Consider the following 113,478-nt stretch of genomic DNA (forward strand, 5'->3'; position numbering starts at 1 on the left):
TCCGTCAGACCACTTCGAGCAGCTCGTCGACCACGCCGAGCGCCAGCGTCTTGTAGCCCACGGAGTCGAACAGCACCGTGATCCGGTCCTGCTCACGGCTCATCACGATCCCGTGCCCCCACTCCGCGTGCCGTACGTTCGCGTGCATGGGGAACGGCCCGTCGCCGGTCTCCGGCGGGGTGACGGTCCCGGAGCGGCAGGTGTCGCAGTCGCCGCACGACCGCTCGTACGGCTCGCCGAAGTACTCCAGCAGGAAGCGGCGCCGGCAGCCGGTCGTCTCCGCGTAGCCGCGCATCATCTCCAGCCGGGAGTCCTCCATCCGGTGCCGGAGATCGTCGATCTCCACTGCGCGGGCGGCGGCCTCGTCCGGCGGCGGGCCGTCCGGCGCGTAGTGCAGGGCGCCACCGTGGCTGACCTCGACCGCGCCCGCCCGCTCCAGCAGGTTGACGTGCGAGGTCAGCCTGGCGGTCCCGATGTCGAGGAGCTCGCGCAGGTCGGCGGCGGCCACCTCCCCGCCGTGCTCGTGGACCAGCGTCGCGACGCGCCGCATCAGGTTCTCGTCCGCGCGGCCCGAGGCGAAGAACTTGCGCAGCCCCAGGTCCTCGGGCCGGTAGAACAGCACGGTCTCGGCCGGGTTGCCGTCCCGGCCCGCCCGGCCGATCTCCTGGTAGTACGCGTCGAGCGACTCGGGGGGCGCGGCGTGCAGCACGTAACGCACGTCGTGCTTGTCGATGCCCATCCCGAAGGCCGAGGTCGCCACGACGGTGTCGAGGTCGTCGTCCTGGAACCGCTCGTGGATGCGGCGACGTTCCTTCGCCTTCATCCCCGCGTGGTACGCCTCGGCCCGGCGGCCGCGCTCCTTCAGCAGGTCGGCGTACTCCTCGGCCTGGCGCCGCGTCGCCACGTAGACCAGCCCCACGCCGTCCAGCCCGGCGGCGTGGTCGGCCAGGGCCCTGCGCTTGTCGTCGTCGCTCGTGAACCGGTGGACCTCGAGATGCAGGTTGGGCCGGTCGAATCCCCGCACGATCTGCTGGGCCCCGATCAGGCCGAGCGACTCGACGATCTCCTCGCGTACGGTCGGCGCGGCCGTGGCCGTCATCGCGATCACCGGGGGATGGCCCAGACGCTCGATGACCTTGCCGAGCCGCAGATACTCCGGCCGGAAGTCGTGGCCCCAGGTGGACACGCAGTGCGCCTCGTCCACCGCGATCAGGGAGGGCCGGGCCTCGGCCAGCCGCTCGACCACCTCGGGCTTGGCGAGCTGCTCCGGCGAAAGGAACACGTACTCGGCGTCGCCCGCGCTGACCTGATCGAGGCCCGCCTCGACCGAGCCGGCCGAGTTGACCGCGACCGCGCCCGCGGCCCCCGCCTTGAGCAGGCCCATGACCTGGTCGCGCTGCAGGGCGATGAGCGGCGACACGACGATCGTCGGGCCTTCCAGGAGCAACCCGGGCACCTGGTAGACGGCCGACTTGCCGCCGCCCGTGGGCATCACCAGCAGCACGTCGCGCCCCGCGAGCAGGAGCTCCATCGCCTCCTGCTGGCCGGGACGCAGTTGCTGCCAGCCGAAGGCGTCCCTGGCCGTGGCCCGCAGGCGCCTGCCCCTGCGTCCGAACCGCCGGCCGAAGCGGCCCCCGGCCCAGCCGCCGGCCCAGCTTCCCGACCAGTCCCGCGACCAGCCGCCCCCGGCGCCGCCGAGCCTGTCACCGGGTCGTCCGCCGGACAGGCCCCCATATCTCTGCCTGACGCTCATGCCATCGCACTCCCTCGCCCGAACGGCCTGCAACTACCCCCGGGGAAAGGGTCGAACCGGAAGTGGGCCCGGGAGGCGGTGGATCTTTCCCGGGCGGGCGGTACCGTCGGGAGCATGCGACTCGGAGTCCTGGACGTCGGTTCCAACACGGTGCACCTGCTCGTCATGGACGCGCATCAGGGTGCCCGGCCCCTCCCGGCGTTCTCCCACAAGGAGGAGCTGAGGCTGGCCGAGCACCTCGTCGACGGCGACAGGCTCAGTGAGGAGGGCGCGGCGCGGCTCGGGGCCTTCGTGCGTGAAGCGGCCCGCATCGCCGAGGACAAGGGCGTGGAGGACCTGGTCGCCTTCGCCACCTCGGCGGTGCGCGACGCGGTGAACGGTGAGGACGTGCTGGCGCAGATCAAGGCCGACACGCGGGTGGACATCCAGGTGCTGTCGGGGGACGACGAGGCCAGGCTGACGTTCCTGGCCGTGCGCCGCTGGTTCGGCTGGTCCTCCGGGCGGTTGCTGGTGACCGACATCGGGGGCGGCTCGCTGGAGATCGCCTCAGGCATCGACGAGGAGCCCGACGTCACGGTCTCCCTCCCGCTCGGGGCGGGACGGCTCACCCGTGACTGGTTCACCGCCGACCCGCCCGGCCCGGAGGAGCTCCGCGCGCTGCGCCGGCACGTGCGTACCGAGATCGGGCGGACGGCCGGGGCGGTCGCCAGGTACGGCAGGCCCGACCACGCCGTCGCCACGTCCAAGACCTTCCGCCAGCTCGCGCGCATCGCGGGGGCGGCCTCGTCGGGCGAGGGCCCGTACGTCAAGCGGACGCTGACGCATGAGGACCTGGTCGAGTGGACGGCACGGCTGGCGGCGATGCCGGCGGCCCGCAGGGCGGAGCTTCCCGGCGTGTCCGCCGGGCGGGCCGCGCAGCTTCTCGCCGGCGCGGTCGTCGCGGACGCCGCGATGGACCTGTTCGAGCTGCCGGTGCTGGAGATCTGCCCGTGGGCGCTGCGGGAGGGCGTGATCCTGCGCAGGCTCGACGGCCTGCCCATGGGTCGCCCCCCGCTGGCCGATCAGTAAGGTATGAGGGTCATCCAAACGGGGCAAGGCACCAATATCCGGCAATTTCCGTTCCCTCATGTGGCGGGTGGTGTTCCACCGGCCACCGGAGTGCCGTAATCGGGGTCGACCTCTGGAGGAATCTCAATGGTGGAGCTGCTGGGAGCCGTGGTCTCCCTGGCGGCGGTGGCGGTGCTGGTGCTCGCGGCGGTGGTGGCGATCGCGGTCGCGACCCTCGCCTGGCTGGGCGTGATGGCGGTGAGCACCGGGCGCGAGTCCTACGGGCGGGCCATACCCGTCCCGGCGGGCACGGGCACGGACGAGCGCGCGCGGGACTCCCGGGCCGCCGAGGCCCGGGAGACCGGTGCGTCCGCGAACCGGTCCGGTCAAGTGTCCGCGAACGGGTCCGGTCAAGTGTCCGCGAACGGGTCCGGTCAAGCGCTCACGAACGGGTCCGCGAGCGGAGCCGCCAAGGGCTCCGTGATCGGATCCGCCGGCACGCCCGCGAACGGGTCCGGCAACGGACACGCGAGCGGGCACCCGGCGGGCCGGGGCGCGAACCGGCAGATCCGGGCCGTCGCCGCCTCCGCGCGCCGCGTGTAACCGTCGCCGGTAGGCGAGGCCCATGCCGACGTCCCCGTCAGGTCTTCCCTGGCGGGGACGCCGTCGTTCCGGGCGGCGGGCACCCGGGCGGGGATGCCGTCAGCGGCTCTCCCGGTTCTGCCCGGACAACGTCTTGACCAGCTCGGTGAGGTGGGCGACCTGGGTCTCCAGCCCGCGTACGCGTGCCTCGAGCTCGGACAGGGTTGGGGCCTGGAAGCCGTCGGCGATCTGCCTGCTCATCGTTCCTCCCGAGCGGGACCGGCCGGGGGAGACCGGTGTAGGGGTGCAGGGCGTGAGGGTCGTGCGGGACGCTGATCTCTATTCCCCGAATACGTGATTTGGCACCTCTTCTCCTGGGGGAAGATGGAACGGTGAAGGTCGTCGTGCTGGCGGACACCCACGCGCCGCGGCGCTGGAAGTCCTGCCCGCCCGCGGTCGCCGGGCACCTGCGCCGGGCGGACCTGATCCTGCACGCCGGCGACGTCTGCACCGCGGACGTCCTGGTGGAGCTGTCCGCGTACGCGCGGGTCCACGCGGTGCTCGGCAACAACGACGGCCCGGACGTCGCGGCCTGGGGCGCCCCCGAGACGCTCGAACTCGACCTCGGCGGACTCCGGGTGGCGATGATCCACGACAGCGGACAGGCCGCCGGGCGGGCCGCGCGGATGCGGCGCCGCTTCCCCGACGCCGATCTGGTCGTCTTCGGCCACTCGCACATCCCCATGGACGTGGCCGGCGACGGAGTGCGGGTGTTCAACCCCGGCTCGCCCACCGACCGCCGCCGCCAGCCGCACGGCACGATCGGCGTCCTCGACGTCGAGGGCGGCGTGCTCCGGCGGGCCGAGATCGTCCCCGTCACCTGACCTGCCTAAGGGCCGCGCGGCGGGGCATGGGGCCGGTATGAGAGAGAACAGACCACAGACCGACCCGCGTTCGCGGTTCGAGGACGAAGGCATTCCGGACCTGCAGGAGGGCACGCCCGGGCAGCAGCGGGCCGAGGACCCGCAGGAGATGCCACTGCCCGGCGACCGGCCCCTGGGCCTCGACGAGTACGGCACCACGACCACGGAGATGCGCGAGGGCGAGCCCCACGAACTGCGTCTGTCCCGCGAGGAGCCGGACCTGGACGTCCGGTTCGGCACGCGGACCGGTCCCGGGGGCCGCGGTGAGGAGAAGGCCGGGGAGGCCGGCGACGAACTGCTCGACTCCTCCGGAGCCGAGGCCGACGTCCTCGGCGAGGGCGCCGACCAGCCGTACGAGTGGTACGAGACCGGCGACGATGCGGGCGGATACGGGTCGGACGACCCGGCGAACTACGCGACCGTCAACCCGTCCCAGCCGGGCAGGTACGGCACCGGCGAACCCGGCCGGGCCGGACGGCTCGTCGATCCGGACGGCGGCATGGGCGTGGACACCGAGAAGGACCTGATCGCCGAGGACGTCGGGCCCGACCTCGGCGGCTACACGGCGGAGGAGCAGGCGATGCGCGTGGAGGACGAGACGCCGTAGGGGAGACGGCGGCGGCCGGGGGCCGGGCCGCCGTCGCCGCCGCGGGGGCGCGAGCGGGCGAGAAGGAGCCGCGAAAGGACCTCACATTGGTTACGCTGCCTCGATGGCGGGAGTTGAGGAGCCGCGGCACGAATGGCGGGTGCCGCGCGGAATCGTTGCGCTGAAGGCCGCGGGCACCGTGCTGTGCGGTGTGCTGGCGGTCGCCGGCGACGGCGCGCAGCTCTTCCTCGCCGGCGTGGCGGCCCTGGGGATCGGCCTGCTGACCGGCCGCGACCTGGTCGCGCCGGTGCGGCTCGCGGCGGGGGAGGACGGGCTGGTCGTCTCCGGGCTCGCCGGGCGGGAACGCATCTCCTGGAACGATGTGGACCGCATCCGGGTGGACTCCCATCGCCGCTACGGCCTCACGACCGAGCTGCTGGAGATCGACGCCGGCGAGCAGATCCACCTGTTCAGCCGCTTCGACCTCGGTGAGCCGGTCGTCGACGTGGCCGAGACGCTCATGCGCCTGCGTCCCTGAGACGGCCGGTCGACCGGGGACGTCAGGGAATGAGCGTGCGATCGCACGCCGCGAACACTATGGTGCGAACGTGTCCACCTCCGCTCTCATGGGACCGATCCTCCTCGGTGTAGGCGCTGGTTTCGGGCTGCTGGGAGGCGGAATCGTGCTGCAGGCCCGGCGCTTCCGCAGACGGGGACGGCGAGCCCAGGGGCAGATCGTGCGCTTGCGGGCGCGCCGGTCCCATCACACCACGATGTACTACTCCACGGTCCGTTTCACCACGGAGCAGGGCAGGCAGGTCGAGGCCGAGGCGCGGTTCGGGAGCAGCCCCCCGCCCGGGCGGCCGGGCGAGCACGTGCCGATCGTGTACGACCCGGCCCGGCCCGGGCGGGTGCGCGTCGACAGCGCCTGGAGCGACGGAACCCTGCACGGCGGCATCTTCCTCGCCGCCGGCATCGCCGCGTTCGCCATGTGGGCGGGGATGACGATGAACCAGGTGTCCTGACCCGACTCGCCGGACGGCGCTGGCCGTACGGGCCCGGAACGGTTCAAGCCGATCGCAAGCGCGGGGGCCTAAGGTCCGAGCGTGTCACAAAGCGCTCTCATCACCCTGATCCTTTCGGGCATCGGACTCCTCTTCGGCCTCATCGGCGGCGGCATCACGATGAACGCGAGGGAGTTCCGCCGCCGGGCGCAGCGCACCCGCGGCCTGGTCGTCGGGCTGCGGGCGAGCCGTTCCGACGACGGGACCGTCTACTACCCCACGATCCGCTTCACCACGATGTACGGCCAGCAGGTCGAGGCCGAGACCGCCTACGGGAGCAACCCGCCGCCCGCCCGGCCGGGTGAGGAGGTCACGGTGCTGTACGACCCGGCCAAGCCGACGCGGATCCGCATCGACAGCGCGGCGGGAAGCGGGACGCTCCTCGGCGGCATCTTCCTCGCGGTCGGCATCGTGCTGTTCGCCGCGGGGGCGGGGGTGGCGCTGGCCCAGACGTTCTGAGCCGCGGTGTCCCCGCCCCCTCGGGGCGCCGTCATCCGGTGGCGCAGGCCGTCCCGTTGAGCGTGAACGCGGCGGGGGTGGCGTTGGCGCCGCTGTAGGACCCCTGGAAGCCGAAGCTCGCCGTGCCGCCGCCCGCGCCGATGGTCCCGTTCCAGGTGGCGTTGGACGCGGTGACCTGCTGGCCCGACTGGGTGACCGTCGAGTTCCAGTAGCCGGTGACCTTCTGGTTGCCGGCGTAGGTCCACTGGAGCCTCCACCCGTTGACGGGGCTCGACGACCGGTTGGTGATCGTCACGTCCGCGGTGAACCCGCTGCCCCAGTCGTTCACCTTGTACGTCACCACGCACCCGCCGGACGGCGCCGACGGGCTGGCGCTGGGCGACGGACTGGGCGACGGACTGGGGGACGGAGAGGGCGACGGTGACGGAGACGGTGACGGGGAAGGGGACGGAGACGGTGAAGGTGAAGGTGACGGGGAGGGGGAGGGGCTGGAGCCCGCGTAGGTCAGCCCGAAGCCGTACTCGAACAGCGCCTGCTTGCCGTCCCCCGCGTTGATCGGCTGCTGGTCGGCGCTGCGCATCCAGGTCATCGGCAGCTTCGCGGTGGGGGCGTAGTCGCCGAACAGCACGTCGGCCACGCCGCGCCCCTCGGTGCCCGGCAGCCAGGCCGCCACCAGCGCGTTCCACTGGTCGAGCTGACCGGCGATGTCCAGCGGCCGGCCGGAGACGAGCACCACGACCAGCGGCACGCCGGACGCCTTGAGCCGCTGCAGCGTGGCCAGGTCGGTCGAGTCCAGGCCCATCGACCCGGTCCGGTCGCCCTGGCCCTCCGCGTACGGCGTCTCGCCCACCACGGCGATCGCCGCGCGGTAGGACGAGTCGATGCCGCTGCCGTCGCGGTTGTAGGTGACCTGTGTGCCGGAGCCGACGACGTCGCGGATGCCCTGCAGGATCGTGGTACCGGTGGTGATGTTCCCGGACGAGCCCTGCCAGCTGATCGTCCAGCCGCCGCTCTGGTTGCCGATGTCGTCGGCGCTCTTGCCGGCCACGAAGATCTTGCCGCCGCTCTTGCCGAGCGGGAGCACGTTGCCCGCGTTCTTCAGCAGGACCAGCGACTTGCGTACGGCCTCGCGGGCCACGGCGCGGTGCGCCGCGCTGCCCACGGTCGAGGTGTAGGAGCGGTCGGTCAGCGGCTTCTCGAACAGCCCCAGTTTGAACTTCTCGGTCAGGATGCGCCGGTTGGCGTCGTCGATCCGCGACATCGCGATGCGCCCGGCCTGCGCCTCCTGCTTGAGCAGCGAGACGAACCTCTTGTAGTCGGTCGGCACCATCACCATGTCGACACCCGCGTTGATCGCCGTGGTGATCTCGTTAGCGGTGAAGCCGGTCTGGCCGTCGAGCTGGTCGATGCCCGCCCAGTCGGTGACCACGAAGCCCGTGAAGCCCAGCTCGCCCTTCAGCACGTCGGTGAGCAGGTACTTGTTGCCGTGCATCTTCACGCCGTTCCAGGAGCTGTAGGACACCATGACGGAGCCCACGCCCCGCTGCACGGCGGCCTTGAACGGCGCGAGGTGGATCGCGCGCAGGTCGGCCTCGCTCAGCTCGGTGTTTCCCTGGTCCTTGCCGCCCGTGGTGCCGCCGTCGCCCACGTAGTGCTTGGCGGTGGCGAGGATGGAGGCGTTCCCGGCCTTCTGGAAGCCGTCCACGATCGTCGTCATCTGGGTGACGAGCTGCGGGTCCTCGCCGAAGGACTCGTATGTGCGGCCCCAGCGGTCGTTGCGGGCCACGCACAGGCAGGGCGCGAAGGTCCAGTCGATTCCGGTGCCCGCCACCTCCTCGGCCGTCGCCCGACCGACCCGCTCCGCAAGGTCGGGGTCGCGGGCCGCCCCCAGCCCGATGTTGTGCGGGAAGATCGTCGCGCCCACGACGTTGTTGTGCCCGTGTACGGCGTCGACCCCGTAGATCATCGGGATGCCGAGCGGGGTGGACAGCGCCTGCCGCTGGAAGTTGTCGTACATGTCGGCCCAGGACGAGGCGGTGTTCGGCGAGGGCGCCGAGCCGCCGCCGGACAGGATCGAGCCGAGCCGGTACGTCGCGACGTCGGAGATCGTCGTCAGGGCCGACCGGTCGGCCTGGGTCATCTGCCCGACCTTGTCGTCCAGCGACATCCTGGACAGCAGGTCGTCCACCCGTGTCGCCACCGGGAGGGCCGGATCCTTGTACGGGGCGTCCGCCGCCCGCGCGGCCCTGCGATCGGCGGTGAAGACGACGCTCAGCGCCGCCGCGAGCAGCGCCACGAGCGCGGTGACCCAGACGGGTCTCAGCCGGGATGTCATGGTTCCTCCCTCGAAATTCCTGCCGACCGTAGGAATCGGCGGGAATTCGGGTCAATCGACACGACTCCCGGACACTCACCACCAGCCACGCGCGAGGAAACTTTCACGCCGCGCGGCCCGGCCTCCTCGGGCACGCGGCCGCTCGACGGGTGAAGCCCGGCCGGATCCTCGGAGAACTCGATCAGACGATCGCCGGTAGCACGCGTCAGGTGCGGCGGCTCTCGATGCCCCGGACAGGCCTCTTTACAACTACTCAGAAAACACCGCATGCATGGCTAAATGGGTGCAAAATTCCTAGACTCGGACATTACATAAGTAGCAACCCGCCACTGCCACGATCGAACGGTCGTGGTGGTGGCGGGCCCAGCAAGGGAAGAGATATGCAATTTCGGACACGACGCCTCGGTTGGGTGCCTGTGGTCGCGCTAGTCGTGGCCGGCGGACTGTCGGCGGCGCCGGCACTCGCCGATTCGCAGGCCGGCACGACGCTGGCTCAGACGGTGTCGGCTGCGCCGCGCTGGACCAAGACGTACGCATGGAACGTTACAAAAACGGCTGACCCGGCCAGTCTGGACCTGGCTCCCGGTGAAACCGGTGACGTCACCTACGTGGTGGGGTTGACCAGGGACAACGGTACGGAAGCCGCGTACATCGCGGGACAGGTCTGTATCACCAACGGCGGCGCCGTCGCCACAGGGGGCCTGACCTCGGTGATCAACGTCACGAAGCCGCCGAGCGCCACGGTCGTGGCCTCGACGCCGCTCGACACCTCCGGCCATCCGGTCCTGGCGCCGGGCGAGTCCCGCTGTTACGGGTACGAGGTAGCCGTCCCGTCGCCGCCTGAGGCCGGAAAGGCGTACAAGGTGTCGGCCGACACCTCGATCACCAACCACTCGGGACACCTGGGGACCCCATTCGGCCCGAACACGTCCGCCAGCTTCGGCTGGCCGTCGAGCATCACCCCCGTCCACGGCGAGGTGTCCGTGGACGACACGATGCAGGGGAACCTCGGAACGTTCGCCGGCAGCGCCACGACGACCTACACGCGTACGTTCAGCTGCGACGACGCCGGTGTGCGGACGAACACGGCGACCCTGACCCACACCGACGACAACACGGCGGGACCCTCCGCGACCGCGACGGTGGCGGTCACCTGCACCACTCCGCCGCCCGCGGGATGCACGCTCACCATCGGCTACTGGAAGAACCACCCCAAGGCCGTGGCGCCGATGCTGCCGGTCTGGCTCGGCACTCCGGACGGGCAGCTCAGCCATGAGGTGACCACCACGAACGACGCCGTCGCCATCCTGAACTTCAACGGCGCCGCCAGCAACGGCATCAACAAGCTGCGAGGACAGTTGCTCGCCGCGAAGCTCGGCATCGCCGGCGGCGCGGACGGCTCCGCGGTGGCCGGCGCCATCGCCGACGCGGACGCCTTCCTCGCCACCCACGCCCCGAGCAGCTGGAACTCGCTGAGCAAGGCCGACCGGAACGACGTCAACCTCTTGGCCACCACGCTCGACAACTACAACAACGGAATCATCGGCCCGGGTCACTGCGACGACTAGACCTGAGCACGCGCTGTGGAAGGACGGTCGGGGCGGCCACGGGTGGCCGCCCCGACCGCCGACGTCAGGAACGGGCAGATCGTCGTCCGTCTCGATCCGGCCCGACTCCGGCGACCGGCATCGACGATGTGCGAGACCCGCTCCCGCGGCGGCGCGGGCGGTCCGACCCCGGCGTTTCGGGGCAGGTCAGTAGGCATGGCACAGCAAGTCAGCGCCTTCGACGCGCAGTTCCTCAACTTCGAGACGGCCACCAACCTCGCGCACATCGCGGCGCTCACGATCCTCGACCCCACCGGCAGGCCGGGCGGCGCGCTGACCCGCGAGGACCTGATCGCGTTGCTCAAACGGCGGCTCCATCTCGCGCCGCCGCTGCGCAGGCGGCTGGTCCAGGTGCCCTTCGGACTCGATCACCCCTACTGGGCCGAGGACCGCGAGATCGACTTCGACTACCACGTACGGGACCTGGCGCTGCCTCCTCCCGGCGACGACCACAAGCTCGCCGAGCAGGTCGCCCGGCTGCACGCGGCGCGGCTCGACCGGGGGCGGCCGTTGTGGGAGATCTACCTGATCCACGGCCTGGCCGAGGGCAGGGTGGCGATCTACACGAAGGTCCACCACGCCGCCGTCGACGGCGTCACGGGGACCGAGGTGCTGGCCGCGCTGATGGACTTCGAGACCGAACCGGCCGACGTGTCGCTCCCGGCCGACGTGCCGCTCCCGGAGGCCGGGCCGCAGGAGGCCCCCGACGCGGTGGAGATGATCATCAGGGGCGTCGCGCGGGTGCTGGACAACCCGTTCGCCCTGCTGCGTTTCGTGGCCGAGGCGATGCCGCGGCTGGACGAGGTGCCGTTCGTGGCCCAGCTCCCGGGGGCGGGGCTGGTCTCGCGCTTCGTCCGCGGCATCGGCAGCGGAACCGCCGAGAGCCTGCCGGAGCTGCCGCGCACGGTGGTGCCGCGCACGCCGTTCTCCGGGCGGATCACACGGCACCGCCGGTTCGCGTTCGGCCAGCTGCCGCTGGACGAGGTCAAGCGGATCAAGAACGCCTTCGGCGTCACCGTGAACGACGTCGTGATGGCGATGTGCGCCACGGCGCTGCGACGCTGGCTGGTCAAGCGCGACGAGCTGCCCCGTCAGCCGCTGGTCGTCGGCATCCCGGTCTCCACCCGGGGGCAGGCCGCGAACGGATCGGCCGCCAACGAGGTCATGCTGACCATGACCACCCTGCCGACGGACGTGGCCGACCCGCGCGACCGGCTGCTGTCGGTGAACCGCTCGATGCGGCTGATCAAGGAACGGCTCGCCGCGGCGCCGGCGGCCTGGCTCCTGGAGTTCAGCCAGGCGATGCCGGCCGCGCTGAGCGCGCTGGCGGCCAGGTCCGCCTTCCGGATCGCCTCGCGTGCGGCTCCCGCGATGAACCTGATGGTCTCCAACGTGCCGGGGCCCCAGACTCCGCTCTACGTGTGCGGGGCCCGGGTCACCGCGCTCTACCCCATGTCGGTGATCACGGACGTCAGCGGGGGGATCAACATCACCGTTTTCTCCTACGACGGCAGGCTCGGCTTCGGCATCGTCACCGATCGCGACATGGTGCCCGACGTGTGGGACCTCATCGACTATCTCGGGGACTCGCTGGCCGAGTACGGCGCTCTGGCCGGCCGGGCCCAGCGCCGTACGCGCAGGGCGCGGAAGCCGGCGGAGCCGGGTCGCGAGAATTTCCCGCAGACCCGTTGATCTTGTTCGTCCCGCGCCGGAGAGTGGTGGGGGGCGAAGGAGGACGAGGGTGACAGGGGTCAGGACGGCGCTGGTCATCGGGGGCGGGATCGCCGGCCCGGTCACGGCGCTCGCACTAAGCAGGGCGGGGATCGAGGCCACGGTCCACGAGGCGTACGAAACGCCCGCCGACGGCCTCGGCGGCTGGCTGCAGGTGGCGCCGAACGGCCTGGAGGCGCTGCGGATCATCGGGGGCGCCGACGCCGTGGAGGCGAGCGGCCGGCCGATCAGGCGCACGGTCATCGCCGACGGCCGGGGCAGGAAGTTCGGCGTGTACACGGGTGTGCCGGGCCTGCCGCCCGGCCACGTCCTGCGGCGCTCGGAGCTGTACCGCCTGCTGCACGACCACGCGGCGGCGCGGGGCGTGCGAGTCGAGCGCGGCAGGCGGCTCACCGGCGTCGAGGAAACGGACGACGGGGTGACCGCGCGGTTCGCCGACGGGAGCGCCGCGACCGCCGACGTGCTCGTCGGCGCGGACGGCATCCGCTCCACGGTCCGCACGCTCATCGATCCGCAGGCACCGGCCCCGGCGTACGCCGGGCTGATCGCCTTCGGCGGCCGGGCGGACCTCACGGTGCCCGGCCCGCCGGACACCATGCACTACGTCTTCGGCCGGCGGGCCTTCCTCGGCCACTGGACCGGACCGGACGGCCGCGCACTGTGGTTCGGCAACCTCCCGCGACCCGAGCCGATGACCGCCGCGCAGGCGCGGGAGGTGCCCGCGGCGGAATGGCTGGAGGTGCTGCGCGAGGCGTACGCGGACGACGTGCCCGGCGGCGACCTGCTCCGGCACACCGAGGCCGGCGAGCTGTCCGCCCTGGGCGCGCTGGAGATCCTGCCCGCGGTGCCGCGGTGGCACCGCGGCCGGATGGTGCTGGCCGAGGACGCGGCCCACGCGCCCTCGCCCAGCTCCGGCCAGGGCGTCGCGCTCGCGGTGGAGAGCGCGATCCAGCTCGCCCGCTGCCTACGCGACCTGCCCGACGTGCCCGCCGCGTTCTCCGCGTACGAGAGGCTGCGCCGGGGCAGGGTGGAGAAGATCGCGGCGTCCGCGGCGAGGACGAACAGCAGGAAGGCGTCCGGTCGCGTGGCCCGGATGCTCATGAGCGTCACCGCGCCGATCGCCATGCGGACCTTCGCCACCCCGCGCAGGATGTTCGGCTGGATGCACGGCTACCGGATCGACTGGGACGAGATCGTCACGCCCTGACCGGTCACCGAGTGTCAGTGTTTCCGGTGGTTGTCCAGCAGGCCGGGGAGCGCGTCACGCGTGGAAGGCGCCGAGAGGGACGTGCCCGGCGACAAGACCGGTTCCGCCGCCCGTGCCCAACCCGTCAGTGCCCAACCCGTCCGTGCCCAACCCGGACGTGACGCCGGACTCGGCGGGGGTCCCCGTGTCCTGGCCGCCCTCTCCCAGCGTCAGCGCGGCGATCCCAGCGGTGAGCAGCAGGGCGAAGACGGCGGCGATCACGGCGAACACGATCGACTGCCGGGACATGCCGGTGCGCGGCGGGAGCGTGGGGACGGGCCCCTGACTGGGGGCCCGCGTCCGCTGACCCGGTGGCGGCCGGTGAACGGGTGGCCGGTGAGCGGGTGGCTGCAGGCCGGGTGGCGGGCCCGGCACCGCGTTCGGCGCGGTCGCCGCCCGGCGTATGTCCTGACCGTGCGCGGGAACGCCTCCGCCGGGGCCGGTGAGGGCGTGCCCGGCCTCGGCGGGCCGTCCCTCCCCGGGACGCCGTCCGAGCATGGCGGGCCCGGAGGGAGACGGAGCGCCCCACTCCGGGACGCCGGCCGGGCCTCTCGCCCCGGGCCGCTCCGGCCCGGCGGAGCGCGCGCCGTCCACCGCGGCGGAACCGTCCGCGGCCAGGACGGTGAGCGCGTCCCGCAGTCCGGCGGCCGTACGGACCCGCTGGGCCGGATCGCTGGCCATGCCGTGACGCAGGACGGCGGTGAGCGCGGCGGGCACGCCGGGGATGTCGGGGATCGGCAGCCGGTGCAGCGCCATGATGGCCGCGACGTTCACCACGCCGCCGTCCGGGAAGCGCGGCGGCCTGCCCTGAAGCAGGGCGTACAACGTGGCCGACAGCGCGTACACGTCCCCCGCGGTCGTGGGCTCGGTGAGGTCGAACGCCTCCGGCGGGGCGTAGGCGGGCGTGAGCGACTCGCGCGTCACCGACACCTCGCCCCGCGCCGCGCCGCCCTGCCCCGGCATCGTGGCCAGCCCGAAGTCCGACAGCGCGACCATGCCGTAGGAGTTGACCAGGATGTTGGCGGGCTTGACGTCGCGGTGGAGGACGCCCAGGGCGTGGGCGGCGGCCAGCGCGTCGGCGATCTTGACGCCGATGTCGCGCACCTCGCGGGGGCCGAGCGGGCCGCCGTCGCGCAGCCGGTCGGCGAGCGACCCGTTGGGGCACAGCTCCAGCACCATGTACGGCCGGCCGTCCGGGAGGACGCCCGCGTCGTAGACGTCGGCGACGTGCGGGTGGCCGGACAGGGCGCCGGCGGACGTCACCTCGCGCATGAACCTGCGCCGGTCGCGGTCGGAGACGAGCACCCGGTTGTCGATCTTGAGTGCGACCTCCCGGCCCACCGCGAGCTGGCGGGCGCGGTACACGACTCCGAAGCCTCCCTGGCCGAGAACGCCGAGCACCTCGTAGCCCGGCACCAGCGGCCCGCCCGCCTCGCCCACCCCGCACCTCCGACCCGGCGGAAACCGCGATCACAAATCCCGCGTCCGGCACATTACCGGAGTGATCGCCCATCGGCCCCGGTCTTGATCGGGGCGACGCGGGGAACGGACCCTATGCTGTGCTCATGACGGGGCTCACGACGGGCGGCACAGGGGAGCGCGGCCGGAGTCCGGAGCGGCGCAGGGACCTGCTCGACGCGGCCGACCGGGTCATCCGCAGGGAGGGCCCGCACGCGTCGATGGCCGCCATCGCGGCGGAGGCGGGAATCACCAAGCCCATCCTCTACCGTCACTTCGGGGACAAGAGCGGCCTCTACCAGGCTCTCGCGGAACGCCACACGCGTGTCGTGATCGACCTGCTGCGCCCGGAGTTCGCCAAGGCCATGGCCGACCCCCGCGTACGCGCCCGCGCCGCCATCGACGCCTACCTCGAGACCATCTCGGCCAACCCCAACCTCTACCGGTTCCTGTTCCACCGGGCCAGCGCGGAGGACAGTCGCACCCGCACGCGGATGGCCGCCATCGTGCGCGGCGTCGGCGAGGAACTGGGCGCGATGCTCGCGGAGGAGGGCGTCGCCGACCCGGTGCGCGCCCAGGTGCTCGGCCACGCGTTCGTCGGCATGGTGCAGGCGATCGGCGACTGGTGGCTGGAGAACCCCGGACTCGACCGCGGCACGGTCGTGGACAGCGTGGCCGACGTGATCGCCGGCGCGCTCAAGTCCTGACATCGACGGCGCTGCCCGAAAACGCATCAGATAACGCCCAAAAGCGTTTAAGGGCCCCATGGTGGCCTTTGTTGCGCACGACGGGATACATCAATGTCATCCGGCCGGGGTAATTTAGTTGTCCTAACTAACGGTTCGTCCGTCGCTCGCCGCGCGGAAACAGGCCGTGCGCTGTGCGGACCTAGAGGAGGGGAACCACTCCGTGGCCGTAGCGAACCAGTCCCGGGCGGGAGCGACGCCGCAGTCGGCGCCGCCCTCGCGGTACAAATGGATCGCGCTGTCCAACACCACCCTCGGCGTCCTGATGGTGACGATCAACCAGTCCATCGTGCTGATCGCCCTTCCGGACGTCTTCCGCGGCATCCACCTCAATCCGCTCGACCCCGGCAACACGGGCTACCTGCTGTGGATGATGATGGGCTTCATGGTCGTCACGGCCGTGCTGGTGGTGATGTTCGGCCGCCTGGGCGACATGTTCGGCCGTGTACGCATGTACAACCTCGGGTTCGCGGTCTTCAGCCTCTGCTCGGTCATGCTTTCGCTGACCTGGATGGACGGCGACGCCGGGGCGATGTGGCTGATCGGATGGCGGATCGTGCAGGGCATCGGCGGCGCGCTGCTGTTCGCCAACTCCACCGCGATCCTGACCGACGCCTTCCCCGTCCGCCAGCGTGGCACCGCGCTCGGCATCAACTCGATCGCCGCCATCGCGGGCTCCTTCCTCGGCCTGGTCATCGGCGGCGTCCTGGCCCCGGTCGACTGGAAGGCGATCTTCCTGGTCTCCGTGCCGTTCGGCGTCTTCGGCACCATCTGGGCGTACGTCAAGCTGCGCGACAACGGCGTGCGGCGCCGGGCGCGGATGGACTGGTGGGGCAACGCGACCTTCGCCGTCGGCCTCGTCGCGCTGCTGGTCGGCATCACCTACGGCATCCAGCCGTACGGGACCGGCGTGATGGGCTGGGGCAACCCCTGGGTGATCGGCGCGCTCGCCGGTGGTGTCCTGCTGCTGGCGCTGTTCGCCTGGATCGAGACCAGGGTGGACGAGCCGTTGTTCCGGCTCGCGTTGTTCCGCAACCGCGCGTTCCTCGCGGGCAACGTCGCCAGCCTGCTCACCGCCCTCGGTCGCGGCGGCCTGCAGTTCATGCTGATCATCTGGCTGCAGGGCATCTGGCTGCCGCTGCACGGCTACAGCTTCGAGGAGACGCCCCTGTGGGCGGGCATCTACATGATCCCGCTGACCGTGGGCTTCCTGCTGTCGGCGCCCGTCTCCGGCTGGCTGTCGGACCGGTTCGGGCCGCGGATGTTCACGGTCGGCGGCGCCCTGATCACCGCGGCGAGCTTCTACGCCCTGATGGCCCTGCCGACGGACTTCGGCTACGGCGTCTTCGCGCTGCTCATCCTGGTCAACGGCGTCGGGTCCGGCCTGTTCTCCTCGCCCAACCGGGCGGAGATCATGAACTCGGTCCCGGCGGAGTCCCGCGGCGTCGGCGCGGGCATGACCGCGACCTTCCAGAACTCCTCGATGGTGCTGTCCATCGGCGTGTTCTTCAGCCTGATGATCGCGGGCCTGTCGCAGTCGCTGCCGCACACCATGCACGACGAGCTGGTCGCCCAGGGCGTGCCCGCCGCGCAGGCCGAGGGCATCGCCCAGCTGCCGCCGATCGCCGTGCTGTTCGCGGCGTTCCTCGGATACAACCCGTTCCGGGAGCTCCTCGGCGGCGTCCTGGACCGGCTGCCCGACGGCGGCGCCCATCTGACGAGCAAGGAGTTCTTCCCGCACCTCATCGCGGGCCCCTTCCACCAGGGCCTGGTCATCGCTTTCTGGTTCGCCCTGGCCGCGTGCCTGGTGGCCGCCCTGTCGTCGCTGCTGACCGACCGGGTTCGCCGCAGGCACCGCGCCGCCGCCCACGAGTCGCTCGGCTCCGAACTCGCCGCGGTCGCCGGCGAGGCCGGTCTGGCCGGCAACGAGCTCGTCGTCCCGGACGAGGAGTTCGACGCCCGGCGGGCGGCCCGGGACGAATAGGCGCGCAGGCGCGGGCCGCCGAAGTACGCGTGCGGCCGGGGCGGGGACCGGACACGGCCCCCGCCCGCGGTCGTCCCGGCCGTCGCCCGGCGGCGAGTCCGTCCGGCGGCGGGGTCACGTGGGAAGGGCGTCGAGAGGTTCGAGCACCACTACGGGGATGCGGCGCCGCGTCATCTCCTTGTACTTCTCGTAGACGGGGTGCCGCCGGCTCATCGTCCGCCACAGGCGGTCGTACTCCTCGCCGGTGGCCTCGACGGCGCGCACCGTGAGCACGGTGAGACCGCCGTCGCCGCCCACCTCGATCTCCGCGACGGGGTCGTCCCGCAGGTTGAGCCACCAGGCGGGAGTGGCGTCGTCGCCTCCGTTCGAGGCGATGACGACGAACCGCCGGCCGTCCCTGCCGTACCCGACCGGCCGGGTCCTGGGCAGGCCGGTCCTGCGGCCTCGCGTCGTGAGGAGCAGGACGGGGATGCCGCGCATGGTGGCGGGCCTGCGCCCGCCGGTCCTGCGGTAGCTGCGCACCTGCCGGTCGCAGATGTGCCGGATCACCCTGTTGAACAGACGGGAGCGTCGTGCCATGACCGCTCAGCTCCCGAAGACGAGCCGCTGGCGGCGCCGGTAGGAGGGCCGCGCCAGCGTCAGGAGCAGGCTGAGGATCGGCCCGGCCAGCGTGCGGATGTGCGCCATCTCCTCCGGGCTCGCGTACCGGTCGACCCAGGCGAGCTCGAAGCGCGGGTCGCCGCCGCCCTTGAGTGACTTCTCCATCGTCTTCCAGTCGGCCGCCGAGACGTACTTCTCGATGACCGGGAAGATCCTCCGCTCCTCCTCCTCGATGTGCTCGTCGATGAGCTCCGACAGCGTGCGCAGCGCTACCGCCAGGTCGGAGACGGCCTGGCCGCCCGCGAAGGCCCGCGCCGCCACGCGGACCCGCTCGAGCAGGGGGTCGAGCTCGGAGTGGTCGTCGGAGAGGTCGGCGAGGTCGACGGCGGCGCCCGCCGACCGCTCGATGACCGGCCAGACGATCTCGTCCTCCCTGCTGTGGTGGTGGTGGATCGCGCCGCAGATGTCCTCCGCGTAGCGGGCGACGGCGGCGGCGCGGGCGGAGTCCGCCCGCTGGCGTCCCGCCCCGAGGTCCTCGGCGAGCGCGCGGAGCCGGTGCAGGTCGCCGCGCATCGCGCGGTGGATGATGCGGATCCCGGTGAGGTCGGGTGTCTCCACGGTGAGCCTCCATGATGTCCGAATCGGTGTCGGAACCACGGTTGCGCCGCCCGCTAAACGCCTGTTTGGCGGCCACTTGGCGGCTCTGGCCTCACGGTTTCAGCGCGTCGGGCGCCCGCAGCGCCTCCTCACGCCAGTGCGGTGAGTCGAGCTGTCCGGCGACGCGGGCGGCGGTGGCGTAGTGCTCCGCCGCCGCGGCGGGGTCGCCCAGGTGCTCCGCCAGCCTCCCCAGCACGAGGCCGGTGGGGCCGAGCGTGATCGCCACCGTGTGCAGGCCGACCATCTCCTCCCGGAACGGAAGGAGAAGGCGATAGCACTCCTCGGCCACCTCCCGGGCGCCGAGAGCCATCGCGTTGTCCGCGCGGAGCGCCAGGTTGATCGTGTGGTAGACCCACCGCGTCGGCCAGCGGTCCACCGGCCAGGCCGACCGGGCCTCCTCGAGACGCCCGGCGGCGACCAGCGCTCTGACGTAGAACTCGTCGATCTCCCCGGGAATCCGGGCGCGGGCGTCGGCGAGCTCGGCCACCGACTCGTGCGCCCGGCCGCAGGCGAGGCGCACCACGAACCGGGCCAGGCTGCGGAAGGAGACGGCGTTGGGCCCTCCGGCCTCTCCCATCCGGTCCGACAGAACCGTGTAGGCCGCCTCGGCCTGCTCGAACTCTCCCTTCACCAGGAGGCGGAGGGCGTCGAGGAACGCGATGATCGCCAGGACGAGGCCCAGCTGGCCGCTCGTGGAGTATTCCACCGCCCGCCCGGCGTGCCGTTCGGCCGTGGCCCAGTCGTTGCGGCCGAGCGCGACCATGCACAGCGCGTGGTGGCCGAGCGTCTGGTGGCCGAGCAGCCCTTCGCGGGCGGAGACCTCCAGCAGCTCGTGCCCGACCGGCTCCAGTTCGTCGCGGCGGCCCGGCACGAAGGTCGCCCAGTAGCGTGCCGCGAGCGCCAGGCACAGCAGCCGGGGATCGGCGAGGTCGCGGGCGATCTCGACGGCCTCGGCGCTCGCGCTGTCGACGATCTCCTCGTCGTGGCCGCCCATCTCCTGCGCCAGGGCGGCGAGCAGCCGGCACCGCAGCTCGCCCGTCGCGGTGGGCAGGCAGGTGTGGATGGTCTCCACGATGTCGACGTCGAGCTCGTTGTCGTTCTGCCAGATCATGGGGGCGTCGAGGGCGACCGCCACGCGGGCGAGGGCCCCGACGTCGCCGAGTCGTCTGGCCAGCGCCAGGGCGCGTCCGCGGATGGCCGTGGCCCGGATGATGTCGCCCGCGCTCGCCCGCGCCGAGACCAGACGGCACAGCAGTTCGAGCCGGATGTCGTCCGAGGGCTCGGTCGCCAGTTCCAGCGCGTCGAGCGCGCCCTCCAGCAGGCTCGCCGCCTCGCTGTGGGCGTAGACGCCGGACGCCTGCGCCGCCGCCGTCCGCGCGTACCGCGCCGCCTCGCGCGCGGTGGCCGCCGTGGCGGCGGCCAGCGCGTGGTAACCGAGCGCGCCGACGTCGCCCGGGTGCACCCCCTCCAGCGCGGCGAGGACCTTCGCGTGCAGCCGTGTACGGCGCAGCCGGGGGATGTCCTCGTAGAGGGTCTCGCGGACGAGCACGTGGGTGAACCGCACCATGCCCGGAGCCGGCTCGGTGAGCAGCCCGGCGAGCACTCCCGCCTCCAGGCCGTCGAGGACGGTCTCCTCGTCGGCGTTCTGCACGGCGACCAGCACGTCGACATCGGCGTCCCTGCCCATGACGGCGGCGTTGCGCAGGGTCGTCTGGGCGGTCGCGGGGAGGCGGGCGATCCGCCTGCGGATGAGGTCGCGGACCCCGGGTGGCAGCGAGCGGGCCGCCGCGGCTCCCTCCGTCGCCATCAGTCGCGCGGTCTCGGCCACGAACAGCGGGTTGCCGCCGGTCCGTTCCGTGACCGTGTGGACCGTGTGCGGGTCGGCCTCCACCCCGGAGCGCTCCAGCAGCAGGCGGCGGACATCGTCCTCGCCCAGCCCCGCGAGCGTCACGTTCTCCGCCGTCTGCACGGCCAGAGCGGCCCCCGCCGCCATCAGATGGTCGCCCGCCTCCGACGGCCGGTGCGTCAGGACCACCAGAACGGGGACGCCCGCCAGCCTCGCCGCCAGATGACGCAGCAGCTGCAAAGTGGCGTCGTCGGCGCGGTGGACGTCCTCCAGCACGAGCAGCAGCGGCCCCGGAACGCTCTCCAGGTAGTCGCCCACCGCCTGGGCCAGCAGGAACTGACCGGCGCCGGGGGAGTCCTCCCGCAACAGGGGCGCGAGCCGCGCCTCCGTGCCGGGGTCGGGGGGATGGACCGCGAACAGGGTCCGCAGGACCTCGGTCCACGCCCACGCGGGCGGCACGCCGCCGAGCGTCTCGGGGCACCGGCCGACCGCGGCCCGCCAGCCCTCGTCGCCGAGGCGCCGCAGCAGGGCGTCGGCCAGCGTGCTCTTGCCCGCGCCGGGGTCGCCGCCCAGCCAGGCCACGCGGAACCCGTGCCTGGCCTGCTCGGCGGCGGAGACCAGGCGGCCGAGCTCCGCCGTACGGCCGATCATCCGAGCCGGCGCGGCGTCGGCCTTCGGTGCGGCCGATGACTGCGTGGCCGGGGTCTGGGCGGCCGGGGGCGGTGGGGCCGGCGGGGTGGGATTCACCGGCGCGGCGGCGGTCTTCGGCGCGTCGAGGGCTTCGCTGTGCGTGAGGATGCCGGCCTCGAGGGCGCGCAGGGCGGGGCCCGGGTCCATGCCCAGCTCCTCAGCCAGCTTGGCCCGGGTCCTGCGCAGCGCCGCCAGGGCGTCGGCCTGCCGCCCTGAGCGGTAGTAGGCGAGGGCCAGGAGACGTACGGCGTCCTCGCGCAGCGGGTGGTCGGCGACGTGCCGCTCCAGCTCCGGCACGATCTCGGCGTGCCGGCCGAGCGCGAGTTTCGCCTCCGCGCGATACTCGGCGGCCAGCATCCTCATCTCTTCCAGCCGGGCCGCCTCCGGCACCGCCCAGTCCTCGTCGCCGAACTCGGCGAAGGCGGACCCCTTCCACAGCGACAGGGCCTCGTCGAGCGTGCGCAGCGCCTCGGCCGGCTTGCTCTCGCTGAGGAGACTCGACGCCGTGTCCATCAGCGTGGGGAAGCGCCACGCGTCCACGGCGTCGGCGTCGAGGCGCAGCACATATCCGGGTGGAGCGGTCACCAGGACCCTCGCCGGAGTCCGCGGCGCGCGGTCGGGTTCGAGGGCGCGGCGGAGGTTGGAGATGTAGACCTGCAGCGCGCCCAGGGCCTTCGGCGGGGGCTGGCCCTGCCACAGATCGTCGATGAACCGGTCGGTCGAGACCACGTGCCCGCCGGCGCAGACCAGTCTCGCCAGCACCGCCCGCTGGAGCGGCGGTCCGAGGTCGACCGAGTGCCCGCCCACTTCGGCCCGAAACTGGCCGAGAACCCATAAACGCACCATTTCGAGGAGAGCATAGGGATCGTTCCACCCTCGGCATAGTCACAATTGCGGCATCCGCTACAGGGGCGGCCGGGCGAACGATCCGGGTCGCCGAGGGGCCGCAGGGCGGCCCCGGGACCCGCGCGACGCCGCCTACTCCGATCCGGTCCTGCCCAGGGATCCGAAGACGAGCTCGACGAGCGCGCGGGCGATCGTCTCCGGATCGCCCTCGGCGCTTTCCGGCAGGGAGCCGCTGAGCCACAAGCCGGCGAAACCGTGGGCGAGCGACCACGCCGCGATCGTGGTCAGCCGGTCCTGCGCGGGGCTCGGCGACAGCGCGCCGGCGGTGGTGACGAGCACGTGGGCGGCACGCTCACGCGCCGATCGCATCCCCGGATCGTCCGCGCGATACAGCTCCGGACGGAACATCACCTCGAAGTAGGGCCTGTGGTCGATGGCGAAGCGCACGTAGGCCACCCCCACCGCGAAGACGTCGTCCCCGGCCGCGCGTTCCAGGCTGTCGGCGAACAGCTCGAAGCCCTCGGCGGCCACGGCCGTCAGCAGTCCCGTCTTGTCGCCGAAGTGATGCGCGGGCGCGGCGTGCGAGACCCCCGCACGACGGGCCAGCTCACGCAGGCTCCATCCGGCCGGACCGGACTCGCCGATGGCCTGGAGGGCGGCGTCGATGACGGCCCGCCGCAGGTTGCCGTGATGGTAGGCCGGCTCGTTGATCTCGCTCACCTCCGCGCTGGGCTGCCTCTGGGCGGCCCACTCTATCTTGACGTTGACAAGATACTGAATCTCCTTCAATCTAGCCAATGACAAGATTGGAGGAGGGATGGTTCCCTTCATCGCCCTCATCGGGGGTTTCGCCGCCCTGCGGCTGCTGGGCCTGGCCGGCGTCGACATGCTGGACGACTGGCAGCCCGCACTGCGCGGCGCTCTGGCGTTGATGTTCGTCTTCACCGGGGTGCCGCACTTCCTGCCCTCGTGGCGTCGGGACTTCGTCGCCATGATCCCCGCGGCGTTCCCCCGGCCCGCCCTGCTGGTCACCCTCACCGGGGTGCTGGAACTGGCCGGCGCGGCCGGGCTGCTGCTGCCGCCGATCGCGCCGTACGCCGCGATCGGGCTCGCGCTGCTCATGATCGCCATGTTCCCGGCCAACGTGTCGGCGGCGCGGCGCGGCCTCACCCTGGCGGGAAAGCCGGTGACTCCGCTGCCCGCACGCACCGCCCTGCAGGTGCTCTTCGTCGCCGCCGCCGTCGCGGCGGCCGTGTGAACCAGAGCCGATCACTGCCAGGCACGCGGGACGCGCGCCTCGACGAGCCCCAACCGGTGCGCCTATTTCGGGCAGTCCTTCATCGAACTGCTCGGCATCGTCGACCCCGCCGCCCCCGACCCCTGGGGCGTCCACCACCTGCGGGAGACCTACCGAGGCCTGCTGGTGACCCTCGGCTCCCGCGACATCCAGGCGACGGCACGGCGGCTGCGCACGGCGGGGCTGGCCTCCACCGGGATCAGGGCGCTGGAGCGTGAGGTGCAGACCCCCGAGGGACCGCGGACCGTACGCGCCGACAGCGTCCGCATCGACGCCGTCCACACCCCCGAGGGCGCCCTGCAGGCCACGCAGCACTACACCCCCCAGTACGTCCACCAGCCCCGCTATCTCGATCACCCCAACGGCGCGGTCGGCGTGCACAGCGTGCTGCTGGTCGTCCCGGACGACGAGGTGGACACCCACGAGGAGCGCTATGCGCGGCTGCTCGACGCCGACGTGTGGATCGAGGGCCCCAAGCGCGTGCTGTCCCTGCGGCACGGCCGAGTGGAGATCGCCCCGCGAGCCGCCCTCGACGACCTGCTGCCCGGGCACTCCCTTCCCGCAGTGCCCCTGCTGGCCACCCACACCATCGCTGTGAAAGACGTGACCGCCGCGCGCGGGCTAATCGAGGCCGGCGGGATCCCCACCCGGGCCACTCCCGACGGCTTCTACGTCTCGGCCCAGGACGCGTGCGGCGTCCCGCTCGCCTTCACGCAGAGCTGACGGCCCGGCGGCGCCTCCGCCAGGGGGAGGCGCGCCGGGCACCGTCTGCGTCGCGAAGGTGGTGACCGCGGCTCAGCCGTACACCTGCTCAGCCGTAAACCTGGGAGACCCGTCGCTCGTAGGCGCGGCGCCAGGAGAGCCGGTAGAGGATCCGCATGATCACCGGGGCGGTCCTGAAGATGTGTTCGCGGTCGGCGGGGGTGGCCACGTCGACCAGCCAGGCGGCGAGCATCGGGAGGTCACGGCCATGGCTCTTGCCGACCTTCTTGCCCGACTCCTCCCACCAGTGCGCGCTGACGTGCTCCCTGATCAGCGGGACGACCTCGGATTCCTCCAGGTCGAGGTGAGTGTTGAGCAGCCGGTCGAGCGCGCGCAGGTCCGTGGCGACCTCGCGGACGGGCCGGCCGCCGGCGGAGAGCCTGCCGATGACGGCGTCCATCTCCTGGTGGTCGGCCTCCAGCCGGTCCAGCACCGCGCGGGCCTCCGGGACGAGGCCGCGCAGCAACGGCCAGATCGCCTCGTCCTCCTCGGTGTGGTGGTGGTGCAGGGCGCGCAGCAGCAGCGCGAGGTGCTCGTCGACGACCGCGCGGCGCCGCTCGTCGCGGGGGTCGCAGCGGTCGAGGACCTCGGCCAGCCTGCCGAACTCGCGCCGCAGGCCGGCGTGGAAGACGAGGAACGTGACGAGGTCGGGAGCGGGTTCACCCGGTCGGCGCCGGGTCTGCGTCGGTGTTGTCATGGCCCCACGATGGGCCCGCCCCCTTCACCGTCACTCAACGTCCACTTGCGGCGCACTCCCAGCGCGACGCCGTGCGGAAGGACCGCGGCGTCAGTGTGCCGTGAAGGGGAGGTCGGACGCGCCGGGACGCACGAGGCCCTCCTCGTACGCGAGGACGACGGCCTGGACGCGGTCGCGCAGGCCGAGCTTGGCGAGCAGATGGGTGATGTGCGTCTTCACCGTCGCCTCGGACAGGTGCAGGTCACGCGCGATCTCCGCGTTCGACAGCGCTCTGGCCACGGCGCGGAGCACGTCGGTCTCGCGTCCGGTGAGCCTCGCCAGCCGCTCGCCGGGCACGCGCGTCGCGACGGCCTGTTCGGCGAACCGCTCGATCAGCCGCCGGGTCACCGAGGGGGCGAGCAGGGCCTGCCCGGCCGCGACGGTGCGGACGGCGGGGGCGAGCCGGTCGGCGGGCGTGTCCTTGAGCAGAAACCCGCTGGCCCCCGCGCGCAGCGCGGCGTAGACGTACTCGTCGAGGTCGAACGTGGTGAGCATCAGGACCCGTAGCGGGACGGAGTCGTCGGCGAGCAGCCGGCGGGCGGCCGCGAGCCCGTCGAGATGCGGCATCCGCACGTCCATCAGGACGACGTCCGGCCGCAGCAGCCGGCACGCCTCGAACGCTTCGAGCCCGTCGCCGGCCTCGGCGACCACCTCGATGTCGCCGTCGTTCTCCAGGATGGCGCGGAACCCGCCGCGCACGAGCGCCTGGTCGTCGGCGATGACGACGCGGATCATGCGGCGGGCTCCGGCTCCGGCAGCGGGAGGGTGGCGCGCACGAGGTAGCCGCCGCCTGCCCGGGGGCCCGCCTCGAGCCGCCCGCCGAACAACGCGACCCGTTCCCGCATCCCGACGAGCCCGTGCCCCGCCCCTGCCCGGGCCAGCGCGGGCCGCCGGCCGTCGGCGTTGGACACCCGCAGGTCGAGCCGGTCCCGGTCGTAGCCGATGCGGACCGTGGCCGTGGTCGGCCCGCTGTGCTTGAGCGCGTTGGTCAGCGCCTCCTGCACGATCCGGTAGGCCGACAGGTCCAGGCCCGGCGGCAGGTCGCGTCGTACGCCGTGGACCTCCAGGCGCACGTCGAGACCGGACGCCCGCAGTTGCGCGAGCAGGTCGTCGATCCCGGCGAGGCCCGGCTGCGGGTCCACGGCGGTCGCCTCGTCGTCGGCGCGGAGCACCCCGAGCAGTTGCCTGAGCTCGCCCAGCGCCTCACGCCCGCTCTTCTCCACCACGCGCAGCGCCTCCTCCGCGGCGGCGGGATCCCGCCGCAACCGCAGCCGGGCCGATCCGGCCTGCACCACCATCACGCTCACACTGTGCGCGACGACGTCGTGGAGTTCGCGGGCGATGCGGGCCCGCTCGGCGGCCGCGGCGGCCTGTTCGCGCAGCGCCGCCGACTCGGCCAGGGTCAACAGGTCGTCTCCGAGCAACTCGTGCCGGCGCTGCCAGCCCCGCATCGCCCGCCCGGCGGCCCATCCGACGCCGAACACACCGGTGGAGAACGCCACCTCGTTGAGGCTGCGGAAGACCGGGAGCGCGGTGGCGACCAGGGCGACGGTCACGGCCGGCACGAGCAGCGCCCAACGGTCCCGTGGCGGAGTGGCATGACGGGAAGCGCTGTAGACCGCCACGTCGAGGGTCATCGGCCCGCCCCAGAACGGGATGCTGCGGTCGACGACGAGGGTCGGCAGGGCCATCGCCAGCCCGACCAGGATCAGGACCGCCAACGGGGCGCGGCGCCGCCAGATCAGCGGCAGCGGGATCAGCGCGGCCAGAACGGCGCTGACGGCGTACGGCGCGCTGCCCAGATAACCGACGCTTCCATACCGCACCTCGACCTGACCCACGACGACCAGCGCCAGCGCCAGCGCCGCGTCCGCGGGCCGGCCACGTACCCGATCACGCCACACGACCGTCAGTGTAGGCAGGCCTGCGGCGCGGTCACATCGGCCGCAGGTCGGTCCCCGCCGTCGATCGAAGGTCGTAGCCGTGATTTCGGGATCTGCGCGTCACGGCCGATCCGCCGAAGCCCTCCGCGCTCCTACGGTTCGGCCATCACCAGCCGGACGAACCGAAAGGACACGCACGTGACCACCAGTAAGACGAGCCCCCGGCTGCTGGCGGGCTCGATGACCGCGGCGGCGGTCTGCCTCGTGCTCGGGCATCTGTGGAACACGCCCTCGACGCTGCCGGCCGCCGACTACGTCGACGAGGTCACCCGGGCCCACGGCAGGTTCACCGCCGCCACCCTGCTCACCTCGATCGCCGCGGTGCTGCTGGTGCCCGCCGCGTACGGCATCGGCAGGCTCGCCGGCGAGCGCAGTCCGCGCCTTGCCGCCGTCGGCGCGACGCTCGCGGCCGCCGGCGCGGCCGGCCTCGCCGTCGGCGCCTCCACCATCGGGTTCACCATGGGCATGCTCACGGCGCACGACCCGGCGCTCGCGCGCAAGGTCTACGACATGGCCTCGAACGACGGCTTCATCGGCGTGCCCTTCTACCTGGCCCCCCTGCTCACCGTGGGGATGGTGGTGCTCGCCGTCGCGCTGATCCGCACGCGCGCGACTCCGCTCTGGCAGCCCGTCCTGCTCGTCGTCGCGGCGGTCGCGGCGTTCGGCGCCCCGGCCGGCGGCGTCGCCGGTGCCGCCGGGCACGCGCCGCTCGCCGCCGCCCTGGTCGTGTTCGCCGTGATGCTGTGGCGCGGCGGCGGGGTGGTCGTGCCACGGCCCGTGGCGTCCCCCGCCGCGGTCTGAGCACGCGGTCTGAGCGCGCGGGTCAGGGCACGATCCGGTCCCGCTCGCAGGCGATTTTGGCGGCCCACCAGGTCAGCCCGGCCGCCGCGCACCGCTTCCCGGCCGCCTCCAGGTGCGCCCGCGCCGTCTGCGGATCGGCGGTCCGGCCCAGGTGGGCCAGCCGCCCCAGGAAGTAGCCGACCGGGCCGGCGCAGAACGTCCCGGCCCCGAAGGCGATCCTGTCCTCGTACGGCAGGAGCCTGCGATAGGTCCGGGCGCACGCGTCGTGGTCGCCCGCGACGATCTGGGCCTCGCCCAGCAGGCATATCCCGGGCAGTTCGCCGAAGTCACGCGGAAGCGCGTGCCAGCCCTGCTCGCGCGCCGCCGCGGCCGGCGCGCGGTCGCCCCGCCAGTCCCCGAAGAGCACGCCCATCACCTGCCGGTGGGCCGGGAAGGGGGAGTACTGCTCCATCAACTCTTCGACGCCGTCGGTCTCCCGCATCGTGAACTGCCGGGCGAGCAGCGCGGAGGCGAGCACGGTGCTCGTGTACCACAGGTTGAGCCGCTCGCCCGCCTCCGCCGCCGCGGCGTACGCCTCGCCCGCGCCGTCGAAGTCGCCCTCAAGCAGGCGCCGGGCGCCCGCGTACATGAACTGCTGGAACCGCGGCCAGGGCAGGTCGAGCCGCTGGACCAGCACGGCCGCCCGCTCGGCGGCCCGGTCGGCCCCGGCCACGTCGAACAGCTCCATCCGGGAACGTTCCCTGATCATGTGGCCGAGCAGTTCGAACCCGGGCGGCCCGAGCCGGGTGAGCTCCTTGCCGATGGCGTCGATCTCCGGTATGCGCTCCGGCAGGTGCACACCGAGGAAGCGCGCGTTGAGCGTGAACCCGAGCAGCTCCTCGCCCGCCTCGCCCCGCGCGACCAGGCGGCGGGCCATCGCCAGCGCCTCGGCGGTGGCCGTGTCGCACCGGGGATCGGCCGAGCTGTCGTAACGTTCCATCCCCAGGCAGCCGAGCAGCCGGCAGCGCAGCTCGGAGTCCTCCTCGGGCAGGGCGGCCAGCGCGTCCTCGATCCGCCGCACCACCTGCAGCTCCACGTCGCCGTACGCGTACATCTTCCACAGCGCGGGAGCGTCGAGGCTGGTCAGCGCGCGGGCGGCGAGCAGCGGATCACTCGGCCCGTCGGCCGCGAGCACCGCCTCCACCCTGGTCTGCCGGGCCGAGACGCCGTCGCCGGCGGCGAGCTGCGCGCGGACCAGCTCCAGCAGCAGTTCCACGTGCCCGGCCGGGTCCGCGCCGGGCAACGTCCCGTGCGCCTCGACCGCGCGCCGCCACCACTGCGCGGCGTCCTCGTAGGCGTGCCGGCCGGCCGCCTGCCGCGCGGTGGCCGAGGCCCAGCGCACCGCGTCGGCCGCGGCGCCCGGCCCGGCGGCCAGCGCGTGCCTGGCGAGGACCGCGAGGTCGGCCCCCGGCCGTAGCCGGAGCGCCCGCAGCGCGGCCAGGTGGAGCCCGGCCCGGCGGCGCGGCGGGATGTCGGCGTAGACCGTCTCCCGGATGAGGTCGTGGGTGAAGCGCAGGTCCTCGTCGAGGACGCGGATGGCGGTCGCCGCGTCGAGCGCCTCGTCCACGTCCGTGCCCGAGGCGTCCCCGACGACATCGGCCAGCAGCCGCCGGTCCGCGCCCGTGCCGAGCACGGCCGCCGCGTCGATCGCGGGACGGTACGGGGCGGGCAGGTCGAGCAGGCGGCGGCGCAGCACGTCGGCCAGGCCCTCGGGCACCCCGGTGAGCGCCCGCTCGATGCCCTGGTCCTCGGCCAGGCGGAGGGTCTCGCGGATGAACAGCGGGTTGCCCCGGGTGCGCTCGGCGAGCGCCGCCACGGCCGCCGCGTCGCGCAGCCCGGACATCTCGGCGACCGCGGCGGGGTCGAGCCCGGCCAGCGGCAGGCGGAGGGCGTCGTGCCGCCCGAGCAGGCCGAGCGCGTCGTGCACCGCGGCCGGCCCCTCGCCGGACCGTACGGTGACCACGATCGCGACCTTGCCGCGCAGGAGCATCGGGAGGTCGGACAGCAGGCCGAGCGACGCCGTGTCGGCCCACTGGAGGTCGTCGATCACCACGAGCAGCGGCCGGTCGGCCGCGGCCGTCCCCAGGTACGCCGCGGTGGCCTGGTGCAGCCGGAACCGGGCCTCGCCCGCCTCGGCCGGCCGATCGCCGGGCCGCGCGGTGTCGTCTCGACCGGCGGTCTCGTGTCGCGCGGCGGTGCCCTCTCGCGCGGTGGCGCCGTCTCGCGCGGTGTCGCCGAGCAGGACCCGCAGGGCGGCGGCCTGGGCCGGGGGCGGGGGCACCCGGGCCGTGAGATCCCTGACGACCTGCTGCCACGGCCACAGGGCGGGCGCGCCGGAGGTCTCGTGGCACCTGCCCCACGCGACCAGCCAGCCCTCGGCGGCCCGCCGCCCGGCGAACACCTCCGTCAGCCACGTCTTGCCGATCCCCGGTTCACCGGAGATCGCCACGATCCTCGGCCTTCCGCCGGCCACGTCGCGCGCCAGCTCGCCGAGCCGGTCGAGCTGCGTGCCCCGGCCGACGGCCCGCCGTTCCGGCCGGTCCGCCCCCGGCACCTCGACCGGTACGGCGGGGCCCCGCCGCACGTGGCCGGGGCCGTCGAGGGCCGGGTCCTGGGCGAGGATCGCCTCCTCCAGCCGCCGCAGCGCCGGGCCGGGGTCGAGGCCGAGTTCGTCGGCCAGGCGCGCCCGGGCCGTACGCAGCGCCTCCAGGGCGTCCGCCTGCCGTCCGAGGGCGTAGAGCGTGCGGGCGAGCAGCTCCCACAGCCCTTCGCGCAGGGGGTGCGCGGCCACCAGGGCCTCCAGCTCGCCCACCACGTGCGGGTCGCCGACCCGCCCGGCCAGGAGCCGTTCCCGCGTCACGAGGTGGGCCTCGGCGAGCCGCTCGATCTCCGGCCGGAGCCAGGGCACGTCGCCGAACTCCTCGTACGGCATGCCGCGCCACAGGGCCAGCGCGCGTTCGGGCTCGCCGGCCTGGGCCAGGCGGACGAACTCCTCCGCGTCCACCTCGTGCGGCCCGAGCGCGTACCCGGGAGGGCGGCTGAGGAGCACGGACGACGGCGTGCGGGGAGCGCGGCCGGGTTCGAGCACCCGGCGCAGGGTGGAGATGTAGCTGTGCAGCGTGTTCTGGGCGCGCGGCGGCGGCGCGCCGTCGTACAGATCGTCGAGGATCGCGTCCACCGACACGGTCGCGCCCCTGGCGATCAGCAGACGGGCCACCAGCAGCCGGGGCCGTGGCCCGCCGAGGTCGACGGGAACGCCGTCGACGTACGCCTCGACCGGGCCGAGCACCCGGAACATGACCGCCATGCCGGGATTGTGCCACGATCACCGGCCGGCATCGCGGCGTCAGGCGACGGGCATCGCGGGCACGGCTTCGCGAAGGTGGGCGAGGCTCGCCTTCGCGGCGTCCATCGCCCGCCCGACCGGCCCGGTGAGCACGCCGTCCCGCTTGACGACCACGCCGTCGCAGACGACCGTGCGGACCAGCCCGGGGTGGCCGGCGAGGACGACGGCCGCGCGGGGGTCGAGCACCGGCGCCACGGCGGGGGTGTCGGCCGCGAGCACGATCAGGTCGGCCCTCCTGCCGGGCGTGAGGCCGCCGGTGACGCCCGCGAGCCCGGCCACCGCGGCGCCGTCGGCGGTGACCATCCGCAGCAGGTCGCCGGCGCTCAGCGGCGCCGGGTCCTGGGTGAACCTGTGGTGGGCCAGGGCGGCGCGCATCTGCGTGAACATGTCTCCGGAGGTGGCGACCTCGGTGTCGGCGCTGAGGCCGGTGACGACGCCCGCCCGCAGGAGCCGGCCGGTCGCCGGTGTGCCGAGCCCGGGCATCGTCATCTCGATGAACGGCGACACGCTCGCGGTCGCGCCCGCGCCGGCGGCGGCCTTCAGCTCGTCGTCGCCGGTCGCGCTCGCGTGGACCAGGGTAACCGTCTCGTCGAGCAGGCCTTCGTCGTGCAGCCACCCGACGCTGCCCGTCTTGTCGGCGGAGCCGACGTGCATGGTGACCCGCAGGCCGAGCTCCCGCGCGAGCAGCAGGTCGCGCCGGGTGGCGGCGGGGGCCGACATCTCGGGACCTCGCGCGGCCAGGGCCATCGTGACGCGGGCGGTGTCGTCGCGGAGCACGTCCCTGACGCGGCGGACGTCGGCGGGAAGCTCCGCGTCGCTGTGGTCGCCGACCCAGCGGAGCGAATCGACCTGCGGCCAGCCGTAGGCGAAGACGCCCCGGATCCCGCTGTCGCGAAGCGCGGCCACGGCGGCGTCGCTGTGCTCGGGGGTGTTCTGGATGTGGGACCAGTCGACCAGCGTGGTGATCCCCGACTCCAGCGCGCCGAGCGCGCCGAGCAGGGTGCCCGCGTAGACGTCCTGCGGCCGGAAGTTCGGCCCGAGCTGGAGGAACGCGGCCCCGAGGTAGTCCATCAGGCTCCAGTCGAGCCCGATGTGGCGCAGCGCCGACTGCCAGGTGTGGCGGTGGGTGTCGACCAGCCCCGGCATCACCACGCAGCCGGTGGCGTCCACGACGTCGGCGCCCGGGGGGATCTCGGCGGCGGGACCGACCGAGACGATCACGCCGTCGCGGACGACGACGTCGGCGGGGCCGTCCGGGAAGGCCGGGTCCATGCAGAGCACGTGACCGCCGGTGACGACCAGGTCGTTGCTGAGAGGCATCCTTGGCTCCTTCGGTGTTCGAGGTGATGCCTCTTTGTCCCATCGCGCACTTGTGGCCGACTCCACGCGGGGCGTCGCGCCGCGTCAAGCCGGCCACAAGTCGGCAGGGAGGTCAGGCGGTGGGCGCCGTCGTCTCCAGTTCGTGGACGCGCGGGTCGCCCTGGTCGGCGAAGTAGTCCCCCGGCCGGGTGCCGTCCGGGCCGTCCGCGCTCTTGAGCGCGCGGGCCACGACGGTCCCGAGCACGGCGACGACCAGGTTCACGATCAGCGCGAGGAAGCCGGCGTACACCGTGATCTTGGTGTCGAACCCGAACTGCGACAGCGGGAAGGCCGAGCCGCCGAAGTGGGCGTGGTTGGTGGCCGGGTTGGCGATGTTGTACAGCAGCAGCATCCCGGCCGCCATGCCGGCGGCCCAGCCGGCGATCAGGCCGCCCCGGTGGAACCACCGGGTGTAGAGCCCGAGGCCCACCGACGGGAGCGTCTGCAGGATGATGACGCCGCCGATGAGCTGCAGGTCGATCGAGAACTGCGGGTCGATGAGCAGGATGCACAGCACCGCGCCCACCTTCACGACCAGCGACGCGACCTTGCTGACCGTGGCCTCCTGGGCGGGGGTCGCGTTCCGGTTGACGTACTCCTTGTAGATGTTGCGGGAGAACAGGTTGGCCGCGGCGATCGACATGATGGCGGCGGGCACGAGCGCGCCGATGCCGACGGCAGCGAACGCGACCCCGGCGAACCAGTCGGGGAACATCGCGTCGAACAGCCGCGGCACGATCGTGTTGTTGTCCTTGCCGATGGGGGTGATCCCGGCCGCGATGGCCATGTAGCCCAGCAGCGCGATCAGGCCGAGCAGCAGACTGTAGGCCGGCAGGGCCGACATGTTCCGCTTGATGACGTTCCGGTTGCGCGAGGCGAGGATGCCGGTGACGCTGTGCGGATACAGGAACAGCGCCAGCGCCGAGCCGAACGCGAGCGTGACGTACTGGAGCTGGTTGTTCGCGTTGAGCGTGATGCCGCCGCTGCCCGCGGCGTCGAACTTGGCCTTCGCGGCGTCGAAGACCGAGCCCATGCCCCCCAGCTTCGCCGGGATGTAGATGATCGCGACCAGGATCACCAGGTAGATCAGCGAGTCCTTGACGAACGCGATCAGCGCGGGGGCGCGCAGCCCGGACTGATAGGTGTAGGCCGCGAGGATCGCGAACGCGATGATCAGCGGCAGGTCGCCCGTCAGCCCCATCGTCTTCAGCACCGCCTCGATGCCGATGAGCTGCAGCGCGATGTACGGCATGGTCGCGACGATGCCGGTGATCGCCACGAGCAGCGCCAGGGTGGGGGAGCCGAAGCGCACCCGGACGAAGTCGGCCGGCGTGACGAGGTTGTGCACGTGCGAGACCGACCACAGCCGGACCAGCACGAGCATCACCATCGGGTAGACGACCACCGTGTAGGGCACGGCGTAGAAGCCCATGGCACCCGCGCCGAAGATCAGCGCGGGCACGGCCACGAACGTGTACGCCGTGTAGAGGTCGCCGCCGATCAGGAACCAGGTGATCCAGCTGCCGAAGCTACGGCCGCCGAGGCCCCATTCGTTCAGGCTGGCGAGGTCGTCCGGGCGGCGCCAGCGGGCGGCCACGAAGCCCAGGCCGCTCACGACCAGGAACAGGATCGTGAAGATGACGATCTCGGTGGTCTTCACCGGTTCCTCCTCGTCGCGCGGTAGACGAGGGTGGTCGTGGTGACGCCGAGGATGATGAAGGCGAGCTGTAGCCAGTAGAACAGCGGGATGCCGAACAGCCGCGGTTCCACCGCGTTGAACAGGGGCGGGAGGAGCGGGATCACGATCGGCAGCAGGAGCAGCCAGTTGAGCGGACTGTAGTCCGGGCTTCGGCCGCGGTCGTCGCGGGGGGTCGTCACACGTTCTCCAATCGGACACGGACCAGGCGTGCCCGGCAGCTCCGCGTGACGGGCCGTCACGCGGACCAGCGGGACGGTTACTCGGCGGCAGCGTAAGGAAGCCCGGGTAACAGGGAGATCACCGATCGCCGAACGGTCGTGTTGGCGCGCCCAGCGACGACTACGCAGATGACAATCCGATACCTGACGCTGTCTGACAGGAACGGGCGATAGCCTCCCGCCGGAAGGAGGCGATGCGATGCGGTACGTGGCGCTGCTGCGCGGCATCAACGTCAGCCCCGCCACCACGGTGGCGATGGCCGATCTGCGGGCACTGCTGGAACGGCTCGGATACGGGAACGCGCGCACGCACCTGCGCAGCGGGAACGCGCTGTTCACGGCGGACGGGGACGCCGAGTCGATCTCCGCCGCGATCGGGCGCGGGCTTCAGGAGGAGCTCGGCCTGTCCGCCGCCGTGATCGTCCGTACGGCCGAGCAGCTTCGCGCCGTGGTGGAGCGCAACCCCCTGGAGATCCGGGACCCCGCCCGGTTCGCCGTGGTCTTCCTGGCCCGGCCGCCGGACCGGGAGGGGCTGGCGAGCATCGATCCGGCGGCGTACGCCCCCGAGGAGATGCGGATGGGCGAGCGGGAGCTCTACGTCTACTTCCCGGACGGGCTGCGGCGTCCCAAGCTGCCGCCTCTCATGGAGAAGTACTCGACCGGCCCGGCGACCATGCGCAACTGGAACACCGTCACCCGCCTGCTCTCGCTCGCCGAGGACCTCTAGGAAACTCGGGTGACCGGGGCCGGAACGGCGCGTCACCATGATTGCGATGACGACACCGAACCAGCCGTACCGCTGGAACCTGATCCGGCCCGACCGGCTCGGCACCCTCCTCGACGGGCGCCCCGAGCCCGCCCTGCCTATTCGGACGACCTGGTCGAGTGCGGCGCGAAGATCCTGGCCCGCAGCGGGAACGGCGACGTGCACTTCGTTGGCCGTTCCGCCGACAGCGTCTTCGACCTGCTGTCCGGCGCGCTGTCGGCCACCTCGCGCCCGGACCGTGTGCGACTGCTGCCGTTCTCCTACCGGTTCGAGGAGCCGCTGCGGCCCCATGAGATCCGCCAGTTGCGCGTCAACCTCGCGGCCGCGGGCGTCAGCCCGCACGCCCTCGCCCGCCGCAGGCGGCCGATCGTGTTCGCCGACCTCGTTCACCGGGGATACACCTTCACCCACCTCTACGCGCTTCTGCGCGACTGGATCGACGACGAGCACGAGGCGTGGGACGTGATCCGGCTGAAGCTGCGCTTCCTCGGCGTCACCGAACGCCAGAAGACCAGCCCGAAGACATGGCGCTGGTGGCAGGACTGCGCCTGGACGGCGGAACTGCCCCGCAGCGGCGTCACCAATGTCTCCGTCGACCGCTTCGTCTGGTTCTACCTCGGCGACCATCAGCAGAAGCTGACGGCGTCCTTCCGCCGCACTCGCTGGGCCGACGAGACCGTCGCCCGGCCACGGCACGACAAGAAGACCCTGGACGCCCTGGCGCCACGCCGTCCGGCGGGGTTCACGCGGGACCCAGTAGGGTCGGTGTCCTGATGAGCGCCACTCTTGTCGCGAAGGAGCTCGCCGCCGGGCACGGCGAGCGCGTCCTGTTCGCGGATCTCGATCTGGTCGTCGCGCCCGGGGACGTCGTGGGGCTGGTGGGGGTGAACGGCGCCGGCAAGTCGACGCTGCTGCGCCTGCTGGCCGGCCTCGACGCGCCCGAGCACGGCGGCGTACGGCTCAGCCCGCCCACCGCCAACGTCGGGCATCTGCCACAGGAGCCGGAACGGCGGCCCGGTGAGACCGTCGCCGCCTTCCTCGCCCGTCGCACCGGGGTCGCCGCCGCGCAGCGGGCCCTCGACGCGGCCACCGAGGCGCTCGTGGGCGGCGATCCCGGCGACGCGTACGCCGAGGCCCTCGACCGCTGGCTCGCCCTCGGCGGCGCCGACCTGGAGGAGCGGGCCGCGGAGGTGGCGGCCGACCTCGGGCTCATGGTCGGCCTGGAACAGGAGATGACGTCCCTGTCCGGCGGCCAGGCGGCCCGGGTGGGGCTGGCCTCGCTGCTGCTCAGCCGTTACGACGTGTTCCTGCTCGACGAGCCCACCAACGACCTCGACCTCGACGGCCTGGACCGGCTCGAACGCTTCGTGACGGGACTGCGCGCCGGGACCGTGGTCGTCAGCCACGACCGCGAGTTCCTCGCCCGTACGGTCAACAGGGTGGTCGAGCTCGACCTGGCCCAGTGGCAGGTCCGTGCGTACGGCGGCGGGTACGACGCCTACCTGGAGGAGCGCGAGGTCGCCCGCAGGCACGCGCGCGAGCAGTACGAGGAGTACGCCGACACCAGGGCGTCCCTGGAGGCCCGCGCCCGGGCCCAGCGCGCCTGGATGGAGAAGGGCGTCAAGAACGCGCGCCGCAAGGCCCCCGACGGCGACAAGATCGGGCGGAAGTTCCGCACCGAGGCGACCGAGAAGCAGGCGGCCAAGGCCCGGCAGACCGAGAGGCTGATCGAGCGGCTGGATGTCGTCGAGGAGCCGCGCAAGGAGTGGGAGCTGCGGATGGAGATCGCCGCCGCGCCCCGCTCCGGGGCCGTGGTCGCGACGCTGCGCGGCGCGCTCGCGCGACGTGGCGGCTTCACGCTCGGGCCCGTCGACCTGCAGATCGACTGGGCGGACCGGGTCGCGATCACCGGTGCGAACGGCTCGGGCAAGAGCACCCTGCTCGGCGTGCTGCTCGGCCGGATCCCCCTCGACGAGGGGACGGCGGCGCTCGGTCCCGGTGTGGTGGTCGGCGAGGTCGACCAGGCCCGCGCCCTGTTCGAGGGCGACGAGCCGCTGCTCGGCGCGTTCGGCGCGCTCGTCGACCTGCCGCCCGCCGACGTCCGCACGGTGCTGGCCAAGTTCGGCCTGCGGGCCGACCACGTGCTCCGCCCGGCGGCCACGTTGTCGCCGGGTGAGCGAACGAGGGCGGCCCTCGCCCTCCTGCAGGCCCGAGGGGTCAACCTGCTCGTCCTGGACGAGCCCACCAACCATCTCGACCTTCCGGCGATCGAACAGCTGGAGTCCGCGCTCGACTCGTACACGGGGACCCTGCTGCTCGTCACCCACGACCGGCGCATGCTGAAGGCCGTCCACACGACACGCCGATTGGTCGTCGAGGCCGGCCGCGTCCACGAAGGCTGAAAGCCCGGTCACGTACGCGCTTGCGCCGATGCGCGGCCCAAAACGACCGGTCATATCTCGTTCTCGCCAGATAGATCGCGCGATGTCACCATGTGGGAATGAGGGGCTGGGCCGGCTGGCGCCGCGTCGTGCTGCCCGCCGCAGGAGTGGTCGCGGTCGCCGGGATCGGCTATGGGCTCACCGCGCTCTCCGAGTCGGACGCGGCGGTCAACTGGGCACAGCTCGCCAGCGTGGCCCTCGGTGTTTTCGCGCTCGTCCCTCCCCTGGTCAGCACCTGGCGACGGCGGCAGCCGGGCGGCACGAGCACGATCGAGCAGATCGATCGTGCCGAGCGGACGCTGCGGGTGCTCGTGCACGAGCAGTGGCGCGAGGAGATCGCGATGCGCGATCTCGACGAGCCGGCCCGGCTGCCGGTCCGCTGGAGGATCTCCGGTCTCGACGTGATGGACCAGGACGAGCGCGTCGACGGGCTGCGGCTGCTGCGCTCGTGGTTCGGCTTCGGGCGGGTGCGCTTCGAGGGGCGCACCGACCGGATGCCGGAGATCGCCGGCCGGTTCCGCAAGCTCGCCCGGCGCAGGCTGGTGATCCTCGGCGAGGCCGGCATGGGCAAGACGACGCTGGCCGTGCTCCTGCTCAGGGAGCTGCTGATGGAGCCGCAGCCCGGCGATCCGGTCCCCGTGCTGCTGTCGATGTCCGGGTGGGATCCGGCGGCCGAGCCCGTCCACCGGTGGCTGGGCAGGCGGCTGAGGGAGAACTACCCGGCGCTGCGCGCCCCCGAGCTGGGTCCGGACGCGGCTCGTGGACTGGTCACCTATCGCCGGATCCTCCCGGTCCTGGACGGCCTGGACGAGTTGCCCGACGCGGTGCGGCCGAAGGTGATCAACGCGCTGAACGCCGCCTCGGCCGTCGAGTCGCTCATCCTCACCTGCCGCACGGCCGAGTACGTGACGGCCGTCAACCTCCGCGACGGCGCCGCGCTCGCCGGCGCGGCCGTCATCGAGCCGAGGCCCGTGAAGAGCGCGGACGTCATCTCGTACCTCCGCGACCGGCTCGCTCCCGGGCAACGGCCCGACTGGATCGGCCTGCTGTCCGCGGTGAAGGCCGACCCGGACGGCCCGCTGCCCGAGGCCCTCTCCACGCCGCTTGTCGTGTGGCTGCTGCACAAGGTGTACGTCGAGACCCGCGCGAACCCCGCCCCGCTGTACGACACCGAGCGCTTCCCGACGGCGGCCGCCGTCACCGACCACCTGCTCGACAACCTCGTTCAGGCGAGCTTCGCGGCCACGCCGCCCGACGACGATCCCAACGAACGGCACGAGCACGACCACCCGTTCCGTTCACAGCGGACGTGGGATCCGGACGAGGCCCGCCGGTGGCTGTCGTTCGTCGCCCATCACATGTCGGCGATCGGCACCAGGGACTTCCACTGGTGGCACCTCCACCGTGCGATCTCACGACGCTGGAGCATTCTCGTCGGAGGCGTGACCATCGGACTGTCCGTCGGCGTCACCGTGGGACTGACCAGCGACGCCGTGGTGGCGCTGCGCAGCCCGCACGAAGGCAGCCTCCGGGACGCGCTCCTGTTCGGTCTCGCCGGGGGACCGGTGGGCGGGCTCGTCGGGGGCCTCACCGGCGGGCTCATCCTGGAGCGTCTGAAGGGCTCCACGTTGGAGCCGGCGTACGCCAACCTGCGCTGGCGCGGCAATGCCGGCCGGCTCGCCGGGCAGCTCACGCTCGGGCTGGTCACGGTGCTCCCGGTCGGCATGATCGCGGCGTTTGCGCTGTGGCGGGTCGCGGGGATGTCCTCGCGGGTCGACGGCCTGATCCCCTATGCGCTCGTCATCGGCGCCATCGGCGGTCTCACTCTCGGGCTCAACAAGTGGGTGACGACCCCCCTCACCAACGACCGGCCGCAGGGCCCGCTGATCACGCTGCGGCGGGACATCCAGCTCGTATACGGGCGTTCCCTCACCTTCGGGCTGGCGCTGGGCCTCGCGTTCGGCTTCGCCGGGACGCTCGTGGACGGTTTCTCCGGGCTGCTGCGCGGCGCCGAGGCCGGGGTCGCCTTCGGGCTCGCGGGCGGTGTCGTGTTCACGCTCACGTTCGGGTTCACGGGAGCCAGCTCCATCTACCTCGTCGCCGTCGCCATGCTCCGCGCCCGCGGACGGATCCCGCTACGGCTGATGAGCCTTCTGGAGGACGCCCATCGCGTCGGGCTGCTCCGCCAGGTGGGACCCGTGTACCGGTTCCGGCACGAGAAGCTGCAGGACCGTCTGGCCCACCTTCACGCTCACAGCGATCGGTCTGAGCCGAAATAGCGGGCCACGACCCGCGTGTGCAGCGGGAACGCCAGCTCCTGAGGGCCGTCGATCACCAGCCACTCGCTGGTCTCCGCGGTGCGCGCGACCGGCGGGAGGGCGTCCGCGGTCGTACGCGCCCCGAGGCCGAAGATCAGCACGGTGCCGTCGGGCGCGCTGACCGCGTCGAGCAGCCGGATGCCGGCCGCGTCGGCCACGACGCCCGTCTCCTCGCGGAGTTCCCGTACGGCGGCCTGCTGCCAGGACTCGCCGACGTCGACGAAGCCGCCGGGGAGGGCGAGCAGGCCGCGGTGCGGCTCGACGTCCCGGCGGACGACGAGAAGGCCGTCGTTCACCGGAAGCACCATGACCGCGACCGGCAGGGGGTTGAGGTAGCTGGTGTTGCCGCACTCCTGACAGGTCCTCGGCCAGGGCAGGCCGGGCGCGTAGGCCGCTCCACAGAAGGAACAGTGGGAGTTCCTGATCGCCACGATCGCGAGGGTAGCAGTGCCCGAAAGCGGACGCTGGGCGCGACGGTCGGCTCAGGTGCCGATCCTGGGGTGGCCGGCGTCGTCCGGGTGCGACGACGGCTCGTGGTGCCGGAGCCATGAGCCGGCTCAGGGGAGCATGGGGAGGATCACGGCCGAGGGATGGCGGGGGTCGTGCAGGATCTCCTGGTCCGAGGCGACCATGGGGGTGCCGGCCGTCAGCGGCGCGCCGGTGCCCGGGTTGCGCGCGATGCGGGGGTAGGCCCCGCTCGCCACCTGCACCCGGACGCGGTGGCCGCGGCGGAACCGGTGACCCATCGGCCACAGGTCGATCTCCACCCGGCGCACGCCGTCCTCGTCGGCCGGCAGCTGCGGCGTCAGCCGGCGCACGCCCTCGCAGACGTTCATCGACGCGCCGTCGGGGTGCACGTCGCACACCCGCACGACGAAGTCCGTGTGTTCCCTGCTGGTACGCACGAACAGCTCGGCGCTCACCGGGCCGATCATGTCGGTGTCCCGGTCGAGCGCCTCCGAGGTGTACACGAGCACGTCACGCCGGGCCTCCAGCCGCCGGTTGTCCCTCGGCTCGGAGTTGCCGATCAGCACCGGGCCGCCGATCACCGGCGTCGGGTGCGCGGGGTCGTAGCGGTAACGGTCCGGTTCGCCGCCCGCCGGGTTGTCCGGAGACAGGGCGAAGCCCGGCTGCAGGTGCCAGCGCTCGCGCCGCATGCCGGGCGGGGGCCAGTCCGGTTCGTCCCGCCACCGGCCCGCGCCGGTGACGTACAGGCGGACGGGGGAGTGGCGCAGCCCCGAGGGGTCGCCGAGCAGGTGGGCGCGGAACCACGCCAGGGCGTCGGCGTTGGCCGCCCGCCCGTGGCGGATGTCGGCGTGGTACCACGGCCCGATCGTGAGGTGGGGCCGCCGCCCGGCCGCCCGCAGCGCCGCGTAGTCCTTGAGCTGCCAGGGCAGGAACACGTCATACCAGCCGCCGGTCATCGTGATCTCGGCGCCGACCTCCCCAACCGACGCGGAGAAGTCCCTCTTGTCCCAGTACGTGCAGAGGGCCTCGCCGTGGTGGGCCACCAGTTCCCGGAAGAAAGGCAGCGGCCTGCCCGCCGACAGCACGTCGAGCTCGGGCAGCGGGTGGCCCGACAGGCCCGACAGCACGGCCCGCCGCGTGCGCCGGGGCGCCGTGAACGCGGCCATGCCGCTCAGCCTGCCCTCCAGATGCGCGGTGAGCGTCGTCCAGATCAGCGTGGACTCCAGCGCGAACGACCCGCCGACGTACGCGGCGTCGCGGAAGCACGAGGCGGTCACCTGGACGGCCATCGCCCGCAGGTCGGGGGTCTGCGCCGCGATCGCCCACTGGGTGTAGCCCAGGTAGGAGGGCCCGTGCATGGCGAAGCCGCCGCCGTACCACGACTGCGCCCGCATCCACTCGACCGTCGCCAGGCCGTCCTCCTGCTCGTGGACCAGGGGATCGAGCCGGCCGCCCGAGCCGAAACCGCCCCGGCAGCTCTGCAGCACGACCTGGAACCCGTGCCGGGCGAAGGTCCAGCCGTACATCCAGCCGACCACGCCGCCCCGCCCGTACGGCGTGCGGATCAGGATCGTCGGCGGCCGGTCGGCGCCCACCGGGGTGTAGTGGTCGGCCAGGAGGGTCACGCCGTCCGGCATCGGCACGGGCACGTCGCGGCGCACCCGGACCCGGTGGCCCGGCGGACCGCTCGGGCCTCGCGGCCCCCCCGGTCCGCCCGATCCCTCCGGGACGCCGCGGTGCGATGGCAGTCCGGCCGGCACGCGGACCATGACGCTCCTCCTTTTCCGGCCCGGGCCGCGTCGCGCGCCCGGCCGAGAGTGGAGTTCCGACCAGTAACAGAATATCTATCCGGTGCTCGCGCTTCCAGCGGCGTCGCGTTGCATGATCGCGGCTCCCGCGGCTACCCTTACCGCATGCGAACTCTCGCACCCTCCCAGTGGTGGCGCCGCTAGCAGGCGGCGTTTTCGCATTCTTATTGGAGACCGGCCGCCCCGTGAGAGGCGGCCTTCTGTATGTCCGCCCCGGGGCATACGTAAAAAGGGGCGTGCACAGTGGAGATCAGCGGATATACCACGGCCGGCGGCATCGCGGTCGAGCGCCGGGTACGCGAGGTGCCCGAGGAGGCGCTGGAGGAGATCGTCACGTCGCTGGGGGAGCGGCGCGGCGGCGCCTTCTCCTCCGGCATGGACTACCCGGGCCGTTACAGCAGATGGGCCTTCGGCTACGTCGACCCCTGCCTGGAGATCGTGGCGCGCGGCCGGCGGATATCCGCCCGGGCGCTCAACGAGCGCGGCGAGGTCGTGCTGCCCGCCGTCGCCTCCTGCCTGCTGGCCGCGGGCAAGCCGGACAATGAGCCGACCCCCGGCTACGTCGAGGTGCACGTCGCCGAGTCCGAGGACCTGCTGCCCGAGGAGATGCGCAGCCGCCGTCCCACCGTCTTCACCGCCATCCGCGAGATCATCGCGGCCTTCCGGTCCGACGACCCGCACCTCGGCCTGTACGGCGCCTTCGGCTACGACCTGGCGTTCCAGTTCGAGCCGATCCGCTACCGCCTGACCCGGCCCGGCGACCAGCGCGACCTGGTGCTGCACCTGCCCGACCGGCTCGTCGTGATCGACCGGGTCCGCGAGACCAGCGTGGAGCACTGCTACGAGTTCACCGTGGACGGCGTCTCCACCGGTGGCCTGGAGCGCACCGGCGAGGCGGTCCCCCTGGTCACGCCCCGCGAGATCCCGCCGGACCCGGTGCGGGGGACCTACGCCGACGTCGTCGCCAAGGCCAAGGAGAAGTTCCAGCGAGGCGACCTGTTCGAGGTCGTCCCCGGCCAGATCTTCCACGGCGCCTGCACCGACCCCGCCGCCTTCTACCGGTCGCTGCGCACGGAGAACCCCGCGCCGTACGAGTTCCTGCTCAACCTCGGCGACGGCGAGCACCTGGTCGGCGCCTCGCCCGAAATGTACGTCCGGGTGAGCGGTGACCGGGTCGAGACCTGCCCGATCTCCGGCACGATCGCCCGGGGGGCCAACCCGGTCGAGGACGCAGAGGCCATCCGCACGCTCCTGTCCAGCGTGAAGGAGGAGTCGGAGCTGACCATGTGCACGGACGTGGACCGCAACGACAAGTCGCGCATCTGCGTCCCGGGCAGCGTCCGGGTGATCGGCCGCCGCCAGATCGAGATGTACTCCCGGCTGATCCACACCGTCGACCACATCGAGGGCCGGCTGCGCCCCGAGTTCGACGCCCTCGACGCGTTCCTCACCCATATGTGGGCCGTCACCGTCACCGGCGCCCCCAAGGCGTGGGCCATGCAGTTCATCGAGGACCACGAGGAGACCACGCGGCGCTGGTACGGCGGCGCCGTCGGCTTCATCGGCTTCGACGGCTCGATGAACACCGGCCTGACCCTGCGCACCGCGCAGATCCGCGAGGGCGTCGCCACCGTGCGGGCCGGGGCCACGCTGCTGTACGACTCCGACCCCGAGGCCGAGGAGCGGGAGACCGAGCTCAAGGCCAGCGCCCTCCTCGGCGCGCTCGCCGCGGCCGCCCGCCCCCGGGACGAGGCGCGGGCGGAGCCCAGGGCCGACCTGCCGGGCGAGGGCCACCGCGTGCTGCTCGTGGACCACGAGGACTCCTTCGTCAACACCCTCGCCGACTACTTCCGCCAGCAGGGCGCCTCGGTGGTCACGCTGCGGCACGGCTTCCCGCTGGACAAGCTCGACGAGATCGCGCCCACGCTCGTCGTGCTGTCGCCCGGCCCCGGCTGGCCGTCCGACTTCGGCTGCTCGGCGCTGATCGAGGCGCTGTACGCCAGGAGGCTGCCGGTGTTCGGGGTGTGCCTCGGCCTGCAGGCCATGGTCGAGCAGGCGGGCGGCACGCTCGAACTGCTGCCGTACCCGGAGCACGGCAAGCGCGGCCGGGTCCGCCGCGAGGGCGACAGCGCGCTGCTCGACGGGCTGCCCGGCGAGTTCGTCGCGGCCCGCTACCACTCCCTGCACGCCAAGGAGCCGGGGGTCAGGGGTTTCCGGGTCACCGCGTCCACCCAGGACGGCGCGGCCATGGCGATCGAGGACACCGACAACCTGCGTTTCGGCGTGCAGTTCCACCCCGAGTCGATCCTGACCACGCAGGGCGGCGCCGGGGCGAGGATCATCGCGAACGTCCTGCGGCTTTGCGCGCGCCATGACTGAGTAAAGAGCCGGTCGGGGGAGGCGCCGGCGCGGCGGGGGAGCCGTAGAGTCCACTGCCGTGCCGGAGCCGAGACCCGACGAACTGCTGCCCGTTCCCCTGCCCGACGCGGTGCGGGCGGCCCTGCTCGCGCCCATGGTGGACCAGCACTGTCACGGCGTGCGCCGCGACGACACCACCAGGTCGGGGTTCGAGCAGCTCATCGGCGCGGGCGGCACACCGGCGCCGCCGGGGACCACGCACTTCGACACCCCGGCAGGCGCGGCGATCCGCCGCTGGTGCGCGCCCGTCCTCGGCCTGGAGCCGCACGCCTCGGCCACCGTCTACCTGTCGCGCCGCGCCGAGCTCGGCGCGGCCGAGGTCAACCGGCGGCTGCTGCGCGGCGCCGGGGTGTCGGCCTTCCTGGTCGACGCGGGGCTCGACGTCCCCGGGGTGCTCTCGCCCGCCGAGATGGGCCGGCTCGGCGCGGCCGCCGCCGACGAGATCGTCCGGCTGGAGCAGGTCGAGCAGGACGTCGCCGAGGCCGGGCTGCCCGCCGCCGACTACGCCGGGATGCTGCGGGACGAGCTGGCGGCGCGCGCGGCCCGGGCCGCCGCGCTCAAGTCCGTCGCGGCGCACCGCTGCGGCCTCGGCTTCGACCCCTCCCGGCCCTCCCGCGGCAGCGTGATCGCGGCGGCCGGCCGCAGGCTCGCCGACCCCAAGGCCCGCCTTGACGACCCCGTCCTCGTACGGCACCTGCTCTGGGCGGCGGTCGACGTCGCCAGGGAGCGGAGCCTGCCGCTGCAGTTCCACTGTGGTCTGTCCTGCTGGGGTATGTCCGGCACGGGCCCGGGCGACGCCGGGGTCGCCGGCCACCTGGCCGATCCCGCGCTGCTGACGGGGTTCGTGCGCGCCCTCGCCCCGCTCGGGGTGCCGGTCGTCCTGCTGCACTGCTACCCCTACCACCGGCAGGCGGCGTACCTGGCGGGCGTCTTCCCGCACGTGTACGTCGACGCGGGGCCCGCCGTCGCGCACACCGCCGCGGGCTCCGCCCACGTCCTGCGCGAGCTGCTCGAACTCGTCCCGTTCCACAAGCAGATGTACGGCTCCGGCTGTCACGGCGCCGCCGAGCTGTGCTTCCTGGCCGCGCTCTGCCACCGCCGGGGCTTGGCCCGTGTGCTCGGCGACCGGATCGCCGAGGGCGAGTGGAGCCCGGCCGACGCGGCCCGGATCGCCCACATGATCGGCGCGGGCAACGCCCGCCGCGTTTACCGCCTCTGACGCTCTGGATCGGTCCAAGCCGAAATGATCCTCCTTTATGAGGATGATTTGCTATCTACGGCTACGGAATAATCGCGCCCGATGGCTGCTATAGAGATAAAAAATTTGATTAAGTCGTTCGGGCCGGTGAAGGCCGTGGACGGCGTTTCGTTCAGCGTGGAGGCCGGATCCGTCACCGGATATCTCGGCCCCAACGGAGCCGGTAAGACGACGACGCTCCGCTCCCTGCTCGGCCTGGTGACGCCCGACTCGGGTGAGGCGCTGGTGAACGGCGAGCGCTACGGCACGCGCCCCCGTCCGGTGACCGAGGTCGGCGCCGTGCTCGAGGCCACGAGCTTCCACCCCGGCCGGACCGCCCGCAACCACCTGCGCGTCCTCTGCACGGCGGCCGGGCTGCCCGACGCCCGCGCCGACGAGGCGCTCGAACAGGTCGGCCTCGTGGACGCCGCGGACAAGCGCGTGGCCGGTTACTCGCTGGGCATGCGGCAGCGGCTCGCGCTCGCCTCGGCCCTGCTCGGCCGGCCCCGGGTGTACATCCTGGACGAGCCCGCCAACGGCCTCGACCCGGCGGGCATCGAGTGGCTGCGCGGGTTCCTGCGCCACCTCGCCCACGACGAGGGGGCGGCGGTGCTCGTCTCCAGCCACGTGCTGGCGGAGGTCGAGCAGACCGTCGACAACGTCGTGATCATCGCCAGGGGCCGCCTGGTCCGCCAGGGAAGCCTCGCCGAGCTCACCAGCAACGGAGGAGAGGTGACCCGGGTGCGCACCGCCCAGGCCGCCGACCTCGTCCCCGCGCTGGAGGCGGCGGGCGCCGCGATCGAACGCGTGGACGACGGCCTGCTGCGGGTGCGCGGGCTGGACGCCGAGACCATCGGCCGGGTCGCCATGGACCGGCGGATCGTGCTCACCGAGGTGGCGCAGGAGCGGTCCGACCTGCAGAAGGTCTTCCTCGACCTCACGGAGGGGCGATGAGTCACATCCCCGGCCTCGTCAGGGCCGAGCTGCGCAAGCTGTTCACCACCCGGCTGTGGTGGATCATGCTGATCGTCACGTTGCTGCTCGTCGGGGTGAGCCTGGGCTTCCTCATGGCGTTCGCGGGGGTGAGCCAGAACGGCAGCGCGCTGCCCGCGCTGGACACCGCGCAGTGGACGGAGATCGCCTGGGCCGGCGGATCCAGCGCCGGGATCTTCGTGATGATCCTCGGTGTCGTCATGATGACCTCCGAGTACCGCTACCAGACGATCACCGGAACCTTCCTCGTCACCCCCCGGCGGGGCCTGGTGATCGTCGCCAAGCTGGTGGCCGGGCTGATCGTGGGGGCGCTGTTCGGCCTGGCCGTGCTGGTCTTCCAGGCGGTGACGGTGATCCCGGCCGTGACGCTCGCCGGAGGCGAGTTCTCGCTGTCGGCCTCGCGGGTCCCGCAGATCAGCGTCGGCATCCTCGCGACCCTGGCGTTGTACGCGCTGTTCGGCATCGGCCTGGGGGCGCTCGTCCGCAACCAGATCGCGGGCATCGTGGCCGCCGTGGTCTGGTCGTACGTGGTCGAGAGCATCTTCACGGCGATCCCGGCGCTGCACGGCGTGGGCAAGTGGCTGCCGGCCGGCGCGGCCCAGGCGCTGATGAGCATCGACGTGGACACCGGCCTGGGCCGGCCCGAGTGGCTGCCCGCCTGGGCGGGCGCCCTCGTCCTGGTCGCCTACGGCCTGCTGTTCGCCGCGGTGGCCACCGCCACCACGGTCCGCCGCGACATCACCTGACCTGTTCACAGCAGAGGGCGACCCCCGGACTCCCGGTTGGCCGGGTCATCTGACCCGGCTGATCGGGGGCCGGGTCGCGATCGTGGGCCCGAGCTGGTTTGCTTGGACGGTCACCAATCGGCACCACTTCACGGGGATTGTGCATGCGCAGCGTCGAGCCCGAGGTCTTCCTCGTCGCCAAACCGTCCGTCGACTACGACGAGCTGGCCCGCTACCTCCACGAGATCGGCGGGGAGAGCTGGCTGGAACGGCTGGAGCGCGGCGAGTTCGACGCCCAGAACCTCGCCGAGTTCGCCGGGCGGCTGTGCTACCGGTCGTTCGAGCCGGGGCTGAACCCGAACGTCACGAGGGTGCGCACCGACCAGGAGGCGTACCTGCGCAACATCCTCGCGTCCGCGCACGGCAGCGTGCTGGAGCACATCAGCTTCAGCTTCGTGCTGCACAACGTCTCACGGGTGTTCACCCACGAGCTGGTGCGGCACCGGCCCGGGGTGGCGATCTCGCAGGAGTCGCTGCGGTTCGTCCGGCTGAGCGACATCCCGTTCTGGTTCCCCGAGTGGGCGCGTGAGGACGCCGAGCTGATGAAGCGGGCGACCGAGATGCTCGACCGGATGGAGGAGTTCCAGAACTGGATGGCGGGCCACTTCGGGCTGGACGAGGACGGCGTGCCGTTCGCGGAGAAGAAGCACCGCACCTCGTTCATGCGCCGCTTCGCGCCCGAGGGCGTCGCGACGGGCCTGGTCTGGACGGCCAACGTGCGCACCCTGCGGCACACGATCGAGGCCCGTACGGCCGTCGGCGCCGAGGAGGAGATCCGCGTCGTCTTCGGCCGGATCGGGGAGATCATGCGGGAGGAGGCCCCGGCGCTGTTCGGCGACTACGTGGTCGAGGACGGCGCCTGGGTCCCCGGGTACCGCAAGGTCTGATCCGGCGCGGTCGCCCGGAGAGGGCGGCCGCGGGGCCGCGCCGGCGGGTCAGAGAACGGCGGCCCGCACGCACAGCACGTCCGGCAGGTGGCGGGCGATCAGCGACCAGCTCTCGCCCGCGTCGGCCGAGCCGTACACCTCGCCGTCCCGGGTGCCGAAGAACACGCCGGCGGGCCCGGCGCACATCGCGTCCCTGAGCACCGAGGCGTGCAGCGGGCCCTCGGGCAGCCCGGCGGAGAAGCCCTGCCAGGTGGCCCCGGCGTCGTCGCTGCGGAACACCTGGTACCGGTGGCCGAGCGGCGTCCGGTCGACGTCGCCGTGCAGCGGGAAGACGTACAGCCTGTCGGGGTCGTCCGGGTCCACGGCGATCGGGAACCCGAAGTCGGAGGGCAGGCCGGACCCGATCTCGGTCCAGGAGTCGCCGAAGTCGTCGGACCGGTAGACCCCGAAGTGGTGCTGCAGGTAGAGCCGCTCGGGCGCGGCGGGATGCTGCGCCACCTTGTGCACGCACTGCCCGAACTCGGGATACTGCGCGCCTTCCGGGAGGAACGGGGCGCGGATGTTCTTGTTGGACGGCCGCCAGGTGGCCCCCGCGTCGTCGCTGCGGAAGAACCCCACGGCGGAGGCGGCGACCCCGATACGCCGCGGGTCGCTGGGGTGGGGGATCACCGTGTGGAGGCACAGACCGCCGCCGCCAGGCTGCCACCGGGGCCGGGTGGGGTGGTCCCACAGGCCGTCGACCAGGGTGTAGGTCGCCCCGCGGTCCTCCGACCGGAACAGCGCGGCGGGCTCGGCGCCCGCCCACACGACGTCCGGCTCGGCCGGCGACGGCTGGAGCTGCCACACCCGGGCCAGCGCGGCCCCGGTGCGCTCGGGGAAGGCGACCGGCGGGGCCGGTGCCTCCTGCCACGTCTCGCCGAGGTCGTCGGACCACATCACCGACGGGCCGAAGTGGCCGTACTCGATCCCGGCGAGGAGACGGGGCGTGCTCCCGCGGGTGTCGATCGCGACCGAGTGGATCCCGATGGTGGAGAACCGCACCGGCTCGACCTCGAATCTCCCGTCTCCCGAGGAGCGTGCGAGGAACAGTCCCTTTCGGGTGCCGATGGCGAGCAGTGCGGTCATTGGTCCTCCCATGTGGCGATTTCGAGCGCGTTTTCGATTCGATCCTGCCAGGAAGCCCTCCTGTCCGCTCGCGGTTCCGGTCAAGCGGTGCTCTGGACCGGGTCGCGGTGGATCCGCGACAGCGGCACCCCCGAGCACTGGAGGCGCCGTACGGTCTCGTTCACCATCGTGGGCGGGCCGCAGACGTACGTCTCGTGGTCGGCCCAGGAGTGGAACCTCTCGACCACGTCGGGGAGCCGGCCGCGCATCCCGTCGAAAGCGGGGTCGTCGGAGACCACCGGAATCACCCGCAGCCAGGGGAAGGCGGCCTCCATCCTCGCCAGGTCCGGCATGTCGTACAGGTCGCGCGCGTGGCGGGCGCCGAACAGCAGGTGGATGTTCGGGCGGTCGCCGGAGGCGATGACGTGCTCGACGACGGCCTTGATCGGCGCGAGGCCGGTCCCCCCGGCGACGCAGAGGATGTCCCGGTCGGACTCGGGCGGCGTCATCGTGCCCACGGGCGGGCCCAGCAGGAGCTGGTCGCCGACGCGGGTGTGGCGGACCAGCGCCGTGCTCACCCAGCCGCCCGGCACGGCGCGCACGTGCAGGCGCAGCGTGCCGTCGGCGCGGGGCGCGTTCGCGATGGAGAACCGCCGCCACACCCGCGGCCACCTGGCCGTCTGGACCGTGACGTACTGGCCCGGGACGAAGTCCATGGGCTGCGAGGGCCGCAGCGTGAGCACCGAGATGTCCCGGGTGCGCTGCTCGTGGTCGATCACCTCGGCCAGCCACCAGGGCGGGGTCGTCTCGGCGGTGGCGGCGTCGATCATGATCTTCGCCGCCATGGCGTACGCCTCGGTCCAGGCGGCCTCGATCTCGTCCGTCCAGATGTCGGCGGCGAAATGCCTGATGGTGGCGAGAAGGGCGCTGCCCACGGCGGTGTAGTGCTCGGGGGACACGCCGTACTTGCGATGGTCCCGCCCGAGCTGGGCGAGATAGGACGCCAGCCCCTCGGGGCTGTCGAGCATCCAGACGACCCTGGTGAGCGCGTTGAAGAGCCGGTCGCGCTGCACCTCCATGCCCGGCGGGAACATCCCCCGCATGTGCGGGCAGTGGGTGAACAGCCGTCCGTAGAAGTACCCCGCGGCCTTCCCGGCGACGGGTTCGACGACCGAGAAGCTCTCCTTGACGAGGCGCGGATTCAGCGACATCAGTTGTGTCCCACCCTAGGGACCGGAATCGTGCTCCGGTCTGTCGATCCACCTCCCTGACGGTTCCGGGTGACGAGCGCCGGCGGCCCCGGCTCGACCGATCGCTCAACCGGGAGTGTTCCACTCGCTCCGGGGCGCGACAACCGATTCCCCGCAAGGCAACCGACTGTGAACACTTCGTTATTTATCGTGACGCGCAGGCTGTGACTGGTGTGACTGATGTGAAAAAAGACCACTAGAGGAAAGATCTGCGCCATGATGGGCCTGCCTGCTCGCACACCCCAGGAGATGGCCCATGGCGCGTCCCATCGTCGGCATCACCACCTACCTCGAGGCCGCGCGCTGGGGCACGTGGGTCCGTGAGGCGGCGGTCTCGCCCCGGGCGTACGCGCGCGCGGTGGAGAAGGCGGGCGGCGCGCCGGTCCTGCTGCCGCCACTGAGCCCGGTGTCCGCCGGTGACTACGTGCGCCGCCTGGACGCGGTCGTCCTCGCCGGGGGCGCCGAGGTCGACCCCGCGCTGTACGGCGAGGTTCCGGCCGACGAAGCGGACGACGGGCTCGGCGGGCCGCAGCCCCAGCGCGACCGGTTCGAGACGGCGCTGGCACAGGCGGCGGTGGAGGCGGACGTGCCGCTGCTGGCGATCTCACGGGGCATGCACGTGCTCAACGTCGCCCAGGGCGGCACGCTGATCACGTCGCTGCGGGAGGCCGTCGGCCACGACCGCCACGAGACCGCCGGGCACGTGGTCACGGTCAGCGTGTCGAGCAGGCTCGGCAAGGCCGTGGGCGACCGCGCGGAGGTGACCGGCGCGCACCGCAGGGCCGTCCGGCGGCTCGGCACCGGCCTGATCGCGGTGGCCTGGGCGGAAGACCAGATCGTCGAGGCCGTCGAACTGCAGGGGCACCGGTTCGCGGTCGGCGTCCAGTGGCACCCCGAGCGCGGCGCCGACAACCGCCTCGTCGAGGCGCTGGTGGACGCGGCCCGCCCCTGACCCCCGCCGCGGCCGGGGTCGCCGGCGGGCGCTGTTACTGTGCGGGGCATGGCGTTGCATCCCCAGGCGGAGGCCTACCTTAAGCTGTTCCCCTCGGATCTCGGCGTCGAACTCGCCTCCCTCACCCGCGAGCAGATCGCCCAGTTGCGGTCTCTGGACGGCATGGCCGAGCAGCGCGGGCCGAGTATCGGCCTGCCGGAGGTCAGGGACGAGACGGCGGCCGGGGTGCCGGTCCGGATCTACCGCCCGGAGCCGGACGGGCGTCCGCTGCCGGTGCTCGTGTACTTCCACGGCGGCGGCTGGGTCTTCGGCAGCGTCGAGCGCAACGACGCCCTCGCCCGCGACCTCGCCCACCGGACCGGAGCGGTCGTCGTCTCGGTGGACTACCGCCTCGCGCCCGAGCACCCGTTCCCCGAGGCCGCGGAGGACGCCTTCGCCGTGGTCCGCGACGTGCACGCCCGTCCCGCCCGCTACGGCGCGGACCCTCGCAGGGTGGCGGTCGTCGGCGACAGCGCCGGAGGCAACCTCGCGGCGGTGGCGGCCTGGCTGGCAAGGGACGCCGGGCTGCGCATCGTCCACCAGGCGCTGATCTACCCGGTCGTCGACGTCTCGGGCGACACGCCCAGCTATGTGACGTACGCGAAGGGGTTCGGTCTCGAGGCCGCGGAGATGCGGTGGTTCATCGAGCAGTACGCGGGCGGGGCAGACCCCCGCGACCCCCGTCTCGCGCCGCTCCACCTGCCGGACAAGTCGGGCCTGGCGCCCGCGACGGTGATCACGGCGGAGTGCGACCCGCTGTGCGACGAGGGCGCGGCCTACGCGCGGGCGCTCGCCGGGGCGGGCGTCCCTGTGGACTACCGCTGCTTCGAGGGCGCCCTGCACGGCTTCCTCGGCCTGCCCGGGTTCTTCGACCAGGCGCTGGAGGGCCGCGACCTCCTCGCGGCCCGGCTCAGGGACGCGCTGCGCCTGCCCCCAGGACAGGGAGCCGCGTCGTGAGGGAGTACGAGAAGCTGCGCACCGAGTGGGCGGCCGACGGCGTCCTGCGGATCGTGATCAGCGAGCCGTCCCGGCGCAACGCCGTGGACCGCACCGGTCACCGTGAGCTGGCCGAGATCTGGCGCGACGTGGACCGCGACGACGAGGTCAGGGCGGTGATCGTGCGCGGGGAGGGCGAGGCGTTCTCGGCGGGCGGCGACCTGTCGATGATCGAGGAGATGATCCGCGACCACGCCACGCGCCTGGAGGTCTTCGCCGAGGCCCGCGACATCGTCTACAACGTGCTCAACTGCGCCAAGCCCGTCGTCTCGGCGATCCAGGGGCCTGCGGTGGGCGCGGGGCTGGCCGTCGCGCTGCTGGCCGACATCTCGGTCGCCGGGCGGACGGCCCGCATCATCGACGGCCACACCCGGCTTGGCGTCGCGGCGGGCGACCACGCGGCGATCGTCTGGCCGCTGCTGTGCGGCATGGCCAAGGCGAAGTACCACCTCCTTCTGTGCGAGCCGGTGACCGGGGAGCAGGCGGAGGCGATGGGCCTGGTGAGCCTGTGCGTCGACGACGACCAGGTCCACGACAGGGCGCTGGAGATCGCGACCCGGCTGGCCGCCGGCTCGGCCGAGGCGATCCGGCTGACCAAGTACGCGCTGAACAACTGGCTGCGCATGGCCGGGCCGTCGTTCGACGCCTCGCTCGCCATGGAGTTCCTCGGGTTCACCGGCCCGGACGCGGCCGAGGGCGTGCGGGCCCTGCGCGACAAGCGCCCGCCCCGCTTCCGGCCCTGATCCACTCGAGCGCGAGCGGTCAGAAGCTCCTCGGCAGGCCGAGCACCTGAGTGGCCAGATAGTTGAGCAGCAGTTCCTCCGTCACCGGCGCGACCCGGCCGATCCTCGCGTCGGCGAGCAGCCGCGCGACGGGGTACTCCAGCGAGTACGCCATGCCGCCGTGGGTCTGGAACGCGGCGTCCGCGGCCTCCCACGCGGCCTGCGAGGCCGTCAGCTTGGCGATGTTGGCCTCGGTGCCGCAGGGCAGCCCGTTGTCGAACGACCAGGCGGCCTTGTACAGCATCAGCCTGGCCAGCTCGATCTTGGCCTTGACCTGCGCCAGCGGGAACGCGATGGCCTGGTTGGCCCCGATGGGGCGGCCGAAGACCTCCCGCTGCCTCGCGTAGTCCACGGCCACCCGCAGCGCGACCTCGGCGCCGCCGAGCGCACTGGCCGCCAGCAGGATCCGCTCCGGGTTCAGCACGTCCCAGAGCACGGCCACGCCCCGGTCCACCTCGCCGAGCACGCTGGAGGCGGGCAGCCGCAGGTCGTCGACGAAGACCATGTTGGACGGCGTGGTGTTCGCGCCCATCTTCGGGATCGGCCGGTAGGACAGCCGCCCCGCCGCCACGGCCTCCGGCACGTTCACGAGGAACACCGTCAGCCCGTCAGTGCGCGGTTTCGCCTGCGCCGCCGGGATCGTCCGGGTGACGAGCAGCATCCAGGCAGCCCGTTGCACCCCGGTGATCCAGATCTTCTGGCCGTTGACGACGAAGTCGTCGCCGTCCCTGCGGGCGAAGGTCGAGATCGCCAGCGAGTTGGACCCGGCGTCGGGCTCGGTCAGCGCGAAGCAGGTCTCGATCTCGCCCGTGGCCAGCTTCGGCAGCAGCGCGGCCTTCTGCTCGGCCGTGCCGTGCCTGGCCAGTGTGAGCGCCCCGAACCCCGGCGTCAGCACGTACATGAACGCCGAGCCGCCGGCGGAGCCGGAGGCCGACAGGGTCTCGGTGGCCACGGCCAGCTCCAGCAGGCCCTGTCCGCCCCCGCCGTACTCCTCGGGCACGGCGAGACCGAGCCAGCCGCCCTTGGCGAGATCGGCCCAGACCTCCTCCGGCCAGCGCTTGTCCGCCTCGCAGCGCTGCCAGTAGTCCAAGTCGTAGCGCGAGCAGATGTCCGCGATGCCCCGGCGCACCGCCTGCGCGCTCTCCGGCAGCGTGAAGTCCATGCCCGCCACTCTAGAACGCCATTCGGCGGGCTGCGAGATCATCGGCGGGGGCGGCGCGCGTGGTAGACGAAGGCGGGGGGCAGGTTCCGCCACACCGTGCGCCCGGCCACCACCTCCTCGAACGCCCGGCACAGCCCGCGGCGGAACCGCAGGGCCGCGGGCAGGGCGCGGGCGTGGACGTAGGAGAACGTCGTGAACGCGCCCCCCGGCCCGAGCGAGGCGACCACCGCGCGCAGCAGGCCCGCCTGGTGGGCGGGGGGAAACGCCGCCCAGGGCAGCCCGCTCACGATCACGTCGGCGGCGGCCACGCCCCGGCCGGCGAGCAGCTCCGGCAGCCGCGCGGCGTCGTCGACCATGAGCTCGACCCCCGGATAGCGGGCCGCGAGACGGCCGGCCAGCCGCGAGTTGATCTCGACGGCCAGGTGCCGTCCCCGCCCGCCGAGCCGACGCTGGATCTCGGCGGTGAAGGGGCCGGTGCCCGGCCCCAGCTCGACCACGACGGGGTCGCCGCGCTCCGGCACCGGCACGCACACCGCCTCCGACAACCGCCGTGAGCTGGGCGCGACCGCCCCGGTCGCGGCGGGGGAGCGCAGGAACTGCCCGAAGAGGATCGCTGATTCGCTGGTCATGCCGCGACGCTAGGCCCGTGGTCGCGGCCCGGCCGCCCGCCGTCCGGGCCGACATGGCGACCGGTCGGCGGGGCGGCACCGGCCAGAAGGAGGAGTGGGGTCCTCCGGGCGGAGGACCGGTTTCCGCGCGGGCGGACGGTAGCGTTCCCTCATGCGGTGGCCCCCGACGCGCCCGATCCTCACCGGCAGGACCTTCGCGTTCCCGCGCGGCGCGGTCCTCGACATCGGGCTGGCGGTGTGCGGGACCGGGCTCGACGTGCTCGTCAGCGCCGGCTCCTGGAGCGGCTCCGTCCCGGTGTGGGTGGGCATGGGGTTCGCGCTGCTGGCCGGGCTGCCGATGGGCCTGATGCGCCGACGGCCCGGGCCGGTGTCCGTCTACCTGTCCGTGCTGCTGGTGATCTGCGACCAGCTCGGCGCGTTCACCGTCAACACCCTGCAGGTCCTGCTGCCGATCTCGGTGGGCGTGCTGGCCCGGTCACGCGGCTGGCGCTGGACGGCGCCGGCGGCCGTGCTCGCCTCCGCCGCGACGGCGGTGAACCTCGCCGACCCCGGCGTCGCCCTCACGGGCAATACGTGGTTCCACTCCACCGGACTGATCGCGGCGCCCGTGCTGATCGGCCGCTACCTGCGCGGCCAGGAGGGACGCCGCAGGGAGGACCCCGCGCCGCTGCTCGACCTGCTGCTCGCGGGCGGCGGGGTCGCGCTGTCGGTGCTCACCACCTGGCCGTACTGGCACGGCGGCGCACCGCCCGTGTGGGCGGTCGCGCTCGGGGTGATGCTCGCCGGGCTCGCGCTGGGCGTCGTGCGGCACCTGCCCGGCGCGGTCCTGCTGCTGGAGAGCGCCGCGCTGCTCCTGGCCGACCATTACGTGCCGAGGACCGGCAGCAGCCTGCAACTGCTCGCCCTGGTGGCCCTCGGCGTCTTCGCGACCCGCGCCGCCTGGCCGTGGGTGGCCGCGGCGTACGCGCTGACCTGCTCGGTCGCCGCGGTCGTGGTCGTGGACGATCCCGCCGACGTCACCGCCTTCCGGGTGGTCGCGCTGATGACGATGGTGACCGCCCCCGTGGCGATCGGCCGCTACGTGGGCGTGCGGCAGGCCCAGGCCAGGCACGCCGCCGAGCTGGCCGCGGAGCGGGCCAGGGCGGGCCGGCTCGCCGAGCGGGAACGGATCGCCAGGGAGGTCCACGACATCGTGGCCCACCACGTGGGGGCCATGGTGCTGCGGGCGAGCGCGGCGCAGTACGCCGGGGCGAGCGGGCCGGCCGCCGAGGCGCTGGCCGACATCAGGGACACCGGCCACCGCGTGCTGGAGGACCTGCGCGGCCTGCTGGCGGTGCTGCGCGACCCGGGCGAGTCCCTCGGCCCCGACCTCGGCCCGGATCCGGGCGCCGATCTCGCGCTCGCGGACATGCTCGCCGACCCGGACGACGTGCTGCGCGACGCCGTGGCCCGGATGTCGGCGGCCGGCCTGCTGGTGGACCTGCGCCTGTCGGCCGAGGCGGAGCGGGCCCCGCTGGTGGTGCGGGCGTCGGCGGCGAGGATCGTCCAGGAGGGACTGACGAACGTGCTCAAACACGCGGGGCCGGGAGCCCGCGCGGAGGTCAGCGTGGCGATGCGCCCGGACGCGCTCACGGTGGAGGTCCGCAACGGCCCCGGGACATCCCGTCCCCCGGAGGCGCTGCCGTCCCACGGCCAGGGCATCGCCGGCATGCGGGAGCGGGCCCGCGCCTTCGGCGGGCACGTCACCGCCGGCCCGGCCGGGGACGGCGGCTGGCGCCTGACCGCCTCGCTGCCCGTCCCGCGCGAAAGCCGGCCGGCCTGCCGCAAGGTGGGGAGGTTCGCGTGATCCGCGTCGTGGTCGCCGACGACCAGGCCCTGGTGCGTGCGGGCGTCCGGATGATGCTGGAGGCGGCCGGGGACATGGAGGTGTGCGGGGAGGCCGCCGACGGGGCCGAGGCCGTACGGCTCACCGAGCGGCACCGCCCCGACGTGGTGCTGATGGACCTGCGGATGCCGCGCGTCGACGGACTGGAGGCCACCCGCAGGATCCTCGCGGCCCAGCCGTCCGCCCGGATCGTCGTGCTCACGACGTTCTCCGAGGACGAGAACCTCTACGCCGCCCTGGGCGCGGGCGCGCTCGGGTTCCTGGTCAAGGACGACCCGCCCGCCCGGATGGTCGAGTCCGTACGGCGGGCCGCGACGGGGGAGCCCCCGCTCGCGCCGTCCGTGCTGCGGCGCGTCGTCGAACGGGCCCTGGCCGCCGAGCGGCAGGCGGCACCGCTCCCGCCCGGCGTCACCGAGCGCGAGGCGCAGGTGCTCACCCTGGTCGGGGTGGGCCTGTCCAACGCCGAGATCGCCGACCGGCTGCACGTGGGGGTGACGACGGTCAAGAGCCATGTCGCCGCGCTCATCGAGAAGCTGGGGCTGCGCAACCGCACCCAGGCGGCGGTGCTGGCGCACCGGTTCGGCTTGGTCGACACGGGCTTCAACCCCGTGGATCCTCCGGGAAGCGGCAGCAAGGGCGGCATGTAGGGTCTGGGGCGTGAACGCTGCCGAGGACCGGATCTGGACGGTGCCCAACCTGCTGAGCGCCCTGCGGCTGCTCGGCGTCCCCGTCTTCCTCTGGCTCGTGCTGGGTCCCCACGCCGACGGGTGGGCCATCGCGTTGCTGGCGCTCGCGGGCTTCAGCGACTGGCTCGACGGCAAGCTCGCCCGCGCCTGGAACCAGATCAGCAAACTCGGCCGGCTCATCGACCCGCTCGCCGACCGCCTCTACATCCTCGCCACCCTGGTCGGCCTGGTCCTGCGGGACGTGGTCCCCTGGTGGCTGGCGCTCGCGGTGCCGCTGCGCGACGTGCTGATGCTGTGGATTCCGCCCCTGCTGCGGCGGCACGGGTACGGCCCGGCCCTGCCCGTCCACTTCCTCGGCAAAGCGGGCACCGCCGCCCTGATGTACGCGTTCCCGCTGCTGTTCCTCGCCTCGCACGAGGGCTGGTACGCCGAGATTGCCGCGATCTTCGGATGGGCCTTCGCCATCTGGGGAACTGGTCTGTATTGGTGGGCGGGGGTGTTGTATGTCGTACAGGTGCGCCAGCTAACGAAGGGGTGACCCGTGAAGGCCGTCGTCATGGCGGGCGGGGAGGGGACACGGCTGCGGCCGATGACCGCCAACCAGCCCAAGCCCCTGCTCCCCATCATCAACCGGCCGATCATGGAGCACGTGCTCCGGCTGCTGAAGCGGCACGGGTTCACCGAGACCGTGGTCACCGTGCAGTTCCTGGCCGCCCTGATCCGCAACTACTTCGGCGACGGCGACGAACTGGGCATGACCCTCCACTACGCCACCGAGGAGGTCCCCCTCGGCACGGCCGGCAGCGTGAAGAACGCCGCCGACAAGCTCCGCGACGACCGCTTCCTGGTCATCTCCGGCGACGCGCTCACCGACATCGACCTGACCGACATGCTCCGCTTCCACCGCGAGAACCGGGCGCTGGTCACCATCGGGCTCAAGCGCGTGCCCAACCCGCTGGAGTTCGGGATCATCATCGTGGACGAGAACGGCCGCATCCAGCGCTTCCTGGAGAAGCCCACCTGGGGCCAGGTGTTCTCCGACACGGTCAACACCGGCATCTACGTCATGGAGCCGTCGGTCCTCGACGAGATCGCCCCCGGCCAGTCGGTCGACTGGTCGTCCGACATCTTCCCCAGGCTGCTCGAACGCGGTTGCCGGCTGTTCGGCTACGTGGCCGAGGGTTACTGGGAGGACGTCGGCACGCACGAGAGCTACCTCAAGGCCCAGGCCGACGTGCTGGAGGGCAAGGTCAAGGTCGACTTCGACGCCTTCGAGCTGGCCCCGGGCGTGTGGGCCGCCGAGGGCGCGTCGGTGGACCCCGAGGCCGTGCTCAAGGGCCCCCTCTACATCGGTGACTACGCCAAGGTCGAGGCCGGCGCCGAGCTGCGGGAGTACACCGTTCTCGGCAGCAACGCCGTCGTGAAGGAGGGCGCGTTCCTCCACCGCGCCGTGGTCAGCGACAACGTGTACGTCGGCCCGGCCGCCCACCTGCGCGGCTGCGTGATCGGCAAGAACACCGACGTGATGACCGGCGCCAGGATCGAGGAGAACGCGGTCGTCGGCGACGAGTGCGTCATCGAGGCCGAGGCGTACGTCTCCTCCGGCGTGAAGATCTACCCGTTCAAGACGATCGAGGCGGGCACGGTCGTCAACACCAGCGTGATCTGGGAGTCGCGCGGCCAGCGCAGCCTGTTCGGCCCCCGCGGGGTCTCCGGGCTGGTCAACGTCGAGATCACCCCGGAGCTGTGCGTACGGCTGGCCAGCGCGTACGCCACGACGCTGCGCAAGGGCGACACGGTCGTCACCTCCCGCGACGCCTCACGCGCGGCGCGGGCGCTCAAGCGGGCGGTGATCAGCGCGCTGAACTCCAGCGCGATCAACGTGGTCGACCTGGAGGCCGCCGCCCTGCCGGTCGCCCGGTTCAACACCTCCCGCGAGAACGTCCGGGGCGGCATCGCCGTGCGCACCACGGCGGGCGACCCCCAGAGCGTCGACATCGTCTTCATGGACGAGACGGGGGCCGACCTGTCCCAGGCGGCCCAGCGCAAGCTGGAGCGGGTCTTCTCCCGGCAGGAGTACCGCCGGGCCTTTCCCGGCGAGATCGCCGAGCTGACCTTCCCGGCCCGCGCCGTCGACACCTACGCCCGGGAGCTGCTGGCCTGCATCGACATGTCCGGCGTGAAGGACACGGAGATGAAGGTCGTGGTCGACTGCGCGGGCGGCACCTCCTCGCTCGTGCTGCCGAGCCTGCTGGGCCGGGCCGGGGTCGACGTGCTGACCGTGAACAACCGGCTCGACGACGCCTCGCCCACCGAGACGCTGGCCGAGCGCCGCCGCGACCTGCAGCGCCTGGCGGAGCTGGTGGCCTCGGCGCGGGCCGCCTTCGGCGTGCGGTTCGACCCGGTGGGGGAGCGGGTCTCCCTGGTGGACGAGATGGGCCAGCTCATCAGCGAGGAGCGCGCGCTGCTCGTCGTGCTCGACCTGGTCGCGGCCGAGCGCCGGGGCGGGCGGGTGGCCCTGCCGGTCACCACGACGCGGGTGGCGGAGATGGTGTGCCGCTTCCACGGCGTGCAGGTCGACTGGACGGCGACGAGCCTCGACACGCTGACGCGGGCGGCCCGGCACCCCGACACGATCTTCGCCGGCGACGGCAAGGGCGGCTTCATCGTCCCGGAGTTCGCGCCCACCGTGGACGGACTGGCGGTCTTCCTGCGCCTGCTCGGCCTGGTCGCGCGCACCCGGCTGTCGCTCAGCCAGATCGACGCCCGGATCCCGGAGGCCAAGCTGCTCAAGCGGACCGTCCCCACGCCCTGGGCGCACAAGGGCGCGGTGATGCGCTCGGTCGTGGAGGCGGCCGAGGGCCACCGCCTCGACACCACCGACGGCGTCCGCGTCGTGGAGGACGACGGAAGCTGGGCGCTCGTCCTGCCCGACCCCGCCGAGGCCGTCACCCACCTGTGGGCCGAGGGCCACGACATGGACACCGCCCAGGCTCTCCTGGAACGCTGGGCCCACGTCGTCGAACAAGCAGCCGGTGCTAGATGACATTGAACCGCCGCTGGCTGTAGCGTTGGTCAGTCCGCGCCCAGCCGCGGTCTTGACCTTTGTGCCTGATCAGCGTAAGTTGCGGCATTCGCAGTTTGAGCTAGTCCTAGAGCAAGTCGTGAGAGAGGCCGAGCCGTTCGATGCCCAGCGTCTACTGCACGCAGTGCGGTCATGCCAACCCCGAGGATGCCCGTTTCTGTTCACGATGCGGTTCGCCGCTGAGCGCTCCCGCGCCCGTCGCGGCCGACACGACCTCGACGATCTCGCTCGAGGCGCTCGAGGCGGAGACGGGCCAGACGCTACTGCCGGACAGGTCGGCGGTCGATCAGCTGCCACCCGGCACGGCTCTTCTGGTGGTCATGCGGGGCCCGAACGCCGGCAGCCGGTTTCTGCTCGACAGCGACCTCACTACGGCGGGTCGCCACCCGGAAAGCGACATTTTCCTGGACGATGTGACCGTGTCCAGGAGGCACGTGGAGTTCTACCGGCGCGGTGGCCAGTTCACCGTGCGTGACGTGGGCAGCCTGAACGGCACCTACGTCAACCGGGAGCGCATCGAGGAGTCGCCGCTGCAGGGCGGAGACGAGGTGCAGATCGGCAAGTTCCGGCTGGTGTTCCTCACGCGTGGTCCCGGAGGGCTGTGATCGCTGAGGAGGAGGAGTCATGAGCGCGCAGGCCCTACGGGCGTTCATGAGTATCGGGGAGGTGCTCGCCCTGCTGCAGGGCGAGTTCCCGGACGTGACCGTCTCCAAGATCCGGTTTCTGGAGGGTGAGGGGCTCATCGAGCCCCAGCGGAGCCCGTCGGGGTACCGCAAGTTCACCTACAACGACGTCGAGCGCCTGCGGTACATCCTGCGGGCGCAGCGCGACCAGTACCTGCCGCTGCGGGTCATCAAGGACCAGCTGGACGAGCAGGCGGCCCGTCCGCACGCCCTCTCCGACGGCGCTCCGCCCGTGCGTCTCAGCCGGGAGGAGTTCATCGAGGCCGCGGGCATCGACGAGGAGACCCTGGCCGAGATGGAGAGCTTCGGCCTGGTCGCTGCCGTGGCGCGCCGGTACGACGGGGAGGCGCTGGAGATCGCGCGCAGCGTGGGGGCGCTGTCGCGGTTCGGCCTGCGGGCGCGGCACCTGAGAGCGGTCCGCGCGGCGGTGGAGCGGGAGGCCGGCCTCATCGAGCAGGCGGTGGCCCCGCTGCTGCGGCGCAAGGCGCCCGGGGCGATCGCGGAGGCGGACGAGACCGCACGGGAGATCTCCGGACTTCTCCAGGAAGTGCACAATGCGTTACTGCGTGGGAGTGTTCGCGGCGTTCTGGGGCGGTGACCGGCACATCTGCTCCTCCGTGGGTGTTACGTTGAATGCCTGGTGATATGCCGCGACGCTTGAGACGGAGCCGCCCGTGTTGCAGATGGAGGTCGTGGGGGTTCGCGTTGAGATGCCCACCAACCAGCCGATCGTGCTCCTGAAGGAGACGAGCGGCGATCGGTACCTTCCGATCTGGATAGGCATGACCGAGGCGACCGCTATCGCGCTGGCCCAGGCGGAGGAGCCGCCGCCCCGGCCGCTGACCCACGACTTGTTCCGTGACGTTCTTGAGGCCTTGGGGGTGCGGTTGCGCACCGTCAACATCGTCGCGCTCCGCGATGGAATCTTCTTCGCCGATCTGGTCTTCTCCAACGGCGTGGAGGTCAGCGCCCGTCCTTCGGACTCGATCGCGCTGGCGTTGCGTACGGGTGCGACGATCTACGCGAGTGAGGACGTGATCCAGGAGGCGGGCGTGAGCATGCCCGACGACCAGGAAGACGAAGTGGAGAAGTTCCGCGAGTTCCTGGACAAAATCACCCCGGAAGACTTCGGCCGGGCGGGCTGACGTGCCGGGCGATTTCGGGAGATTACGCTTCACGACGCGCCGGACGGGGTCGTTGACTGACGATGGCCCCGGTCCTACGGTGCAAGGGAAACCACGGTTGTAATTCACGAACCCCCAGATCAGACCGTGGGATGAGAGAAAGCCGGAGGTCCGCAGTGGCGGTCAGCAGCGGCGAGGGTAAGTCGGCCGGCCAGCACGACCCGGTTCGGCAGGCGGCGCGCGAGCGCGCCGGCGAACAGGGTCTGCTGTTCGACGAGCAGCCGACGGCGCTGCCCCAGGGCATCGGATACCGCGGGCCGACGGCGTGCGCGGCGGCCGGGATCACGTACCGTCAGCTCGACTACTGGGCCCGGACCGAACTGGTGCTCCCGACGATAAGGGCCGCCCAGGGATCCGGGTCCCAGCGACTGTACAGCTTCCGCGACATCCTCGTCCTGAAGGTCGTCAAACGTCTTCTCGACACCGGGGTCTCCCTCCAGCAGATACGCACCGCCGTACGGCATCTGCGCGATCGCGGCGTCAACGACCTGGCCCAGATCACCTTGATGAGCGACGGCGTGAGCGTCTACGAGTGCACGAGCGCGGACGAGGTGATCGACCTCCTGCAGGGCGGTCAGGGCGTGTTCGGCATCGCGCTCGGGCGGGTCTGGCGAGAGGTCGAGGGGTCGCTGGCCGAGCTTCCGGGTGAGCGCGCGGAGCCCGCCCCGGATGCGGAGGGGGACCATCCGGCGGACGAGCTGGCCCGCCGGAGAAAGGCCCGCAGGACCGGCTGAGCGCACGCCCCGGCGATCGCCGCAGGCGGCGGGGGCCGGGGTCGTGGCTCGAACGGCGTCAGGCGCGCGCGGCGGGCCCGGCCGCAGGCAGGTCGAACTCGTCGTCGCGCATGCGCAGCAGGGCCACGGAGGCGCCGGCGAAGCCCACGGCCGTGACCAGCAGGCCGACACCCGACGCGACGTGACCGGGCATGAACGGGTGGGTGAACCCGCCCGCCGCGAGGAGGATGCCCGTCCAGGCCGGTGCCGCGCCGCTGCGCCACAGCGCGAGGCCGAGCAGCAGCAGGCCGGCGACGATCCCCAGGATGAACAGCAGGCCCGCCGCCAGTTGCACGGGGTCGTCCTCCATCGCTTTCTGGATCTCCGCCGTGGTCGCCACGTCGAAGCCCCTCGTCACCGTCAGGTACGCGAGGTCGTCGCCGCCGCGGATCAGGGGGAAGCCGGCCAGGTCGCCGAGCAGCGCGAGGAGCGCGCCCGCCGTGGTGAGCAGCGGGGCGCCGCGCCTGGCCACCCAGGCCACGGCCAAGGTGGCCGGGATCAGCCCGACCAGGAACGGCAGGGCGAACCAGCGGGCCGTGCCCGCGAGCTGCTCGTGGGCGGCGTACGCCGCGACCGTGGCCTCGAACGACTCGCCGCCGTCCACGGGGCTGAGGATGTAACTGACACCCATGCCGAGCATGGGGAGCGGGGCGACGACGGCGAGCAGCGTCCGCCAGAAGCCGCGTACGTCCCGCAGCGGTGTGCGCGGGGCGGTGGCGGCGCGGGCACCGGTGTCCGGCTGCATGATGGTCCTCCGGAATCTGAGAGTTGTCCGATCGAGTCCGAGGATGAGCGCGGGCGACTCCCGCCGTCGTGGGGACGGCCTCCCGGTTCCGGTCCCGGCGCCGCCCGCCGACCTGGGAGCACGCTCCTATGGCCGGCGGGAGCGGCGGGGCCCGATGATGAGCCCATGACAGTCAGGCGCGCCGGCCCGGCCGCGGTGCTCACCCTCACGGCCGTCGTGGTCGCGGCGGCGTGGGTGTCGTGGTTTCTCGGCGGGCTCACGTTCGCCGACGCGGCCGACGACTCCTATCTGCTGACCAACAGCGCCCAGGCGCTGACCTTCACCGCGTTCGGCGCGCTGGTGCTCGCCTACCGCCCCGGGCACCGCGTCGGACTCCTGTTCGTGGCGTACGGCGCCTGCTACACGCTGAGCGTGGCCTGCCTCGGGCTGCTCACCGCGGCGGTGGGGCTGCCGGACGGCTGGGCGCGGGTGGTCGAGCTGTTCGGCATCACCGTGTGGATCCCGGCACCGGCCGTCTGCCTCCCGCTGATCGTCCAGTTGTTCCCCGACGGCGGGCCGCTGTCGCGGCGCTGGCGGCCGCTGGCCGTCGCCACCCTCGCCGTCCTGCCGCTCACGCCCGCCCTGACCCTGCCCGCGGCGGCCGGGCTGGCGGGGGGCGGGCCGGCCATGGGCGGGCCGATGCTGCCCGTCGTGGTGGGCGAGGTCGCCCAACGGCTGACCCCGGTGTTCGTCGCCGCCGACGCGCTGGTGCTGCTGGCCTCCCTCGTCACGCTCGCCCTGCGCGTCCGCCGGTCGCGCGGGGTGACCAGGCTGCGGCTGATGTGGCTGTTGTGGGCCGTGGGCCTGTTCGCCGCGCTCAACGCGCAGCGGATCGTGACGACCGACGGACCGGTGCTGTTCCTGCTGACCCTGCCGCTGATCCCGGCCGCGGCCACCGTGGCCATCCTGCGCCACGGCCTGTACGACATCGAGCTGATCGTCAACCGGTCGCTGGTGTACGGGGCGCTCACGCTCGGCGTCGTGCTGGCCTATCTGGGCATCGTCGCGGGGCTGTCCGCGCTGGCGCAGAACCGGCTGTCGGCCACGCCTCTCATCGCGACCGGCGCCGTCGCGCTCGCCTTCGCTCCGGCCCGCTCCGCCGTGCAGTCCGCCGTCGACCGGGTCATGTACGGGCAGCGGCGCGACCCCGCGGCGGCCGCCGCCCGGGTCGGCCTGCGGCTCGGCACCGGCCTCGACGGGGTGCTGCGGGCGGTGTGCGAGGCGCTGCGGCTGCCGTACGCCGCGGTCAGCTCCGACGGGCGGCTGGTCGCCACGTACGGCCGGGCGCCGCGGCTGCGGCACACCGTGTCTCTGGAGGTGGCCGACGGGCCGCCCGCGGACCTGCTCGTCGGGCTGCGGGCGGGGGAGCGCCGGTTGTCCGGCGCCGACCGGCGTGCCCTGGACCTGCTGGCCGCACCCGTCGGCCTGGCGCTGCAGGCGGTGCGCCTGTCGGAGCGACTGGGCGAGTCCCGCACGCGCATCGTGGCCGCCCGGGAGGAGGAACGCCGGCGGCTGCGCCGCGACCTTCACGACGGCCTCGGCACCGTGCTCACGGCGGTGACCCTCAAGGCCGACGCCGCCCACAACCTGCGTGCCACCGACCCGGAACGGAGCGGGCGTCTCCTGCTCGACCTGCGCGCCGACCTCACCGCCGCGATCGCCGACATCCGCCGCCTCGTCTACGACCTGCGCCCGCCCGCCCTCGACGAGCTCGGACTCGCCGGCGCGCTGTGCCAGCGGGCCCAGCAGTCCTGGCGCTGCGAGCACGCCGGGTGCGTGGTGACCGTCGACGTCCCGCAGGACATGCCGCCCCTGTCCGCGGCGGTGGAGGTGGCCGCCTACCGCATCGCCACGGAGGCGGTCACCAACGCGTTGCGTCACGGCCGCGCGACGTCCTGCCGGATCCGGCTGCGCGCCGATCACGCCCTGCACGTGGAGGTGAGCGACAACGGCGCGGGCGGGACCGGCCCCTGGCGGCACGGCGTCGGCCTGCGCTCCATGCACGAGCGGGCCGCCGAGCTCGGCGGTACGCTCACCGCCGGCCCCACCGACCGCGGAGGCCGCGTCCACGCGCGGCTTCCCCTGGAGAAGACGTGATCGCGAAGACATGACCGCGCAGAATGCGACCGCCGGGGAACCGATCAGGATCGTCGTCGTCGACGACCACCCGCTGATGCGGGAGGGCCTGCGCGCGCTGGTCGCGTCGCTGCCCGACATCGTGGTGGTGGGCGAGGCCGGCGACGGCGACGCCGCCCGCCGCGAGGTGCAGCTCACCCGCCCCGACGTCGTGGTCATGGACCTGCACATGCCGGGCGTCAACGGGGTGGAGGCCACCCGGGCCGTCGTGCGCGCCGCGCCCGCCACCAGAGTGCTCGTGCTCACGATGTTCGAGGACGACGAATCGGTGTTCGCCGCGATGCGGGCCGGCGCCCTCGGCTACCTGGTCAAGGGCGCGCAGCAGGAGGAGATCGTCCGGGCGGTCCGTTCGGTCGCGGCCGGTCACGCGGTCTTCGGGCCGAGCGTGGCGCGCCGGATCGTCGACTTCTTCGCGGGCGCGGCGTCCCTCGCGCCGGGCCCCGGTCCCGTCCCCGAGCCCTTTCCCGAGCTCACCGCGCGCGAACGGGAGGTCCTGGACCTCATCGCGGCGGGCCGGTCCAACGCGGCGATCGCCCGGCACCTGGTCATCAGCGGCAAGACCGTCAGCAACCACATCACCGCCATCTTCGCCAAGCTGGCGGTCGCCGACCGGGCCGAGGCGATCGTTCGCGCCCGCCGGGCCGGTCTCGGCGCCGACTTCGCGCAAGGTGCGAGTCGGGGCGATCCGGGGTAGCCGGTAGAGTGGAAGACGGCCGACGACCTCGTGCGGGAGAGACCTCTGGATGTTCAGGGGCGCCGAAGGAGCAAACCTCCCCGGAATCTCTCAGGCATCCGTACCGCACGGACGAGGCGACTCTGGAAAGCAGGCCCGCCGGCCAGGCGGCGCCTCACCGAAGGGGAAAGCCGGGCTCGAGGGCCCGGTGAAGCTCTCAGGTCCGATGACAGAGGGGGAGACCGCTTCACGACCGGCCGCGCCACACAGGGCGCCGGGCGGTCGCCGCAGGTCTCGACCCGTCCAGGAGGCCCCTGTCATGACCGATCGGTCCACGCTCCGCGATCTTTCCGCTCCGCCCTTCGCGACCCGTCACATCGGCCCCTCGGAGGCCGGCCGCGCCCGGATGCTCGAGGCCGTCGGCTACGAGTCGGTGGCCGACCTGCTCGCCGTGGCCGTGCCCGAGGCGATCCGCACGCGCGGTCCGCTGAACCTGCCCGAGGCGGTGGGGGAGGCCGAGGCCCTGGCCGAACTGCGCGCCCTCGCGGGCCGCAACCGGGTGCTGACCCCCATGATCGGCCTCGGCTACCACGACACGATCACGCCGGGCGTCGTCCTGCGCAACGTGCTGGAGAACCCGGGCTGGTACACCGCGTACACGCCGTACCAGCCGGAGATCTCGCAGGGGCGGCTGGAGGCGCTGCTGAACTTCCAGACGGTCGTGTCGGACCTCACCGGCCTCGACGTCGCGGGCGCGTCCCTGCTGGACGAGGCGACCGCCGTGGCCGAGGCGATGACGCTGGCCCGGCGGGCGAGCAAGGTCAAGACCGACGTGTTCGTGGTGGACGCCGACGCGCTGCCGCAGACCAAGGCCGTGCTGGCGACCCGCGCCGAGCCGCTCGGCATCACGCTGGTGGAGTCCGACCTCACCGGTGAGCTGCCCGAGTGCTTCGGGGTCCTCGTGCAGTATCCGGGCGCGAGCGGCCGGGTGGCGTCCTTCCGCGCGGTCGCCGAGCGGGCCCACGCCCAGGGGGCGCAGCTCGTGGCCGCGGCCGACCTGCTGGCGCTGACCCTGCTGGAGTCTCCCGGGGAGCAGGGCGCCGACATCGCCGTCGGCTCCTCCCAGCGCTTCGGGGTGCCGCTGGGCTACGGCGGTCCCCACGCGGCCTACATGGCGGTCCGCGAGGGGCTGCAGCGGCAGATGCCGGGCCGTCTGGTCGGCGTCTCGGTGGACGCCGACGGCCGCACGGCCTACCGGCTCGCCCTGCAGACCCGCGAGCAGCACATCCGGCGCGAGAAGGCCACCAGCAACATCTGCACCGCGCAGGTCCTGCTCGCGGTCATGGCGTCCATGTACGCCGTCTACCACGGGCCGGACGGCCTGAAGAGGATCGCCCAGCGGGTGCACCGCCACGCGGCCGTCCTCGCCGCCGGGCTGCGCGAGAGCGGCGTGGAGGTCGTCCACGACGAGTTCTTCGACACCGTGCTCGCCCGCGTGCCCGGGCGGGCCGCCCAGGTCGTGGCCGCCGCCGCCGAGCGGGGCGTGAACCTGCGCCTCGCCGACGACGACCACGTCGGCGTCGCCTGCGACGAGAAGACCACCACCGGTCACCTGAGGGCCGTGTGGGAGGCGTTCGGCGCCGGGCCGGTAGTGGTGGAGGACCTCGACCGGGTGACGCCCGACGCCGTCCCCGCCGGTCTGCAGCGGACCTCGGACTACCTCACGCACCCCGTGTTCCACGCCTACCGGTCCGAGACGGCCATGCTGCGCTACCTGCGGCGCCTGCAGGACAAGGACATCGCGCTCGACCGCTCGATGATCCCGCTGGGCTCCTGCACGATGAAGCTCAACGCGACCACCGAGATGGAGCCCATCACCTGGCCGGAGTTCGCCTCCATCCACCCGTTCGCGCCGGCCGGGCAGGCCGAGGGGTACGCCGAGCTGATCGCGACGCTGGAGGGCTGGCTCGCCGAGGTCACCGGCTACGACCGGGTGTCGATCCAGCCGAACGCGGGGTCCCAGGGCGAGTTCGCCGGGCTGCTGGCGATCAGGTCCTACCACCGCTCCAGGGGCGAGGACGGCCGTGACGTGTGCCTCATCCCGTCCTCCGCGCACGGCACCAACGCCGCGAGCGCGGTCATGGCGGGCATGCGGGTGGTCGTGGTGGCCTGCGACGGATGCGGCAACGTCGACCTCGCCGACCTCGCCGCCAAGATCGACAAGCACCGCGACGCGCTCGCCGCGATCATGGTGACCTACCCGTCCACGCACGGCGTGTACGAGGAGACGATCGTCGAGATCTGCGAGCGGGTGCACGAGGCCGGCGGGCAGGTCTACGTGGACGGGGCCAACCTCAACGCGCTGGTGGGCCTGGCCAAGCTGGGCGAGTTCGGCGCGGACGTCTCCCACCTGAACCTGCACAAGACCTTCTGCATCCCGCACGGTGGCGGCGGGCCCGGGGTCGGCCCGGTGGCCGTCAAGGCCCACCTCGCCGAGCACCTCCCGGCGCACGTGTCGGCCGCGCCGTACGGCTCGGCGGGCATCCTGCCGATCTCCTGGGCGTACGTCAGGATGATGGGCGGCGACGGGCTGCGGCAGGCCACCGAGCAGGCGATCCTCTCGGCCAACTACCTGGCCCGGCGGCTGGCGCCGCACTACCCGGTGCTGTACACCGGCAGGGACGGCCTGGTCGCCCACGAGTGCATCGTCGACCTGCGCCAGATCACCAAGGAGACCGGCGTCACGGTGGACGACGTGGCCAAGCGCCTGATCGACTACGGCTTCCACGCGCCGACCATGTCGTTCCCCGTCGCCGGAACGCTCATGATCGAGCCGACGGAGAGCGAGGACCTGGCCGAACTCGACCGCTTCGCCGACGCGATGATCGCCATCCGGGGCGAGATCGCCAAGGTGGCGTCGGGCGAGTTCGACAAGACCGACAACCCGCTGCGAAACGCCCCGCACACGCCCGAGTGCCTCACCGCCGACGAGTGGACCCACCCGTACTCGCGGGCGGTCGCGGCCTACCCGGTGCCCGGCCTCCGGGACGACAAGTACTGGTCGCCGGTGCGCCGGATCGACCAGGCGTACGGCGACCGCAACCTCGTCTGCTCCTGCCCGCCCCTCGAGGCCTACGAGGACTGATCAGTTGAGTATGTCGGCCCCGCCCGGCGGCCGGTCTCGTTAAGATCGCGGTGATCGTTCCTCATCACCTGCGACCATGCGAGGCCCCTGTATGACGGCCATCGATTCCGGGCGGCGGTCCGACCGGCTCGACCACGCGCGCCGGCTCGCCGAGAGCGGCGACCTCGACGGCGCGGCCGCGATCTTCGCGGAGCTCGCCGCGGACGAGGCCGCGCCGGACCGCGGCGAGGCCGGCGAGGGCCTGTCCGTCGTGGTCGAGCGCATGGCCGAGCGGCTGCTGGAGGACGGCGAGCCCGAGCGGGCCGCCGACGTCCTGCTGGAGGCGCTGTCGGTCAGCGTGGTGGCCGACCCGGCGCGCCTGCGGGTGCTGCTCGGCATGGCCCATCTGGAGATGGCGTGCGCGCAGTTCGCCGGGGCCGTGGAGGACAGCCGCCAAGAGGGGGCCGACGCCGGCACCGGCGCACTCGCGATCGAACTACTGGCCCGTACGCTGCCGTTGCGCGGCCGCGACGGCGACGCGGAGACCGTGTGGCGCTACGGCCTCGATCACCCCGACGCGGCGCTCGCCGAGCAGGTGCGGCTGCGCCTCGGGCGGGACGTACGCCCCGCCATGGAAGGCGTCGTGGAGGCCTGATCCGCCGGGCAGGGCTCAGCGCTGATTGCGGCGGCTGATGGCGTAGGCGAAGTTGACCGCGATGATCCCGCCCCAGGCGAGCAGGAGCCCCGGAAAGTGCCCGGCTCCGGCCGCGATGGCGGTCAGCGGGATGCCGATGCCGAGTGAGCCGAGGGCCAGGCCCACGGCGCCGTCCTTCTGCTTGGGCTGGTTGCCCGGGGGCTGGTGGTGCAGCTGGGCCGCCACCTCGTTGCGTACCCGCGCGGCGATCTCGACGTCGAGCTTGTCGAGGAACGACTCGACCAGCGCGTCCTCGTACTCCGGGCCGAGGTCGCGGCGGGCCGCCATGACGGCGCGCAGGTCCTCACGGGTCGAGGGCGCCGCAGGCGGCGGGGGGACGGGGCGCCCGGTCGCGGGCGACGGCTGCGATGCGATGTCCGGCACCATCACATTCTGGCCCTTTCCGCGGCGGCCTGCCATCCTCCGATCGGAGGGTCGCCTCCTCCTGCTCCGGTCGGACCCGCTACCGTCACCCGCATGGAGATCGAGACCCCGCACGGCCGCGCCCTGGCCGAGGTGGACGAGGCGTCCGATCCCCGGCTGCTGCTGGTCCTGACCCACGGGTCCGGGGGAGGTGTGGACGCCCCCGACCTGCTCGCCGTACGTGACGCGGTCCTGGCCGCCGGGGGGACGGTCGTCCGGGTGATCCAGCCGTTCCGGCTGCGCGGCGCGCGGGCGCCGGGGTCGGCGGTCAAGCAGGACGAGGCGTGGCTGTCGATCGCCGCCGCGATCCGCGAGCGCCATCCGGGCCTGCCGTTCGTCCAGGGCGGGCGGAGCAACGGCGCGCGGGTCGCCTGCCGCACCGCGCGCGCCGCCGGCGCCGAGGCGGTGGTGGCGCTCGCGTTCCCGCTGCACCCGCCGGGAAAGCCGGAACGCTCACGGGCGGACGAACTGCGGCAGGCGGGGACCCCCGTGCTCGTGGTCAACGGGGATCGGGATCCGTTCGGCGTGCCGGACGAGAAGGACGCCGCACGTCTCGTGGTCCTCCCGGGGGAGGGACACGAGTTCAAGAAGGACCCCGCCCGGGTGGGCGAGGTGGTGGCGCGGTGGCTGTTGCCGCCTAGGCGGCGCTGATGGCCATGTCGGTGGGGCGATGCGGGGCGATGACGCCGCCGTCCGGCAGCAGTTCGCCGGTGTCCTCGAACAGCACGACACCGTTGCAGAGCAGACTCCAGCCCTGCTCGGGGTGACAGGCTATCGTGCGGGCGGCTTCTCGGTCCTTCGCGTCCGCGGTGGGACAGGCCGGTTCATGAGGGCACATCGCCGGGGCTCCGTGTCTTTTCGTTCGTTCGCTCGTTTTGTCTTGCGGGCGTCCCGTGGGCGCCGTCACGAGTGCCCTCGTTCAGGGTGCGAGGGGCTCGGTATGACGAACACCACACTGGACTACACCAGTTTGCGGCTCGGCCGCATCCGTACGACATAGTCCGTTCGGAGCATTTCCGCCGGTCGGGCAGGGGACCCGGCCGCACCCCGAGCAGGCTCGCGCGCACTGATGTGACCTAGTACACAAGAATGCCCCATTGCAGGCAACGGTCCGGCCTCGACACGCCGACGGCCCGGTAACCGGGAGATCACAGATTTCGGTCGCCGGGCGGGATCGATGCGGACGGCCCGGATATCCGGTGCCTCAGCCGCCGAGCCCGGCGATCAGCGCGTCGAGGCCGTGCTCGAAGTCGCGCTCGCCCTCGGCGGTGCGCGCGTCGCGTACCTCGGCGTCCGGATCGGCCCACCCCGACTGCTGGACCTCCACGGCCACGCTGCCGTGCACGTAGGCCCGCAGCGCGCGGACGGCCCGGGCCGGGTCGCCGATCCCCGCCTCGCGCAGCTGCTCGGTCTGCTCCCTGATCGCGATGAGGGCCGACCCCTTCGGGGGCTTGGTCAGGGCCAGCGACAGCACCCCCGGGTGTTCCAGCAGTGCGGCGCGGCTCGCGCGCGCCCAGGCGCGCGCCCTGTCCTGCCAGGTGGCGGCGCCGGCCGGGTCGACCTCCACGGTCGTCACGTGCTCGGCGAGGGCGTCCATCAGCGCCTCCTTGCCTCGCGGCAGGTGGTGGTAGATGGCCATGGCCTCCACCTGGAGGGCGTCGCCGAGCCTGCGCATGGTCAGCCGGCGCAGGCCCTGGCCGTCGGCGATGTGCAGGGCGGCGTCGATGATCCGCTCCCGGGACAGGGGGACGGGCGGTCGCTTGGCAGGCATGGCGATCATGCTGCCATATCGAGCCTTACTTCGTAAAGGGCGACGCACCCTGCGGTACGGGCCTCCGTGCGGAGCGCGTACGCTACCGCTTGCGACGTGAGTTCGATGCGCGAGCCGATACGAAGGGGCTGACGATGGCGTTTTTCCGTCCGCGGGTGAGCCGGGAGGCGGAGGTCCGCTACCACGCGGATCTGGAGACCCGGAAGAACTTCGACCACGTGCTGGACAAGCTCCGGGCGGCGCAGCGGCGGTTCCAGGAGGCGAAGGCGGCGGGCGCGCCGCTCCCCGAGCTCCGTGAGGCGGCCCTGGGCCTCGACGCGGCGCTGACCGAGGCGCTGCGCGCCGCCGAGGCGGGACAGCGTGCCACGTACGGTGTGAAGTCCTACGACAGCAGGATCGCCCGGCGCAAGGCGAGGGCCACCCCCGACGGCGCGCTGTGGACCGACGAGGTGAACCGGCTGCGCACGCTGCGCGAGGCGCACCGCCTCAGCGGCATCCCGCGGGTGCCCCGTGCCGGCAAGACGGGCGACCCCGCCCGCCTGACCCCGCGCGACGTGCGCAAGGGCCTGGCCGCCGCCGGTCGCTGAGCCCGCACGTCTGGCCTGCGCGTCTGGACCGGCCCGGCGTACGGCCCCGCAGGCGCGACGACGGTGATCGCGGCTCCTGACAAGGGAGCCGCGAAGGTCTACGATTCCGCCTCACACCCGAGCCGAGCGTCAGGGGCTCGGGGCCAGGAAGGCAGGTCGTCCCCTTGATCCCCGACTCGCTGTCGTCGTCACCGCTGGAACCCCTGATCACCAGGGAGTACGACACCGAACCCGCGCTCGTCCACGAACGCCTCCGGAGCACCTACGGCCCTGTGGCGCCGGTCGATCTCCTCGGTGTGCCCGTGTGGTTCGTCCTCGGTTACGACGAGGTGCTGCACGTCCTGCAGAACGCGGGCGAGCGCTGGAGCAAGTGCGTGGCCAACTGGCGGGCGTTCGCCGAGGGCCGCGTGCCCGCCGACTGGCCGCCGCTGACCCTGCTCGCGGCGGACAACACCGGGTTCCAGGACGGGGACAGGCATCGCGAGGGCCGCGCGGCCTGGGACGCCGCCCTCCGGCCGTACCAGGACCCCGCTCATCCGCAGGCGCAGGCGATGGAACGCGCCATCCTGCGCTACTGCGACGAGCTCGTCGACGTCATCACGGAGGGCACGTCCACGGGGCTCGCGGACCTGTGCGCGCAGTACGGGCGGCCGCTGCCGCTGATGGTCGCGGGCCACCTGTTCGGCATCAGCATCGACCGCGGCGACAACCTGGTGATGGACCTGTGGCGATTGTTGGACGGCCCTGACTCCGGCGGGGCGTTCCAGCGGCTCTACGCCACCTTCCTGGAACTCACGACGGTCAAGCGGAGACGGCCCGGCGAGGACGTCCCCTCCTACCTGCTCGCCGCCAAGCCGGACTTCACCGACGACGAGCTGGCCCGCGAGCTGTTCCTGCTGCCCGCCTTCCTCGACTTCACCGGCAGTCTGATCTGCAACGCGGTGGTCGAGATGATCACCAACCCGCGGCTGCGGGCGGCGTTGTCGACGGGGGCGATCGAGGAGGTGGTGAACCGGGTCGCGATGCTGAAACCGGCGATCGCCAACGTCACCCTCCGCTACGCCAGGGCGGAGGCGAAGCTGGGGAACTTCACGATCGCCGCGGGCGACCCCGTGCTGCTGTCCGTCGCGGCGGCGAACGCCGACCCGCGGATGGCCTCCGCGCTGAGTGACGACACCGTGCGCAGCACCCGCGCGCACCTGTCGTGGGGCGCGGGCCCGCACCGATGCCCGAGCCGGCGACTGGCCACCCAGATCACCACGATCGCCGTGCGCCGGCTGCTCGAGCGGTTCGCGGCGCTGGGCCTCGCGCTGCCGCCCGACCAGCTGCCCTGGCGCCCTTCTCCCTTCATGCGGGCGCTGCGCGCCCTGCCCGTGCAGTACGAGGTGCGGCCGGCGTCCGGGCCGCGCGACAGGAGCCATGCGGGTAGCTCGGGTATCTCGGGCAGCACGGATAGCTCGGGGAGCACGGGCGGCGAGGGTGGGCGGCAGCCGTCCGGCGCCCCCGCCGCCGGCGACCGCCCGGCCGCCCGGTCCGCGCTGTGGACCTTCCTGCGCAGGCTCCGGGGCGGGCGGCGGGACGACCAGCCGGGGGCCTGAAAGCCGTACGGCCCGCGCCCCCCTCACGGGGACGCGGGCCGTACTCATGTCCGGATCAGGCGGCGCTCAGCCGGCCCAGATCTCAGCTAGCCCAGTCGAGCAGCGGACGGGTGTTGCTCGGGTGGCGCAGCTTGGACAGCGACTCCTTCTCGAGCTGGCGGATCCGCTCCCGGGTCAGGCCCAGGTGCTTGCCGATCTCGTCCAGCGTGTGCGGCTTGCCGTCGGCCAGCCCGAAGCGCAGGCTCATGATCTTGGCCTCGCGCGGCGACAGGTTGCTCAGCACGCCCTTGAGCTGCTCGGCCAGCAGCTGCCGGTCCACGACCTCGGACGCCTCGGGGGAGTCGACGTCCTCGATGAGGTCGCCGATCCGGGTCTCGCCGTCCTCGCCGATGGTCGAGTCGAGGCTGATCGGCTGCCGGCTGGTGCGCAGCAGCTCCTCGATCTGGTCCGGAGTCTTGTCCAGCTCGACGGCCAGCTCCTCCGGCGTGGGCTCCCGGCCGAGCCGCTGGTGCATGTCACGCTCGACGCGCGACAGCTTCGACAGCATCTCCAGCACGTGGACGGGCAGCCGGATCGTACGGGCCGAGTCGGCGAAGCCGCGCTGGATGGCCTGCCGGATCCACCACATGGCGTACGTCGAGAACTTGTAGCCCTTGGTGTAGTCGAACTTCTCGACGGCGCGGATCAGGCCGAGGTTGCCCTCCTGCACGACGTCGAGCAGGGCCATGCCGCGGTCGGTGTACTTCTTGGCGACCGAGACGACCAGGCGGAGGTTGGCCTCCAGCATGTGGTCCTTGGCCCGCCTGCCGTCCTCGATGACCCACTCCAGGTCCTCGCGGACGCCCGGGGCGAGGCGCTCACCGCTCTCCAGGGCGGTCTCGAGCTTGTACTCGGCGTACAGCCCGGCCTCGATGCGCTTGGCCAGCTCCACCTCCTGGGCGGCGGTGAGCAGGGTGCGGCGGCCGATGGACTTCAGGTAGGTGTGCACCGAGTCGCCCATGACCGACGAGGTGTCGTCGAGGTCGAGCGTCTCGCTCTCCTCCGTCTCGGCCTCGTCGACCTGGAGCTCCTCGTCGTAAGGCTCCTCGTCGGTCTTCTTCGCGGCGCTCCTGGCGGCGGGCGCGCTCTTCTTGGCGGCCTCGGCCTGGGCGGCGCGGCGGGACTTCCTGGCGGGAGCCTTGCCCTTCTGGGTGCCCGCGGGGGCGGTGCCGCCCGGCGTGCCGTTGTCCGTGTCGGCGGCCAGGTTCACGCCCGCCTCGGTCAGCTCGCGCAGGATCGAGCGGCCCTCGACGGGGCTGACGCCGGCCTTGGCGAAGGCCTCGCGCAGCTCCGACAGGGAAAGGCGACCCTGCGCACGGCCTCGCTCCAGCAGCAGGTCGAGCGTCGTCGGGGTCACCTCGCGCTCGGGCGAGGCCGCCACGGCGGTCCGGGGCATGAGGACACCTCCTCCTTGCGGAGTTCATGGTTTCGAATGCTTGCGATCGGGGCGCGGCGTCCGGCGGCTCAGCGCACCAGTATCAATAACGCTCTCGCGCCTGGTTTGTTCCCTCACCCCGCGGGGGAGGGCGGTGGATCCGGCCGGGCGGCCCGGCCGGTAGGTGCTGTCAGTCGGGGATGATGGTGACGCTGACCTCGGGCATCGGCATGGGGTCGGCGTCCTCGATGCGCTCGGAGGTCCAGTAGCCGGCGACCCCGTCCGGGTCGTCCGTGAGCGCCTCCGACACCACGTCGGGGTCGGGAGTGGACCTCGGTCCGGTGAAGCCGCCGCGGCCGGAGTCGGCCGGGAGGATCTCGCGCGATCCCTCGTGGCCGCGACCCGCCGGGCCGAGCTTGGCGGCGGGAGCGTCGCCCGCCTTCGCGACGTCGTCGAGGCGCCCGGCGAACGCGGCGGCGGTGACCGACGCTCCGCCCACGATGACGACGCCGACGAGCACGGCGGAGGCCATCATCTTGTGGGCCGGCGTGAGGCGGATCGGTTGCATGCGGCGTCCCCTTCCCCCGCTCTCATAGACGCACGACGGTCACCCGCGGTTCCGGATCTTCACTTCCGGTTCTTCAGAGCGACCATATCCGGTTTGCCGTTCGGAAGGAGGGGAATCTGGGACACCAGCTCGACGGCACGCGGCGCGGCGTAGGCGGGCAGCCGCTCCTTGGCGAAGCCCCTCAGCTCGTCGAGCGTGACCTCGCGGGTGTCCCCCGAAACCACGACGGCGACCACGATCTCACCCCACTCGGGGTCGGGCCTGCCCACCACCACGACGTCGCGTACGGCCGGGTGCCCGGCCAGGACCTCGGCGACCGCGCCGGCCACGACCTTCCGGCCGCCGGTGTTGATCACGTCGTCGGCCCGGCCGAGCACGGTGAGCCGCCCGTTCTCCATCGAGCCGAGATCGGAGGTGACGAACCAGCCGCCCTCGAAGGGCCGCTCCTCACGCAGCCGGTAGCCCGAGAACAGCACCGAGCCCGAGATCCGCACCCGCCCGTCGCCGCCGATCTTGACCTCGACGCCGTCCAGCGGCACGCCGTCGTACACGCACCCGCCGCTCGTCTCGCTCATGCCGTACGAGGTGACGATCCGGAGTCCGGCGGCGCGGGCCTCGGCGAGCAGGCCGGCGGGAGCGGCGGCCCCGCCGAGCAGGATCACGGGGAAGGCCGTGAGGTCCGCACCCGCGTCGAGCACGCGCCGCACCTGGGTGGGGACCAGTGAGACGTAGTCGGCCCGGCTCGCGATGACCTCGGCGGGGGAGAAGCGGGGATGGACGATCGGCTCGGTGCCGCACAGCAGCGACCGGATGAGCACCTGCGCGCCGGAGATGTGCGAGGGCGGCAGGCAGCACAGCCAGCGGTCGCCCTCGCGGGCGCCGAGCCTGGCCAGCGAGGCCCGGGCCGAGGCGAGCAGCGCCTCGGCCGTCAGCTCCACGCCCTTGGGGGCGCCGGTGGAGCCGGAGGTCGCGATGATCAGCGCCGCGTCGGAGGGCTCCCCGTCCGGCTCGCGCCGCACGCCGTCGGCGGTGACGACGTGGGTCGGCCGCAGCGCGGCGAGCGTCGCCTCCAGCGCGGGCCCGGGCAGATCCGGGGACAGCGGCAGCACGGCGGGCCCGTCGCCGGTCAGGGCCTGCCGTACGGCCTCCGACAGGGCGGGCCCCGGAGGCAGGACGAGGGCGTGCACGGGTCGCTGTCCTGGGCGGTGTCCGGGAGGGCTGAGCACGGTCGTAAGGTTAGTCCCGGCGCGGTGGCCGCAGGTCGCCGCCTGGCAGGTGACGACGAAGGAGCGGGTGTGACGAGCGGGGTCGACTGGAAGCGGTCGGGCGAGTACGAGGACATCATCTACGAGACCGCCGAGGGCATGGCGAAGATCACGATCAACCGCCCCGAGCGGCACAACGCCTTCCGCCCCACGACGTTGTTCGAGCTCCGTGAGGCCTTCGACCGGGCCCAGGAGGACACCGAGGTCGGTGTGATCATCTTCACCGGCGCCGGGGACAAGGCGTTCTGCTCCGGCGGCGACCAGAAGATCCGCGGCGACGACGGCTACGTGGACGACAAGACCCACGGCATCGGCCGGCTCAACGTCCTGGACCTGCAGGTGCAGATCCGCCGCTGCCCCAAGCCGGTCATCGCGATGGTGGCGGGCTACGCCATCGGCGGCGGCCACGTGCTGCACGTCTGCTGCGACCTGACGATCGCCGCCGACAACGCGAAGTTCGGCCAGACCGGTCCCAAGGTGGGCTCGTTCGACGGCGGGTACGGCTCCTGGCTGCTCGCCGAGACCGTGGGCCTCAAGCGGGCCCGCGAGATCTGGTACCTGTGCCGTCAGTACGACGCCCAGACCGCGCTCCAGTGGGGCCTGGTCAACGCCGTCGTGCCGGTGGAGCGCCTGGAGGAGGAGACCGTCCAGTGGGCCCGCGAGCTGCTGGAGAAGTCGCCCCTCGCGCTGCGCATGCTGAAGGGCGCGCTCAACGCGGTGACCGACGGCGCGGCCGGCATGCAGCAGTTCGCTGGCGACGCGACGCTGCTCTACTACATGAGCGAGGAGGCCCAGGAGGGCCGCGACGCGTTCAAGGAGAAGCGCAAGCCGGACTTCTCGAAGTATCCCCGCCGGCCCTGACGGGCTCCGGGAGAGGCCGCGGAATGGCGGCGGCCTCTCCGTTTTGCCGTACGCTTGCGGCTGCGGGAACGGGAGGAGACGGGCGGGTGGACATAAACCGGGCCGGCCGGGGCGTTCTGGAGGCGCGGCGGTGAACCCGGCGACCGCTCTCTCGACCGTCCTGATCGACGAACTGGTGCGGTGCGGGGTCACCGATGTGGTGCTCGCCCCGGGCTCCCGGTCCGCGCCGCTGGCGCTCGCCGCGCACGGCGAGTCGCGGCTGCGGCTGCACGTACGCGTCGACGAGCGCTCGGCGTCGTACCTCGCGCTCGGCCTGGCCAAGCGGTCCGAGCGGCCGGTGGCTCTGGTCTGCACCTCCGGCACGGCGGCGGCCAACTTCCACCCCGCCGTGATCGAGGCGTCGGAGTCGGGGGTCCCGCTGCTCCTGCTGACCGCCGACCGGCCGCCCGAGCTGCGCGGCACCGGCGCCAACCAGACGATCGACCAGGTCAAGCTGTACGGTTCGGCCGTGCGCTGGTTCGCCGAGGTCGGCGTGCCGGAGGAGCGGCCCGGCCAGGTGGCCTACTGGCGGTCCCTGGTGTGCCGGGCCTGCCAGCGCGCCGCCGGCCCGCCGGACCCCGGCCCCGTCCACCTCAATGTGGCCTTCCGCGAGCCGTTGATCCCCGACGGCGACGCGAGCTGGTGCGAGCCCCTCGACGGCGACGCCTCGGGCGCGTGGATGAGGGCGCGGGTCGCGCCGCCGTCCGCCGCCCTGCACATCCCGCCGACCCGGCGCGGCGTGCTGGTCGTCGGCGACGGCGCCGCCAACGTGCGGCGGTACGTCGCCGCCGCGGGCATGGCGGGCTGGCCCGTGCTGTCGGAGCCCAACGGCGGCGGCCGGTACGGCGACCACGCGATCTCGACCTACCACTTCCTGCTGGGCGACCAGGAGTGGGCCGACGCCCACCGGCCGGACGTCGTGGTCACCCTCGGCCGCCCCGGGCTTTCGCGCCCGCTGCTGTCGTGGCTGCGCCGGGCCGAGGAGCACATCGTCGTGGCCCCCGACCTGACCCGGTGGCCCGACCCCACGCGTTCGGCGACCCAGGTGGCCCAGGCCGTGGAGATCCCGATCGCCGCGGGAGGGGACGCCTGGCTGCGTGCCTGGCGGAACGCCGACCGACTGGCCCGCGAGGCGCTCGACACGGTGCTCGACTCCTCCGGGCTGACCGAGCCGCGGCTGGCCAGGGACCTCGCCGAGGTGCTGCCCAACGGGTCGCTGCTGTTCTGCGGCTCGTCCATGCCGATCCGCGACCTCGACCAGGCCATGCGCCCGCGGCGAGGGCTGCGGCTCATGGCCAACCGGGGCGCCTCGGGCATCGACGGCCTGGTCTCCACCGCCGTCGGGGCCGCGCTCGCCCACAACGGGCCGGCGTACGCGCTGATCGGCGACCTGACTCTCCTGCACGACCAGAACGGGCTCATCCTCGGCCCGCGCGAGCCCCGGCCCGACCTGTGCCTGGTGGTGGTGAACAACGACGGCGGCGGGATCTTCTCGCTGCTGCCGCAGGCCGCGATCGAGGACCCGTTCGAGCGGGTCTTCGGCACCCCCCACGGAGTGGATTTCGGCTACCTGGCCGCCGCGAGCGGCCTGCCGTACACGCTGGTGGATGATCCCGAGGAGCTGTCCAGGGCGATCAAGGGGGACGGCCTGCGGCTGGTGGAGGCGCGTACCGACCGGGCGCGCAACGCGGCCGTCCACGCCGCGATGCGCGAGGCCGTACGCGCCGCCATGCGCGGTTGATCGTTTCCAGGTCGGAGGCGGGGGCGCGCCCGTCGTTCTGCGGGCTTACGCCTGTTGGTCCTTGCGGCGGATGCCGCACTCGCGGGGCGACGGCAGAATGGGTGCTGTTTCCCCGCCATGAGGAGTGAGATGCACGTCGACGAGTGGCTGCAGACCATCCCGTCCGTCTGGGTCTACGTGCTCGTGGGCGCCGTCATCGGGCTGGAGAGCCTGGGCATCCCGCTCCCGGGTGAGATCGTGCTGGTGAGCGCCGCGCTGCTGTCGTCCAGAGGAGTCGTGGACCCCCTGGTCGTCGGGATCTGCGCGAGCGGCGGCGCGATCGTCGGGGACTCGATCGGCTACCTGATCGGCCGCAGAGGCGGACGGCCGCTGTTCGACCGTCTGGGGCGGCGCTTCCCCAAGCACTTCGGCCCGGCGCACATCGCCAAGGCGGAGCAGGTGTTCAACCGTCACGGCATGTGGGCGGTGTTCTTCGGCCGCTTCGTGGCCCTGCTGCGGATCCTCGCCGGGCCGCTGGCCGGCGCGCTGCACATGCCCTACTGGCGCTTCCTCGTCGCCAACATCCTCGGCGGCGTGGTGTGGGCCGGCGGGACCACGGCCGCGATCTACTACCTGGGCGTGGTGGCCGACAAGTGGCTCAAGGGCTTCTCCTGGGTCGGGCTGGTGGTCGCCCTCCTGTTCGGGCTGGGCACCACGGTGTGGCTGAAGCGCAAGGCCACCAAGGCGGCCGACGAGGAGAGCGTGCCGGAGACCGTCAGCGCCTCCTGACGCGCCGTCCGTTTTCCGCCAGCCCCGCGGACGGTCGCGAGGCCACCATGAGGGCTATGACGTACGAGATCAGGGCCATCGCGCCCGACGTGCTCGACCAGCTGAGGAAGACCGACGACGCCGGGCGCCGGCCGCGCCGGATCGTCGAGCGCGAGGGCGGCAACCCGCTGCGCTGCTGCCTGCGCCGCTCCCGGCCCGGGGAGGCGATCCTGCTCGCGGCCTACGCGCCGCTGCGCCGCTGGGCGCTGGAGACCGGTGCGGACCCCGGGGCGTACGAGGAGGTCGGGCCGGTTTTCGTCCACGAGGAGCCGTGCGGGGGACCGGCGCAGGGCTATCCCGCGGCCATGGGCGGCCCGCGGCGGGTCTTCCGCACCTACCGCGCCGACGGTTCCATCCTGAACGGGTACCTCGTGGACGCGCACCAGTCGGCCGATCCTCTCGCGGCGTCGATCCTCCTGGACAGGCTGCTGGAGGACCCGGAGGCGGCGATGGTCCACGTGCGGGCCGTGGAGTTCGGCTGCTTCCTGTTCGAAATACGGCGCGTTGTGTTGGAGAATCCCACCACGGACGGCGTGCCGGTTCGTTGAGCCGGACGAAGCAGCGGCAGGGAAGGTCGCCTAGCGTTCGGGCGACGAGCCCGGCGACGGAAGGACCCCTTCGATGGCTGACACCGCAGGACGATGGCGGACACGGCTCGGTGAGCTGATCGCCGAGTACGAGATCCCCGGCGCGGCCCTGGCCTTCCTGCACGAGGGAGAGGTCCGCGAGTTCGCCGCCGGCGTGCTCAACGTCGCCACCGGCGTCGAGGCGACTCCCGACTCCCTCTTCCAGATCGGCTCGATCACGAAGGTGTGGACCTCGACGCAGATCATGCTGCTGGCCGAGCAGGGGCGGGTCACCCTCGACACCCCCGTGCGGGAGATCCTGCCGGAGTTCCGGGTCGCGGACCCGGAGGTGACCAAGAGGGTCACGCTCCAGCACCTGCTGTCGCACACCTCGGGCATCGACGGGGACCTGTTCCTCGACACGGGCCGAGGCGACGACTGCCTGGAGAAGTACGTCGAGGCGTGCGCGGACCTCGCGCAGAACCACCCGCTCGGCGCCACCCAGTCGTACTGCAACTCCGGCTTCTCCGTCGCGGGGCGGGTGGTCGAACGCCTGACCGGCAAGGTGTGGGACGCCGCGCTGCGCGAGCAGATCGTCGAGCCGCTGGGCCTGACCCACACCTGGACCCTGCCGGAGGACGTCCTGCGGTTCCGCGCGGCCATGGGCCACATCGACGGTGCGCCGGCGCCGATGTGGGGCCTGATGCGCTCGGCGGGACCGGCCGGGCTGATCTGCGCCCGCGCCGCCGACGTCGTGGCCTTCGCCCGTGCCCATCTGGAGGGCGGCCTGCTCGCCGATCCCCGCGCGATGTGGGAGCCGCAGGTGGACATCCCGAACCCGCACACCCTGGGCAGGCAGTGGGGGATCGGCTGGATCCTCGACGAGTGGGACGGCCGCCGGGTGATCTCGCACGGCGGCAACACGATCGGCCAGGCCGCCATGCTCTGGGCGGTCCCCGAGGCGGGTACCGTCGCGTGCGTGCTGGCCAACGGCGGCCAGACCGGCGCCTTCCAGCACGCCGTCGCCACCGAGCTGTTCGGCGACCTGCTCGGCCTGGCCGTCCCGCCCGTGCTCGGCCCGCCGGCCGAGCCGTACGAGACCGACGTGGAGCGGTACGCCGGGGTCTACGAGCGAACCGGCACGCGGATCACGATGACCGTGCGCGACGGAGCCCTGGCGACGCACATCGAGGCCACCGGGGCTCTCGCCGGCGCGCAGCCGCCCATGGACCTCGACCTCGTGCCGGTGGACGACGTCACGTTCGTCGGCCGCCCGCAGGGGCAGCCCGACTGGTGGTCCGCGGTGTTCTTCCGGCTCCCCGACGGCACGCCGTACGTCCACCTCGGCGCACGGGCCACGCCCAGGATCGGCTGAGGCGGAGGATGGACGCACGGCCGCGCGCCAGCCTGCGCCGGGTCCTGGAGGATCTCGGCAGCACCGTGCTCGACGTGGCCGCCTCACCCGGTGACCTCGACGCCGAGGTCACCGGGGTGCACATCTACGACCCCCTGGACGAGCCGCTGCTGCAGGAGGGGGCTCTCGTGCTCGCCGTCGGGGTGGACTCGGCCGAGCGGATACGGGCCCTGCTCGACGCGGCCGGTCCGGCGGCCGGAATCGTCGTGAAGCAGCCGGTGGAGGTCGACGATCCGCTCCGCGCGAAGGTCCGGGAGACCGGGGTCGCGGTGCTCGGTCTCACCCGCGCCGCGTCCTGGGCCCAGGTGGCGGCGCTGCTGCGCTCCCTGCTGGCCGAGCTGCGGGACCCGCTCCTGGACGAGTCGCCGGACGGCCTGTTCTCGCTGGCCAACGCCGTGTGCGCGCTGCTGGACGCGCCGGTGACCATCGAGGACCGCTCCTCGCGGGTGCTGGCGTACTCCGAGCGGCAGGAGGAGGCCGACCCCGGGCGGGTGGCGACCGTGCTCGGTCGTCAGGTGCCGGAGCGGTACCGGCGGATGCTGGAGGAAGGGGGCGTCTTCCGCCGGCTCTACCAGAGCCGTGAGCCGATCTACATCGAACTGCACGACGAGGGGATCAACCGGGCGGCGGTGGCCGTCCGCTCGGGCGACGAGATCCTCGGCTCCATCTGGGCCGCGGTGCGCGAGCCGCTCAGCGAGCAGCGGCGGCGCGCCCTCGCCGACGCCGCCAAGATCGTCGCGCTGCAGCTCCTGCGGCAGCGCGCCGGGGCCGACACCAGCAGGCGGCTGCGCGCCGATCTCCTGTCGACGGTGCTCGCCGGCGGCCGCGACGCCGCCGAGGCGGCGGGCCGGCTGGGCGTGGCGAGCGAGCGCCTGTGCGTGCTCGCGGCCCAGCTCACCGAGGAGGCGTACGACGACGCCGCCCGGCTGGAGAGCGACCGGCAGCGGTTCTGCGACGCTCTCGCCCTGCACGTCGGGGCCATCCACCCGAAGGCCGCCGCCGCGCTGGTCGGTTCGGTGGCCTACGCCGTGCTCCCTCTGCAGGCCGGCGGGCAGGAGGAGGCACGGGCCGTACGCGTGGCGGAGAGCTTCCTGACCAGGGTCGGCCCCCGGCACGCGGCCAACATCGGCGTGGGCCGCCTGGCGGCCGACCTCGCCGAGGTGGCCCGGTCGCGGGCCGACGCCGACCGGGCGCTGCGGGTGCTGCGTGCCAGGGGCGCCTCCGGCCAGGCGGCCGGGTACACGAGCGTGCACTTCGAGGCGTTGCTGCTCCAGTTCTCCGATCTGGTCCGGGCGGAGAAGCAGGCGCCCACCGGGCCGTACGAGCGGCTGCTCGCGTACGACGCCGAGCACGGCAGCGAGCTGGTCGCCACGCTGCGGGCCTATCTGGACGCCTTCGGCGACGTCAACGCCGCCGCCGCGCGGGTCCACGTGCACGCCAACACCTTCCGCTACCGCCTCAAGCGGTTGACCGAGATCGGCGGGCTGGACCTGACCGACCCCGACGCACGGCTCAGCGTCATGCTCCAGATGCGCATCTTCGGCCGATAGCACGACGCGCCACGGGGGCGCAGAACCCGTCAGCTCACCCGGCGGTGCACGTCCTCGGGGCTGCCCGACGGGCTCGATCCTGTGACTCCAAGTAATCGTTCGGTGAGCTTGCTGTAAACATCGGTCGATGAAAGAATTCGTACAGGCATTCGAATGAAGGGGGAGATGTGATGGAGCCCATTGAAGTCGCTCCCGCACATCCTCGGCCTTCGAATGCGCCATCCGGCGACTGGTGGGACGAGCTCATCGCCAACTCGTCCCTGTGGTCGTCCGAAGACTCCCTCGCCCGCGATCTGCTCTCCGGGCAACCCGTCCCGGGGGAGGACAGGGGTAATCGCGCCAGTTGCGCAGGAACCGCAGACGCTGGGGTTTCGTCTGTTCGCTCTGCGGGTGCCGGTACGGGCAATGCGGCCGACGACGCCGGTATGGCGGAGGCCACCGCTGGGGAGGCCGACGGCGATGCCACCGGCAATGCGACTGAAAGCGGTGCTGGTGCTGGTGGTCGTGGCGCGGGTGATCGCCGGGGTCGGTCGTCGTGGGTGCTGGTGGGTTCTGTTTGTGAGTCGGCGCGGGCGTTGGCGTTGGCGCGGGTTCCGGACGATGTGGATGTCTGTCTGGCTGAGGCTGAGGAGTTGGTGTTCGCGCGGGATCGGATCACCTCGGCGTTGGCGGATCGGGTGGGGCGGGTGCATCGGGCGGGGCAGGCCCGGCGGCATGGGCATGCCTCCATCCGCAGTTGGCTGCGCACCGCCGGAGGAATGAGCGTCGCGGGTGCGGGCCGGCTGCTGGCCCTGGGGATCGAGTTGGCCCGCCTGCCGCGGGTGCGGGAGAAGTTCGCGGCCGGTGGGTTGGCGGCGGGGGTGGTGGAGGCCATCTGCACCGCCGTTGCCGGCCTGTCCGATGAGCAGGCTGCGGTGGCTGAGCCGATCCTGCTGGAGCTGGCGGGCAAGGCGGGCGCGGCGGAGGTGGCCAGGGCCGGCCGTTATCTGCGGGCGGTGCTGGACCCCGATGGTGAGGACCGTGATGAGCGGGCCGATTACGGGCGGCGGTTCCTGCGGGTGCGCCCCGGCAAGGGCGGCGGGCTGGAGGGGGAGTTCTATCTGCCGCGTGAGCATGCCGCCCGGTTGCAGGCGTTGCTGGATGCGTATGCCAGGCCCAGGGCGGAGGGCGATGACCGGCCGCTGCGAGTGCGTCAGGCGGATGCGTTCATGGCGTTGCTGGAGGAGAAGATCGCCGCCGAGCTTCTGGTGCTGGTCAACGCCGAATCCCTCCCTGCCGACCCCACCCCCGGCCCCGAGACCTCCGAAGACACTCATGACAGCCACAGCGCCCAGAACACCGAGGGGACTGGAGACAGCCAGGACGCCGAAGACGCCGAGATGGCCCGGCACGCCGAGGACGCGCCCGTCAGCCGGGACGGCGAGGACACCGCTGCCCTCGTCGACGAGGGCGACACGCACGACGTCGGCGGCAACGGCCCCGTTGCCGGCACCGGTGACGCCGAGGAGACCGTTCCTGCGGTAGGTGCCGGGGCCGATGCCGATGTAGCCGCAAATGCCTTCGTCGAGAGCGCCGTCAACAGCGCCAACCCTGCAACCGGATCCCGTGACACGCGGTCCGGCGATGACGTGACCGGACGCGCGCAGGCGAAGAGCAGCGAGCGGAGCGAGTCGCATCAGGAGCCACAGCAGAGGGAGTCACAGCAGAGCCCGCCACGGCAGAGCGTGCCGAGGCCGGGGGAGTCACAGCGGCAGGAGTGGCACTCGCGGGTGTCGCGGTGGGGTGAGTGGCGGTCGCCTGATCCTCCTGGGGACACCTGTGCCCATCACGCCCACGCCGGGCCTCGGCCTGCGGGGGACTGCCGCGATGCGCAGCCCCCGCGTGAGAATGACGGCCACGAGCACCAGTGGCACGGCGAGGGCGCGTCCGGATACGGGTGCGGGTGCGGGGATAGGGCGCGGTGCTCGTCCGCAGCGCCGGGGGCGCCCGGCACGCGGGGACCAGAGCCGGAGAGGCCATCGGGACCAGGGCCGGGGGCGTCACCGGGAGCGTCGGCCGGAGGGCTGCCTGGGGCGCTGCTGGGGACGGCGCCGGGGTTGCTGCTGGCGACGGGGCAGGTGCTGCCCGTCTCCGGCGTGCACCGGCTGGCCCGCACCTCCACCCTGGTGCGCCTGGTGATGGACGCCGAGGGACAGGTCCTGGACATGGGCCGCAAGGTCCGATTGGCCACCCCCGCCCAGCGGCGGGCGATCTACGCGCGCTATGCCACCTGCTGGATCGACGGCTGCCCGCTGCCGGCCACCAGGTGCCAGATCGACCACGCCGACAACTGGAGCAGCGGCGGCCTGACCGACCTCAAACTGCTGGGCCCGGCCTGCCAGTTCCACAACCGCGACCGCTACCAGCACCCCGACCGCTACACCCGCCGCAAGACCGGCACAGACCGCTGGGCCTTCACCTACCATCGCCTCGCGGGAGCCCGGAGGCTACGGGAATGACAGCCAACCGAATCCTCTGCTCGCAGGCGGCAGGCACGCGTCGGCGGCATGGGCGGCCGGCATGGGCGGGTGGTATGGACGGGCGGTATGGACGGTGCCGTCAGAGAGAGATCCACTCCGTGGCGACGGTGACCTCGTCCAGCAGCGACGGGATCGGCTCGACCCCGATGCCGGGGCCGGTGGGCACGGTCAGATGACCGTCTTCGAGCTCGAAGGGCGGTGTGATGTCGGTGCTGTAGTAGCGGCGGGAGCCGGAGGTGTCGCCGGGCAGGGTGAAACCGGGAAGCGCGGCCAGTGCGACGTTCGCGGCGCGGCCGATGCCCGTCTCCAGCATGCCGCCGCACCAGACCGCGACGCCGTGCGCTCGGCACAGGTCGTGGATGCGCCGGGCTTCGAGGTAACCGCCGACCCGGCCGGGCTTGATGTTGACGACCGAGCAGGCGCCGAGGGAGATGGCCGCCGCCGCGTGCTCGGCGGACTCGATCGACTCGTCCAGGCAGATCGGCGTGCGGATCGACCGGGCGAGCCGGGCGTGCTGGACCATGTCGTCGTTGGCCAGCGGCTGCTCGATGAGCAGCAGGCCGAAATCGTCCAGGCGCGCCAGGTGGGGAGCGTCGGCAAGGGTGTAGGCGGCGTTCGCGTCGACCTGCAACGGCAGCTCGGGGCCGAATCGCTCGCGTACGGCGCGTACGGGCTCCAGATCCCAGCCGGGCTGGATTTTGAGCTTGATGCGGACATAACCCTCGTCCAGGTAGCCCGTGACGGCGTCGAGCAGTTCGGGGACGGAGTTCATGATGCCGACCGAGACCCCGGCCGGCACCCGGCTCCTGGTGGCGCCGAGGAAGGCGGCGAGCGACTGCCCGGTGGCACGCAGGTGGGCGTCCAGCACGGCCGTCTCCAGGGCCGCCTTGGCCATGCGGTGCCCCTTGATCGGGTGCAGCGCCTCGTTGACGGCGTACGGGCCGGGACGCGAGGGCAGCGCGGGGATCAGGAAGCGGCGCAGCACGTCGGCCGCGCCCTCGGCGTACTCGGAGGAGTACAGCGGCTGGGACATCGCCACGCACTCGCCCCAGCCCTCGGCGTCGGGGGTGACGACGCGCAGCAGCAGCACGTCATGCCGCGTCTCGGTGCCGAACGACGTGCGGAACGGCGCGACCAGCGGCATCGCGATCCGCCGCAGCTCGATCCCGGTGATCTTCATGCCCGTGGTTTTCATGCCCGTGGTTTTCATACCAGTGCGCGGCAGTCGCCGCCGCTCCCTTCGTCGCGGCCGTCCCGGCGGACGACGTAGCAGGACTTGTCGTGAAACCCGGTGACCCGCGCGCCGTCGCGCAGCAGGTCGCCGAGCACTTCGCGCAGGGCCAGCCGCCAGGCCCGGGCCGCGGCCGGATCCGTCACGCGCAGGGTCTCGATGTCTCCGGGTACGGCGACCAGCACCGTCTCGGCGTCGGTGCGGCCCCGCACGGGCCGGCCGCCGTCGTCGTCCAGCCCGGTGACCGCGTCCGGCGGGATCCCCATCGGGGACGGCTCACGCCGTACGGCGGCGAGCACGCGCGGCGAGGTCAGGCGCCAGACCGCGAGCACCCGGTCGCTCTCGTCCCCGGCGTTGATCGCGTCGCCCATGGTGCCGTAAAAGGCGGGCAGGTACTCCTCGGGCCGGGCGCCGAGCTTGGCGAGGTTGAAGTGGGCGTTGCGGCGCACCAGCGGGTCGTACGTCCAGGTGATCGTCTCCAGGCCGCGGTCGAGCGCCCACTCGCGCTGGTGCAGCTTCAACGCGAAACCGGCGCCCTGCCCGGCGAGAGTCCCGGTGATGTGGGAGTGCAGCGCCCGCCGCGGCGGGGCCGCGACGAACCCGACCGACGCGCCGACCAGCCGGTCATGTCGGTAGGCCCCCGCGACGTAGTTGCCGGCGTGGGAGAGCGCGCGCATCATCTCCGCCGTCACCGGAGCGCCCCCGGGATCCGGCCGCCAGATGCCGGCGAACAGCCGGCAGACGTCCTCGAACTCCTCGATGGCGTGCAGTTCCCGCAGAGACAGCTCGCGGGGATGCGGCTCGTGGGCATGCGGCTCGATGGGGCCGCTCATCCGCGCACCGCCTCGACCAGGCCCGTCAGCAGCGCGGCGCGGCGCGGCATCTCGGCCACGACCACGTGCTCGTCGTCGGCGTGCGCGCCGCCGCCGACCGCGCCGAGCCCGTCCAGGGTGGGGCAGCCCACGCCGGCGGTGAGGTTGCCGTCCGACGCGCCCCCGACGGCCGCGCTCGGAAGGGGAGCGAGTCCGAGGCCGGCGGCGACCCGCTGGGCGAGCGCGAACAGGCCGTCCGACGAGGCCGGTTCGAGCGGCGGGCGGTTCGGGCCGCCGAGGACCTCCAGGCGGGTTCCGGGCGTCCGGGGCGACAGCGCCCGCATCAGCGCGTCCACGCGGAGCTGGGCCGTGACGGTCGGCACGCGGACGTCCACGGCCAGGCGGGCCAGCGCGGGCACGGTGTTCACGGTGGTGCCGCCGGACAGCAGCGTCGGCGTGACCGTCGTGCCGTCCGGGTTTGCGTCCGGGTTTGCGTCCGAGGTTCCTTCCGTGCCGCCCTCAGCGGCCATCGCGGCGACGGCGAGGATCTGGTGGGCGAGCTCCACTCCCGCGTTGGCCCCTTTGCCGGGATCGAGGCCGGCGTGGGCGGCCCGGCCGCGCACCACGATCTCGTACGTGGAGATGCCCTTGCGCGCGGTCTTGAGCGCGCCGCCGTCGGCGCTCGCCTCCAGCACGAAGGCGGCGGCGCGCCCGCGGGCCGACTCCTCGACCAGGGCGCGGGAGGACGGCGACCCGAGCTCCTCGTCCCCGGTGACCAGCACGCACACGCCGTCCGGGGAGGGGAGCGCGGCCAGCGCGTGGAACATCTGCACCAGCCCGGCCTTCATGTCGAACACGCCGGGCCCCCGCGCTATCCCGCCGGCGATCGACCACGGCCGCGAGCGGAGGGAACCGATCGGCCAGACCGTGTCGTGGTGGCCGAGCAGCAGCACACGCGGCTCGCCGAAGCTCCACCGCAGGTGCGTCACGCCGTCGATCACGATCGTCTCCGGAGGTGCGCCGAGCAGGCGGCGCCCCTGGCCGGCGACCACGGCGGCGCTGCGGGCCACGGCCTCGTGGTCGGCGGAGAACGACTCGCAGCAGACGAGCTCCTCCAGGTCCGCGAGCATGGCGGAGAGGTTCACAGTGGTGGTCACCGGGGCCTGCCCAGCTCGGCGCGGAACAGCCGCCGCACGTTGCCGCCGAGGATCTTCAGGATGTCGTCTTCTGCCAGCCCCCGCCGCAGCAGCGCCTCGGTGACCAGGGGCAGCCCGCGCGGCCCGTCCAGCCCGGGCAGGGCGGCGCCGGGGTCGATCCCGTCGAAGCCGAAGTCCTCACAGCACGGGGGAGTGACGTCGTGCAGCACCTCGCGGACGAAGTCGGGCCCCAGCCCCACGTGGTCCATCCCGGCAACCGCGGCGACGTGCTCGATGTGCTCCACCAGCCGGTCCAGTGTGTGATCGGCGGGATCCTCGGCGAGGAAGACGGGGAAGAAGTTGACGCAGACGACCCCGCCGGTGGCGGCGACGCCGCGGATCTGGTCGTCGGTGAGGTTGCGGTGGTGATCGCGCAGGGCCCGGGCGGAGGAGTGGGTCGCCATCACCGGGCGGGTGGCCAGCTCCAGCACGTGCTCGACCCCGCGTGCGCCCAGATGGGAGACGTCGAAGATCATGCCGAGCCGCTCCATCTCCCGTACGGCCGCCACCCCGGCGTGGGTGAGCCTGCCGCCGGTGGCGTCCTCGCCGCTGCCGTCCGCCAGCGGCGTGCGCCCCCAGTGGGCGATCGAGGCGACCCGTACGCCGAGCCGGTGCAGGGTGGGCAGCAGTTCGACGGAGGAGTCCAGGCCGGGCATGCTCTCCAGCGCCAGGACCAGGGCGATCACGCCGTCGTCGAGCGCCCGGTCGACCTGCGCGCCGTCCAGGCAGAGCCGTACGGCGTCCGCGTTGCCCTCGGCCAGCGTGTGCGCGCACTCGATCATCCGCAGGGTCTGGCGCAGCGCGCCCTCCGGCCGGTAACGGTCGTCCACGAAGACCGGCAGCACCTGCAGGTCCACGCCGCCGTCCCGCAACTGGGGCAGCCACCGTTCCCGGAAGAACCCCGCCCACCGGGCCGGAGGGCGTTCGGCGACGGCCATCAGCAGGTCGTTGTGCGTGTCCGCGACGACGGCGGTGTGATGAAGGCGCTGGTGGAGGTGGCGCTGGGGCTCGGCTGACACCCCGCTGACGGTACGGCAGGGAAGGACCGGCGTAATTCGTCCGATCCCACCAAAGAACAGGGCAATCTTCGTGGGTCAGGCCAAAGGCCCTACCTTACTTCGTAAAGGCGCACGGCTGAATAAGCTGATCTCGTGGCAGCGCCGTACCGGACGATCAGGGACATCGTCGAGCACGAGATCGAGATCCGACGATCGCGCTTCATCTGCGCGCTCGCCCCTGCGGCCACGGAGGAGGCCGCGCGGGAGTTCGTGGCCGAGCGCAGGCGGCTCTACGCCGACGCGACCCACAACTGCTCGGCGTACGTCATCGGTCAGGGCGTCCGCAGGGCGGACGACGACGGGGAGCCGGGCGGCACGGCCGGCACGCCGATGCTGGAGATGCTCACCCGGCGCGGGTTCGCGGACGTGGTCGCCGTCGTCACCCGTTACTTCGGCGGGGTGCTCCTGGGCGCGGGCGGCCTGGCCCGCGCGTACGGCGGCGCGGTGGGGGAGACGCTCGACCGGGCGCGGGTGGTCGAGATGGTCCCCGCGGCGGTCGTGACCGTGTCGGTCGGCCACGCCCAGGCCGGCAGGCTGGAAAGCGACCTACGCGCCTCGCCGTACGTTCTGCGGGGTGTCGACTATGGCGCGCGGGTCGCCTTCGAGGTGGCGGTGGCCGAGGACCGGCTGCCCGTCTTCGAGGAGTGGATCGCGGCGGTCACCGCCGGGCGGGCCGAGACCACGCTCGGCGGCACGGTCCACCTCGCCCGCTGAGCCGGCGACGCCGGGCCGTCACCCCTCCAGGGCGTACTGCATCACGCGGAGCTTGGCCTGCGCCTCGGCGAGCTCGGCGGCGGGGTCCGACCCGGCCATGATGCCGCAGCCGGCGAACAGCCGGGCACGCCTGCCGGAGACGTACGCGCAACGCAGCGCGATGCCCCACTCGCCGTCGCCGCGCGAGTCGATCCAGCCGACCGGCCCGGAGTAGCCCGCGCGGTCCATGCCCTCCAGTTCGCGGATCACGCGGAGCGCGGCGCCGGTGGGTGTTCCGCCGACCGCGGCCGTGGGGTGCATGGCGGCCACCACGTCGAGCACCGACGCGCCGTCGGACAGCCGCCCGGTGACCCGGCTGGCCAGGTGCTGGACGTTCGGCAGCACCAGCAGTTCGGGGCGGTCGGGCACGTCGAGCGCCGAGCAGAGGGGCGCGAGAGCCTCGCGGACGGAGGCGACCGCGCAGGCGTGCTCGTGGCGGTCCTTCTGCGAGGCGTAGAGGGCGGCGCCGCGGGCGGCGTCGTCGGCGGGGTGGGCGCCGCGCGGCGTCGTTCCCGCGAGGACCAGCGACTCGACCGCCTGACCGGTGTGCCTGACCAGTAGTTCCGGCGTCGCGCCGACGAGCCCGTCCACGGAGAACGTGTAGCACTCGGGGTAGCGCTCGGCCAGCCGTTCCAGCAGCACGCGGGGGTCGATGTCCCGCTCCGCGACGGCCGTCAGATCGCGGGCGAGCACGACCTTGTCCAGCATGCCGTCTCTGATCCGCCGTACGGCTCGCGCGACCCGGTGCTCCCATTGCGGCGCCGACAGGGAACCGTCGCCGTACCGGATGCGGCCGGGTGCGGAGGGCGGGGTGACCAGGTCGAAGGCGTCGTCGCCGATCGTGGTGAGCCAGGCGCGGCCGTTCCGGCGGGCGAGCACCACGCGGGGGACGACCAGCACGGTCCCCTCGGCGTCGGCGTCGAAGGTGAAGGAGCCGAAGGCGACCGGTCCCGAGCCCGGCACGCCGACCTCGTCCTCGATGAGCGCTCCGGCGAACAGCGAGGAGAGCCAGCCGCGCGCCCAGTCGAACCGCCCGGGGCCCGGCGGCACCGTGGCCCGCGCCGCCTCCCCCCAGCCGACGAGTCCCTCACCGTGCCTGATCCAGGCATACGGCGCGGCGTCGGGCAGACGCGCCAGCAGATCGTCAGGGTCGCTCACCGCGACCGTGCGAACCACGAGGGGCCGGATAAGAGCGACACTCACCCGACTCACTCTACGCAGGATCTGAACATGTTCGACAAGAGGCCCCCCATGCGATCGTGCTGCCCCTCTGTCAAGCCGCGATAGGAATCTGGTCATGGAAGGCTCGCCTTCCCTGGTGGCGATAGAGCGTACCTCCACACGATCCCTACCTTTGATCTCCCGGAGGTGCCCATGATCAAGAAGATCACGCCGGTCCTGGTCGCGAGCATCCTGTTCGTGCCGACCGGCGCCCACGCCCGTACGACGTCCGCCGTGATGGCGGCGCTGGGGGACTCGATCAGCGCGGGGTTCAACGCCTGCGGCTGGTACGTCGCCTGCACGTCCCGCTCGTGGTCGGCGGGTGACTTCCCGTCGGTGAACAGCCACTACCTGCGCCTGCTCGCCATGGGGAGCGCAATCAAGGGGCACAACCTGAACTTCGCCGTGCCGGGGTCGACCAGCGCCGACCTGCCGGGGCAGGCGCGGCAGGCCGCCGAGGCCGGCGCGGGCTACGTCACCGTCCTCATCGGCGCGCAGGACGCCTGCGTGGGCTCCGAGAGGGAGATGACGCCCGTGGGAACGTTCCGGCGCAACATCGACGCGGCCTTCGACGTGCTGCGGCCCACCGGTGCGCGGGTCTTCGTCGCGAGTATCCCGGACGTCAAGCGCCTGTGGCGGGTGGGCAAGGACAACGGGTGGGCGCGCGTCTTCTGGGGCATCGGCCACATCTGCCAGTCGATGCTGGCAAATCCGACGTCCACCGCCAAGAAGGACGAGGCCAGGCGCGACCGGGTGCGTGGGCGGGTGATGGACTACAACGAGCAGCTCAGGCAGGCGTGCGCGAGGTACGGCCCGGCCTGCCGCTACGACGGGGGAGCGGTCTTCTCCTATCCCTTCACCCTCAAGCAGGTGAGCGCGTGGGACTACTTCCATCCCAACGCCGACGGGCAGAAGGCCCTCGCCAAGATCACCTTCGATCCCCGATTCTTCTCCGACGCCGTCGAACCCTGATCCCCCGGCGCCCTGACGTGCCTGGGCCGGCCCGGCTGGACTCTACCCCTGCGGGAGGCCTCATGCTCCTCCCAGCGGTCCCGGTCGGCGCGAGGAGAGCGATCATGGTCATGGTGAAGGACGTCGAGGCCCGTGGCATGCACCACTGCGAGACGACGGCGCTGGGAGTGCTGCTGCGGCATGAGGGACTTGATCTGTCCGAGCCCATGCTGTTCGGGCTGGGCTCGGGCCTGTCCTTCGTCTACTGGGACAGCAAGGCCATGCCGTTCCCTTTTCTCGGCGGCCGCGTCAAGCCCTTCGACCTCACCAGGAATCTGGCCGCCAGGCTGGGGCTGACGTTGAGGACGGAGGAGACCACCTCACCCCGTAAGGCGTGGGAGAACGTGGCCGCCCCCATCGACGCCGGCCGGCCGGTCGGCCTCCAGCTCGACTGCTACCACCTGGACTACTTCCGCTCCAAGGTGCACTTCGGCGGGCATGTCGTCGCCATGTACGGCTACGACGAGCACGACGTCTACCTTGTGGACACCGGCCAGCAGGGAGGAGCGGTGCGCACCAGCCGGGCCGGCCTGGCCATGGCACGGGCCGAACGCGGCCCGATGACCGCCAGGAACCGATCCTTCACCATCACCCTGCCCGCTCGCCCGCTTCCCTGGCAGGACCAGATCGTCCCCGCCATCAGGCACTGCGCCGACGCCTTCCTCGCCGCGCCCATCGCGAATCTGGGCCATCGCGGCATCGAGAAAGCCGGCAAGCGGGTGCCCGGATGGCTGCGACGTGCCGGCGAGCCGCGGCGGGACCTGCCGCAGGCCGCCCTCCTCATGGAGCAGGGCGGCACCGGCGGTGCCCTGTTCCGCGCCCTCTATCGCGACTTCCTCGACGAGTGCGCCCGGCTGATCGACGACGACAACCTCCGCGCCGGTCACCGGCTGTACGCCGAGGCCGCCGTCCTGTGGACGCAGGTGTCCGCCCTGATCGCGAAGGCTGGAGAAAGCGGCGACGCGGGGTGCCTCGATCAGGCCGGCGCCATCCTCCACGATCTTTCGCGCATCGAGAGGGACGCCATGCGGGTGCTGCGGCAGGTGTAGCTCACTCGCGGGAGCGGTGCGCGCGGACCTTGTGGCGGTTGCCGCACCGTTCCATCGAGCACCAGCGCCTGCTGCCCGGACGTGATGTGTCGACGAAGACGAGGGCGCAGTTGTCTCCCGCGCACTCCCGCACCCGGTGCGCGTACGGGCCGGTGAACAGCTCGACGGCGTCCCTCGCGACGGTCGCGACCACCCGGGCCCCGGTCGCGGGGGCGGCCCAGGACCTCAGCCCGTCGGCCGTCATCACGGGCGTCAGCGGCGGCGCCGACGCCGCCTCGTTGACCGTGTCCACGTCCGCCTGCCTCGGCATGCGTCCGTGGGCGCGGTCGCCGGCGAGCCCCCACAGGGCGGTGCGCAGGACCTTGGCCCGGACGAGGTCCTCCGCCGTCGCGTCCACCCGTTCCAGGCCGAGCCGGGACACCGCGGCCCACCGGGCGAGGTCGTCCGGCTCGTGCAGCGTCTCGTAGTGGGCGTAGACCCCCACGCCGCCGCTCACGAGGAACTCCAGGCAGAGGGCGCCCGGGTCGAACCGGAAGGAGGCCCCGTCACGCGGATGTAGCGTCAGGCTCATGTAACCACTATAAAGGGTTACATGACTCTCGAATGGAAGCTCGTCATCGACTGCGCCGACCCGCACGCGCAGGCGGCGTTCTGGGCGGAGGCCCTGGGCTACGAGGTGGAGGACAACAGCGCGCTGGTCGGCCGGCTCCTGGACGCCGGCGTGCTGGGGGAGGCGGAGGTGACCCCCGACCGCACGGCCTTCCGGACGCTGCGGGCCGTGCGGCACCCGGACGACCCGTTCGATCCGCACAGTGGCACGGGCCTCGGCCGCCGGATCCTCTTCCAGGCGGTCCCCGAGCCGAAGGCGGGCAAGAACCGCCTGCACATCGACCTGCACGCGGGCCCCGAGCGCAGGGACGCCGAGGTGGACCGGCTCAAGGCGCTCGGCGCCACCGTGCTGCGGACCGTGCAGGAGCCGGGGACCCACCACGTCACCATGGCCGACCCCGAGGGCAACGAGTTCGACGTGCAGTGAACCCCTACAGCCAGCCGTTGTGGCGGGCCAGGCGGGCGGCCTCGATGCGGTTCCTGGTGCCGGTCTTGCCGATGGCCGACGACAGGTAGTTGCGCACGGTGCTCTCCGACAGGTGGAGGCGGGCGGCGATGTCGGAGATCGTCGAGCCGTCCGCCGCCGCGGCGAGGACGTCGCGCTCCCGGTCGGTCAGCGGGCTCGGGCCGGTGCTCAGCGCGGCCGCCGCGAGAGCGGGGTCGATGACCCGCTCGCCGCGCAGCACGCGGCACGGCGTCGGCGAGCTCCTCGACCGGCCCGTCCTTGACCAGGAACCCCCGGGCCCCGGCCTCCATCGCGCGGCGCAGGTAGCCGGGCCGCCCGAACGTCGTGAGGATGAGCACGGCGCAGCCGGGCAGCCGCTCGCCCAGGTCGGCGGCGGTCTCCAGGCCGCCGCGGCCCGGCATCTCGATGTCGAGCAGAGCCACGTCGGGCCGGGTCCGCAGCGCGGCGTCCACCACCTCGTCACCGTGGCCGACCTGGGCGACGACCTCGATGTCCTCCTCCAGGCCGAGGAGCAGGGCCAGCGCGCCGCGCATCATGCCCTGGTCCTCGGCCAGCAGCAGCCTGATCACTCGCCGTCCTCCTTCGCGTACGGCACGGTCACCCGGAGGAGGAAGCCCCCGTCCGGCGGCGCCGTGGTCTCCACGGCGCCGCCGGCGGCCTTCACCCGCTCGCGCAGGCCGGTCAGGCCGTTGCCCCTGCCGTGAAGTTTCGCGGGCGGGCCGTCGTTGCGGATCTCGAGCACGAGGTGTCCGGCGTCCTCGCGCAGGCCGATCGCGCAGGCCGCCGCGCCGCCGTGCCGTACGACGTTGGTGACGCCCTCGCGCACGGCCCAGCCGAGCAGGGCGTCGGTCTCGGGAGCGGGCCGTACGGAGGAGACGCGGACGGTCGCCTCGACGCCGGCGTCCGCGAGGGCGGCCCGGGCGGAGTCGAGCTCGGCGGTGAGCCCTCTGCCGCGGTAACCGGTGACGGCGGCGCGCACCTCGGTCAGCGCCTGCCGCCCGATCCGCTCGATGTCGGCCGCCTGCCCGGCCGCCTCGTCCGCGTCCACCCGCGCGAGCCGGCGTACGGCCTCGGCCTTGACCACCATCACCGAGAGCGTGTGGCCGAGCAGGTCGTGCAGGTCGCGGGAGAAGCGCAGCCGCTCCTCGCTCACGGCGGCCCGGGCCAGCTCCTCCCGGGTCGCCTTGAGCTCGTGGATGGCCTCCCACAGCCGGATGATGATCGCCGGGATGATGCCCGCGGTGAACGTCCCCCAGACCAGCGCGAGCATGCCGCTCAGGTCGGTGCCGGCCCGTACGGCGACGGCCAGAGCGGCGGCGCACTCGGCGAACAGCGCGACCGGCAGGATCCTGCCGCGGATGGTGGTCCCGGTGGCCACGGCCAGCATGGCGACCAGGTAGAGCCAGTTGTTCCCGAACCAGGCCGCCGACGCCAGGACCACCGCCGCGAGCAGTCCCAGCGCCGGCAGGGCGCGCCGCCGGTCGGCGAAGGCGAAGTGCGTGGTGGCCACGTAGAGCCCGGCGGCGGCCAGCGCGGCCGGCCAGGCCAGCCACAGCGGGTGGGAGCGGCCGTGCCCGATGTCCCACACGGGCGCCGCCGTCAGGACGGCCCACATGTACATGCCCCTGGCGTCGGGGCCGCGCTCGCCCTCCCGCAGCGGGTCGAGCCAGGTGCCGCGTTCTGTCGTCATCGGGAACGTCACATTAGCGGTCAGGCCCGGCGGCCGGCGCGGCGATAGCCGTGCACCGCGTAGACGCCGAAGGCGAGCAGCCAGGCCGACAGGGTCGCGACCTGGCGGACGGTGGGGACGTCGCCGAACGCGACCCGCCACGACAGGCCCGCGTAGCTGTTCGACGGGATCCACTCGGCGACGGCGCGCAGCCAGGACGGGAAGTTCGCGATCGGCACCCACAGGCCGCCGAGGACGGCCAGCGTCAGCATGGTCGCGATGTTGGCCATCGCGGCCGACTGGCCCGACAGGCGGTAGCCGTTGCCGAGGCCGAGCAGGGAGAACGGCACGGTCCCCGCCCACAGGAGCACCACGATCGCCAGCCACCGCTGCGGCGCGAGCGTGACGTGGTTGACCAGCACACCGGCCAGCAGCACGGCCGCGATGCTCGGCACGACGCCGACGATCCCTGTGACGACCTTCCCGGCCACGACCTGGGCGGGGGTCAGCGGGGTGAGCCGCAACCGGCGCAGCCATCCCGCCGCGCGGTCCTCGGCGATGCCGCTGCCGTTGTTGAACGCGCCGCCGAGCGCGCCGTACGCCGCCATGCTGACCATCGTGTAGATCGCGGCGTCGTGCCGGTCGCCGGGGGCCAGGCCGAGGTTGGTGAAGACGAGGTACATGACGACCGGCATGACGATCCCGAAGATCACGTAGCCGCCGTCGCGCGTGCTCCTGATCAGTTCGAGCCGTACGTATCCCCACATCACGCGTTCTCCTTCGCGGTGAGGGCGACGAAGGCGTCCTCCAGGTCGGCCGGCACGACCTCCAGCTCGCGGACGGCGCCCGCGCGGGCGAGGGCCATGACGGTGGCGTCGGAGTCGGCGCTGCGCAGGTGGACCCGGCCGCCCCTGATCTCCATGTGGCGCACGCCCGGCAGGGCCGCGAGCCAGGCGGACTCGCCGTCGGCCGTCACGCTCACCGTGGTCAGCGCCGCCGCCCGCTTGATCTCCGCGCTGGTGCCGTCGGCGACCACCCGGCCGTGACCGAGCACGACGACGCGGTCGGCGTGCTCGTCGGCCTCCTCCAGGTAGTGCGTGGAGAACAGGATCGTCTTGCCCCGGCTGGCCAGCCCGCGCATGCCGTCCCAGAACTCGCGCCTGGCCTCCACGTCCAGCGCCGCGGTGGGCTCGTCGAGGACGATCAGGACGGGGTCGCCGCACACGGCCGTCGCGAACCGCACACGCTGCGCCTGCCCGCCCGACAGCCGGTCCACCCGGCGGTCGCGCAGGTCGCCGATCCGCGCGAGCGCGAGCACCTGGTCGAGGGGGAGGGGAGCGGCGTAGGTCCCGGCCACGAAGGCAAGCAACTCGCGGACCGTCACCCGTGGGACGAGGCCGCCCTCCTGCGGCATCGCGCCGACCAGGCCCCGCCGTACGGCCTGCTCGGGGGCGAGGCCGAACAGCACGGCCCGCCCGGAGTCGGGTGCGAGCAGCCCGAGCAGCAGCGCGATGGTGGTCGACTTGCCCGCGCCGTTGGGGCCGAGCAGTGCCACGGTCTGGCCGCGGGGGATGGCGAGCGTGAGCCCGTCCACGGCCCGTACGGGGCCGAAGTGCTTGGTCGCCGAGGTCAGGGACACGGCGTGGGGAGTGTTCGTGGTCACGGTGACGACGGTAGGCGGGCGCCCCCGGTCCGAGTAGATCGATCGATACGGCTCCGGGCAGGACAAATGTCCCACCCGGAAATCTACATCGTAAAGGCGCCGGCTCGCTACGAAACCTGAGCGAGAACCGCCGCCAGATCCACCGGACGGGACAGCATCGGCCAGTGACCGGTCGGCAGCTCACGCAGCTCCCACTCCGGCCCGCTCAGGGACGCGAAGAACGGATGCCCGGCCGCGATCAGCTCCTTGACCTGAGCGAGCGGGAACGAGCAGCTCACGAGCGTCTTCGGCAGCGCGGCGAACGCGGCGGCGTCCCCGCCGAGAACGAGGGGCTGGGTGATCGTGCCGAGCGGCTGGCCGGTGGCCCGGGAGGCCATCAGCCCCCGCTCCCGCTCTCCCAGCCCCTCGAGGCTCGCGCCCGACTCCTCCAGTTCGTCCCAGGAGGGCAGGGGATAGCGCCGGCCGTCCTCGACGCGCTTCTCGACGAACTCCCGCCCGGTGAGATCGATCTGGGCCATGCCGTCCGGCACCGGGCCGCTCTCGACGTACACCACCCGGCTCACGCGGCCGGCCGCGCGGGCGGCGGCTCCGGTGATCGCGGCGGCGCTGCCGCTGTGGCCGACGAGCACGACGTCGTGCAGGTCCTCGGCCTCGATCAGGCCGGTGATGTCGCGGATGTGGGTGTCCAGATCCAGGGCGGGGGAGGCGAGGTGGGCGCGGTCGGCCAGGCCGGTGAGGGTCAGGGGATATGCCTCATGGCCCATCCCGCGGAGTGCGGCGGTCACGTCCCGCCACGCCCACGCGCCGAGCCAGAATCCGGGAACCAGTACGTAAGTCGTCATGCGTCGACGCTAGGCCCGAATCAGGGCAGAATCGGTCCTGATATGTCGACGAATCGCGTTCTCGCCTTCCTGGAGTTGCTGCAGGCCCGGCCCGGGCTCACCGGTCCCGAGCTCGCCGAGCGTCTGGAGGTGGACGTGCGCAGCGTGCGCCGCTACGTCCGCAGGCTGGAGGACCTCGGCATTCCCGTGCAGGCCGAGCGGGGGCGATACGGCGGCTACCGGCTGATGCCGGGCTACCGGCTGCCGCCGCTCATGCTGACCGGCGACGAGGCCGCCGCCGTGGTGCTCGGGCTGCTCGCGGGCCGCCGGGCCGGCCTGACGGTGGGCGAGGGGGCGGCCGAGAGCGCGCTCGCGAAGATCCGGCGCGTGCTGCCCGACGCCCTGCGCGACCGGGTCGGCGCCGTCGAGGACATGGTGGGCCTGACCTCCCGATCCGCCACGGCCTCCCGGCCGAGCGGGGCGACGCTGCTGACACTCGCCGATGCCGCCCGCCGTCGTCGCCGCGTACGGCTGACCTACCGGTCGTACCGGGGCGAAAGCAGTGAGCGGACGGTCGATCCCTACGGGCTGGTGTTCCACTCGGGCCGCTGGTACCTGACCGGCCACGACCACCGCAGGGGCGAGGTGCGGACGTTCCGGCTCGACCGGATCGGCCAGGTGGCGGCGACGGAGGAGGAGTTTCCCGCGCCGGGGGAGTTCGACGCGGTCGCCCACGTGATGGAGTCGCTGGCGGGCGTGCCATACCGGTATGAGGTCGTGGTGGTGCTGGCCACGACGATGGAGGAGGCACGGCGGCGGATCCCGCCGACGGCGGCCGCGCTCGCCCCGGCGGACGGCGGCGTCCGGATGACCGGCCGCGCCGAACGCCTGGACGGAATGGCGCAGATGCTGGCCGGCCTCGGCGTGCCGTTCACCGTGGTGGGGCCGCCGGAACTGCGCGAGGAGGTGCGCGCGCTCGCCCGCCGCCTGTCCGAGTGGGCCGGTCAGCCCTGAGACGCCGGCCGCGTGACCGTGCCTCGCGATCACCCGCCCGGGTTCATGCGTTCTGGCTGAGGGGCGCCGCCGGCCCCTTCTGGGCCCGGGCGACGTCCAGCGCGGCGGCGTCGCGAGGGCCCGGCCGTTCCCCGGCGTCGTGTTCGCCCGTCCGGGCCGCCCCGTACGCGAGCGGGCCGGCGGCCGGGAGACCGCGCCGCCGGGCCACCAGTCCGGACAGCAGGTCCTCCCACCGCGCGCCGATGACGTCGAGGTCGTAGCGGGCCGCCGTCTTCAGGGCGTTGGCGCCCATCCGGCGGCGCAGGTCCTCGTCCTCGATGAGCGCGCAGATGGCGTCGGCCATCGCGTGGATCTTCTCCGGCTTCACCAGCAGGCCGTCGTGACCGTTGGTGATCATCTCCTTGGGGCCGGTCGGGCAGTCGTAGCTGACGACGGGGAGGCCCTTGCTCATGGCCTCCAGGATGACCATCGGCATGCCCTCGTGGCGGGAGCTCAGCACGAACATCGAGGCGTCCGCGAGGACGGCGCCGACGTCCTCGGCCGGGCCCTCGAGGAACACCCGATCGGACAGCCCGCGCTTGTCGATCGACGCCTGGAGCTTCTCCCGCCGGGGGCCGCCGCCGTAGACGCGAAGCGTCCAGTCCGGGTGCCGCTCCGCCACGTGCGCCCACGCGCGGATGAGCAGGTCGTAGCCCTTGCCCCAGGTCAGCCGGCCCACCGTGACGACGGTCTTCGCGGTGAGCGGCGAGACGCCGCCGTTCAGGTGGGGCGTCGCGTTGGGCACCTGCGCCAGCACGGCGGGCCGGTCCTTGCGTGCCTTCTCGAAGGACCGCTCATAGGTGCGCAGGTCGGCCTGCGTGAGGGTGACGACCGCGTCGTGCCTGCCGTACCTGCGGGTGATCTGCTTGCGCACCAGCGGCTGGTGCGAGGACAGGTTGCCGTGCTCCTGCGCGACCGTGATGATCTCCGGGGGCGCGAAGCGCGCGGCGATCAGGTTGAGGCCGGGCCGGGTTCCGATGAGGATGCCCCGGCGGCGGGAGCGGATGTAGCGGACCAGCTTGAGGTCGGTGCGCAGGGTGAACCAGTGGTGGGCCGCCTCGTCCTTGGGCACCAGCCTGCTCGGGAAGCGCGACAGCAGGCCCTTGCGGCGAGGGAGCCGGTCGTCGAGATAACGGACGCGCACTCCGGGAGGAACGGGGAGGAAGGGCTCCTCACGTTCCCGCACGACGCTCACGATCTCGACGTCGTGGGTGCGCGCCAGATATCCGGCGAGGTTGAAGACCGTGCGGATCGTGCCGCCCATGCCGTTGGCGTGCAGCAGCAGGATGCGGATCTCGTGACCGTCGGGCGGCGGCGCCGACCGGGCACGCTGCCGGTCGCGAGCCTCCATCGCCCGTACGACCGCTCTGGCCGCTTTCCTTGCCACCCTGCGGTGAAGAGAAGACACAGTCATGCCCCGTTCGTGTCAGATGAAGATCCCCTTTCCCTATGACGTAACTGGCAGTTCTCTCGTTGTTGTGATCTAAGTCACGTTGTGCGGAAAAGTCGGTATATGGTCGTCCGTTTGCTGGGAGTGTCCTCCAGCGCGGCGGGCACATCATGCACGCCGACCGGCTCGAACACGCCCTCCGGGAGATAGGAGCAGGCCCGGTCGGGGACCCCGATAAGGACATCGCCGCCCGCGCGGGACAGGAACGGGGTGACCCGCCGGGCCAGCGGCTCCTCGTAGTAGACGTCCCCGGCCAGCACGACCTGCTGGGACGGCGCCCCGTCGAGCAGGTCGCCCCCGGCGACCCGCACCGCGACGCCGTTGGCGCGGGCGTTGACGCCGACGGCCGCCAGCGCGTACGGGTCGACGTCGTTGGCGACGACGAGGGCGGCTCCGGCCAGCGCCGCGGCGACCGCGACCAGTCCCGAGCCGCTGGCGAGGTCGAGAACGGTACGGCCCCGCACGATCTCGGGATGGTCGAGCACGTGACGGGCCAGCGCCTGCCCGCCGGCCCAGGGACAGGCCCAGAAAGGCAGCCGCCCGGCGCGCTCCCACAGCTCGTACACGCGGTCGTCCTCGCCCGCGTCCCGCGTGGCGCCCGCGGCGATCACACGCAGTCGTATCTCCGGCACGTACGGCACGGCCGCGAGCCCGGTGTGCGCGCGCACGAAATCCTCGGCGTCCTCGGCGTCCTGCACGGTGGCCGATCGTATCCGCACGGACCAGCCTCCGGGTCACAGAAGCGTGAGCTGCTCGGCCGTCGCGGCCGGTGCGGGCGGGCGGACCGGCCGCTTGCCGAGCCGTCGCGCGCCACGGGCGCCGCGCGGGGCCGACCGGCCGACGCCGTGCTCGCGGGCGAGCGCCCGCACGGTCTCGGCGATCCGTTCCTGGTACGCCCTGGGGGCGTAGGCGCCCCTGCCGTACAGCTCCAGGTAGCGGGGGACGAGCCGGGGGTGCTCACGGGACAGCCAGGCCATGAACCACTCGCGCGCGCCGGGCCGCAGGTGGAGCACGATAGGGGTCACGTGCGTGGCGCCGGCCTCGGCGATGCGGCGGACGGTGGTCTCCAGCGCCCGCGGCGAGTCGGACAGGTAGGGGAGGATCGGCGCCATCAGCACGCCGCACGCGACGCCGTGCTCGTTGAGGGTGGCGCACACCTCCAGCCGCTTGCGCGGCGAGGGGGTGCCGGGCTCGACGGCCCGCCACAGCGGCTCATCGGTGAACCCGGCCGAGACGGCCGTGCTCACGTCGGTCACCTCGGCCGCCTCGGCGAGCAGATCGAGGTCGCGCAGGATGAGCGAGCCCTTGGTCAGGATCGAGAACGGGTTGCGTGCGTCCCGCAGGGCGCCGATGATGCCGGGCATCAGCCGGTAGCGGCCCTCGGCGCGCTGATAGCAGTCGACGTTGGTCCCCATCGCGATGGGCTGCCCGGGCCACCGGGGCGCCGCCAGCTCCCTGCGTACGAGGTCGGGGGCGTTGACCTTCACCACGATCTTCGAGTCGAAGTCCCGCCCGGAGTCCAGGTCGAGGTATTCGTGCGTCCTGCGGGCGAAGCAGTACGTGCACGCGTGCGTACAGCCGCGGTAGGGGTTGATGGTCCACTCGAACGGGACCCGGCTCGCCGAGGGGACCCGGTTGACGATCGATCGCGCGTGGATCTCGTAGAAGGTGACGCCCCGGAACTCGGGGGTGTCGAAGGTCCGCGTCACGGCCGACCGGGCGAACAGGGGTGTCGGCTCCCTTTGTCCGCCTTCGTCGGTCTCGAGGCGCAGCCCGTCCCATCGCACCCTCCGATTAGAACAGAGGTTCGATCGAGATCGCAACAGGCAACGCGTCGTAAATCGCGGGCCTGGAAACGGCTAACGATCTTCATCGTTGGGCAGAACGTCGGCACATACCTTGCGTTCTGGGAGAGTTGCGCGATGGCCTGGTCGCAGGACGAAGAGCGGATGCTGGCGATGATCGAGCGGCACCTCACCGACGAGGATCCGAAGCTCGCGGCCAGGCTCGAGTCGTTCAACCACCGTGTGGAGCGTGGACGGCAGGGACGGGCCCCCGGTCGCCGGCCGGGCCGCTCGACGGTGATCATCGCGGTGAGCTGGCTGCTCATCGCCACGTTGATCGCGACACTGCTGGTCATGGCCCTGCGGCACGACGCCGCCGCTCTCCCGGTGTAGCGCCGGCGTCAGGTCATCCGCGCGGGGTCAGGACAGGCCCTTCAGGAAGCGCGCGGCGACCGGCGCGGCCACGCCGCCGCCCATGCCACCGGCCTCCACGACGACGGCGAAGGCCAGGTCGCCGCGATACCCGATGAACCAGGCGTGCGAGTCGAGTTCGGGGCCGGCGCCGAACTCGGCGGTCCCGGTCTTGCCCGCCGTCCCCGCGGGTAGCCCGGCGGCGTGGGCGGTGCCCTTGGTGACGACCGCTCTCATCATCGACCGCAGGCCCGTGACGACGTTGTCCGGCAGTTCTTTGGGAGCGGTCTTCTGCTTCAGCGAGGGCACCAGTGTGGGTGGCCGCCAGGAGCCGTCGGCCACCGCCGCGGCCACGGTCGCCATCACCAGGGGACTGGCGGTGATCCTGCCCTGCCCGAAGGACTCCGCGGCCAGGTCGGCCTCGCTGGTGGCCTTCGGCATGCTGCCGGCGGTCGCCGGGACGCCGATGCGCAGCGGCTGGTTGAAGCCCAGGTCCGTCGCCAGGTCGTACAGCTTGGCCGCGCCGAGCTTGTCCGCGGCGAGCGGGGCGAACGTGGTGTTGCAGGAGTGGGCGTAGGAGTCGAGGAACGACAGCGACCCGAACGCCTCGTGGTCGGAGTTGCGGATCTTCAATCCGCCGACGACCGCCTCCTTCGGGCAGGTCACCCGGCTCGACGGGGTCAGCCCCTCGGCCAGCAGCCCGGCGGCGGTGATCGTCTTGAACGTGGACCCGGGAGCGTACCTGCCGTCCAGCGCGCGGTTGAATCCGCCCTTGTTGTTGGCGATGGCGAGGATCTCGCCCGTAGAGGGCCTGACCGCGACGAGCGACGCGGGCTTGTCCAGGTCGCGCACCGCGTCGGCGGCGGCGCTCTGCACCTTCAGATCGAGGCTGGTCCGCAGGTCCTTGCCGGGGGAGCCCTCGACGGCGTGCAGGGTCTTCCGGCTCCGGCCCACCACCTGGATCTCGGTGGTGGGGGTGCCGGCGAGCTGCCTCTGGAACGTCTCCTGCAGGCCGCCGCGGCCCACGGCGTCGCCCTTCTTGTAGGCGGTGCCGAGCTTCTCGACGTCCTCGTCCTCCGCCTTGTCCAGGTAGCCCACGAGCTGCTGCACCGAGCCGCCCACGTCGCCGCCGTCGATGCGGCCGCCGTCGGCGCCGGTGATCGCCGCCCGCTGCGGCCACGACGTCTTGAGCGCCAGGTGGTTGGTCCCGTCGAGCGCGGGGTGGACCGCGGCCGGCGACCAGTCGACCTTCCAGTAGTGGTCCTTGACCACCAGCTTCAGCGAGCCCCGGTAGGTCCAGTCGCCGACGTTCTTCACGGTGGCCGTGGCGGTGTAGGACGCGGTCGCCCTGTCGTCCTTCGCCGCGCCGGCCCGCACGTCGCGGACGGCGACCTTCGCCACGGCGAGGTTCTTGGTGAGCTCGGCGTACGCCGCGTCGAAGCCGGGGGCGGGAGCGGCGAGCTCGGCCTTCATCGCCGCGAGGTCGCCCCGCGACCAGGCGGCGGCGAACCGCGCGGCGGTCTCCTGCGGCGTGCCGCGCGTGTGCAGCACGTAGTAGGCGCCGCCGGCGGCGCCCCCCGCCAGCACGACGGCCACGGCGGCCGAGATCGCGACAGTACGTCCTCGCGGCACGCGCACCCCCAATGACGGCCTTGCGGTCGGGACCAGAGCCTAGCGGGGTCAAATCGTTATTTACACTCCAGTTTCCCCGGCGCTCTTGACGCTGGCGCCGTACCGGGGGACGTACTCCTGGCCGGACAGGCGCTGGATCGCGGCCATGACCTCGTCGGTCACCCGCCGGCGGTCCCGGGCGTTGCCCGCGTCGCCGGTGAAGATCAGCGGCTCTCCGAACCGCACGCCGATGCTGTGCAGGCGCGGCACCGACGCGCCGGGCGGAAGCACCTTCTCGGTGCCCAGCATGGCGACGGGCACGATCGGGGCGCCCGTGGTCAGCGTGAGCCAGGCCACGCCGACCTTCCCCCGGTAGAGGCGGCCGTCGGGGGAGCGGGTGCCCTCGGGATAGATGCCGAACAACTCGCCGGCCTTCAACACCTCCACCGCCGCGTCGAGCATGTCCTGGGCGGCCGTGACGTTCTCGCGGTCGATCTCCATCGCTCCCATCGAGCGCATCCACGCCGCCACGAGGGGGTTGCCGGTGAAGTACTCCTTTTTCGCCACGAACCGCACCATCCGCGGCACCACGGCCGGCATGAAGAACGAGTCGAGCACGGACAGGTGATTGGAGGCGAGGATCGCGGGCCCGTGCGCGGGGACGTGCTCGAGTCCTTCCGTCCGCGGCCGCCACAGCGCGTGCATGACGGGAACGCTGAGGAACTTCAGGGCGGGGTAGAGCACGGCCTCTCCTTCTCCGGTCCGACGCACATACCCTAGGGCGACCGGACCCCCTTACAGGTGTAGGGCCCCTGCAACGGAGCCGTTCGTGTTTTGTACGGCTTCACCATGGCTGTTTGTACCTACTAGTATGTACGGCATGAGCACATCGGACCGCCTGATCGAGAGCACCCGTGAACTGCTGTGGGAGCGCGGCTACGTCGGGACCAGCCCACGGGCGATCCAGCAGCGGGCGGGAGCCGGGCAGGGCAGCATGTACCACCACTTCTCCGGCAAACCCGACCTCGCGCTGGCCGCGATCAGCCGTACGGCGGAGGAGATGCGCGCCGGGGTGGAGGAGATCCTGGGCGGCCCGGGCACGGCCGTCGAGCGGGTGTCGGCCTACCTGCGGCGCGAGCGGGAGGTGCTGCGGGGCTGTCCGATCGGCCGGCTCACCCAGGACCCCGAGGTCATGGCCGATCCGGCGCTGCGGCGGCCGTTGGAGGAGACGTTCGGGTGGCTGCGCGACCGGCTCGCGGCGGTGCTGGCCGAGGGACGCGACCGGGGTGAGCTCGACGCGGGCCTCGATCCCGCGCGGACCGCCGCGACGGTGGTGGCGGTGCTGCAGGGCGGTTACGTCCTGGCCCGCGCGGCCGGTTCGCCCGAGCCGTTCCACCAGGCCGTCGACGGGGTGCTCGCCCTGTTGTCCCGCGCTTGAGCGCGCAAGGAGACCCGCCCGTGTACGCGATGCAGTACGAGATCACTCTGCCCGCCGACTACGACATGACGATCGTCCGGGAGAGGGTGGCCACCCGCGGCCACGCCCTTGACGACCGGCCCGGGCTCGGACTCAAGGCCTACCTGGTCCGTGAGCGCGGCGTCGCAGGCTCTGCGGTCAACCAGTACGCGCCGTTCTACCTCTGGAACGACGCCGGGAGGATGGGCGAGTTCCTGGTCGGAGGGGGCGGCTTCCAAGGCATCGTCGCCGACTTCGGCCGCCCGGCCGTGCGGCACTGGACGGGGCTGGCCGTCGAGGCGGGCCGGGCCAGGGGGACGGCGCCCCGCGCGGCGTCGCGGCGGCTGGTCCCGCTGCCCGCCTCGGCCGACCTGACGGAGCGGGTGGCGGCCGCCCTCGCCGGACTGCGTGAGCTGGGCGGCGCCGACGGCCTGCACACCGCGGCCCTCGCCGTCGACCCTCACCACTGGCGGCTGATGACGTTCGCGCTGTGGGAGCGGGAGGCGCCGGGCGCTCACGGCGACGCCGAGCACTACGAGGTGCTGCACCTGTCCGCGCCCGGCCTCACGAGGCTGCCCGCGGGCCGGACCTGGTGACGGCCCCGGAACGAGGCGACGCCCCGCGAGACCGGAGTCTCGCGGGGCGTCCACGTCGAGGGCCGATGTGGCGGTCGCCTCCTCGGCGAGATGCACAACACGGCTCCAGCCGAACGGTATTCCGTGAAGGCGGTGATTGCGGCCCGGGGGACACAAACCACATCGGCCACGAACGACTCTAGCCGACTTCCGCCTCTGCTTTCTCCCGCCCCCCTCATCGGGGTGCGTCATCAGCAGCCCAAGCCCTCGTGCACTATCGTCGGCGGGTGACGAATTCGATCAAAACCGCGCGACTCGTGCTGCGGCGGTGGCGCGAGGAGGACAAGGAGCCGTTCGCGGCGCTGAACGCCGATCCGGTCGTCATGGAGCACTTCCCGGCCACGCTGTCCCGTGAGGAGAGCGACGCGCTCGCCGAGCGCGCCGACGCCGGATTCGACGAGCGAGGGTTCGGCTGGTGGGCGGTCGAGGCGGACGGGGAGTTCATCGGCGTCACCGGACTGCTGGTCCCGAGGTTCACCGCGCACTTCACGCCGTGCGTGGAGATCGGCTGGCGGCTCGCCCGCTCGGCCTGGGGCCATGGGTACGCATCGGAGGCGGCACGGGCGTCGCTTGAGGACGGGTTCGGCCGCCTCGGACTGACCGAGGTCGTCTCGTTCACGGCGGTGCCGAACGTCCGCTCGCAGGCCGTGATGCGGCGGATCGGCATGACCCACGACCCCGCGGGGGACTTCGACCACCCGGTGCTCCCCGAAGGCCACCCGCTGCGCCGCCACGTTCTGTACCGGATCCGGAGGCAGGAGTGAGCGGCATGCGGCTGCTGGTGCTGGGCGGCACGACGTTCGTCGGCCGGTGGGTGGTCACGGCCGCGGTGGAGCGCGGCTGGCACGTCACCACGTTCACCCGAGGGCAGGCCGGATGGGCCCATCCCGAGGCCGTGGCGGTGACCGGCGACCGGCTGCGCCCGGCCGACCTCGCCCCGCTCGCCGACGGCCGATGGGACGCCGTGGTGGACACCTGGGCCGGCGCGCCCCGGGTCGTACGGGACAGCGCCCGCGCGCTCGCCGGGCGCGCGGACAGGTACCTGTACGTCTCCAGCCGGGCGGTGTACGCCCCTCCGACGCCGGTCGGTCTGGACGAGGACTGGCCCACGGTCGAGGCGTCGGCGGACGCCGAGGACATCGACTACGCCCCCAACAAGCGGGGCGGCGAGATCGCCGTGGAGCAGGCCTTCGGCGACCGCGCGGTGCTGGCCAGGGCCGGGCTCATCCTCGGGCCGTACGAGGACCAGGGACGGCTGCCGCACTGGCTGCTCCGGGCCGCGCGGGGCGGGGAGATGCTCGCTCCCGGCCCTGCCGACCAGCCGTTCCGCTACGTGGACGTACGGGATCTCGCGGCCTGGCTCCTCGACGCGGCCGAGGGCGGCGTGCGGGGCCCGGTCAACCTGGTCAACCCGGAGGGGCACGCCACGACCCGGGACCTGCTGGAGTCCGCGGTCGCCGTCACCGGCGGGCGCGCGGAGCCGGTCTGGGTGGATCCGGAGGCGATCGAGGCCGGCGGCGTCGACCGGTGGACGGAGCTGCCGGGCTGGATCCCGCCCGGTCCCGAGCAGGCCGGGCTCATCCGGACCGACGTAGGCCGGGCCCTGGCGACCGGGCTGCGGTGCCGTCCGGTGGTGGAGACCGTCGCCGACACCTGGACGTGGCTGACCGGGTCCGGCGAGATCCCCGTGTCCCCGCCCGGGATCGACCCCGCCAAGGAGCGGGCCGTTGTCGACGCATGGCGGCGATCGGGGCGGGGGACCCCATGACGGACGACCTGCGCGAGGCGGCACGGCGGGCCGCGGACGCGGCGGCCGACCACCTGGCCGCGGTTCCGGACGGCCCGGTGTGGCGGCCGGTGACCGGTCCGGACCTGGACTGGCTGATCCGGCAGCCGCTGCCCGCCACGGGACGCCCGCTGGCGGAACTGCTCGGCGACGTGGACCTGCACGTGTTGCCCTACCCGATGGGCAACGGGCACCCCCGGTTCTTCGGCTGGGTCAACTCGCCGCCCTCGGCGGCCGGCGTCGTGGTCGCACCGCTGGCCGCGGCGATGAACCCGAGCTGCGCCGGGGGCGAGCACGCGGGCGTGCTGCTGGAGCGCACCGCCGTCCGGTGGCTGGCGGAGCTGGCGGGGTTCCCCCACCGGCCGGGCGCCGGGCTGCTGACCAGCGGAGCGTCCATGGCCACCGTCGTCGCGCTCGCCGCGGCCCGGCAGCGCGCCGTCCCGGACGTACGGGAGACGGGCCTGTACGGGCATCCTCCGCTGGCCGTCTACCTGACGGAGGAGGTGCACAGCTGCCTGCGCAAGGCGGCCGAGCTGCTCGGTCTGGGCAGTGGGCACATCCGCACGGTCCCGGTCGACGACGCGTACCGCATGGACACCGCCGCGCTGCGCCGCCTCGTCGCGGCGGACCGGAAGGCGGGGGTGCACCCGTTCTTCGTCGCGGCCAGCGCGGGGACGGTCAACACCGGGGCGGTCGATCCTCTGCGGGAGGTCGCCGAGATCGCACGCGAGAACGGGCTGTGGTTCCACGTCGACGGCGCCTACGGCGCGCTCGGTGTGCTCGCGGAGGAGTGCCGGCCCGCGTACGCCGGGCTGGAACTGGCGGACTCCCTCGCGCTGGACCCGCACAAGTGGCTCGGCGTCCCGGTCGACTGCGGATGCGTCCTGTTCCGCGATCCCTCCGGCCCGCGGGCGGCGTTCAGCCTCGTCCCGCCGTACCTGCGGGACGACGACTCCGGCGAGCTGGGGTGGTACTCCGAGTACGGGCCGGAGCAGACCCGGCCGTTCCGCGCGTTGCGGGTGTGGGCCACGATCGCGCACCTGGGCCGCGACGGCGTCGCCGGACTGGTGCGGCACACCACCCGGCTGGCGCGCGTCCTGGCCGCGATGATCGAGGGCTCAGCCGACTTCGAGCTGCTCGCGCCGGTGGTCACCTCGGTCGTCGCGTTGCGGTACCGGCCCGCGGGCCTCGACGCCGCCGCGGCGGAGAGGCTGAACGAGGCGATCCCCGCCGCGGTGCAGCGGCGCGGGCGCGCCTTCCTCACCGGCACCAGGCTGCGCGGCGCGGCGGCCCTGCGCGCCTGCGTTCTCCACCCGGACACGACCGAGGCCGATTTGGCGGTCCTGCTGGAGGAGATCCGGGCCGCCGCGTGAGTACGCGCCGGCCCATGCCGGACGCCGGGGCGTGACCGGCGTCGAGGACCTCGCGCTGCTGGCCGCCGCCGGGGCGCTCGCCGGGCTGGTCGGCACCGCGGGCGGCATCACCTCCCTCATCTCCTATCCGGCGCT

At 72.8% G+C, this 113,478-nt stretch carries 104 protein-coding genes, 3 pseudogenes and 1 riboswitch (1 of these 108 only partly in view); of the genes and pseudogenes, 62 read left to right on the forward strand and 45 right to left on the reverse strand.

The window, feature by feature from the left end; genetic code table 11:
• Positions 1–4: 4 nt before the first annotated feature.
• Positions 5–1,753, reverse strand: coding sequence for an ATP-dependent DNA helicase RecQ (locus HHX41_RS18500; RefSeq protein WP_182906961.1), 1,749 nt, complete (start codon positions 1,751–1,753; stop codon positions 5–7).
• A gap of 114 nt (positions 1,754–1,867) precedes the next feature.
• Here HHX41_RS18500 and HHX41_RS18505 point away from each other — a divergent pair, with 114 nt between their 5' ends.
• A complete protein-coding gene (locus HHX41_RS18505; protein WP_182906962.1) occupies positions 1,868–2,821 on the forward strand; it encodes a Ppx/GppA phosphatase family protein in 954 nt (317 codons plus the stop codon).
• A gap of 126 nt (positions 2,822–2,947) precedes the next feature.
• Positions 2,948–3,403 (forward strand): hypothetical protein, encoded by a 456-nt coding sequence (locus tag HHX41_RS18510; RefSeq protein WP_182906963.1) that lies wholly within the window; start codon positions 2,948–2,950, stop codon positions 3,401–3,403.
• 99 nt (positions 3,404–3,502) lie between these two features.
• Here the strand turns inward: HHX41_RS18510 and HHX41_RS18515 are convergent, their stop codons facing one another.
• Positions 3,503–3,643, reverse strand: coding sequence for a hypothetical protein (locus HHX41_RS18515; RefSeq protein ID WP_169984430.1), 141 nt, complete (start codon positions 3,641–3,643; stop codon positions 3,503–3,505).
• A 131-nt stretch (positions 3,644–3,774) separates the two neighbouring features.
• On the opposite strand from HHX41_RS18515, the gene HHX41_RS18520 reads away from it, so the two are divergent.
• The 5 genes from HHX41_RS18520 to HHX41_RS18540 all read left to right on the forward strand — a co-directional run bounded on the left by HHX41_RS18520 (position 3,775) and on the right by HHX41_RS18540 (position 6,414).
• Positions 3,775–4,266, forward strand: a complete 492-nt coding sequence (locus HHX41_RS18520) for a metallophosphoesterase family protein (protein WP_182906964.1) — start codon at positions 3,775–3,777, stop codon at positions 4,264–4,266.
• A gap of 37 nt (positions 4,267–4,303) precedes the next feature.
• Positions 4,304–4,912, forward strand: a complete 609-nt coding sequence (locus tag HHX41_RS18525) for a DUF5709 domain-containing protein (RefSeq protein WP_182906965.1) — start codon at positions 4,304–4,306, stop codon at positions 4,910–4,912.
• A 103-nt stretch (positions 4,913–5,015) separates the two neighbouring features.
• Positions 5,016–5,429 (forward strand): PH domain-containing protein, encoded by a 414-nt coding sequence (locus HHX41_RS18530; protein ID WP_169984427.1) that lies wholly within the window; start codon positions 5,016–5,018, stop codon positions 5,427–5,429.
• 70 nt (positions 5,430–5,499) lie between these two features.
• Positions 5,500–5,916: a DUF3592 domain-containing protein gene (locus HHX41_RS18535; protein ID WP_182906966.1), complete on the forward strand. Its 417-nt coding sequence runs from the start codon at positions 5,500–5,502 to the stop codon at positions 5,914–5,916.
• 81 nt (positions 5,917–5,997) lie between these two features.
• Positions 5,998–6,414 carry a DUF3592 domain-containing protein gene (locus HHX41_RS18540; protein ID WP_182906967.1) on the forward strand — a complete coding sequence of 139 codons (417 nt, stop codon included), beginning with the start codon at positions 5,998–6,000 and terminating at the stop codon, positions 6,412–6,414.
• A 31-nt stretch (positions 6,415–6,445) separates the two neighbouring features.
• Here the strand turns inward: HHX41_RS18540 and HHX41_RS42335 are convergent, their stop codons facing one another.
• A complete protein-coding gene (locus HHX41_RS42335) occupies positions 6,446–6,757 on the reverse strand; it encodes a cellulose binding domain-containing protein (protein ID WP_396794805.1) in 312 nt (103 codons plus the stop codon).
• Here HHX41_RS42335 and HHX41_RS42340 point away from each other — a divergent pair.
• Positions 6,717–6,917, forward strand: a complete 201-nt coding sequence (locus tag HHX41_RS42340; RefSeq protein WP_396794807.1) for a hypothetical protein — start codon at positions 6,717–6,719, stop codon at positions 6,915–6,917. The two genes, HHX41_RS42335 and HHX41_RS42340, sit on opposite strands and share 41 nt — an antisense overlap.
• A gap of 8 nt (positions 6,918–6,925) precedes the next feature.
• Here HHX41_RS42340 and HHX41_RS18545 read toward each other — a convergent pair.
• A pseudogene (locus HHX41_RS18545) lies at positions 6,926–8,749 on the reverse strand (glycoside hydrolase family 3 protein); the annotation flags it as partial.
• 416 nt (positions 8,750–9,165) lie between these two features.
• Between HHX41_RS18545 and HHX41_RS18550 the strand changes: the two are divergent.
• The 3 genes from HHX41_RS18550 (at position 9,166) to HHX41_RS18560 (ending at position 13,294) form a co-directional block, all read left to right on the forward strand.
• The gene (locus HHX41_RS18550) at positions 9,166–10,317 is read left to right on the forward strand and encodes a hypothetical protein (RefSeq protein ID WP_182906969.1); all 1,152 of its coding nucleotides are present in this window, start codon (positions 9,166–9,168) and stop codon (positions 10,315–10,317) included.
• Between the two features lie 195 nt (positions 10,318–10,512).
• Positions 10,513–12,048, forward strand: coding sequence for a wax ester/triacylglycerol synthase family O-acyltransferase (locus tag HHX41_RS18555; protein WP_182906970.1), 1,536 nt, complete (start codon positions 10,513–10,515; stop codon positions 12,046–12,048).
• Between the two features lie 49 nt (positions 12,049–12,097).
• On the forward strand, positions 12,098–13,294 hold the full coding sequence (locus HHX41_RS18560; protein WP_182906971.1) for an NAD(P)/FAD-dependent oxidoreductase: 1,197 nt from the start codon (positions 12,098–12,100) through the stop codon (positions 13,292–13,294).
• A 54-nt stretch (positions 13,295–13,348) separates the two neighbouring features.
• Here the strand turns inward: HHX41_RS18560 and HHX41_RS18565 are convergent, their stop codons facing one another.
• Positions 13,349–14,773: a serine/threonine-protein kinase gene (locus HHX41_RS18565; RefSeq protein WP_182906972.1), complete on the reverse strand. Its 1,425-nt coding sequence runs from the start codon at positions 14,771–14,773 to the stop codon at positions 13,349–13,351.
• A gap of 125 nt (positions 14,774–14,898) precedes the next feature.
• Here HHX41_RS18565 and HHX41_RS18570 point away from each other — a divergent pair, with 125 nt between their 5' ends.
• Both HHX41_RS18570 and HHX41_RS18575 read left to right on the forward strand, forming a co-directional pair.
• Entirely contained in the window at positions 14,899–15,498 is a 600-nt protein-coding gene (locus tag HHX41_RS18570; RefSeq protein ID WP_169984420.1) for a TetR family transcriptional regulator, read from the forward strand.
• 202 nt (positions 15,499–15,700) lie between these two features.
• Positions 15,701–17,521 carry an MFS transporter gene (locus tag HHX41_RS18575; RefSeq protein ID WP_310742051.1) on the forward strand — a complete coding sequence of 607 codons (1,821 nt, stop codon included), beginning with the start codon at positions 15,701–15,703 and terminating at the stop codon, positions 17,519–17,521.
• A gap of 114 nt (positions 17,522–17,635) precedes the next feature.
• On the opposite strand, the gene HHX41_RS18580 is transcribed toward HHX41_RS18575, so the two are convergent.
• From HHX41_RS18580 to HHX41_RS18595, 4 genes are all read right to left on the reverse strand, one after another.
• Entirely contained in the window at positions 17,636–18,100 is a 465-nt protein-coding gene (locus tag HHX41_RS18580) for a nitroreductase/quinone reductase family protein (protein WP_182906973.1), read from the reverse strand.
• A 6-nt stretch (positions 18,101–18,106) separates the two neighbouring features.
• Entirely contained in the window at positions 18,107–18,739 is a 633-nt protein-coding gene (locus HHX41_RS18585; RefSeq protein ID WP_310742052.1) for a hemerythrin domain-containing protein, read from the reverse strand.
• Between the two features lie 91 nt (positions 18,740–18,830).
• A complete protein-coding gene (locus HHX41_RS18590; protein ID WP_182906974.1) occupies positions 18,831–22,160 on the reverse strand; it encodes a BTAD domain-containing putative transcriptional regulator in 3,330 nt (1,109 codons plus the stop codon).
• A 132-nt stretch (positions 22,161–22,292) separates the two neighbouring features.
• Positions 22,293–22,949, reverse strand: a complete 657-nt coding sequence (locus HHX41_RS18595) for a TetR/AcrR family transcriptional regulator (RefSeq protein WP_259401083.1) — start codon at positions 22,947–22,949, stop codon at positions 22,293–22,295.
• 28 nt (positions 22,950–22,977) lie between these two features.
• Between HHX41_RS18595 and HHX41_RS18600 the strand changes: the two genes are divergently transcribed.
• Entirely contained in the window at positions 22,978–23,418 is a 441-nt protein-coding gene (locus tag HHX41_RS18600; RefSeq protein ID WP_182906976.1) for a DoxX family protein, read from the forward strand.
• A gap of 81 nt (positions 23,419–23,499) precedes the next feature.
• Positions 23,500–24,180 (forward strand): VOC family protein, encoded by a 681-nt coding sequence (locus HHX41_RS18605; protein WP_396794809.1) that lies wholly within the window; start codon positions 23,500–23,502, stop codon positions 24,178–24,180.
• Positions 24,181–24,268: 88 nt separating this feature from the next.
• On the opposite strand, the gene HHX41_RS18610 is transcribed toward HHX41_RS18605, so the two are convergent.
• The 3 genes from HHX41_RS18610 to HHX41_RS41855 all read right to left on the reverse strand — a co-directional run bounded on the left by HHX41_RS18610 (position 24,269) and on the right by HHX41_RS41855 (position 26,859).
• Positions 24,269–24,916 carry a hemerythrin domain-containing protein gene (locus tag HHX41_RS18610; protein ID WP_182906977.1) on the reverse strand — a complete coding sequence of 216 codons (648 nt, stop codon included), beginning with the start codon at positions 24,914–24,916 and terminating at the stop codon, positions 24,269–24,271.
• A 90-nt stretch (positions 24,917–25,006) separates the two neighbouring features.
• Complete coding sequence (locus HHX41_RS18615) at positions 25,007–25,690, reverse strand: response regulator transcription factor (RefSeq protein WP_182906978.1); 684 nt, start codon at positions 25,688–25,690, stop codon at positions 25,007–25,009.
• Complete coding sequence (locus HHX41_RS41855) at positions 25,687–26,859, reverse strand: histidine kinase (protein ID WP_182906979.1); 1,173 nt, start codon at positions 26,857–26,859, stop codon at positions 25,687–25,689. The genes HHX41_RS18615 and HHX41_RS41855 overlap by 4 nt, the downstream gene beginning before the upstream one ends.
• A gap of 177 nt (positions 26,860–27,036) precedes the next feature.
• Between HHX41_RS41855 and HHX41_RS18625 the strand changes: the two genes are divergently transcribed.
• A complete protein-coding gene (locus HHX41_RS18625) occupies positions 27,037–27,699 on the forward strand; it encodes a DUF4386 family protein (protein ID WP_182906980.1) in 663 nt (220 codons plus the stop codon).
• 22 nt (positions 27,700–27,721) lie between these two features.
• On the opposite strand, the gene HHX41_RS18630 is transcribed toward HHX41_RS18625, so the two are convergent.
• The 4 genes from HHX41_RS18630 to HHX41_RS40720 form a co-directional block, all read right to left on the reverse strand.
• Positions 27,722–31,045, reverse strand: a complete 3,324-nt coding sequence (locus HHX41_RS18630; RefSeq protein WP_182906981.1) for a BTAD domain-containing putative transcriptional regulator — start codon at positions 31,043–31,045, stop codon at positions 27,722–27,724.
• 39 nt (positions 31,046–31,084) lie between these two features.
• Complete coding sequence (locus HHX41_RS18635) at positions 31,085–32,404, reverse strand: amidohydrolase family protein (protein WP_182906982.1); 1,320 nt, start codon at positions 32,402–32,404, stop codon at positions 31,085–31,087.
• A gap of 112 nt (positions 32,405–32,516) precedes the next feature.
• Positions 32,517–34,103 (reverse strand): monocarboxylate uptake permease MctP, encoded by a 1,587-nt coding sequence (gene mctP, locus HHX41_RS18640; protein WP_169984411.1) that lies wholly within the window; start codon positions 34,101–34,103, stop codon positions 32,517–32,519.
• Positions 34,100–34,321, reverse strand: coding sequence for a DUF3311 domain-containing protein (locus HHX41_RS40720; protein WP_310742053.1), 222 nt, complete (start codon positions 34,319–34,321; stop codon positions 34,100–34,102). Before HHX41_RS40720 ends, mctP begins: the two co-directional genes overlap by 4 nt.
• 238 nt (positions 34,322–34,559) lie before the next feature.
• On the opposite strand from HHX41_RS40720, the gene HHX41_RS18650 reads away from it, so the two are divergent.
• The 4 genes from HHX41_RS18650 (at position 34,560) to HHX41_RS18665 (ending at position 39,846) form a co-directional block, all read left to right on the forward strand.
• The gene (locus tag HHX41_RS18650; RefSeq protein WP_182906984.1) at positions 34,560–35,087 is read left to right on the forward strand and encodes a DUF1697 domain-containing protein; all 528 of its coding nucleotides are present in this window, start codon (positions 34,560–34,562) and stop codon (positions 35,085–35,087) included.
• A gap of 198 nt (positions 35,088–35,285) precedes the next feature.
• Positions 35,286–35,900, forward strand: a complete 615-nt coding sequence (locus HHX41_RS18655) for a hypothetical protein (RefSeq protein ID WP_182906985.1) — start codon at positions 35,286–35,288, stop codon at positions 35,898–35,900.
• Positions 35,900–37,528, forward strand: coding sequence for an ABC-F family ATP-binding cassette domain-containing protein (locus tag HHX41_RS18660; protein WP_182906986.1), 1,629 nt, complete (start codon positions 35,900–35,902; stop codon positions 37,526–37,528). Before HHX41_RS18655 ends, HHX41_RS18660 begins: the two co-directional genes overlap by 1 nt.
• Positions 37,529–37,626: 98 nt before the next feature.
• Positions 37,627–39,846, forward strand: a complete 2,220-nt coding sequence (locus HHX41_RS18665; RefSeq protein WP_182906987.1) for an NACHT domain-containing NTPase — start codon at positions 37,627–37,629, stop codon at positions 39,844–39,846.
• Here the strand turns inward: HHX41_RS18665 and HHX41_RS18670 are convergent.
• Positions 39,819–40,316: an NUDIX domain-containing protein gene (locus tag HHX41_RS18670; RefSeq protein ID WP_182906988.1), complete on the reverse strand. Its 498-nt coding sequence runs from the start codon at positions 40,314–40,316 to the stop codon at positions 39,819–39,821. The genes HHX41_RS18665 and HHX41_RS18670 overlap by 28 nt on opposite strands.
• A 126-nt stretch (positions 40,317–40,442) precedes the next feature.
• Positions 40,443–42,122, reverse strand: coding sequence for a CocE/NonD family hydrolase (locus HHX41_RS18675; protein ID WP_182906989.1), 1,680 nt, complete (start codon positions 42,120–42,122; stop codon positions 40,443–40,445).
• A 282-nt stretch (positions 42,123–42,404) separates the two neighbouring features.
• Here HHX41_RS18675 and HHX41_RS18680 point away from each other — a divergent pair, with 282 nt between their 5' ends.
• From HHX41_RS18680 to thyX, 5 genes are all read left to right on the forward strand, one after another.
• Entirely contained in the window at positions 42,405–44,540 is a 2,136-nt protein-coding gene (locus HHX41_RS18680; RefSeq protein WP_182906990.1) for an anthranilate synthase component I, read from the forward strand.
• A 58-nt stretch (positions 44,541–44,598) separates the two neighbouring features.
• A complete protein-coding gene (locus HHX41_RS18685) occupies positions 44,599–45,798 on the forward strand; it encodes an amidohydrolase family protein (protein WP_310742054.1) in 1,200 nt (399 codons plus the stop codon).
• An 81-nt stretch (positions 45,799–45,879) separates the two neighbouring features.
• The gene (locus HHX41_RS18690) at positions 45,880–46,770 is read left to right on the forward strand and encodes an ABC transporter ATP-binding protein (RefSeq protein ID WP_182906993.1); all 891 of its coding nucleotides are present in this window, start codon (positions 45,880–45,882) and stop codon (positions 46,768–46,770) included.
• The gene (locus HHX41_RS18695) at positions 46,767–47,555 is read left to right on the forward strand and encodes an ABC transporter permease (RefSeq protein ID WP_169984404.1); all 789 of its coding nucleotides are present in this window, start codon (positions 46,767–46,769) and stop codon (positions 47,553–47,555) included. Before HHX41_RS18690 ends, HHX41_RS18695 begins: the two co-directional genes overlap by 4 nt.
• Before the next feature lie 143 nt (positions 47,556–47,698).
• On the forward strand, positions 47,699–48,481 hold the full coding sequence (gene thyX / locus HHX41_RS18700) for an FAD-dependent thymidylate synthase (protein ID WP_169984403.1): 783 nt from the start codon (positions 47,699–47,701) through the stop codon (positions 48,479–48,481).
• A gap of 48 nt (positions 48,482–48,529) precedes the next feature.
• Here the strand turns inward: thyX and HHX41_RS18705 are convergent, their stop codons facing one another.
• Together HHX41_RS18705 and HHX41_RS18710 are read right to left on the reverse strand one after the other, a co-directional pair.
• Positions 48,530–49,606 (reverse strand): exo-alpha-sialidase, encoded by a 1,077-nt coding sequence (locus tag HHX41_RS18705; RefSeq protein ID WP_182906994.1) that lies wholly within the window; start codon positions 49,604–49,606, stop codon positions 48,530–48,532.
• Positions 49,607–49,686: 80 nt separating this feature from the next.
• Positions 49,687–50,796, reverse strand: coding sequence for a globin domain-containing protein (locus HHX41_RS18710; RefSeq protein ID WP_169984401.1), 1,110 nt, complete (start codon positions 50,794–50,796; stop codon positions 49,687–49,689).
• 295 nt (positions 50,797–51,091) lie between these two features.
• Here HHX41_RS18710 and HHX41_RS18715 point away from each other — a divergent pair, with 295 nt between their 5' ends.
• From HHX41_RS18715 to HHX41_RS18725, 3 genes are read left to right on the forward strand one after another with little or no spacing between them, the layout of a single operon-like run.
• The gene (locus HHX41_RS18715; RefSeq protein ID WP_182906995.1) at positions 51,092–51,787 is read left to right on the forward strand and encodes a gamma-glutamyl-gamma-aminobutyrate hydrolase family protein; all 696 of its coding nucleotides are present in this window, start codon (positions 51,092–51,094) and stop codon (positions 51,785–51,787) included.
• Positions 51,788–51,835: 48 nt separating this feature from the next.
• Positions 51,836–52,783 (forward strand): alpha/beta hydrolase, encoded by a 948-nt coding sequence (locus tag HHX41_RS18720; RefSeq protein ID WP_182906996.1) that lies wholly within the window; start codon positions 51,836–51,838, stop codon positions 52,781–52,783.
• On the forward strand, positions 52,780–53,565 hold the full coding sequence (locus tag HHX41_RS18725; RefSeq protein WP_182906997.1) for an enoyl-CoA hydratase/isomerase family protein: 786 nt from the start codon (positions 52,780–52,782) through the stop codon (positions 53,563–53,565). Before HHX41_RS18720 ends, HHX41_RS18725 begins: the two co-directional genes overlap by 4 nt.
• 19 nt (positions 53,566–53,584) lie before the next feature.
• Here HHX41_RS18725 and HHX41_RS18730 read toward each other — a convergent pair whose 3' ends face one another.
• Both HHX41_RS18730 and HHX41_RS18735 read right to left on the reverse strand, forming a co-directional pair.
• Positions 53,585–54,766 (reverse strand): acyl-CoA dehydrogenase family protein, encoded by a 1,182-nt coding sequence (locus HHX41_RS18730; RefSeq protein ID WP_182906998.1) that lies wholly within the window; start codon positions 54,764–54,766, stop codon positions 53,585–53,587.
• A gap of 38 nt (positions 54,767–54,804) precedes the next feature.
• Positions 54,805–55,263: pseudogene (locus HHX41_RS18735) on the reverse strand (class I SAM-dependent methyltransferase); the annotation flags it as partial.
• Positions 55,264–55,546: 283 nt separating this feature from the next.
• Between HHX41_RS18735 and HHX41_RS18740 the strand changes: the two are divergent.
• The 8 genes from HHX41_RS18740 (at position 55,547) to HHX41_RS18775 (ending at position 63,652) form a co-directional block, all read left to right on the forward strand.
• Complete coding sequence (locus HHX41_RS18740; RefSeq protein WP_182907000.1) at positions 55,547–57,241, forward strand: sensor histidine kinase; 1,695 nt, start codon at positions 55,547–55,549, stop codon at positions 57,239–57,241.
• Positions 57,238–57,927, forward strand: coding sequence for a response regulator transcription factor (locus HHX41_RS18745; protein WP_169984394.1), 690 nt, complete (start codon positions 57,238–57,240; stop codon positions 57,925–57,927). Before HHX41_RS18740 ends, HHX41_RS18745 begins: the two co-directional genes overlap by 4 nt.
• Before the next feature lie 10 nt (positions 57,928–57,937).
• Complete coding sequence (locus HHX41_RS18750; RefSeq protein ID WP_169984393.1) at positions 57,938–58,504, forward strand: CDP-alcohol phosphatidyltransferase family protein; 567 nt, start codon at positions 57,938–57,940, stop codon at positions 58,502–58,504.
• Between the two features lie 3 nt (positions 58,505–58,507).
• Positions 58,508–61,012, forward strand: a complete 2,505-nt coding sequence (locus HHX41_RS18755; protein ID WP_169984392.1) for a mannose-1-phosphate guanyltransferase — start codon at positions 58,508–58,510, stop codon at positions 61,010–61,012.
• A 140-nt stretch (positions 61,013–61,152) separates the two neighbouring features.
• On the forward strand, positions 61,153–61,656 hold the full coding sequence (locus HHX41_RS18760; protein ID WP_169984391.1) for an FHA domain-containing protein: 504 nt from the start codon (positions 61,153–61,155) through the stop codon (positions 61,654–61,656).
• 19 nt (positions 61,657–61,675) lie between these two features.
• Entirely contained in the window at positions 61,676–62,332 is a 657-nt protein-coding gene (locus HHX41_RS18765; protein ID WP_182907001.1) for a MerR family transcriptional regulator, read from the forward strand.
• A gap of 76 nt (positions 62,333–62,408) precedes the next feature.
• Positions 62,409–62,879 carry a bifunctional nuclease family protein gene (locus HHX41_RS18770; protein ID WP_139577972.1) on the forward strand — a complete coding sequence of 157 codons (471 nt, stop codon included), beginning with the start codon at positions 62,409–62,411 and terminating at the stop codon, positions 62,877–62,879.
• 155 nt (positions 62,880–63,034) lie between these two features.
• Positions 63,035–63,652, forward strand: coding sequence for a MerR family transcriptional regulator (locus tag HHX41_RS18775; RefSeq protein WP_182907002.1), 618 nt, complete (start codon positions 63,035–63,037; stop codon positions 63,650–63,652).
• Between the two features lie 58 nt (positions 63,653–63,710).
• Here HHX41_RS18775 and HHX41_RS18780 read toward each other — a convergent pair whose 3' ends face one another.
• The gene (locus HHX41_RS18780) at positions 63,711–64,436 is read right to left on the reverse strand and encodes a hypothetical protein (RefSeq protein ID WP_182907003.1); all 726 of its coding nucleotides are present in this window, start codon (positions 64,434–64,436) and stop codon (positions 63,711–63,713) included.
• 165 nt (positions 64,437–64,601) lie between these two features.
• Between HHX41_RS18780 and HHX41_RS18785 the strand changes: the two genes are divergently transcribed.
• The 4 genes from HHX41_RS18785 to HHX41_RS18800 all read left to right on the forward strand — a co-directional run bounded on the left by HHX41_RS18785 (position 64,602) and on the right by HHX41_RS18800 (position 71,063).
• On the forward strand, positions 64,602–66,572 hold the full coding sequence (locus HHX41_RS18785; RefSeq protein WP_182907004.1) for a sensor histidine kinase: 1,971 nt from the start codon (positions 64,602–64,604) through the stop codon (positions 66,570–66,572).
• A gap of 10 nt (positions 66,573–66,582) precedes the next feature.
• Positions 66,583–67,305: a response regulator transcription factor gene (locus HHX41_RS18790; RefSeq protein WP_182907005.1), complete on the forward strand. Its 723-nt coding sequence runs from the start codon at positions 66,583–66,585 to the stop codon at positions 67,303–67,305.
• A 23-nt stretch (positions 67,306–67,328) separates the two neighbouring features.
• A riboswitch (glycine riboswitch) is annotated at positions 67,329–67,421 on the forward strand.
• A 182-nt stretch (positions 67,422–67,603) separates the two neighbouring features.
• Positions 67,604–70,429: an aminomethyl-transferring glycine dehydrogenase gene (gcvP, locus tag HHX41_RS18795; protein WP_182907006.1), complete on the forward strand. Its 2,826-nt coding sequence runs from the start codon at positions 67,604–67,606 to the stop codon at positions 70,427–70,429.
• 91 nt (positions 70,430–70,520) lie between these two features.
• On the forward strand, positions 70,521–71,063 hold the full coding sequence (locus HHX41_RS18800; protein ID WP_169984386.1) for a hypothetical protein: 543 nt from the start codon (positions 70,521–70,523) through the stop codon (positions 71,061–71,063).
• Positions 71,064–71,078: 15 nt separating this feature from the next.
• Here HHX41_RS18800 and HHX41_RS18805 read toward each other — a convergent pair whose 3' ends face one another.
• Positions 71,079–71,486 (reverse strand): hypothetical protein, encoded by a 408-nt coding sequence (locus HHX41_RS18805; protein WP_169984385.1) that lies wholly within the window; start codon positions 71,484–71,486, stop codon positions 71,079–71,081.
• A gap of 93 nt (positions 71,487–71,579) precedes the next feature.
• Between HHX41_RS18805 and HHX41_RS18810 the strand changes: the two genes are divergently transcribed.
• Positions 71,580–72,176: an alpha/beta family hydrolase gene (locus HHX41_RS18810; RefSeq protein WP_169984384.1), complete on the forward strand. Its 597-nt coding sequence runs from the start codon at positions 71,580–71,582 to the stop codon at positions 72,174–72,176.
• Here HHX41_RS18810 and HHX41_RS18815 read toward each other — a convergent pair.
• The gene (locus tag HHX41_RS18815) at positions 72,163–72,363 is read right to left on the reverse strand and encodes a DUF5999 family protein (protein ID WP_169952435.1); all 201 of its coding nucleotides are present in this window, start codon (positions 72,361–72,363) and stop codon (positions 72,163–72,165) included. The genes HHX41_RS18810 and HHX41_RS18815 overlap by 14 nt on opposite strands.
• Positions 72,364–72,729: 366 nt before the next feature.
• Positions 72,730–73,296 carry a TetR/AcrR family transcriptional regulator C-terminal domain-containing protein gene (locus tag HHX41_RS18820; RefSeq protein WP_169984383.1) on the reverse strand — a complete coding sequence of 189 codons (567 nt, stop codon included), beginning with the start codon at positions 73,294–73,296 and terminating at the stop codon, positions 72,730–72,732.
• Between the two features lie 134 nt (positions 73,297–73,430).
• Here HHX41_RS18820 and HHX41_RS18825 point away from each other — a divergent pair, with 134 nt between their 5' ends.
• Together HHX41_RS18825 and HHX41_RS18830 are read left to right on the forward strand one after the other, a co-directional pair.
• Positions 73,431–73,883 (forward strand): hypothetical protein, encoded by a 453-nt coding sequence (locus HHX41_RS18825; RefSeq protein WP_249350410.1) that lies wholly within the window; start codon positions 73,431–73,433, stop codon positions 73,881–73,883.
• Positions 73,884–74,047: 164 nt separating this feature from the next.
• Positions 74,048–75,481: a cytochrome P450 gene (locus HHX41_RS18830; protein ID WP_182907007.1), complete on the forward strand. Its 1,434-nt coding sequence runs from the start codon at positions 74,048–74,050 to the stop codon at positions 75,479–75,481.
• An 82-nt stretch (positions 75,482–75,563) separates the two neighbouring features.
• Here the strand turns inward: HHX41_RS18830 and HHX41_RS18835 are convergent, their stop codons facing one another.
• From HHX41_RS18835 to HHX41_RS18845, 3 genes are all read right to left on the reverse strand, one after another.
• Entirely contained in the window at positions 75,564–76,916 is a 1,353-nt protein-coding gene (locus HHX41_RS18835; RefSeq protein WP_182907008.1) for an RNA polymerase sigma factor, read from the reverse strand.
• A 169-nt stretch (positions 76,917–77,085) separates the two neighbouring features.
• The gene (locus HHX41_RS18840; protein WP_182907009.1) at positions 77,086–77,463 is read right to left on the reverse strand and encodes a hypothetical protein; all 378 of its coding nucleotides are present in this window, start codon (positions 77,461–77,463) and stop codon (positions 77,086–77,088) included.
• Positions 77,464–77,522: 59 nt separating this feature from the next.
• On the reverse strand, positions 77,523–78,650 hold the full coding sequence (locus tag HHX41_RS18845) for an AMP-binding protein (protein ID WP_182907010.1): 1,128 nt from the start codon (positions 78,648–78,650) through the stop codon (positions 77,523–77,525).
• A gap of 108 nt (positions 78,651–78,758) precedes the next feature.
• Here HHX41_RS18845 and menB point away from each other — a divergent pair, with 108 nt between their 5' ends.
• From menB to HHX41_RS18880, 7 genes are all read left to right on the forward strand, one after another.
• Positions 78,759–79,589, forward strand: a complete 831-nt coding sequence (gene menB / locus HHX41_RS18850) for a 1,4-dihydroxy-2-naphthoyl-CoA synthase (RefSeq protein ID WP_182907011.1) — start codon at positions 78,759–78,761, stop codon at positions 79,587–79,589.
• 130 nt (positions 79,590–79,719) lie between these two features.
• On the forward strand, positions 79,720–81,369 hold the full coding sequence (menD, locus tag HHX41_RS18855) for a 2-succinyl-5-enolpyruvyl-6-hydroxy-3-cyclohexene-1-carboxylic-acid synthase (protein ID WP_182907012.1): 1,650 nt from the start codon (positions 79,720–79,722) through the stop codon (positions 81,367–81,369).
• Between the two features lie 129 nt (positions 81,370–81,498).
• Entirely contained in the window at positions 81,499–82,137 is a 639-nt protein-coding gene (locus HHX41_RS18860) for a DedA family protein (protein ID WP_169984376.1), read from the forward strand.
• A gap of 56 nt (positions 82,138–82,193) precedes the next feature.
• Positions 82,194–82,724, forward strand: coding sequence for a DUF1203 domain-containing protein (locus HHX41_RS18865; RefSeq protein WP_182907013.1), 531 nt, complete (start codon positions 82,194–82,196; stop codon positions 82,722–82,724).
• Positions 82,725–82,797: 73 nt separating this feature from the next.
• Positions 82,798–84,117 carry a serine hydrolase gene (locus tag HHX41_RS18870; RefSeq protein WP_182907014.1) on the forward strand — a complete coding sequence of 440 codons (1,320 nt, stop codon included), beginning with the start codon at positions 82,798–82,800 and terminating at the stop codon, positions 84,115–84,117.
• A gap of 8 nt (positions 84,118–84,125) precedes the next feature.
• Positions 84,126–85,706 (forward strand): helix-turn-helix domain-containing protein, encoded by a 1,581-nt coding sequence (locus HHX41_RS18875; protein WP_182907015.1) that lies wholly within the window; start codon positions 84,126–84,128, stop codon positions 85,704–85,706.
• 425 nt (positions 85,707–86,131) lie between these two features.
• On the forward strand, positions 86,132–88,204 hold the full coding sequence (locus HHX41_RS18880; protein ID WP_259401084.1) for a DUF222 domain-containing protein: 2,073 nt from the start codon (positions 86,132–86,134) through the stop codon (positions 88,202–88,204).
• A gap of 100 nt (positions 88,205–88,304) precedes the next feature.
• Here the strand turns inward: HHX41_RS18880 and menC are convergent, their stop codons facing one another.
• The 4 genes from menC to HHX41_RS18900 are packed head-to-tail and all read right to left on the reverse strand — an operon-like array spanning position 88,305 to position 92,483.
• Positions 88,305–89,405, reverse strand: coding sequence for an o-succinylbenzoate synthase (gene menC / locus HHX41_RS18885; RefSeq protein ID WP_182907063.1), 1,101 nt, complete (start codon positions 89,403–89,405; stop codon positions 88,305–88,307).
• Between the two features lie 26 nt (positions 89,406–89,431).
• Entirely contained in the window at positions 89,432–90,289 is an 858-nt protein-coding gene (locus HHX41_RS18890; protein ID WP_182907017.1) for a GNAT family N-acetyltransferase, read from the reverse strand.
• Positions 90,286–91,425: a M20 family metallopeptidase gene (locus HHX41_RS18895; protein ID WP_310742055.1), complete on the reverse strand. Its 1,140-nt coding sequence runs from the start codon at positions 91,423–91,425 to the stop codon at positions 90,286–90,288. The genes HHX41_RS18890 and HHX41_RS18895 overlap by 4 nt, the downstream gene beginning before the upstream one ends.
• Positions 91,422–92,483 (reverse strand): membrane dipeptidase, encoded by a 1,062-nt coding sequence (locus tag HHX41_RS18900; RefSeq protein ID WP_310742056.1) that lies wholly within the window; start codon positions 92,481–92,483, stop codon positions 91,422–91,424. The genes HHX41_RS18895 and HHX41_RS18900 overlap by 4 nt, the downstream gene beginning before the upstream one ends.
• Before the next feature lie 132 nt (positions 92,484–92,615).
• Between HHX41_RS18900 and HHX41_RS18905 the strand changes: the two genes are divergently transcribed.
• The gene (locus tag HHX41_RS18905) at positions 92,616–93,236 is read left to right on the forward strand and encodes a YigZ family protein (protein ID WP_169984369.1); all 621 of its coding nucleotides are present in this window, start codon (positions 92,616–92,618) and stop codon (positions 93,234–93,236) included.
• An 18-nt stretch (positions 93,237–93,254) separates the two neighbouring features.
• On the opposite strand, the gene HHX41_RS18910 is transcribed toward HHX41_RS18905, so the two are convergent.
• Positions 93,255–94,478: an isochorismate synthase gene (locus tag HHX41_RS18910; protein ID WP_310742057.1), complete on the reverse strand. Its 1,224-nt coding sequence runs from the start codon at positions 94,476–94,478 to the stop codon at positions 93,255–93,257.
• 171 nt (positions 94,479–94,649) lie between these two features.
• Between HHX41_RS18910 and HHX41_RS18915 the strand changes: the two genes are divergently transcribed.
• Positions 94,650–95,468 (forward strand): GDSL-type esterase/lipase family protein, encoded by an 819-nt coding sequence (locus HHX41_RS18915; RefSeq protein ID WP_182907019.1) that lies wholly within the window; start codon positions 94,650–94,652, stop codon positions 95,466–95,468.
• A 62-nt stretch (positions 95,469–95,530) separates the two neighbouring features.
• On the forward strand, positions 95,531–96,556 hold the full coding sequence (locus HHX41_RS18920; protein ID WP_259401085.1) for a BtrH N-terminal domain-containing protein: 1,026 nt from the start codon (positions 95,531–95,533) through the stop codon (positions 96,554–96,556).
• Position 96,557: 1 nt separating this feature from the next.
• Here HHX41_RS18920 and HHX41_RS18925 read toward each other — a convergent pair whose 3' ends face one another.
• Positions 96,558–97,127 (reverse strand): ABATE domain-containing protein, encoded by a 570-nt coding sequence (locus tag HHX41_RS18925; RefSeq protein WP_182907020.1) that lies wholly within the window; start codon positions 97,125–97,127, stop codon positions 96,558–96,560.
• Between the two features lie 21 nt (positions 97,128–97,148).
• Here HHX41_RS18925 and HHX41_RS18930 point away from each other — a divergent pair, with 21 nt between their 5' ends.
• Complete coding sequence (locus HHX41_RS18930) at positions 97,149–97,592, forward strand: VOC family protein (RefSeq protein WP_182907021.1); 444 nt, start codon at positions 97,149–97,151, stop codon at positions 97,590–97,592.
• Between the two features lie 4 nt (positions 97,593–97,596).
• On the opposite strand, the pseudogene HHX41_RS18935 reads toward HHX41_RS18930, so the two are convergent.
• The 5 genes and pseudogenes from HHX41_RS18935 to HHX41_RS18955 form a co-directional block, all read right to left on the reverse strand.
• Positions 97,597–98,200, reverse strand: a pseudogene (locus HHX41_RS18935) (response regulator).
• The gene (locus HHX41_RS18940) at positions 98,197–99,321 is read right to left on the reverse strand and encodes a sensor histidine kinase (protein ID WP_182907022.1); all 1,125 of its coding nucleotides are present in this window, start codon (positions 99,319–99,321) and stop codon (positions 98,197–98,199) included. Before HHX41_RS18940 ends, HHX41_RS18935 begins: the two are co-directional and overlap by 4 nt.
• A gap of 20 nt (positions 99,322–99,341) precedes the next feature.
• On the reverse strand, positions 99,342–100,067 hold the full coding sequence (locus tag HHX41_RS18945) for an ABC transporter permease (protein ID WP_182907066.1): 726 nt from the start codon (positions 100,065–100,067) through the stop codon (positions 99,342–99,344).
• Positions 100,067–100,963 (reverse strand): ABC transporter ATP-binding protein, encoded by an 897-nt coding sequence (locus HHX41_RS18950; protein ID WP_310742058.1) that lies wholly within the window; start codon positions 100,961–100,963, stop codon positions 100,067–100,069. Before HHX41_RS18950 ends, HHX41_RS18945 begins: the two co-directional genes overlap by 1 nt.
• Positions 100,964–101,070: 107 nt before the next feature.
• Positions 101,071–101,805 carry an alpha/beta fold hydrolase gene (locus HHX41_RS18955; protein ID WP_182907023.1) on the reverse strand — a complete coding sequence of 245 codons (735 nt, stop codon included), beginning with the start codon at positions 101,803–101,805 and terminating at the stop codon, positions 101,071–101,073.
• Positions 101,806–101,847: 42 nt separating this feature from the next.
• Here HHX41_RS18955 and HHX41_RS18960 point away from each other — a divergent pair, with 42 nt between their 5' ends.
• On the forward strand, positions 101,848–102,798 hold the full coding sequence (locus tag HHX41_RS18960; protein ID WP_182907024.1) for a YafY family protein: 951 nt from the start codon (positions 101,848–101,850) through the stop codon (positions 102,796–102,798).
• 43 nt (positions 102,799–102,841) lie between these two features.
• On the opposite strand, the gene HHX41_RS18965 is transcribed toward HHX41_RS18960, so the two are convergent.
• The 3 genes from HHX41_RS18965 to HHX41_RS18975 form a co-directional block, all read right to left on the reverse strand.
• Complete coding sequence (locus HHX41_RS18965) at positions 102,842–104,224, reverse strand: glycosyltransferase family 4 protein (RefSeq protein WP_310742059.1); 1,383 nt, start codon at positions 104,222–104,224, stop codon at positions 102,842–102,844.
• A gap of 101 nt (positions 104,225–104,325) precedes the next feature.
• Positions 104,326–105,006, reverse strand: a complete 681-nt coding sequence (locus tag HHX41_RS18970) for a methyltransferase (protein ID WP_220504193.1) — start codon at positions 105,004–105,006, stop codon at positions 104,326–104,328.
• A gap of 15 nt (positions 105,007–105,021) precedes the next feature.
• Positions 105,022–106,074 carry an Rv2578c family radical SAM protein gene (locus HHX41_RS18975; protein ID WP_182907026.1) on the reverse strand — a complete coding sequence of 351 codons (1,053 nt, stop codon included), beginning with the start codon at positions 106,072–106,074 and terminating at the stop codon, positions 105,022–105,024.
• Between the two features lie 135 nt (positions 106,075–106,209).
• On the opposite strand from HHX41_RS18975, the gene HHX41_RS18980 reads away from it, so the two are divergent.
• The gene (locus HHX41_RS18980) at positions 106,210–106,464 is read left to right on the forward strand and encodes a DUF3040 domain-containing protein (RefSeq protein WP_169984357.1); all 255 of its coding nucleotides are present in this window, start codon (positions 106,210–106,212) and stop codon (positions 106,462–106,464) included.
• 27 nt (positions 106,465–106,491) lie between these two features.
• Here HHX41_RS18980 and HHX41_RS18985 read toward each other — a convergent pair whose 3' ends face one another.
• Together HHX41_RS18985 and HHX41_RS18990 are read right to left on the reverse strand one after the other, a co-directional pair.
• Positions 106,492–108,114, reverse strand: coding sequence for a penicillin-binding transpeptidase domain-containing protein (locus HHX41_RS18985; RefSeq protein WP_182907027.1), 1,623 nt, complete (start codon positions 108,112–108,114; stop codon positions 106,492–106,494).
• Between the two features lie 60 nt (positions 108,115–108,174).
• Entirely contained in the window at positions 108,175–108,837 is a 663-nt protein-coding gene (locus tag HHX41_RS18990) for a lysophospholipid acyltransferase family protein (protein WP_310742060.1), read from the reverse strand.
• 136 nt (positions 108,838–108,973) lie between these two features.
• On the opposite strand from HHX41_RS18990, the gene HHX41_RS18995 reads away from it, so the two are divergent.
• The 6 genes from HHX41_RS18995 to HHX41_RS19020 all read left to right on the forward strand — a co-directional run.
• Positions 108,974–109,531, forward strand: coding sequence for a TetR/AcrR family transcriptional regulator (locus HHX41_RS18995; protein ID WP_169984355.1), 558 nt, complete (start codon positions 108,974–108,976; stop codon positions 109,529–109,531).
• Between the two features lie 29 nt (positions 109,532–109,560).
• The gene (locus tag HHX41_RS19000; RefSeq protein WP_220504232.1) at positions 109,561–110,145 is read left to right on the forward strand and encodes a DUF4865 family protein; all 585 of its coding nucleotides are present in this window, start codon (positions 109,561–109,563) and stop codon (positions 110,143–110,145) included.
• 266 nt (positions 110,146–110,411) lie between these two features.
• On the forward strand, positions 110,412–110,948 hold the full coding sequence (locus tag HHX41_RS19005; RefSeq protein ID WP_310742061.1) for a GNAT family N-acetyltransferase: 537 nt from the start codon (positions 110,412–110,414) through the stop codon (positions 110,946–110,948).
• Between the two features lie 5 nt (positions 110,949–110,953).
• Complete coding sequence (locus tag HHX41_RS19010) at positions 110,954–111,952, forward strand: NAD-dependent epimerase/dehydratase family protein (protein WP_182907029.1); 999 nt, start codon at positions 110,954–110,956, stop codon at positions 111,950–111,952.
• Positions 111,922–113,343, forward strand: a complete 1,422-nt coding sequence (locus HHX41_RS19015; protein WP_259401086.1) for a pyridoxal-dependent decarboxylase — start codon at positions 111,922–111,924, stop codon at positions 113,341–113,343. Before HHX41_RS19010 ends, HHX41_RS19015 begins: the two co-directional genes overlap by 31 nt.
• Positions 113,344–113,374: 31 nt before the next feature.
• A protein-coding gene (locus tag HHX41_RS19020; protein ID WP_182907030.1) for a sulfite exporter TauE/SafE family protein crosses the window boundary here: on the forward strand, positions 113,375–113,478 show its 5' portion. 649 nt of this gene lie beyond the right edge of the window; 104 of the gene's 753 nt are visible here — the first part of the coding sequence; its start codon is at positions 113,375–113,377; the stop codon falls past the right edge of the window.

Origin of the sequence: Microbispora sp. H13382 (assembly GCF_014161445.1) — a bacterium.
GTDB lineage: Bacteria > Actinomycetota > Actinomycetes > Streptosporangiales > Streptosporangiaceae > Microbispora.

Bases quoted from the DNA above. Each gene is read 5' to 3' on its own strand.
- HHX41_RS18500 (WP_182906961.1), bottom strand. From the start codon at position 1,753: ATGAGCGTCAGGCAGAGATATGGGGGCCTGTCCGGCGGACGACCCGGT.
- HHX41_RS18505 (WP_182906962.1), top strand. From the start codon at position 1,868: ATGCGACTCGGAGTCCTGGACGTCGGTTCCAACACGGTGCACCTGCTC.
- HHX41_RS18510 (WP_182906963.1), top strand. From the start codon at position 2,948: ATGGTGGAGCTGCTGGGAGCCGTGGTCTCCCTGGCGGCGGTGGCGGTG.
- HHX41_RS18515 (WP_169984430.1), bottom strand. From the start codon at position 3,643: ATGAGCAGGCAGATCGCCGACGGCTTCCAGGCCCCAACCCTGTCCGAG.
- HHX41_RS18525 (WP_182906965.1), top strand. From the start codon at position 4,304: ATGAGAGAGAACAGACCACAGACCGACCCGCGTTCGCGGTTCGAGGAC.
- HHX41_RS18530 (WP_169984427.1), top strand. From the start codon at position 5,016: ATGGCGGGAGTTGAGGAGCCGCGGCACGAATGGCGGGTGCCGCGCGGA.
- HHX41_RS18555 (WP_182906970.1), top strand. From the start codon at position 10,513: ATGGCACAGCAAGTCAGCGCCTTCGACGCGCAGTTCCTCAACTTCGAG.
- HHX41_RS18570 (WP_169984420.1), top strand. From the start codon at position 14,899: ATGACGGGGCTCACGACGGGCGGCACAGGGGAGCGCGGCCGGAGTCCG.
- HHX41_RS18580 (WP_182906973.1), bottom strand. From the start codon at position 18,100: ATGGCACGACGCTCCCGTCTGTTCAACAGGGTGATCCGGCACATCTGC.
- HHX41_RS18590 (WP_182906974.1), bottom strand. From the start codon at position 22,160: ATGGTGCGTTTATGGGTTCTCGGCCAGTTTCGGGCCGAAGTGGGCGGG.
- HHX41_RS18600 (WP_182906976.1), top strand. From the start codon at position 22,978: ATGGTTCCCTTCATCGCCCTCATCGGGGGTTTCGCCGCCCTGCGGCTG.
- HHX41_RS18610 (WP_182906977.1), bottom strand. From the start codon at position 24,916: ATGACAACACCGACGCAGACCCGGCGCCGACCGGGTGAACCCGCTCCC.
- HHX41_RS18615 (WP_182906978.1), bottom strand. From the start codon at position 25,690: ATGATCCGCGTCGTCATCGCCGACGACCAGGCGCTCGTGCGCGGCGGG.
- HHX41_RS18630 (WP_182906981.1), bottom strand. From the start codon at position 31,045: ATGGCGGTCATGTTCCGGGTGCTCGGCCCGGTCGAGGCGTACGTCGAC.
- HHX41_RS18635 (WP_182906982.1), bottom strand. From the start codon at position 32,404: ATGCCTCTCAGCAACGACCTGGTCGTCACCGGCGGTCACGTGCTCTGC.
- HHX41_RS18650 (WP_182906984.1), top strand. From the start codon at position 34,560: ATGCGGTACGTGGCGCTGCTGCGCGGCATCAACGTCAGCCCCGCCACC.
- HHX41_RS18660 (WP_182906986.1), top strand. From the start codon at position 35,900: ATGAGCGCCACTCTTGTCGCGAAGGAGCTCGCCGCCGGGCACGGCGAG.
- HHX41_RS18665 (WP_182906987.1), top strand. From the start codon at position 37,627: ATGAGGGGCTGGGCCGGCTGGCGCCGCGTCGTGCTGCCCGCCGCAGGA.
- HHX41_RS18675 (WP_182906989.1), bottom strand. From the start codon at position 42,122: ATGGTCCGCGTGCCGGCCGGACTGCCATCGCACCGCGGCGTCCCGGAG.
- HHX41_RS18690 (WP_182906993.1), top strand. From the start codon at position 45,880: ATGGCTGCTATAGAGATAAAAAATTTGATTAAGTCGTTCGGGCCGGTG.
- HHX41_RS18695 (WP_169984404.1), top strand. From the start codon at position 46,767: ATGAGTCACATCCCCGGCCTCGTCAGGGCCGAGCTGCGCAAGCTGTTC.
- thyX (WP_169984403.1), top strand. From the start codon at position 47,699: ATGCGCAGCGTCGAGCCCGAGGTCTTCCTCGTCGCCAAACCGTCCGTC.
- HHX41_RS18705 (WP_182906994.1), bottom strand. From the start codon at position 49,606: ATGACCGCACTGCTCGCCATCGGCACCCGAAAGGGACTGTTCCTCGCA.
- HHX41_RS18710 (WP_169984401.1), bottom strand. From the start codon at position 50,796: ATGTCGCTGAATCCGCGCCTCGTCAAGGAGAGCTTCTCGGTCGTCGAA.
- HHX41_RS18715 (WP_182906995.1), top strand. From the start codon at position 51,092: ATGGCGCGTCCCATCGTCGGCATCACCACCTACCTCGAGGCCGCGCGC.
- HHX41_RS18720 (WP_182906996.1), top strand. From the start codon at position 51,836: ATGGCGTTGCATCCCCAGGCGGAGGCCTACCTTAAGCTGTTCCCCTCG.
- HHX41_RS18730 (WP_182906998.1), bottom strand. From the start codon at position 54,766: ATGGACTTCACGCTGCCGGAGAGCGCGCAGGCGGTGCGCCGGGGCATC.
- HHX41_RS18740 (WP_182907000.1), top strand. From the start codon at position 55,547: ATGCGGTGGCCCCCGACGCGCCCGATCCTCACCGGCAGGACCTTCGCG.
- HHX41_RS18760 (WP_169984391.1), top strand. From the start codon at position 61,153: ATGCCCAGCGTCTACTGCACGCAGTGCGGTCATGCCAACCCCGAGGAT.
- HHX41_RS18765 (WP_182907001.1), top strand. From the start codon at position 61,676: ATGAGCGCGCAGGCCCTACGGGCGTTCATGAGTATCGGGGAGGTGCTC.
- HHX41_RS18780 (WP_182907003.1), bottom strand. From the start codon at position 64,436: ATGCAGCCGGACACCGGTGCCCGCGCCGCCACCGCCCCGCGCACACCG.
- HHX41_RS18785 (WP_182907004.1), top strand. From the start codon at position 64,602: ATGACAGTCAGGCGCGCCGGCCCGGCCGCGGTGCTCACCCTCACGGCC.
- HHX41_RS18790 (WP_182907005.1), top strand. From the start codon at position 66,583: ATGACCGCGCAGAATGCGACCGCCGGGGAACCGATCAGGATCGTCGTC.
- gcvP (WP_182907006.1), top strand. From the start codon at position 67,604: ATGACCGATCGGTCCACGCTCCGCGATCTTTCCGCTCCGCCCTTCGCG.
- HHX41_RS18800 (WP_169984386.1), top strand. From the start codon at position 70,521: ATGACGGCCATCGATTCCGGGCGGCGGTCCGACCGGCTCGACCACGCG.
- HHX41_RS18810 (WP_169984384.1), top strand. From the start codon at position 71,580: ATGGAGATCGAGACCCCGCACGGCCGCGCCCTGGCCGAGGTGGACGAG.
- HHX41_RS18815 (WP_169952435.1), bottom strand. From the start codon at position 72,363: ATGTGCCCTCATGAACCGGCCTGTCCCACCGCGGACGCGAAGGACCGA.
- HHX41_RS18820 (WP_169984383.1), bottom strand. From the start codon at position 73,296: ATGCCTGCCAAGCGACCGCCCGTCCCCCTGTCCCGGGAGCGGATCATC.
- HHX41_RS18825 (WP_249350410.1), top strand. From the start codon at position 73,431: ATGGCGTTTTTCCGTCCGCGGGTGAGCCGGGAGGCGGAGGTCCGCTAC.
- HHX41_RS18835 (WP_182907008.1), bottom strand. From the start codon at position 76,916: ATGCCCCGGACCGCCGTGGCGGCCTCGCCCGAGCGCGAGGTGACCCCG.
- HHX41_RS18840 (WP_182907009.1), bottom strand. From the start codon at position 77,463: ATGCAACCGATCCGCCTCACGCCGGCCCACAAGATGATGGCCTCCGCC.
- HHX41_RS18860 (WP_169984376.1), top strand. From the start codon at position 81,499: ATGCACGTCGACGAGTGGCTGCAGACCATCCCGTCCGTCTGGGTCTAC.
- HHX41_RS18865 (WP_182907013.1), top strand. From the start codon at position 82,194: ATGACGTACGAGATCAGGGCCATCGCGCCCGACGTGCTCGACCAGCTG.
- HHX41_RS18870 (WP_182907014.1), top strand. From the start codon at position 82,798: ATGGCTGACACCGCAGGACGATGGCGGACACGGCTCGGTGAGCTGATC.
- HHX41_RS18875 (WP_182907015.1), top strand. From the start codon at position 84,126: ATGGACGCACGGCCGCGCGCCAGCCTGCGCCGGGTCCTGGAGGATCTC.
- HHX41_RS18880 (WP_259401084.1), top strand. From the start codon at position 86,132: ATGGCGGAGGCCACCGCTGGGGAGGCCGACGGCGATGCCACCGGCAAT.
- menC (WP_182907063.1), bottom strand. From the start codon at position 89,405: ATGAAGATCACCGGGATCGAGCTGCGGCGGATCGCGATGCCGCTGGTC.
- HHX41_RS18890 (WP_182907017.1), bottom strand. From the start codon at position 90,289: ATGAGCGGCCCCATCGAGCCGCATGCCCACGAGCCGCATCCCCGCGAG.
- HHX41_RS18915 (WP_182907019.1), top strand. From the start codon at position 94,650: ATGATCAAGAAGATCACGCCGGTCCTGGTCGCGAGCATCCTGTTCGTG.
- HHX41_RS18920 (WP_259401085.1), top strand. From the start codon at position 95,531: ATGCTCCTCCCAGCGGTCCCGGTCGGCGCGAGGAGAGCGATCATGGTC.
- HHX41_RS18925 (WP_182907020.1), bottom strand. From the start codon at position 97,127: ATGAGCCTGACGCTACATCCGCGTGACGGGGCCTCCTTCCGGTTCGAC.
- HHX41_RS18930 (WP_182907021.1), top strand. From the start codon at position 97,149: ATGACTCTCGAATGGAAGCTCGTCATCGACTGCGCCGACCCGCACGCG.
- HHX41_RS18940 (WP_182907022.1), bottom strand. From the start codon at position 99,321: ATGACGACAGAACGCGGCACCTGGCTCGACCCGCTGCGGGAGGGCGAG.
- HHX41_RS18945 (WP_182907066.1), bottom strand. From the start codon at position 100,067: ATGTGGGGATACGTACGGCTCGAACTGATCAGGAGCACGCGCGACGGC.
- HHX41_RS18955 (WP_182907023.1), bottom strand. From the start codon at position 101,805: ATGACGACTTACGTACTGGTTCCCGGATTCTGGCTCGGCGCGTGGGCG.
- HHX41_RS18960 (WP_182907024.1), top strand. From the start codon at position 101,848: ATGTCGACGAATCGCGTTCTCGCCTTCCTGGAGTTGCTGCAGGCCCGG.
- HHX41_RS18980 (WP_169984357.1), top strand. From the start codon at position 106,210: ATGGCCTGGTCGCAGGACGAAGAGCGGATGCTGGCGATGATCGAGCGG.
- HHX41_RS18995 (WP_169984355.1), top strand. From the start codon at position 108,974: ATGAGCACATCGGACCGCCTGATCGAGAGCACCCGTGAACTGCTGTGG.
- HHX41_RS19000 (WP_220504232.1), top strand. From the start codon at position 109,561: ATGCAGTACGAGATCACTCTGCCCGCCGACTACGACATGACGATCGTC.
- HHX41_RS19010 (WP_182907029.1), top strand. From the start codon at position 110,954: ATGCGGCTGCTGGTGCTGGGCGGCACGACGTTCGTCGGCCGGTGGGTG.
- HHX41_RS19015 (WP_259401086.1), top strand. From the start codon at position 111,922: ATGGCGGCGATCGGGGCGGGGGACCCCATGACGGACGACCTGCGCGAG.